The sequence below is a fragment of the Bdellovibrionales bacterium genome, assembly GCA_016716765.1.
In the GTDB taxonomy this organism is placed as follows: Bacteria; Bdellovibrionota; Bdellovibrionia; order Bdellovibrionales; family UBA1609; genus JADJVA01.
Genome location: JADJVA010000025.1, coordinates 747,968 through 863,310 on the forward strand (window position 1 = coordinate 747,968; position 115,343 = coordinate 863,310).

Below are 115,343 nucleotides of genomic sequence, written 5' to 3' on the forward strand. Positions count from 1 at the left end.
TCATGAGTTTTTGCTTCAGTTGTTCCAGCGGGATTCTTGTAGTATTCCTTCAATATCTTTGTAGATTTGATGAGAATTTCTCCATCCTCTGCCAGCTTTATCTTTACGTCTCCAAAGGGCTTGCCGACAGTCCCGAGTTCATATTCGAGAGGAGTGTTGATTGTGACCGCTGCTGTTGTTTCGGTGAGACCGTAACCCTCAAGAATCAATATTCCCGCCAGGTGAAAAAAGCGAGATATGTTCTCATTAAGAGGAGCGCCATCTGATATGGCAAAACGCAATCTTCCACCAAGTTTCTTTTTTAACGGATCAAAAATGAATTTTTTTGCAATCAGATACGGGCCCAGATCAAAAATGGGAGGACTCGACTTGCTCAGTCGATACAAACTGAATTTTTGGCCTGCTTTAATCGCCCATTTAAAAACCTGATGTCGGAAAGGATTTGATTCGATTTGAGTTTGAATTCCGTAATAGATCTTTTCATATACTCGCGGAACTCCAATGAGAATGGTGGGTCGAATTTCCTGAATATTCTTTCCAATTGTTTCAAAATTCTCAGCAAAACTCATCGTGAAGCCTGAGTAAAGTGATCCCCAGCTCTCCACTCGACCTAAAATATGGGCAAATGGAAGAAAACTGAGCGAAATATCCCGATGATCGACCGATATAAGGGAAAAAAGTTCAGTCACTTCGCTCATGATTTGGGAATGCGTAAGTGCGACGCCCTTTGGATGATCAGTTGTTCCTGAAGTATAAATGATCGTGGCAAGGTCTTCACTTTTGACATTTCGAATTGATTTTTCGAAAAAATCTGGCTCTTTTTGACAAAAGCGACGACCTGTGGTGATGGCTTCCCGCCACCCTGTCCAAGTCGTGTCTTCGATTGAGCCTTCACTGAAAACCATCACTCCCTTGACTTCAGAGCACTTATTTTTGATTTTTTCCCATTTTGAAAGAGCCTCTTGGTTTTCGCAGAGCAGGTATTTGACCTCTGCGTGATTCAGGAGCTGATGGATTTCATTTTCGTGAGTAGACGTATATAAAGGGACCGTAACGGCTCCTAATCCCAGAATGGCCAAATCTGCGATGTACCATTCAATTCTTGTCGATGAAAGAATGGCTATGTGATCGCCTCGACCAAGACCGCGAAGACTCAGAAAACACGCCAGGGATTCCACCTCTCGGTAAAGGTCTCGCCAGCTCCAACGGATCCAAGAATGTCCTGTTTTAAAAGTGACCGCCGCATGCTCAGGTGGCCGCTTGCGCGCATCCAAGAGAAAGTGGATTATCGTTTGACTCATGGCCTAGAATTACCGCTGCTTGTTTCAATTGGCAAAGGCTAAAAAGGCAATTGGTTGCCATCATGAGTGGATCTTCTGTGGACGGTAAGGTTCACTCCGTATTTCCCTGCCGCTTGGTTCGCGATTTCTTCTTTAAATAGAGGGTCAAGCTGCGTTTTTGGTCTCGTGAGAGATAGATTTTTTCTTCTGCCACGAGCGAGCCAACTGGTTCTTCAGCGCGAACGACAATCCACGTTTCTGCTGGGACTGCATAGTTAAAAATGGGAAGCATTTCTCCCGAAAGCTTTTGTCCATTAATGTAAATTTTTGCCGCACGTGGAGGTATCACATCGATATTTAGGTATCCGACCAAAGCCTTTTGTAGAGTGGCAGCGAACTTAATGCCAACCTCGGATTTGAGGAGATCCTGTCTCTCGTAGTCAATGTATCCACCTCGTTTAAGAGTAATCATGAATTTTTCATTGCTCGGGACTTTGACTTTGCTTGGAGTAACTCTTCCCAAGCTTGCTCCATTGATATAAATCTCGGCACCCGATGGCGTGCTCGTAATTAAGAGATCACTCGGCACAGAAGGTTGGCTTTCCAAGCCTGAATCAGGATTAATGCCAGACGGGTCTGTTGAGAGGTCCGGAGCGATAGGGGGAGCTACCGTCTGGTTGACAATTCCGCCTTCTTGAGTTGGAGCCTTCACCTTTGGTTCTTTCAGAGGCTCCTTGCTCGAATAGGTTGTCTGTCGAGTATCGATTCCTATGGCAGAATGGAGAACGCTTAAATGAGGATCGAGAATTCTGATGAGAGGGGTCATTTGGGCAGTGTAAAACTTGGCCGCAAACGCGTAAATGAAGAGCGCCAACAACCCGCCTGTAGCGATATTGAGAAGCTTGCGACCAGATCCAGATTCTTCAAGATCCGCGTTTGCAGTGTACCGTGAATTGGGGTTTGATCGATTCTGCAAGACAAGTTGATTTTCATCAATAGTGGGTTCCATCGCATTCGGATTTTGGATAAAATTGTCGGATGAACCGGTATCTTGATTGGTTTGATTCATCTGTTGGTGAAGCCTCACGGCGCTTGCAATTGCCTCATCATCTGGATTGGAGTTGTTTTCACCTTCGTTGTATCGCTCTACTGACTTGGATGGATTCCGATCGTTAGATAAGACAGGACGTTGCTGGTAAATGGGTTCTTGAGCATTTAGCCCTCCCTTCAACTTGATTGATTGATGGGCTGGGTGTGTTTTAGTGCCTTGTCGAGATTTCGGTTCTATCACGTCTGATTCTGTGGCCTTGTCGACGATGGCCCTTAGGTTTTGACTCAATTTTTGTTTTGCTAAGATTTCCTTATTGGCGGAGGCTGGCTGAACAGTCGCAACGGATGTAGTTTCTTTCATTCGAATAGAACCGGTAACCGCATCCTGATCAATTGCATTCATGGATAAATTTGAATCAGACAAGGTGTTTCGGTCATCTGGGGTAGAATTACCACCATGTGATTGCGTATTTGTGGAGGTGGATTCTCCTTTTATAATTGGCACAGCACCTTCAGGTGCCGGAAGGCTCTGTAGTCTGGGGCCGCTGGTGGATGCTTGTGAGGTTGGGCTAGGTCCTGTGACTGTTCTTTGACCAGAGTTATCACGCTCTTGGTTTTGAACGCCAAGTGAATCAAAGCTCACTTTCGAGTAATCAATAAGATGTTTGCGCGCTTCAATGATTTCATCTGAAAAGAGAGTTTTAACAAAGACTGAAAAATCGTGGGGAGAAAAATCAGGAAACTGGCGATTGAGATAGCGACTAAGATCTCTGTGCATGGCCGCAGCCGTTTGATACCGGAGATTGCGGTCCCGTGCCAGAGCCTTCTGAACGACTCTCTCTAATTCTGCATGAATATTTGGATTGATCTTGCGCAAGCTAGGGATCTGACATTCGCGAATTTTTCGGAGGGTGTTGATTTCGTTATTGGCGATGAATAGTCGATCATTGGCCAAGAGTTCCCAGAGCACGGTTCCCAAAGAAAAAATATCAGTCCGCAAATCAACTGGTTGTCCTTCCGCTTGCTCTGGGCTCATGTAGCCGAATTTTCCCTTGAGTGTACCTGCTCGAGTTGTTTCTAGTTGGCTTTCGGCTTTAGCAATACCGAAATCAACGATCTTTACCTCGCCCTCATAGCTGATCATGATGTTTTGGGGACTCATGTCTCGGTGAGTGATGTTGAGGGGTTTTCCAGTCGTCCCATCATGGCAACGGTGGGCATGATCCAAGCCACCCGCAACTTCTTTGCAGATATAAATAATCTGATCGATCGAAAAGGTGCTGTTGGATTTTTTCATCTTATTGAGGATTTGGCGAAGATTTCGTCCTTCGACATAGTCCATAACAAGGTAAAATTGATCCTTTTCAACTCCAAATTCATAAATGCTGACGACGTTGCTATGAGAGAGGTTAATGGCGATTTTTGCCTCATCCTTAAACATATCAATAAATTCTTGAGTATCGTAAAACTGGGGGAGAATTCGCTTTATGGCGACAAACTTGCCAATGCCACTCGTTCCGGGAGCCCGTGAAAGAAACACCTCAGCCATGCCGCCCGCAGCAAGCTTTTCGAGGAGGATATACTTTCCGAAAACTTCGTAGGACTTATTCTCCACTATCCATTTTCCCTTCGATGGCGAAGCTCGTTGCGTGAGTTCACCCCGTCATTATATTATCGGTTGGCTCGGAGGCATGCTTGATGATAAAGTGGCAGCCATACTAAGGTATTACTGATGAAATGGATTGGATTAACAGGGGGCATCGCCTCCGGAAAATCGACCGCTGCTCGAATTCTTCGCGAGATGGGGCACTCTGTTGTTGATGCGGATGCTCTTGCCCGACTTGTGGTAGCGAAGAATGGCCCAGCCTATAGGGAAGTTCTTTCCGTATTTGGACCTGATTTTGTTGATGGCAATGGTGATTTGGATCGCAAAAAATTGGGTCAGATAGTTTTTGCAGATAAAAAAAAGCGTGTTCAATTGGAACAGATTGTTCATCCCAAAGTGAAATCTTTGGCTCTCCTTGAAAAGTCTCGACTTGAGACGGAGGGAAAGAACATTGCGTTTTATGATGTGCCGCTGCTGTATGAGAAAAATCTAGAAGCTGAATTTGATGCTGTTCTGCTCATTTATGCTCCTGAGTCGATTCAAATTGAACGAATGATGATTCGCAACGGCTATTCTGAAAGCGAAGCTCGTGAGCGGATGCAGGCTCAGATTCCGATTGAGCAGAAACTTCTGCGATCGCCTCATGTTGTGATGAATACGGGGAAGATTGAGGATTTGAAAATGGAAATCAAAAAAATTCTCGGAGAGATAGGATCTTAAATCACCAGCCCCAGCTATAGCCGAAACTAAACATGAGCATGAAATCTTCCGACCCCACGGCTGCTTCGACCTCAAGTCTGGCACTCATAGGTATTTTTATGACATCCTCGAATCCAAGGCCAGCTCGAAGTAAATAGTTTTTCCAATTAGCAAAACTGACGAGTTTTTCAGTGGCCTTCCAGATGTGAGAAAGGCTGATTTTATAGAACGGGCGAAAATAATTATCTGAAAAATAGATATGGCGAGAACCAACTGAGATCTGTCCGCTTGCAATGGAGAGTAAGTCCGCTCCAATCTCCCACTGAGGTTGAGTTTTGCTTGGGATGAGGTACATCATGCCCAATCCATAGGGAAATTGACCCTTCCTCATGAGATCAATATCGCCAATAAGAAAAAATCGAGGCGATATGGTCTGCTTGTAAGGGTAAAAATAGCTAGCCTCATTTTTTTCCTTGGTCGACATGCTTACGGGTGAAATAATAAGGCCCATTTCTTCAATGCTTGAAATTTTATCAGGTCTTTCATTGTTGGTGTCTGATTTGGTTGGCAGATCTTGGTTGACTATCCAAGAATCAGAAACTGACGGGGCTGCATGAGCCAATTTTACCAGGACTAAAGTCAATAAAAGCGAAAGGTATCGGGAATACATAGATAAGATTATACCCAAACCTGATACAGAGGATATAGAATTTTTTCTTGGACCTGGGAGGGTGGGAGAAATGACTAATATGAAGATGGGCGTCGCGGTAATTGGATTGGTGTTGCTTTCATTTTTTACAAACAAGGCTGATGCGGCACCAGCCCTCGATTTTTCAATTCATCAACCACACATCAGTACCCGGGCAATGGGTATGGGAAATGCTTTTACCGCCGTGGCAGATGATCACAGCGCTATGTTTTATAATCCAGCTGGTCTAGCCAGACGGGAAGACGGAAATTTGCATTTCTTTTTGAGAGGGGCAATTGATCCTGGTTTTTTGAAATTGGCCGATGATATTTCCAAAACAGACAAGCAAGGAACCGAGGCACAGCAAGTGGACAACATGATGAACCTGCTTCAAAGTCATTATGGAGATCATTTCTACTCGCGCATTCCAACTCTTGGTGCCTCATGGGTCAGACCTCGCTGGGGGTTGACTTTTATTCCAGCTGATTTGAGTTTGGACCTGAGTTTACATCAGCAAGTCGGACCCATGATCAATGTAAATGGATACCTGGATTCGACTTTGGCATACAGCTACGGTCGCGATGTGAAGTGGCTGCCGAGCGGTCATCGTTTGGATGCTGGAGCCACTCTCAAAGCGATTCATCGCATTTATGTGGGGACAGCTGTCTCTGCTGGAGAATTGGCGTCGGGTTCTGAAGTATTTGATAAAAACCAAGGTGATGAAGGCCTAACGGTCGATATGGACATCGGTTTTTTATGGGACCCACCCATGCCTGAGAGCGGGTTTTTTAGTCTGTTGAGCGTCGCCAAGCCAACCTTTGCGTTCGCGGTTCGTAATATTTTTGATTATGGTTTCACGACAAATCTTCATGTCATCAGTAAGGAATCTGGTGAGCCGCCAAAACTCGGGCGTCGATTTGATTTTGGATCGAAGTGGGACCTTCCCGATTTTTGGGTTTTCGACCCTCGTTTAGCGGTAGATATTCGTGATGTTGGGCACGATAACTGGAATTGGAAGAAGGGCATTCATGCGGGAGCTGAATTGTATTGGAAGATGACCACCTGGTGGAAGGGCTCATGGAGCGTCGGGATCAATCAAGGATACCCCACTGCAGGATTCGGAGCTCGATTCGCTTGGTTTCAACTTGATCTCGCCACGACAGGAGAAGAAGTGGGCACAATTGACAGCCCCAAAGAAAACCGACGGTATATGCTCGAGATGTCCATCGATATCTAGAATCGATAGGCGAATTTTAGAACATAATGGCGTTCTTCGCGGAGGGAGCCGGCCACCCCGATTTCCTCACCGTAACTCGCGGCTTGAAATTGATAGTTAGCCATCGAAAATTCAAGTCCGTAGGTAAAATATCGCTGATTGTATCCACCTCGAAGAAAGAGCGCGTCTGAGAAATTGAATTCAATGCCGGCATGGTAGCGACGACTCGGATCGGTCTCCTCACTTGTGGTGAGAATGTCTCTGTATTCAATAGTAAATGAGGACCGAGAACGCTTGCCAATGATTGGAAATATGGCCAGAGCGACATCCAGGGTTCCATTCGTGACGTCGGGCCGTTCTGTTGCGTTAAATAAGATGCCATCATTTACGTTATAGTGGGTATTGCCAATGTCACGGTAAACAGCTGCTAAAGTTGGAAGCAGAGCCCAGGGAGCAGAGAGAATGATGCCACCATCAGCCGCAGCTCCGAGACCTTCTTTGATCATCGGTTCCAGTGTAAGATTTGTGGCTGCGGGATCCAGAGCGGTGTCACTTGCGATGGCGCGATTAGTGAAACGCCCACTAAAGCCGATCTTAATCCGACCATCCCAAAATCTAAAATCGTATCCGAGAACAAGGGCTGTTTCGTTAAAATACTGGTACCGATAAAGATTGGTCGTTGTATCAACTTCTGCGCTAACTTCATATTTTTTGAAGATCCCTATTCCAAAATTTGGGACAACGATTGAGGGAAACACCTGGGTCCGAAGGTAAAGGGGTTTGTTCTGATGGCCCTGATTGAGGGCGTCTAGCGTGGCCTGCGGATCGAGAACCGTGGTGACTCCCGTACCGATGATCGCCTGAGTTTTGGCCCCGATATCAACTTCAGGGTCGGCGACCGTAATTATGTAGTCACGTAATTTTCCGAGCCCAGCGGGATTCAGGAGAAGAGAGGTCTCATCGTTCACAACGGCTATCGAAGCCCCACCCATACCCATTTGGCGAATTCCTCGGTAGTATTCAAAGTTTTGTCCAGCCTCTGCTGAATTGGCCAGAAGAAAGGTGGCCAAAACGGAGACTGCCCAATAGAAGTGAGTTTTGGATTTGATCTTTCGATAGGTTTGAATGATCTTGAAATCAGACATGTCTCATTCCTCTTCTGTTCTCATCGGTGAACCTCGATTCAAGTTGATACGTATTTTTCTTATTTAGACTTAGGACTGAGAAAACTGGACTCTGGGCAAAAATAACACTCAGTCATGGACACGATGATATAATCAAAACACAATGAGTAAAGTTTTAAAGGGAGAGTTTCGCATGCAAAACAGTGTTTCTCATATTGCCAGATCTTTAATGCTTTCGACACTCACGTGTTTTCTTTTTCTTGGCTTGCTGGGTTGCGAAGACAATGACACAAACGCTGTTGCCAAGGCTCAGGAATGTTTGGACAAAGCTCGAGTGGCAGCTGATGCAGTGGCCTGTCGGGGTCTCATTGAGGGGAAATCATCACAGCAAGCTTATATCGTTCGCTGTTCCATCGAATTTGTCGCGGGAGGGCTGATCACTTCCAAAATTGCTCAAGCTTTTACTGAGCAAAAAAATGCTGGATCTAAAAAAGAGGCCACATTGATATCTTTTCTTAGTCTGGGAGAGACAAGTACGGCCGACAATGCAGCAGCTTATTGTAAGCTTTCAGGAATTCCGGGATTGATTTATCTTGCAAATCTTTCTGTGATCGGGACTTATATGACAGTTCTGGCCAGTTCCGGAGACCCAAGCGCTTTTCTCAGCACATGCATCACTGGAGCGGGTTCTGGGTCTGATCAAGGAACTTGCAATAACACAGCCATTGGTACGGCGGTCATGTCGATCGCAGATTCGTATTGCACAGACGCCAATTCCACATCGGACGTATGCAGCAAGGTCAATACTGCTATAACTGCCGCCAATGGCTCGCCTGAAGAAGTTGCGAGGCAGTTTTACCAGCAATTGGGCCAATGATTGGGTTGTGGTTTAAATTCTAAGTTTGCCAGCGGGCTTTGCAGTTTCCCGAAGTTTTAAGCTGAAATTTTCTTCTTGAGTCATTCGATTTCACGTTCGAGTCGATCAAGGCGTGAACTTTCCTAATGAGAAGGTCCTCAGCTTGAAGACCGGCATGATTTCAGTTGTGCCGATTCGCGCCAAGAGCCGAATTTACCAGCCTATTGAGTTATTTATTTCGGGCAAAAAGTGGACGATAGATATTCCAATATTTTGTGGCAGCCATTGCATGCAAGACGATGATTGCAAGGGGCATGATCAAGTTCTCTAAGCCTGGTGTCAGAAAGAGGTGCACGAAAAGAATATTGATCGAAATGGGAGCAAGAACAACTAGGGCCAGAGCTGGTGCAAAACCCGAGAGCAGCAGAATTCCACAAACGATTTCCGTGCTTTTGAGAAGAGGGAAGAAGTATTGGGCCGCCATGATGCCATTCATAAAAGCCATGAGCTTTTCTGGCATGTCAGGAGGTGGAGGAATAAGATTAAGAAGTCCGGCTGCACCAAAAATAGTAAATAACAGTCCGAGTAAATATCTGGCGATTATTGGCAATTTTTGTTTCATTTGTTGAGCTCCTCACTCCAATTATTCTGATTTTATTTCCAACCGATGACATCGTACTGTTGTTTGTTCAAGCACTTTGTCACGTAGTTTTGTTTAATTCTGTCAGGACTGAGATTGTCTTGGGCTGCTACACCAGCAGCGCCTCCTCCTGCTCCCACGGCGGCACCGACGCCTGCTCCCACCGCAGCTGACCGGAGTCCACCACCAGTGACGGCACCCAAGATTCCACCCATGATCGCCCCAGAGGCAGCGCCACGGCCGGCCTCCTTTTTCATTCGCTCTGATTTGTGTTTTTCAAGATAGGCATCGGCGCGAGTCATGCATTCGTCAATATCCCGTTCAGCCTGAGTCTCACCGACTTGAATGAACTTTTCGTTTTCATCCAGGATAGGTCGATAAGTTGCACAAGCAGTTAAAATTAGGACTGGAGCCATCTTCAAGCAGAGAGACAAGATGAGTTTTTTCATAAAAGAAGAATACGTCGCTGCATGGGTTCTCGCTATATTAATTTAACCGACGACGATCGCCATCGACCAAAGTCCTGAATAACTCTATGAAGGCCCCACGTCCACGACCGCCCACCATACTCCTAATTTTTTACTTCAACTGTTTCTCAGGGGGGACCTTGAGGGGATCTTATCCTGGATACCCAGGACTCAAGATCTCCTTTTCTCTTGCAAAAAATCTGGATTCACATATTACAACCTTTGGAATAATCAGATTCATTCACGGTCAGTGATTGGAAAAAGATATCTGGTCAGTATTCATTAGGATAGAGGGCATTTTGTGACGAAGGTAAAGGCTTCAGGTTTAGCAGTCTGCTTTGTGATCTCGTTTATGCCTCGAAGTCACGCTGCCAAATCTGAGATCCCATCAAATGAAACCAAATGCAGTCATGTGTTGGGGAATGTCCGAAACCGTCACGAGCCGCTTACTCCAGCGTTCTCGCGAAGAGAATATGAATTAATTCAAATTTTTCCTAATTATCTTTTTCAAAGATTTCCTCCTAAGAATCATGTGTACATATTTATTGGTAGTTCATTGACGCCCGAATATGCGTTTATTGAGGAGTATCGAGAAACGCATCCAGAAATCATAGCTGTGAATATTCCTCTCTCCAGCCCACTGGGACCACCCAAGTATTCAGACTTAGCCGATTCGGAGCCTCAGATCATTGAGCATTTCGACAGATTTATCCCTAAGGAAATTCTCGCTACTGAGAGAACTTTAGTTGTGATTGATTATACTATCAGCGGCGCTTCCTTGCTAGACGGTAGTTTGAGATTGGCATACTATCTCAAACTGACAAAGCGGGAAAATCCAATCTTCATGGTTGCTTTTAGACCATGCTATTTAGAATGGATGATTGTCAGTTGGAAGAAGTTACTTGCGCCGCTTCTCCCACCACTTGAAACCTTTGATAGTCCTGTAGTTCCAGGTCGAGGTGGGGCGTGGCCCACATTTTGGAGGAAATATGGGAAGTTTCGGTTTTCAACAGATCAGGGTTACACGGCCCCAGAAGGTCCATTTCCGGCATTCCTGCAGTTAAGAAAGCAGATCAAACGATACTTAGATGAAGATGCAGTGTTGGCGAAGAACCCGATCAAATCCGAAGACCATAGGGTCTCAACGATAAGGGTTGGAGAGCCGGTGGCGGCTCATGATTTGCTCGAGGCTTGGAGAGAGTAGCGCAACATTGTGCGCGTGCTGGCCGGTAATTTACAGTGATCCAGATATTTTATTTCAGGGAGATACCTTGGTTTTTTCTCCCCTCGTCCTCCCTATTTTTTAGACTTAGGTCCGGGCGACCTCAGAATTGCCATTTGGTAAATAGTCTCTCTGGTCTTAAGACAAAGAATGAATGCTCTAAGCCCATTTTGAAAATTTCATCTAGGCTCCCCTGTTTATATAGAGATAAAATAGGGCAAACAAAGAGGCGTCAGTTGAGAGGAGGCTGGGATTGCAAAGGGTCAGAAAGAAAGGAATTCTATTTTGTCCATTTTCAATTTCGCCGATGCTGTCCTCCTTCTTGTTGCTGCTCACTTGCTTAAGCCTCAATTGCACCAAAGCAAACGTTTTATCGGAGTTCGCCAAGAAAGACACCAACGAAGCTCTCTTGAAGGCCGCAAAAATTCATATCGATCACAGCGAATGGACGGAGGCCATTGCCGAATTTGGCAGTATGTCGGCAGATTATTTGGCAAATCGAGAGGTCACGGTTGTACTGGCTTCTGCCTACGCAGGGCGCTGTGGACTAAACCTTTTGGCCCTTGCTGAGGGGATCAGTGGAACCTTGTCGAGTCTGCTATTTAAATTTTTGATGCAGCAATATCCCGGTGCTCTGACCACAAATCGGGACGACTGCAAGACGGCAGAAGCACTCATTAGTGGGATTGATCCCGACGCAACCAGCCGGACAGCCGACGAAAATTTTTTAATGGTCTTTCTCAGTTTTGCAAAGATTGGAGTGACTCTCTCTGCGCACGCCGACAAGACCACCATTGATGGCGAGCCCGATGCGGGATGGAATGCCTGCACAAATGATGCTTCCAATTTTCCTGAAACAAGCGTTCGAGAAGTGGGTACGGGACTTGCCAACGCCCTTCTGAGTCTGACGGCGATAGGCGGGGCTGTTGGGGGAAGTAAATTGACGAGTTTTACCGATGTCTGCGCCGATTTGGAAACCCTCAATCCTGCCTTTAACTTTTGTTCCACTACTGATGCAAGCAGCTTCACAGCTCTGCATGTGCAGGCGATTCGCTCGTTGGTGAGTGCCAACGAATTTGTTGGAATTGGGTCGTGCAATGATACGTTGGGGAATTGCATATGTCCCTAGTCCATCAATTTCTTTTAGTAGCTATTTTAGCGACGACTTCCACTTCCATTCCCGCTATTGCTGATCCCATTTTTAATGTGAATCGATCGGTGAGAGCTCTTGGAATGGGAAATGCCTACGTGGCGGTGGTGGATGATGCGGACTCTATGTTTTATAACCCTGCCGGATTGGCCCAAGTGGGTGGAATCAATTGGACGATTTTTGATTTGGGTCTGGGTGCAAGTGGAGCCGAAGTTGTTTCCAAAATGCAGGATCTCCAGGGGAGCGGAACCTTTGCAGACACAGTTTCAAACCTATATGGAGAAAGAGTTTGGTTGGCTGCCGGCGGAAAAACAGCGATCACTTTGCCCTTCATGGGCTTTGCTATCTATGACGATATCGATGCAAGCCTAGAGGTAAGTAATCCTGTTTATCCAACAATGGATATTTCTGTTATCAATGACTTGGGATATGTGCTGGGATTTGGGTTCCCAATTTTGCCGATGGTCCATGTTGGCGGGGTGCTCAAAAGAATAACAAGACAGGGAGCCAGGGCGCCCTTTGGACCGAGCTTTATTGCGAGCCTTGATCCTGATGCGATCATCAGTAATATCGAGAAGTCCGGAACAGGATATGCCGCTGATCTTGGTATTAATATTCGAGTGCCAGGCCCCGTTTCGCCCACATTGTCGGCTTTGTGGAGAAACTTGGGGAAAACAAAATTTACTTCTGATGGTGCACTCGGAGCACCTCCCAGCGAAGAAGACGATATGACCATTGGAGCCTCTCTTGGGATTGATGCTGGAATTATCTCGATAACGCCTGCCCTTGAGGTCAAGCATCTCAATCGCAATGATGTTCAGCTGGGGAAGAAAATTCACTTGGGAGTTGAATTGGGATTACCTTTGGTAGATATTCGAGGGGGATTTTATCAGGGGTATTATACTCTGGGCGCTGGGCTTAATTTGGGACTTTTGAAATTGGATTTAGCTACCTATGGTGTTGAAATGGGAGAATATCCAGGGCAGCTTGAAGATCGTCGTTATGCACTGCAGTTGACTCTCGAGCTAGGCCTCGATATGGGCCTTGGATTTTTGGGTTCATCTGGATCTGGAGCAGGTGGTGGACGTGGTGGTGGCGGTGGCGGTCGAAGGAATCTGAAACAGCGACGCTAGAAGATATCCGAATCAGAGCGAGGATATTCTGCGATGCTTGAGATTAAGGTCATTCATCATCCCCATCACAAATTGGAAATATTCGATCAGTATGATCCCCGTTCGGGAACATGGTTAGTTTCTGATCTGAAATCTAAACTTGAAATCCAGAAGCGCTTTTTACGTCAGGGTCACTTGCTCGCCGAAGATTCGGTTTTGCGAGCCAGTGAGCTTTGGTTGAAATTCTTGTCCATGGGTTTTCCTGGTCATCGGGTCATTTCGGCTGACCTCACTCGTGCTTTGTTTGCGCAGTGGTTGCAGGAATCTGAATTTATTTGGGCGCGTTCGCCCGGAGCAGCACAAAATCTGTTTTCTTATTGCGCCCAGCTCCTGCCCCTTCTTGTTCAACAGGACGGGGAGGAAGTGATGAATGAGTGGTGGGAGAATCATTCGGAGAGCCTCTTGCGATGGGGCCATTGGTATCATTTATCAAAATGGGCTTGGGCGAAGTTGGATGAGTCAAAGTTAGTTCCATCCCCTTGGGTGAGTTCTTGGTTGAATTCAAATGAGCTGGGGACACACCACTGGCCACGAAAAATTTTTGTCGATCTGGGAAGTGAACTGAGTGCGGTCGAGTCTGAGGTGGTCTGGAGAATGTCTCAAACCATAGAGGTTGTTGTGCTCAGGCCCGGCTCTCAGTGGTGTGAGACTTTCGGAAACTCACTTCGCGGGTATCGTCTTCTTGAGGAAAAGCTGGGATTACCCGGTCCACCAAAGGAGGGAAGACTCTCTTACGCTTCTGGCCCAAGTTTCAATTTTAGAAAATATTCCTCGATGTTGGCCGAAGTCAAAGAAGTTGTGAATCAAGTGAGAGGGTGGATTGAGTCTGGAGTGACAGTCGACAAGATAGTCGTGATGGCTCCAGACATAGAAGAATACTGGCCCGTTTTATCTGCCTTTCTTGAAAAGGAGGGGATACCAACGGCCAAAGATAGGCTTGCCACTTTACAATCATTTCCCGACATATTGGCTTGGCTGGCTCAGCTTCGTGTTGAGATGGGAGTGGGATCAAGTGTTGATATTGAACTCAGCGCTTATGGCGAGCACTTGGCCGCACCCCTTCAATATGATGAGTTTAAACGGCTCTTCACAAATTTTTACGATATAGAAGATCTTCATCGCGAAGATAAAATTGGTCGCCTTTATGAAGTCGAGATGAACTCGAAGAGCCAATTAAATTGCGAAGAATTTGTTGCTTGGGCTTCAAAGAGATGGAGATCAACTTCGGGAATTGGACATTTGGAGATTTTGGGACAACAGATTTTTCAAGATTCTCTGCCCTCCACTCGACTCAGTATTCTCAACTGGCTCAAGTATGCCGAGAAGCTCTGTTCTCGTATTGAGGTTAAGGTGGCCGAATCCCATGCAAATGGCCTGCTGTTGTTGAATTTGATGTCTGGAGAGTGGATAGATTCCACTCATCTTTGGGTGATGGGACTATCTGATGAAAAGATGCGAAAGACGGAATCGGCAGGCATTTTACTGAGTGATGTTTTGTCTTTAGAAAGAGATCTGGGAGTTCATCTCGTTTATCCTGATCGGATTCAAGCCGAGTTTGAGGTGGAGTGGATGTTAGATCGTCCCTGGGTGCAGGTATTTTTGTCGACATCGATCGCTAATTTCTCGGGGGATGTGCAGACCCCCGCTTTGATGTGGTTAAAAAGGGTCGTTGAGGCGGGTCAGGACTGGGAGCATTGTGTTTCACCAGCACCGACTCGTTGGGATCAAATTCAGGAATTGCCGCTCGAGTCTTTGGTTCATCAAACGGATTGGAGCCCAGACCAGAGGGATCATTTGTGTCGAGATTTGAAAATTGAATGGGGTTTAGAGCCTTTTGTGAAGTGGACTCCTCCTGCAAATCTTTCGCTTTCGGTGACGCAGATAGAGGCTTATCTTGAGTGTCCTTTTAAGGTCGCAGCGAGTCGGCTTCTCAGACTATCAGATCGACCTGATTTGGATTTAGATGTTGATCGTATGGGTCGCGGAAGCCTCCTTCATAAAATCTTCGAGATTCTAACTGAGCACCATCCTCTGGTGACATCCCTTGATGACGAGGCAATCGTTCAAATTGTCAATCGGGCGCGAGTGGCGAGTGATCTGCAAATGGCTGACGAGAGACTTTGGCCTCCATTGCAAGGAAAGCTGGTAGATTTGGCCAGGAGATTTTTAGCTTTTGAAAATGAATGGAGGCGTCAATATCCACTCACTCGAACCTTGGGGCGTGAGTTGGAAATAAGAGGGAGATTTGATTTTGAAAAAAATATTTTCTCTCCTATTTTCGACGAAAAAGCGGAAGGCGAAAAAGAAGGATTGCTGTTTCGCGGAAAAATTGATCGTGTGGATACAGACGATCGGGGGAGTCTGGTGGTCATTGATTATAAATCTAGCGGCGGTGAACTCAGGCACCATGGCTCCTGGATTGGAAACAGTCAGTTGCAATTGGCTCTCTACTCTCATTGGTTAGAATTGGGACTCTCAGCGATTGGAAAAGCTGAAGTCGTTGCGGCCAACTACTTTGTCGCACAGAGCATGGAAAGAAATAAGGGATTTATCAAGGCAGGAGGAGTGGATGGATTTATCGACGATACGTCACGCTATTCACGCATTGAAACAGATCAGAAATTGAATTTATATAAACAGGCCTGTGAAATAACCGGAAACGTTGTGAAGTCGATTGTGGCGGGTGATCTCGGACCTCGGCCCCGCGATATCAATCAAACTTGTGGTAGGTGCAATTGGAAAAAAATATGTCGAGCCCCTCATTTCAATTAGATGATGAAATCGTGCGCGCGGGAGCAGGAGCGGGAAAAACGACCACTCTGACCAAAAAGGTATTTAAGACCGCTTTTGATTATTTTCATGTGTATCGGGAATTTCCACGAATGGTGGTAACAACTTTTTCACGCAAGGCAACTCAGGAACTGCGTGAGAGACTGATCGTTGAGGGAATTAAGAGCGATCAATCTGAATTTTTGGATTATATTTCTTCAAAGTCAAAAATTCAAATTTCGACTATTCATGGCGTTTTGAGTTTGTTCTTGCGGCGCTACGGACATCTGTTTAATTTGGATTCTGGTTTTCGAATTCTTTCGGAGGCCGATTCCAGTCATCTTGCCAAAAGTGTTCTGAGACAAATTCTTTTAGAAGAACCTCAGCAGGCTGAGATTCTCGAAATTTGGACAATCAATGATTTGACTGAAATGCTAAGATCTTATCACTCGGCTATATTGACTCGTCCCAATTTGAAAGTTCCTGATGAAGAATTGTATTTTTCGCTTCTGACTCGATACCTCGGATCCGGCTGCGGTGATTTATTGAATGCAATTAAGGAAGCTCAGAGAGAGGTAAAATCAAAATCTTGGATGGAGTACCTCACGAGACTTTCCGAAATAGTGCAAATGATCGGTCGTCTTCATTCTCCTAGCGATTTGGAGGGTGTTCAAGGGCTCGTATCGAGACTGGGGCGAAAGCCTCCGTTCTCAACTAAATCAGTTCCGGAGGCATTTTCAGTTGAATTGCGAAGCCTTATTGACAACGGATGCAAAGAGCTATTTGAGAAATTGAAAAAGCCAGGACTTGATTTTAATAGTTGGACCGGACTCAACCGTCGAAGTTTGCAGTTTTATAAAATAGCTCAGAGCTTTCATGAAGGTTTTCAATTGAAGAAGGAGCAGTCAGGTCAGTTGGAGATGAGTGATCTGGAGATTTTTACCTTAGAGAAACTGAGGAAAAATCCAGAGGTAGGTGCGGCCTTTGCTCAGGACTGGGATTATTGGCTGATCGATGAATTTCAAGATACCAGCCCTCTGCAAGTGGAGCTTCTAGAGTATTTAATTGGAGATCGAAAAGTTTTTCTTGTGGGGGATCCACAACAGTCAATCTATCTCTTTCGAGGCGCCCGAAGCGAAGTCTTTCAACAGAAGTGGGAGGAAGTCGGAGCGCGGGGTGGATTGCAATCAGAAAAGTTAATGAATTTTCGTTCGACTTCTCCCTTGTTGCATTTTTTTAATGATGTCTTTTCAAAAGTGGGTCCTCAGTTCAAACCCATGATTGCAAGAAAAACAGACGACGACCCGCTTCGATGTGTGGCGACTTTTGCCGTTTCTCATTGTTTTATCGATGAGGAAGATAGCTCTCGTTCAGAGATTGGTGCCATCCTTCATCACGTCCAGGCTCTTTGCGACAGGGGAGTGGGATTTCAAGACATCTGTATTTTGGGAAGAACAAATTTACAGTTGAATCAGATTGCGCGCAGTCTGGTAAAATATGGCTATCCTGTTCACCTTCACGCCGCCAGCGGATTTTATGAGCGACGTGAGGTACGCGATGGAATCGGGCTTATTCGATTTTTGCTAAACCCGAGGGATAATTTGAACCTAATCGAAATATTGAGGAGCCCATTTTTTAGAGTCAGTGATCAGCAGCTTGGACTTTGGATGGCAGAAAAGCCCCTGTCTTTGTGGGAAAAAATAGAACAGGGAGAAATCTCGCATCCGAGTTTAGATCGTTTGCGTGCCTACCTGAAAGAGGCTCGAAATTTTGGGGTGAGTGAAACCTTGCGCAAAATGATGAGCCGGGATGGGCTTTTGGATTTTTCTTTACTTTATGATGGAACAGGAAGGAGGGAAGCAAATTTATGGAAGCTTCTTTGTCAGACAGAAGAAGTGATGAGAAAGCCGGGCGCTCGGTTTCTCAACATAGGTTCTGGTCAGGGCCAGGAGGGAAGCACTGACAATGGATCTGAAGAGAGTGACGCCATCACTTCTTTAGAACCAAGTCGAATTAATTTGATGACGGTTCATGCTTCAAAGGGATTGCAATTTGCTCATGTGATTCTTCCGCGCTGTGATTCCTATCGCCAAGGCCGTGGGGAAGGTCATTTTGGAGTCGATGAAATAACTGAATCATGGGGAGTTTCGTATAAAGACGAGGAGCGCGATGAGAACATTGTGAGTCTTCCCGAATTGCTGAGCCGCGAGGAACGCAAAGGTCGCGAGATTTTGGAACACGAAAGGCTTCTTTATGTTGCGCTCACGAGAGCCAAGGAATCTGTCCTGCTCAGTTGGAGCGACTCGCGTCCTTCTTCGGGAAGTTGGGCAGAGATGTTGAGTGGTTGGGTGCAGTCTTCCGGTCTTCATCATCGTGACGAATATGATTATTTTGTGGACTCTGGCCCGTGGCCCCTCGTCCAAAATCGAAGGAAAGAGGAAAAATCCAATGAAGTGCGGGCTCCGCTGACTCTACCAGAGGCTGAGTCCATACAGGGAGTAGGCCCCAAATTTTCAGTGAGTAATTACTTAGAAGAAAAGCTCGAACTTCCTCAATTGGAATTTGTGCAGCCAGGGTCAGATCAGGTGCTGACGCGAGTTCGGGCCAGTGCGGCAGGAATTCTTATTCACCGGTTGATGGAAGTTTTGCATTACAGCTGGAATTTTGATTTTACCCCCGTGCTGGCAGACTGGTTTGGATCGGACAGCGGGAGAGTAAAAAATGCCTTAGACTATGTTCGCACCTGCAAGGCTCCTCCCTTTGATATTCTTATACCTAAAGGCAATGTTGAATGGGGATTTCAGGTTCCCACTCGAAAGGGGATTTTAGAGGGGCAGATTGATCTGTGGGGAAGAGATGAGCACGGAACCTATTGGCTTGTTGATTACAAGTCAGGATCAGACCGTTTCTTAAACAAAGCCTTTCATCAGCTCAGTCTTTATTCCTTTGCACTTCGCCACATGGGGATAGTGGGCGATATTTCTTTAGCTGTCGTTTATCCTCTTGATTGCAAGTGCCATATCAAATTGGCTCCGAGCGTGGAAGAACTGAAAGTTCTCTTTCCAGAATTATTTGAGTGAGTAGAATGAAAATTCAGTGCATTCAACATAGCCATCACGGACTCCGTCAGCAAGCAGACTTTAACAGACCCTTTGATTTATTTGCTCATTTCCTTTGGCGCTTGGAACCCAGTTTTGACCCTGTTTCGGTAAATTCTAGTAGATTTTATCAATAACTTCTAGTAAAATTAGACCCAATTGGGGTCATTCGTGAAGTATTTGCCGAATAAAATTCTAGCCGATGCATTGAAATCCGCCAAGCATCTTTCTGATCAGGGAGTGATTGAACATTCCACCTTAGACCCAAAGCACCTCAAAGTGTTAAAGAAAGCTGGGTGTCTCACACCAGTCATTCGGGGCTGGTATTTGCTTAATAAACCGGGCGCCGCTGGGATCTCGACAAGTTGGTATGTTGGTTTTTGGCCATTTATTCGTAGCTACTTGCTCAAACGTTTCGCTAACCGGGGATATTGCTTATCGGCCGAGTCCTCTTTAGATTTGCATACATGCGAAAACCATATTGCAAAACAAATAACAGTCATTACTAAAAAGGCCTCTAATCAAACAATTGAATTGCCCGGAGAAACCTCATTGCTTTTGTATCGCGACTCTAAGAACTTTCCTGAGTCAGTAAAGCTGAATGGTCTTTATGTGATGCCCTTGCCGCTGGCCCTTTGTCGGTTGTCCCCTGCATATTTCAGAACTAAGTCTTTAAATGTTGAGATTGCCCTCAAGATGCTTTCCTCCGTGACCGAGGTTTCCCGGATATTACTGGAGAATGGATTGGTGACAGATGCGGGCCGCTTAGCTGGAGCATTTAGAGCCATCGGAGATGGGCCAAGATCCAATCAAATCATTAAAGATATGGAGGCCGCCGGTCTTACTGTTACGGAAGTGAATCCTTTTCTGGGACATGCACCAGTCCTGGGTAAATCCAGGATTCAATCACCGTACGCGGGTAGAATTGAAGCGATGTGGAAACAAATGCGATCGCCTATTATTGATATTTTTCCCCCTCCCCCCAAGATCGCACCTAGTAAAGCAGAGCACGTAATGAAGAGTATCTCGGATCGATATAAGCGTGATGCCTATCATTCATTATCAATCGAAGGCTATCAAGTGACTGAGGACCTAATTCAGAAAATTGCGGATGGATATTGGAGTCCCGATAAAGATTTGAAAGACCAAGATCAAATTAGCGCCATGGCAGCCAAAGGATATTTTGAAGCTTTTAGTGAGGTTATTGAATCAGTTAGAAAGACTTTCAGTGGAAATTCCCCGGGTGGTGTTTTTGAGGAAGATCTACAGAACTGGTATCGCGCACTCTTCTCTTCGTCTGTGCAGGCGGGGATTCTAAATGCCGCCGATTTGGCTGGATATCGAAATGGGCCTGTCTATATTACAGGCGCAAGGCACGTACCACCAGGAAGTAAAGAAGGAGTCATAGACTCAATGGAAACTTTATTCGAATTACTTAAAAACGAAGAACATCCCGCAGTAAGAGCTATTCTAGGACATTTTGTATTTGTTTATATTCATCCCTACATGGATGGAAATGGCCGAATTGGACGTTTTATTCTTAACCTCATGCTTGTTTCTGGCGGCTATCCCTGGACAATTATTAGAACTGAAAACCGTCCTCGGTACATGCAGGTTCTTGAAGCAGCGTCTTCCGACGGTGATATTGTGCCATTCGCTGAATTTGTGTTCTCCGAACTGAAGTTTTGGTCGGTTAGGAGCGCTACCAGCTAACCTAAATAGGTCTCTTCTCGAACGCCAATCAACGATTCTGCTGACTTAGCAAAGTGAGGATTTTATCTTCTGAAATGTATCCTCCGCACCGAGTGGTCTGAGTGAGAGAGGGGTGTTTGACGACGTTGGCGCAAAGAAACTCTTTGATTTGTTTCGGTTTATCAGCGAAATCTGGGCGTATCTGTAAAATTTTAGCAATAACTCTGGAAACATAGGGTGTGGCGAAGGACGTCCCATCTATGAGAGCTTTTGCTCCTTCAACATATTTGTAAGCGCCCAATTCATCCTGAATTCCTAGTGCGATGGACTCGACCCCAGCTCCCAATGCCGCAAAATCAACAAGTTGACCGGTGTTAGAATTTTCCCAAAGCTGCCCATTCTCGTCTACTGCGCCAACGACAATGACATTATCTCGAGGTTGCTTGAGCCAAAACGTCTTCTCCTCATCCAAATTGACTCCTTGGTTATGGGCGATTACCACAAAAACCAATTCCTTCATTTCTATCATGGCCTGCTTGTATCCATCGAGAGATCCGGGGGGCGAAACTTTTGTCCGATGGATAGGTTTTCCGTTCGAGGCACGAAAGCCTTGGAAGGCTTCGAAAATTCCGAAACTCATGTTGATTATTGATGCGCCGTGTTTTCGAGCGTAGTCAATGTCGCTGTACTGTTTTTCGGCTAAGAGCTTTAAAAATTGTTTACCCCCCTCGCTTGCATATAAGGACTCCTTGGGCAGAAAAAATCCAATAATATCTGGACTAAATGTTTTAATGGGAAGTATCGATACCTCGGTTGCCTGTTTCAAGATGATATCGGTGACCCAGCTCGCGTGTGCGGAAAGAAAAAACTCCTTTTTTGAATAACTAAAAGGGGTGCTTGGACTTGCTAGATTTCCATCGGCGGTCCTCTGCCATTTTCCTTTGAAAATGGGATGGTCAAGGTAGAAGGATCCGCCGTCGACTACGGCAATGACGACCTGTGAAGCATGGGTTGGAGAAGACGGGTAAGGTGCAATTCGAAATGAGTTGTCTAAATCCTCAGTTCTTTCACCCCCGATCTGAGTTTCTAATTTATAAAGTTCGCAGGATTCTTTCTTTAGAAAGAATTTTGAATATTTGAGATCATGACTCTTAAGATCTTGCATTTCGATAGAAGGGTCAAATCCTGAAGCGAGCACTTTAACGTCAAGCAAAATTCCCTTTTCAGCATTATAATATGCAGTCTCTACGAGCCCACTTTTTTCATCTTCTTGATAACGAGAAACCTCAACATAAGAAAGTGGTAAGTTATCCCCGTTGCAAATGGATTTAGCGACGAGGGTACTTTCCGCAAAAAGGGTTTTTGAAAAATTATGAAATCTTGAAGAGCTAAATGAACTATGAAAAACAGGATATTGAGGATTCTGACTGAGGGCCACTTCCGACAGGACCAGCATAAAAAAAATTATTATTCTTGCGGAAAAATAAACCATCTTTGCCTCATCAGTCACAAATAGAGTTTCAACGAATTTCTTTCAATGAATTTTTCTTTAAAATGACCCACCTGTTTGGTTGGTTAATTCTAGCATTGAGAACAGGAATTTCTTGATAATAAGCAGGGTCGGTGTTTTTCTTAATTAATTTTAGCACATTTAAGGCGTGGATATCAGGAGAGGCAATTCCATTAGATTTAAAAAAGAAACTTTCGTACTGAGATATAATCAGAAATTTTGGATGCAGATCAGCTAAAACTCGATTCCATGAACCTGCAACCCTTGCCTGAAGAACATTGATATTTGACCTTAATTCCAGCTCTTGCCAGATCCTTCGAGTTTCCTCAGCAGGAGAATTATAATGGTCATTAAAAAAATCTTGAAACGCTGAACTTCCTAGGTACTCTCCTACGAGCATATCATCAAGAGGATGATTGGATGCAATCAGATCTACATTTTTTGGAAGTTTATTTATCACGTCATCCAGTTTTGAATCCATAACAATTAATTGAGCTTTTGGGAGCAGTTTCTTATATAAAGCAGATATTTTTTTAGCCGATTCTTTCTCAGGTTCAATGATTATTAAAGTTCCGTGAAAATTAATATTTGTTAACCCAATACCAACTTTGGGAACATCTCCAGGCGCAACTTCAATTACCACTCCATTCAATGGTAGTGATACTGATAAAAATAAGTCTTCCCAAATTTGCCCGATATGCTTGTTCCAGTTATCACTTCGCGAGTTATCTTCATTATTATGAGAATTAGAATCAATAACTACTGAAGAACAACGAGTTAATGGTACAATTTCTTGAGAGGACGCATATCCAGAAGTATTGAAGCCTAAAGAAATACCAACAAAGAATATTATGATTATTTTTTTACCCATAAGGTTTCTTAGGCAAGATTGATGCCGTCAATTCCGATGTGCAAACCGTTTTAATTTTGATTTGACGGTTTTTGGTGTGCCGAGGACTGTCGTTGTTGGCCAACCGGTAGTGACGAATTTGGCCGATTCTTGAGGGCCACGAACAACAAGCGTCTTCAGCTCATAAAGATGCCGGCAGACGACCGACTACTTTGGACTAAACTCAAAAGTACTAGCGCCGAGGCTGCTTGTGAATACGATCCTGAGCTTTGAAGATCTTTCGACGACGGAGGCGGGAACATCAAAATCAACTCTGTAGGCTATGCTCCAGCGGCTGTGGTAAGGAAACAAATGAATGATATCGACCAGTTTTTCATTTCTCTTTTTTACTTTTCCTTCGTAACGAGTGCCATCGGCATCAAGGTAGATTTTCCAAATCGAAGTTCCTTTATTTAGATCGTTGTGCGTCCTCTCAGGCGTATAGAGGCTAAACAAAAATGTTGTTTGAGTGGCAAGGGTTTGCAGGGCTTTTTCTCTTTCACTTGACAGCGTCTTGGAATCCCACTGAAGGTAAGTCCCTCGCTTTTTTAGGATTGCTTGAGACGTCTCGTTCGTAATCAGAGTTCCCGCCAATTCATAGGATTGATAAAATCCGGAATATTGCCGATCGCTACGGGTGTATTTGTTGATTGTGGCTTTGTATTCAGATTCATCGACGGGATCAATGATTCTGCCATTTTGAACGGGTGAATGCCCACAACTTGCCAGTCCTAAAAGGCCAACAGTGAAAAAAAGCAAGCTTGGAAAGTAACGAATATTAGACCAGCCCACTGAGGAACTCCTTGAGATGCTGGTAGGCTAAGCTTTTATCAAGATCATTAAAAATTTCATGATAGCTGTCCGGGTAGATATGGAGTTTTTTTCTGGGCGTTGAAAGGCTCTTAAAAAATTTCTCGACATCCTGAGAACTGACGATTCGATCTTGACCGCTGAGCTGCATCAGAGTTGGGATCTGAATTTTTCCCGCCTCTTTTGTAACCAATTGCATATTTTCGACCATTCCGAGAAAGACATGAGGAGATATCTTATCGTGTCTCAGGGGATCTTTTTCATAGGATTTAATAATTTCTTCGTCGCGGGAGAGGTCCTCGTAATGAATTTCATTGTAAAGAGTCATTTTCGGGAGCCACTTTCCAGCGATTTGAGCCACTTTTTCTTTGAATTTTGGGACCTCAACGGAAAGTCCGAGCAGGGGAGCGCTGAGACAAAGAGCTCGATATCCCATGTCGCCATAAAGAACAAGGGCCTTTAATGCGGCCAATCCTCCCATCGAGTGGGCAAAGAGAATGCGCGGGTTTTTGGAGTGAAAGAGACCAGTTTCGACGCAATGTTCGGTAAGAAGTTTAAGGTCCTTACAATAATCGTCAAAATTTTCGACGTATCCTCGTTTGCCTTCCGATCGACCATGGCCCCGTAAATCCCACCCGATGAAATCCCAATTCGATTTATTCATCGCCTGGGCAAAGGAATGATAACACTCACTGTGCTCGGAGAGGCCGTGAGTCACGAGAATAGACCCAACAGGATTTGCGACCTGCCAGGTTTGGTAGAAAATTTCGGCCCCCTTGGAACCAAAGAAAGTACCTTCAAATCTTTTCATAGTTTCGTATATTGAGTGTAGCCTGTTTTTGGGTCAAGTGCCATTGTTGCTTGCTTTTTGGATTGAGAAACTCTTAACATCGTATCTATGGACACTTCGCTAATTAAACGAGCCATCGCTTTGATCGTTTTCCTTTTGATTTCGTCAGTTTGCCACGCCCAAAGTGGGGATGACTTTTCTAAGGACGTAACCTCTGAGTTTGGATTTCACCTGGGTAATCTACTGCCCGCGCAAATAGACGGAGTCACTGAAATCATGCCCCTTTGGGGCGTGCACGGAGGCTATCGCTTTAGGGAAGCTTTCATAGAGTTTGGCGGCATTGCAGGAAATGCTCGGGGAGCTGAGTGGGCGAATCTCCATGTGAGTTTACGTGGAGACTTCCCTATCGAAGGTCTTGTAGGGACGGTCTACATCGGAGTCGATGGCACACAGTTTAAGGGGGTTGACAAAGAATCCAAGATGTTTGGTGGTGGACACCTTGGCGGCGGAGTCATGACCAACATTTCTCCCACGGTTTGGTTTCGGGCGGATATGAAACTCAACGTCAATCCGGGGACTTCTCTTTATATCGGATTTGGCTTTGAGTTTCGCTTCAAGGGAGGAAACAGCGGGAGCTCTACTTAGATGAGAAGAGCAGCTAGATTAGCAGCTAGATTCTGAAATTAAACTCAGAATTAAGAGGATCTAAGATTGTGTCTCGGCCTTTGCCAGGTTCATCTGAGAACGGGTAGTCGATATTGTAGTGGATACCTCGGGATTCACGTCGATTCAATGCACACTTCACAGAAAGGTCTGCGACAAGAGCAATGTTTCGCAATTCCAAAATTTCTGAATGGGTTTTAAAATGAGAATAATATTCTCGTATTTCATGAATAATATTATTCAAACGGTGCTGAGCTCTTTCTAAGCGCCGGGTGGAGCGAACAATACCCATGTAATTCCACATCAGACGACGAATTTCTTCCCACATGTGAGTCACGACAATCATTTCGTCGGGATCTTCTTTGTCGTGAAGAAACCATTCGGGTGGTTCATTGGCAGAATGTTCCAATTCATGAAGCTGGTCTCGAACATGCTGACTGGCTTTGTGCGAGACAACCAAGCACTCAAGCAGAGAGTTGGAGGCGAGTCGATTGGCTCCATGCAAACCCGTCGCGGCGCACTCCCCTAATGCATAAAGGCCACGAAGATCGGTCTGGCCATTTACATCAGTCAGGATCCCTCCACAAAGATAGTGGGCAGCAGGAACAACAGGGATCGGATGCTTTGTCATGTCGATTCCCAGTTCCAAACAACGATTGTGAATGGATGGAAATCTTTGGATGAGAAAACCGCCAGAGAGATGGCTCATATCCAAATAAACGCAATCAGCACCCGTCTTTTTCATTTCAGCATCGATGGAGCGTGCCACAACGTCGCGAGGAGCAAGACTGCCAAGGGCATGGTATTTATTCATAAACGCCTGACCAGTCGAGGTGACCAATTCTCCACCTTCTCCGCGCAAAGCTTCCGAAATCAAAAAATTACGCGCGTGAGGGTGAAAAAGGCAGGTGGGATGAAACTGCATAAATTCAAGATTGGCAATCCTGGCTCCTGCGCGATAGGCAATAGCTATTCCGTCACCCGTGGCACCGCTCCAATTTGATGTGTAGAGATAGACTTTTCCAGCCCCTCCCGTCGCAAGCACAACAACTCGAGCCATGATTGTATCGACTTCACCGGTGCCTTTATTTAACACGTAGGCACCGAGACAACGATCGGGACTAAAATCAAAGGGACTCAATTGTTTATTTAAAATGAGATCAATGGCAAAATGGTTTTCCAAGACCTGAATTTGCGAAGAATTTCTGACCTGTTCGACAAGTGGCAAAAGGATTCCCTCGCCGGTTTGATCGGCAATATGCAAAATGCGACGATGTGAGTGTCCACCTTCGCGAGTGAGGGCTAAACTTCCTGCTTCAAAATCAAATTTCACGCCCCACCGGATCAAATCCTCAATGCGATTGGCCGCGCTCTTGACCACTTCAGAAACAACTTCTTCACGACAGAGACCAGCCCCAGCTGTCAACGTGTCTTGGATATGACTTTCCACGCTGTCTAAATGCGAAGTAGTGGTGACGGCAGCCACTCCTCCCTGGGCAAGACGAGTATTTGTATTCTCAATCTGCGTCTTTGTTATCAGGGTGACCTTTGCGAATTCTGCCGCTTTAAGAGAGAAGGCAAGTCCGGCGAGACCAGAACCAATAACTAAGATATCTGTGCGAGTATTCATTGCGCACGCTTATACCAGGGAACCTAAGAATGGCCATCCTCGATAGATGGAATTGATTAATGCTTTGCATTATATTTTTTAAAAAAAGCTCAACCAAGGGCGATGTCTTGATCATCCCTTCCCACAAAAGTAGAATAACTTCGGGATCTTATTGCGTGGTTGAGAGATCTGGCGGTGGTGGGCATAAGATGGGATTAAGCAAAATATTGAATCGTAAAGTGCAGGTTGTGGCGATTGCAGTTGGGGCGATACTGCTCATGGCGGTATTGGCGGGAATTCAATTTGCCAGTACCTTTGCCAATGATCAGAGGGAGCAACTGAAGGTTCTGACGGAGAACCAGGTTTCGTTTGCCCGCCATTCCTTTCAAATACAGATAGGTGATCTATCGAGGCAATTATTGCAAAACCTTGAGCGAGAGGGTTCCGGCGGCATTTCTGCTTCACAAGAGGTTTTTCGCCAACGGGAAGGGCTTGGAGAGTTTCTTGCGGTCGCGTGGGTTGTGGAAGGCACAACAACGTCGTGGTTAGCCACGCGTCCCGAGATGGCGAACAGGATTAGTTTTGATTTTTTTGAGAAACGCAAATCTGTATTGCCAGTTTTGGCTGCCAAAGGCTCTTCGGTGATTTGGGCTCGCCTAACTGAGGACAATGGTCAGCCACTTTTTGTGATGCTGCTGGAAGCAAAAACATCAGGAGGAAGCGGAATTGCTGTAGGAATTTTACCAGCGCAAATATTTTCTGAAATAGGTGGGTTTTATAAGGCACAAAGTGCCGAGCTGCTTTTAGTCGATGAGAAGGGTTTTGCATTTGCCTACACGAGTCCACAATACGTAGGATCTCAGATTCTCAATCATCCTGCCGTCGGGCGCATGTTTGACCTTGGCTCTGTGTCTTCATCTGGTGAGTCGACCAATCTTGAAGGAAAGAGAGCTGTTTTTGCCTCGGAGAAGTTGGGTGATTCAAATCTTTATGTGATGATGACCAATCCCATCGATACACTGAGCTCTTTTTTTCCAGGTTACCTTATCAGTTTAGCGGGAATGGCAGTTGTCTTGGCACTTTTTTCGGGACTCTTTCTTACTTTTTTGATTCGACGCCAATCTCTCGGGTTTGATTGGTTGAAGGGATTGGTGAAACAGCTCGCCAATGGGCAGGCTTTTTTATTACCAGGTGATCGAATTCCAGATATATCAGATCTTCGTGAGGATCTGATAAAATTGAGCGCTGGTCCGGGGAAGCCCCAGCAGCCAGTTGAGAAAAAGAAATCCGAAGTTCCATTGGTTCCATCCACATTACCGTCAAAAGTGAGGCAGCCCTCCGAGTTGGTTGCGGCTCCGGTTGATAAAATTGAATTCCTTCGTGAGGTGGGTATTGGTCTTGTGGAGTCCTTGCGGCCTGCTTTGTCTGCAATATTGGGACATGCGCAATTAGCTCGATCAAAAAGTGGGAATGACAATCAGTTAAAGCAGCATTTTACGATTATTGAAAGAGAATCTCGGCGTCTGAGGGACATATTGGAGAATCTCGAAGGACTTTCAAAAGAAGAAAAATCTGAGCTGACGAAGGCCGATCTTCAAGAGGTGGTATTGTCCATTCTCTCTACTCAACGAATTGAATTTCTTAACAAGGGAGTGCAATTAAAGAGATCTCTCCACGAAAATGGGACAGTGATGTTGTCTATGAAAGGAATGCGGTTCGTCGTTGAGGAAATCATTCGGAACGCCATCTTTGCAATGGCAGAGGCATCTAAGAGAGAGCTGGAGGTAACCACTCAACTTCGAGGTGATAAAATCGCTTTGATTTTTGCGGATACCGGAAAAGGCATCCAGAAAGAGGTGCTTGGAAGGGTGTTTGATCCTTTTTTTACGTCCCAGGGGCATGAAGAGAGACCTGGCTTGGGTTTAACCATGGCAAAAAGAGTGGTGGTGATGATGAACGGAACCATTGCAATCGAATCTGAGGTGAACAAGGGAACCCGAGTCATCATAGAATTGCCGTTGATTGGCACGGAGCAACGCGTATTTGACGACGAGAAAACAATGAAGATTCTGTCTCCGCAGAGAGAACTTGAAGAATTGACGATGACTTCGTTTCGTATTGACGAGAATATTGAATTTAACAAGGGGGATGGGACGACTCCAGTCCCAGAACTAGTTCCAACCCCAACCCCAGCGCCAACAACAGCGCCGTCCTCATCATCGACATTGCGAAATGGGCCATCCGGTCAGGAGCCTGCCGATTCTCCAGGCAAAGTTGATCTAAACAAGATGAAGCCATTGACCGGAAGTCACGCGGCAATGCTACCCTCGGTCCCGAGTGATGATGAAATTACGCTTGTCGGGCAAGTGATTGGATCGTCGAGTGACTTTGGAGATTCTCCTCCGCAGGAGAGCGAATTACTTTTTCAGAATATCGAATCCGAGTTTGCTCACTCTCTTCCAATTCTTAACACCTTGAAGAGACCTGATGTTTCGGAGGATGCTGATGTGGCCATGACTTTTGATGAAGGAGAAGATGAAGGCGGATTTATGACCATCAATCTGGTCAATCAAACTTCGGAGATTTTGGTGAAAGAAACAGAACCGGAAAATCGGGTGGACCCAAAATCACCCGTTGATTCTGATCTTTTGGACACTGGAGATGATTTTGAGGTGACGATTCGTCCGCCCAAGGTAAGGGTGTGAGTTGAATATACGCAAGTACCGAAGTTCCTTTCTCGTCTATACGATTGATTCTAACGAATCAAGGCGGAGGTTTATTTCTGACGTACTCTCCTCTCTGGATTATCGAGTGGACAAACATGAATCGCTTCAAGGGGCCTTGGCTGCCTTGCCAAACAGTCCACCCCATTTCATCATTATTGACGGTGGCCTTCTTTCATACGATCGCTTGCGTGAATTTCTTGATTTCTGTCCAGAAACCCATGTGATCGCAATTTGTCATCGCGGAGAAGAACAAGAATTTTTTTCGATGCTAACAAAGGGTCTCTATGATGTATTGAGCTGGCCACTTATCGATAGCGCACAGTTAGTCGGGGCCATCGATCGAGGGGCTGAGCGCGATTATTTTCAGTATAAGAACGAACAATTGATAGCCAAATTACAGGTTTTGAAGGGTCAATTGGCCGATGAAAATCGAGACCCAAATGCCAAGGAGCAGCCGAGGGCTGAGCAATTGGCTACCCAAAATATTCAAGGCACCCAACCTCTCGAAACGCGGGTATCTGTTCAGTTGCAAAGTCTTGGTGAATTGATGAAGAAAATGAGTGCCGCGGGGACAATGCAGGAAGGCATAGAATTATTATTGGAAAATGCCTACGCCTGGTTTGGTCAGCCAGTGATTTTTTTTAAGTATCTGCCTGCGAGACGTTCACTTTTCTTAAATTTGGCTTCGGGGTTGGTGGCAGAAAAGTATCGTGGCGTGGGGATTGATTTTTCTCTTGGCCAGATGGACTTTACCTCGGCACAACTTAAAACCCCTGCAGATATTCCAGCTTTTCGAGAGATGTTGGCGTCTGCTTTGAACATCAAAGAATTTTTGTCCTATCCTTTGATCGAGGATGGGGGAGTGAAGGGAATCATTGTCGTCGCTAAACAGGATCTTGGAATTGACGAAGTTCCTTTTCGTTTGATGTTGAATTATGTGTGGAGCCATTGTCTCCAGTTGGCACTGAGGGGCCGGATTCACAGCTTGGAAACTTCTGACCCAACGACTCAGGTCTGGAATCAAAGGAGTTTTGATTCCAGATTGAGAGAAGAGCTCTCTCGCTCTCGTCGAACAAAATTGCCAGTGTCCTTGATCAGAATTGGGATTGATCGATTTGGAGAGATTAAAAAGACAGCAGACAGTGAGTCCATAGGACTTTTGTTGAGAGCAGTTGCGGGAATAGTAAGGAAGACCAGTAGAATCAACGATATCGTTGGACGATTGAGTGAAGACGAGCTGGGGCTGGTACTACCGCACACTGGCAGCAGGGGGGCGGCCATCAAGGCGGAGAGATTGAGAAGAATGGTCGAGTCAGCAGACTTCTCAAAGGTTTTGGGAGGGAAAAAGGCCGTGACTGTCAGCGTGGGAGTGAGCGAATATCCCTCGTTTTGTCACGATGCCGACGAGCTTTATCAGTCGGCTGACAACGCTCTTTTTCAAGTTAAAGAGGCCGGCGCGAACAGGGTCTGTTTAGCTTCGGTACCCGATGGATTTGTGGCTGATTTTGAGGTAGGTCCGACGTGACCATGAAGCCGTCTAGAAATACCTCGGTAGAAATAAATCGACAGGCTCTCATCGCGAATTACCGAGCCTTAAAATCTCTCTCAGGGCGGGATGAATTTTTCTGTCCTATGATCAAATGTAATGCCTATGGTCATGGAGCTGTTCGGGTGGGTCGTTGGCTCTTCACAGAAGGTGTCTCGTGTCTGGGGGTGGCCCTTATTGAAGAAGCCTTAGAGCTGCGTCAGGCGGGTCTGACCCAGGTTGATATCTTTGTGTTTGGAATATTTCACCGAGATGCCGCGCGAGTCATTATTGATCAGAACTTGGTACCCGTCATTTCGACCTTCGAAGAAATTGAATATCTTCGTCAGGCGTTACGGCAGGGTGAGACCCTCAAGGTTCATATTAAAATCGATACAGGTATGAGGCGTCTCGGTTTTCAACCAAGTCAGATTTTAGACGTGAGAAGGCATTTCGAAAAAGCTTCGGGTTTGAGGTTAAGCGGACTCTGTACTCATCTGGTGAGCGGGGATGATGTGGGTTGTCAAGTTTCGCGGTCGGCGCTTCAGCTAGAGGAGCTATTTGCTATTGAGCGGCTTCTTGGAACTCAGACATTGGTTAAGCATGCTCTCAATAGCGCCGGATTGATTAATCGAAGCTTCTCCAGTGAAGATGATTCGTCACTGCGCCAATATAAAGGCCTTGGCTCCCGACCGGGAATCGCCTTGTACGGCGGCTTTGATAGTCGTGACTGTGTGTCTGAAGCGGGCAAGACTTGGGTTGATTCACAGCTGCAACCTGTAATGACCCTTGCTGCCGAATTGATTATGATTCGTGACCTTAAAAAAGGTGAATCCGTTTCTTACGGAGGAACTTGGGAAGCTGGCGGTCCAGCACGAATTGGAGTCGTGTCTGTAGGCTATGGGGACGGCTATCGTCGAGCATTTTCAAATAGGGGGAAATTTTTAGTCGGTCGGCACACCGTTCCGGTGATAGGTCGTGTGTGTATGGATTACACAATGATAGATTTGTCTTCCCTTGCGGAGCCAGAACAGCCGAAGGTAGGAGATCAGCTGGTAATTTTTGGGGATTCAACTAAGCTTCTGAGGGCTGTCGATTTGGCTCAGGATTTAGACACGATTTCCTATGAAATCATGACGGGAATTACAGCTCGGGTACCGCGGCGAGAGGTAGAGTGAACCGGCAAGACAATGAAGGTGAAATATGGCTTCACGAAGTTTTTTGGATTCATGGATTTCCTATCGCCGGACCTTAAACCACAAAATTGATCAAGTTTTTCTGGTCTTGTGGCGCTACACCTATGAAATATTTTTCGTGTGCGGAAAAGCCACAATATTTTTTATTGGGTCTGTGCGGTTGGCGTTTACAAGGCCCTTTCGATTTGACGAAATGGTCAGGCACATGGAGTTTGTTGGGAACAAATCGATTTTAATTATTGCTCTTACCGGCGTCTTTACTGGCTTGGCACTTTCTTACCAAATCTATCTTGGTTTTAATTTGGTGAATGCAACGAATCTTGTGGGCCCAACTGTGGCTCTGGGGATCACACGTGAATTAGGGCCTGTGCTGACAGGATTGATTGTGTCGGCGAGAGCTGGCGGCGCGATGGCGGCAAGGCTCGGGACAATGAGAGTATCGGAGCAAATTGATGCTCTTGAAGTGATGGGCATTGACCCTCGGCAATATTTGGTCAGTCCAAGAATCTTGGCGGCTGTTTTGACAATGCCTTTGTTGTGCGGTGTTTTTGATTTCGTTGCGATGGCCGGAGCTCAGTTTTTGTGTATCCATGTTTTGAGCTTAGATGAAGCCGTGTTTTGGGACAAGATTCGCTTGTGGCTAGATCCAGGCGATATCAACGAAGGACTGTTAAAGGCCGGTGTTTTCGGCATGGTCTTCGCGGCAGTTTGCACCTATATGGGCTTTAACACAACGGGTGGAGCAAAGGGAGTTGGGGAAGCGACCAATAAGGGTGTCGTTTACAGTATGGTTATAATTATCTGCTCCAACTTTTTTATGACCAACCTGATTCGTTTCTATTATGCCATCATGGGAATTGAATGACGATGAAGACCGCTTCATTGGGCTCAGCTATTGAAATAAAGGATCTTTACAAGTCTTTTGATGGGGGGAAGGACTTTGTTCTCAATGGCCTCAATCTTAGTATTCCAAAGGGTGTCATTACGGTGCTGATTGGTTACTCAGGTACTGGTAAAAGTGTATTGCTAAGACACATATTGGGTCTTCTCAAGCCCACATCTGGGACTATCGAAGTACTTAATCGAAATCTCTGGGAAATGTCAGATAAAGATCTAGTCGAGTACAGGTGTCGACTGGGAGTGCTGTTTCAGTACGCTGCTCTTTTTGACGACATGACCGTATTGGAAAATGTTTGCTTTCCATTGAAGGAGCATCGTCGTGATTTGAGCCCTGGGGCAGTGATCGATATTGCTGTAAATAAATTGCAAATATCAGGAATGGAAGCCAAACATTTTGCAAAATTGCCCGGCGAATTGAGCGGAGGGATGCGAAAGCGCGTGGGATTGGCTCGTGCGTTGGCCCTTGATCCAGAAATCATTTTATACGATGAACCAACGACGGGATTAGATCCCATTCTCACTGAAATGGTGGATAATTTGATATTGGAAACCCATCGTCGTCAAAAAGGATGCACTTCGGTGATTGTGTCCCACGATCTTTTTGCTGCTTTTCGAATTGGTGAGTACATAGTGATGTTAGACAAGGGAAAGGTGCTCCTCTCGGGAACGGTCGATGATTTTTTGCATTCAGAGGTGGATCTGGTTAAGAGATTTGTTCAAAAGGGTTTTTACAAAAAATGATGTTTTTTAATGCACCCGAATTTAAAGTGGGAGTTCTCGTGGTGACAGTCGCGGGCCTCATCGCCGTGATGTCTATGAAAGTGGCAGAGGGCCCCGGCATATTGGGGAGCAACAGCAAACATAGTTTTGTCCTCCAAGATGCAAGCGGGCTCGTGCGCAACAGCTCAGTAAAGATGGCAGGGATCAAAGTCGGCGTTATCGATGAGATTGTATTGGAGGCCGGTAAGGCTCGAGTGAGGATTATCATAGACAAGGGTGTTCCGCTCACGATGTCGGGAAAGGTGGAAATTCGGGCTGATGGCATTCTTGGCGACAAACACGTTGAATTGGTTCCGGGAAATCCAGCCGACCCACTTCTTCCTGATGGTTCAGAGATTTTCAATGCCTCAGAAAAAGGTTCGATGGATAAAATCATGAACGAAGTCGGAAGGATCACCGAATCCCTGGGGAAGTTGTCTGATACCTTAAATAATGCGGCGAGCGAGGGCGATCAGTCCACGACCATTGGTCGCATTCTTAGAAATATTGAGACGGTCTCTAAAGATTTGAGCGAATTGACTGGTAACAATAAGAGCAAGATTCATGACATCGTGGACCAGGTTCATGGAATCACCGCAACTTTGGATGAATTTATCAATGATGACAGTCCCAAAGGGTTTAAAACAGGTTGGCAGAAAGCCGTCGATGGGCTTCATCGAATCGATGCCACCTTAAAAAATATCGAAGAAATCACCGACAAGGTCAATCGTGGGGAAGGTACAATTGGTAGGCTAGTCAACGATGAGGAAACCGTTGATGAACTGAATTCCGCCATACGCAATGTGAATGATTTCATTGGCGGAGCCGCCCAGATGGAAACAAGTGTTGATTTTCACTCAGAATATTTGACTCAGATGTCTGATGCGAAATCCTTTCTTTCTTTGCGAATCCAGCCAGGGCTTGATCGTTACTATGAGTTAGGTGTTGTGGATGACCCGAAGGGTCTCGTGAAGTCAACTTCCACATCCACAGAAGTGAATGGGGGGGCGCCAACCATTACTGATGAGACGAAGACCTATCGTAATCAAGTGAAGTTCAATGCCCTTTTTGCAAAGAATTTTCACGATTTTACGATAAAAGGTGGAATAATTGAGAACTCAGGAGGGGTCGGTTTTGATTATCACCTTTTGAATCGGCGTTTGCGACTAAGTCTTGAGGCTTTTAATTTTAATGATATATATGTTCGAGCTTATGCTCGATATAATCTCATGACGGGTATTTATGCGATAGGTGGCGGCGATAACATCTTGGGGCGTGCTGGTGAATTCAGTTCCTTTATTGGAGCAGGGATCTTTATTACTAACGATGACTTGAAAGCTTTAGCTTCGAAGGTTTCATTCTAATGTTTAAAAATGCTTTGGTCAGTGTATCTGATAAGTCCGGGTTGATTGAATTTCTAAGGCCATTTGCTGCGAAGGGTCTTCGCATTGTTTCAACGGGCGGAACGGCTCGTTATTTAAATGAAGCTGGGTTTACAGTTGTTGATATTTCAGAACAAACGGGTTCTCCCGAGGTTATGGATGGTCGAGTTAAAACTCTTCATCCGAGAGTCCATATGCCAATTTTGGCACGTGCCTTGGTGAGTTCAGACATGGAACTGCTTGAGGATGAAGGCCTCGAGCCTTTTGATTTAATTGTCGTCAATCTTTACCCTTTTTCCGAGGCCTTGAAACAGGAGAAGTCTCAAGAGGAACAAATTGAATTTATCGATATTGGTGGTCCTTCGATGCTTCGCTCGGCCGCGAAAAATTTTTCGCGGATTTCAGTTGTATGTAGTCCAGGAGATTATGATTGGATCAGCAAAAAAAGTGAACTGACTCTGAAGGACCGTCAGTTTTTGGCTGCAAAGGTCTACGCTTTAACTGGGAGCTATGATGCAATGATTTCCCGCTATCTTGGGGCCGATCAAACATATCCATCCTTTGCGTTTGGTGGTGATTTTGTCCTTCCCCTGAGATATGGAGAAAATCCTCAGCAACTTGCTGGGTGGTACCAATTGCCATCCGCAAAATCAGGCCTTCATCAATCCCAAGTTCTGCAAGGAAAGCCCCTTTCGTTTAATAATATATTAGATTTGGATGCGGCTTCTGAGACTCTTCATGAATTTAGCGAACCTGCCTGTGTTGCTGTCAAACATAACAATCCTTGTGGGGTTGCGATAGGTAAAACAGCATTTGAGGCTGTGGTGGGGAGCTTGAAGGCAGATCCGGTGAGCGTTTTTGGTGGTGTCGTGGCCATTAACGGAAAAGTGGATGGTGATATGGCGATAAAGCTTAGCGAGATTTTTTTGGAGTGCATCCTTGCTCCAGATTATTCTCCTAGTGCATTGGAGATTTTTTCTAAAAAGAAGAATTTGCGAGTACTGAAATGGCCACAGATTGTGGATCGGTCACCAGAGTTGAAATTAAAATCGATTCGGGGCGGTTTTTTGGTTCAAACCCAGGACGAGGTGGTTGGTTGGTCCAGCGCTTGGAAGATTATTGGAGAATCTCCGAGCGCAGAGGTGAGGAGTGACCTCAGTTTGGCTTGGAAAGTGTGTGCGCATCTCAAAAGCAATGCAATAGCTTTGGTTGCAGGAGGCGTTACTGTCGGGCTGGGGATGGGTCAGGTGAACCGAGTCGATGCGGTGGAACAGGCGATTGTCCGAATGCGGAAGTTTCATTCAAAGGCCAAGTCAGTTGTTTTGGCGAGCGATGCATTTTTTCCTTTTCCAGATTCTGTTGAAATCGCTGCGGCAGCTGGGGTCAAGTGGATGGTTCAGCCAGGTGGTTCAGTAAAGGATGAGGAAGTCTTCACTAGGGCCAAAGACCTTGGTGTGACTATGGTGCTTACAGGAACAAGGCATTTTCAGCATTAGAGCTAAGGGAGCTTATAGGGGGGGGATTGACAGCTCAAGATAAGCCATGGTTGGTCAAGAGCGGGGGGAGAGTGGTGGGCCCCTATTCTAAACAGCAAATTGAACAGTTGCTAAGATCTCGGGAAATTTCGGTGATGGACGAAGTCTCCCAGCCATGTAGACGTTGGAATTGCGCCAAAGATGTTCCTTTTTTTGCGAATGTCATCGAAGAAATCCGAGTTCAAAACTATAGGTTTGGCGAGGATACAGTTACCACTGCGATCGAGGGCACAGGTACAATTACTGTAACTGAACCGGTTGATGGATTTTCAGATGATCGCACAGATGAAATAAGTAAATTTCAGAGATCCAAGGCCGAAATAGTTTATGAGGACATTGATGACGGGTCCAAGCCTTCATCGCAGGCGGGTGGGTCCCAGCCTTCATCGCAGGCGGGTGGGTCCCAGCCTTACAAATCATTTGGTTATCAAAATGATCTGGTGATTGCCAACCAAGCTCGAGCAACTGCTCGGTTGGCTTGGTTGGTAACTGGAGCGATTCTTTTTGGCATCGTCACTTTCGTTTTTTATAATCGCTTTGTGGCTGTTCCTTTTCAGAATAAAGAAACGGCGACGGATGTTAAACGTATGGCAATGGAATCTCTTGTCGTCGGGGACTATGCCGAGGCGATGGAATACTTTCAAAAGGCTTATCGTCTGGACCCGCGAGACGGCGATATTTACGCCTATTTAGGAACTCTGCAAATTCAAGTTGCGGGTCAAACGGTCGAGGGCCGCAGAAAACTTCAGGAAGTCCTCTCGAGCGGTCGTGGCGTTTTTCCTAAATTGGCGATGACCGCCATCGGTATTGCAGACCTGATAGACGGAGATTCGATTTCAGCAGATGATAAATTCAAAAAGGCTCTGGCTTTGGATCCCTACTATGCGCCGGCAAAGATAAATTTGGGAGCTTCGGCCTTACAGCGTCGGGAATTTAAAATTGCAAGGGAGTGGCTTTCTTCTGTCGTTGATCAGGGCACTGACGAGGGAGCAGCCTATCTGATGTTGGCCGAGACCGATATAAATCTTTTCCGCGAAGAAAAGGATCCCAGATACCTAGAGCACGCGCAGAAACAACTGACGCGACATATGCAGAAATCATTTGATTACTTTCAGGAAGCAGCATTAATGCTCGGCTACATCGATTTCATTTCGGGTCGAAATGAGCAATTAGAACAGAAGTTAGGTCTTATTCTCGACATAGATCCTATGCAAACGGAAGATCACCGTCACGATTTGTTTGTGTATCGTGGTCGAGTTTCTTGGAAGTCGCTCCATCAAATGTGTTTGCAAATGGTCGGAGGCATGACGCTTTCACCAAGAGTAAAGGCTTTGCGTGGGTATTGTTATTTTCGAGGAGGGCAGGAAGTGGAAGCCCTGAAATCTGTTGATGATGCAGTAGCTCAAGGGGTCAAGGATGCTTTGGTCCAGTCTCTCTATGCCTTTATTCTCGATGGAATTGGGCAGGAGACGAGAGCTTCTGTGGCTTTGGGCAAGGCGACAGAGCTAAATGCAAGCATTCGACTTGCATTGCCGATGATTTTGCAGGGTCGGTTTTACGCTCGAGCGGGTAAACATAAGATGGCCTTAGAGCTTTGGCAGGCTCTGTATCGCGCAGACGAAAAATCTCTGGTTGGTTTGGCTGGTCTGGCTGAGGCTCATTTCTCATTGAAAAATTATTCTGAGGCGCAAGGTTATTTGGTGGAAGGTTTTCGTTTGTCTAAGGATTACCGTCCGCTTTATCGCGTCAAGAAGAGGGCTGAACGTGAGGGCCTTATGCCTAAGGGAAGCTTTTAGTTGTGAAGCGGTCGAACTATTTTGTTATTTGGACAATATTGTGCTTTTTCAGCGCAGGCTGTTCGAAATCTTCACCGATTGTTTTGTCCCAGAATCTTTCAAGTGGGCAAATGAATGGGACCGACAAATATGTGAAGGTCCCGGTTGAGCTCATCAAGGAGGTTGAATCCGAATACCTGAAGGTTTTTAGGAAGGCAAAACCAGAAAACTCTCAGACCGATGGTGAAATAATTGCTCAAATTCCTCGTCGGTCAGTTGAGCTTACAGTAAAGCTAGTTGCTGATGGGGCTGGGATCCTGAGAAGTAATGCTGAATTTCATCTGGCAAGAGGAGGTGGTGTCCTCGATTTAGCTGATTGGGTTACTGGTGTGCGCGGTGATTTCTACTGGTCCGCAAAAGTGAAGTTAACTGAGTCTATGCAGCCCAAGCATTTGAAGGTCTATTTCGTCAGCCGCGCTCCGACCAAAAATATAGAGGCTGAGAAATGGGGAATGGGCTGCGATAAATATTCTGAAATTACCTCTTTTTATCATCAAACCTTGAGCCAATTGGGATGGAGACTTAATTCTACTCAGCAAAGATATATTTATGCTGTTTCTGGGACCTATTTGTTTGTCTACACGAGCCCTGAAGAGTTATTAGTGACGAGTCTCTCGATCACAGATTCACGCTACAAGAGCCAACTCTGTCTACACTAGATAGTGCAATGAAAGGAGATCTTAAAGATGAACTCTATTTTCTTGATATTATCACTTGGAATTGGGGCCCTCAATGTCTGACGTTCTTGCTGAAAATCAAGTCAAGCAATATGTTCGTGAGCTCAAGGACAAAGATGCGGTAGAGGCCATTTTTCTTGTTCAAGAAAAAATTGCATTGACGGATAAAAATGGCCGTTCTTATTTAAGTCTCAGTCTCTCTGATGTCAGCGGAGCAATTGACGCAAAGGTTTGGGAGAAGGCAGAGGCCGTTGGCCAATTGTTTCAGCAGGGCGATTTTGTTTTTGTGAAGGGACACGTCCATTTGTACCAAAATCGCCGTCAGCTTGTAGTGCATGACTTAAAGAGGGTGCCGGTCGACAAAATCAATCGAGCAGATTTTGTTGCTGACGCTCTGAGAAGTCCGGCAGAAATGTATGACGAGCTCTGCCTGATTATCGATTCCCTGGATGATCCTCACATTCGAGAACTTATTCGATCAGTTTTTAGCGATGAATCAATAAGGGAAAGAGCCTTGGTTTGCCCTGCCGCCAAAACAATTCACCATGCCAACATCGGCGGTCTGCTTGAGCACATATTGAGTATTTGCGGGATTATGGAATTTCTTGCAAAACATTATCCAGTTTTAAATCGAAACTATCTGATTTTTGGGGCTATCTTTCATGATATAGGCAAAATTTGGGAACTAGAAATTTCATCTGGAATTCAGTACACCGATGCCGGTCGCTTAGTTGGTCACATGGCAATAGCCTGCCAAATCATTGATGAGAAGGCCGGGAGAATATTAGGTTTCCCTATGGCTTTGAAGGACGAACTCAAACACATTGTATTGAGTCATCATGGAAAGCTGGAGTATGGATCTCCCAAGCGGCCTAAGTTTCTGGAGGCAATGGTAGTGGCAATGGTTGATGAACTGGACTCAAAGATAAATACCATGGTTGGAGCTTTGAAGTCTGAATTGGATCAGGGTGAAGGCTGGACTCGTTACAATCAACAATTCGATCGTTACCTGTATCTTGAAGTATTCCGCAAGCAGCTAAATCGATTAAGATCGTAGGCCGAAATGTCTCTCTATGTGATAGCGACTCCTATCGGAAATAATGATGACATGGGACTTCGAGCTCTCAGTATTCTTCGTGAGGTCGAGGTCATTATTACCGAGGAGCGAAAGGAAGGATCCAAGCTTTTGCGTCATCACGGAATATCCGGAATTCCGCTTGAGGTTCTCAATGAACATACAGATCGTGAGGACATTGATCGGCTCGTCGAAATTTGTCGAACGAAATCGACTGCTTTGATTTCTGATGCCGGAACTCCGGGTTTTTGTGATCCTGGAGCTGAGTTGGTTTCACGCTGCAGGAAAGCAGGAATCAGAGTCCAATCCGTGCCGGGGCCTTCAAGCCTTATGTCCTTATTGAGTATATGCGGGCGTCGATTGGACCAGTTCTTCTTTCGTGGATTTATTTCTGCAAAAACGGAAGAAAGAATTTCTCAGCTTGCCGAATTAAAAAATGTGAAAATTCCAGTGGTCTTGATGGATACTCCTTACCGATTAAAAAAAATTTTGGCGGAGTTAGCAGTCAGTCATCCAGAAAACCTCATCTTATTGGGACTTAACCTCAGTCAGGCCGAGGAAGAATTTCTTGAGGGAACTGCGAAAAAAGTCTTGAGCCAACTCAAAGTCGATAAGGCCGAATTTGTTCTGATTCTCTTACCTTCAAAGTAAGAAAGAGTATACATTTCCGCTTGATTGTTGTTCCAAACTCCAAAGGTCCTGGCTGAAGCAATCTCAGGAGTTCAGGATCGAGTTCGGCTTGGTGCAGTGCTCACGACGTGAGCGCTGCTGCCGGACGCATGTTTGAAGATCCTGGACTCCTGAGATTGCTTCAGCCAGGACCTTTGGAGTTTGGAACAACAATTAAGCGGGCCAGTTTATGCTATTTAAAACTACCCTTGATACTGGGTAAATCAACTGGAGTCTTGGCTTTTCCGCTATGAATTGTATCAACAAAGACCACTTTGACTTTGGGAACTTTGGAAATCACTTCATGGATGATCACAGGTTCATTCTCAAAAAACCAAATTTCTTCATATCGGCTGGAAAGATTGATGAGTCTCTCGACCTTATATGCTGCATCCTCCAGACTTTGATGTGGCTTAAGAATCACGTGAGAATGTGGATTTTGAACGGGGAAGTTCCATTGACCGAGAACTTCCAATGTTCCTCGTCCCATTCTTTCATGGTCTCGGCCCGTCAGATACTTTATTGTGGCGCCTGCTTCGTGGAGTTCCTGTACGAATTCTAAAGCTCCCTCATAAAGAACATCGTGTTGGAGATAATCGTTGCTAAAAAACCTTTCGACCCAAAATGCTCTAAGAGTTTCAAAGAAATCGAGAGTCGATCGAATCTGACTTCTCTCCAAAGGAGGCCTTATGCCCCAGTCAATGGGATGTATGATGATTTGCTCCAACTCAATAGCTTCTTTTGGATAGCGCTTCTTTGTTTCATTATGAGTTGCGAATTCTCTCAAAATCACTTGGGTTCGTGGACTCACCTCGAAAAGGGTAGAATCCAAATCAAAAACAGCAAGCAATGGTGAGTCTTTCAGCTCCTTGCGCTGACGAGCCAAATCACATAAAACGTGCTTAATTTCAAATGCGTTTTTCAATCGAATTTCCTTTCTAAATACGCACTCTCATTTAAATGCGTTTCTTTCTTCGAGGGGCCTCGGCACTTCTTTCCTTGAATGCAATATCTTGTCAACCAAGATATTTGAATTTTAGCTGGCTAAGAATTTGATCCCATTTGCCTCAAAATGGCACGGGATAAATTCTTTAGTGATTCAGATTGTTGAAAATTGACGGAGCACGCTTAAGTCAGAGTCAGCAAAATCCGATATTTAGACTAGGTTGCGGATTTTTTGTTAAATAAAAGAAGGATTTTACTATGAGTTCGGAAGGCTTCTATGTTTCTCATAACGGAAATCAGATTGGCCCTTATTCGGTCCAAGCCATTTTTGAGATGGTGAAAAAATCGGAGTTAACAATTCTCGATTACCTTTATGACCCGGCCAAGAGCGATTGGGTGTTACTTATGGAACATCCAGATCTTACATTGCTACTAAAAGATCACAAGCCCGCCAGCCCTCCAAAACCAAAAGTTCATGCGCCTGTGAATAGCCATCAAAGCGACGAATATAAAACAGATCCAATATTTGATGAAGCCATGTTAGGGTTAAAATCCAAGACGACCCACCAGGCTGTCGAATGGTATGTTCTCAAAGGTGATAATAAATTTGGCCCATTCTCCTATCGCGAAGTGCTAAAAATGCTTCAGGAAAAGGTTGCCTTTGAGTTTGATTTTGCTTGGCATCCTGGTCTTTCGACCTGGGTGAGGATAGCGGACCTTGATGCATTCAAACCTGCGTATATCAGTCAGATTCAAACCACGGATATGCCGGATATTTCCGAAGTATTTTTTCGTCGTCGTCATCGCCGTGTGAAATTTGGTGGTACCGTGCTTATTCATGATAATAAAAGTGTTTGGAAGGGGACGGGGGTTGAAATAAGTGCCGGTGGAGCAGGCGTTATCATGGAAAATGCCATGATAGTTCCGGGACAGATTCTCTATCTTCATTTCAAGCCCGGAGATGAGGTCCCGCCGTTTAATGCCACTTGTGAAGTTGTTAGCAAACAGTTTGTTGAGGGAGTGAAAGATCGCAATACGCCTATTCGATATGGGCTAAGATTCACTCATATTAGTCCCTCAGCTCAGAGCCTTTTGCAGGAATTTACAAATCGCACAGAAGTGGCATAGGAACTGATTTTTTGTGACTTTGTATGATTTTGTTGGATTTGGAATTGATAGTTGGTCAGTTGAAATTGGAAAGCTCGAAGTCTTGCATGTACCTTGAGAGCAAATACGGACGTTATTAGACGTCAAGGATGATCAAAATAGAATGGGTACATGCTGTATTCAGATTAAGTCCTTCTGTTATTTTGACAGTTAGGGACGGAATTTCATACAGCTTAAAATTGGTGATTTAAGTGAACAGGGATCATTGGAATCCAAAAATTCATTTCGTATTTCGAATCGGCATTCCGACCTTTGGAGTCATGTTCGCTCTCATTTGTAGCGAAGTGGCCACGGCCAAGGGCAAGGAAAAATCTCCCAATGAAACAGGTGGTTTGACGGATCTTAAATTCGTGGAGGGGGATGATAGAGGAAATGAGGTTCGCGCCATAAAAACGGAAATGCTGGTGACTGCGAGTGAAGAGCGAGCCGTCAAGCAAATCCAGGCCTTGTTAAAGAAATACAGGGGAACGCCTTTGGAACCGGATCTCATGTTTCGCTTGGCAGAGATGTATATGCGGAGAGCAAAATCAGAGACGTTCTTTGAACTGAATCGTCTCTCCGATACAGTTGTGACATTGGCTCCCGAAGAGATAACTAAAGTTTCGTCGCGTAAGGCAATTCAGTCGGCCATTGACATTTACGAAACTATCCAGAGTAAGTTTCGTGATTATGGACAAATGGATGTCGTCTTTTTTAACAATGCTTTTGCACGACAACAGTTGGGCCAAAATAGAGAAGCTGAGCAGCGCTATTGGCTGTTGATCAAGACGTTTGGTGATTCTTCGTTGGTCCCAGATTGTCATTTGGCGATTGGCGAGTTATCTTTTGATCGTCAAGATTTCAAGAATGCTCTTGATCACTTTAATGCAATAAAAAAATATCCAGATTCGAGAGTCTATCCCTACGGCTTGTATAAAGCTGGATGGACTTATTACAACATGCGAAATGCACTGGCTGGATTAAAGGAGCTTGAAAAGACCGTCGAATACGGTCGTTTTGTCGTCAAGAACAATATCGATGCTCGACTCGATTTGCGACGTGAAGCTCTTTCAGATATGACGATTTTCTTTGAAGAAGTATATCCTGCAAGTAAAGCTTGGACTTATTTTAGCGAACAAGCTCAGGGGCTTGAGGTGGGTCCTTACTTAATTAAGATGGCAAATCTATATAAGCGGCACAGTCGATTTGGAGATATTGTCGCGGTTCTCAGGGATTTCTCGAAGAATCAGCCGGAGTCTGATTTACGACCTGATGTGGATAATGAGTTGGCGATAGCTTATGACAATCTGAAAGATTACCCATCGGCTGTCGCTCAATTGGAATCTCTCTTCAAAATCTGTGAGCCCAAAGGGCGCTGGGAAATGGTTCAGTTGGGAAAACTTTCGGCAAACGCACCAGCAAAAAAATCTAATGGGACAAAAACCTCAGTCGCAGACGCAGGGCCTCAGCCACATGATCTGTGCAATGAAAAATTAGAGGACACTTCATTGCGCTTGGCTACGAGATGGCACAAGCTATGGCGAACAAAGAAGGAAAATGGAAACTTGGCTGAGAGTGCGGAGAAGGCATTTGAAATCTACTTGCGTCGGGCCATAGTTTCTGAAGAAACCCTTGATGTTAGATTTTCATATGCAGAACTTCTTTTTCAAAGAAATAAATTTCGTGAAGCGAGCGATAGTTATTCTATTGTCGGAAAGGGATCAACTCGAGTGGAGAAGAGTCACGAGGGTCTGTATGCAGCCTCACTCGCACTTGAGAAGGCAGTTGGCGAAAAGTGGAGTGATCAAGACGAAAAGCAGTTTGGCTCTCTTGTGAGAGAATATGTTAACCGCCACAAGGACGGAAAATTTCGATTAGACCTTGAGTTTAAAGTGGGCCTCATTGCCTATGATAAAGGTCGATATGGAGATGCAGCCCCTGTATTTCATCGATTGGGAAATGAGTTTGCGAAAGATGAAAAAGGTCGTAAATCTCAGGATCTTTATTTGGACATTCTCAATATTAAAAAGGACTACGCCTCTCTCAAAAATTATGCCGCGCAGTTGAGGCAGTCAGAAAAGGGGACGGGCGATCGAAAAGACAAGCTCACGAAGATATACGAGCAGGCCTATTTTATGGAGGTTCAAACGATTGAGGAAAAAGGCGATCTCAACCAAGCCCTGGTGGGATATAAGGGCTTTATTTCAGCGAACCCAAGCTCGCCTTTGACTGAAAAAGCATGGTGGAATTCGATACAGGTGCACTTTAAACTGTCAGATCTATTGGGAGGAGCTGACGCATGCGAGCAATTTTACCAAAAATATCCAAATTCCAAAAAGTCTGTTGAAGCTCTTTTGAGAGCCGCTCAGACATATGAGGAAATTGTTCAGCTTGAAAGGGCTTCGCGCGTTCTCCTTCTTTTGAGTAAGGCAGATGTTTCCTCGTCGGCAAAATGGAAGAGTTTAGCAGCTGATTATCAATCCATTTCTGGCCGTCGCGATCAGGCGATCTCCTTATACGAGGAGTTGAGATCCTCTAAAGATGCGGCTATCTCGTTTCATTCTCTCGAACAACTCGAAATATTATCTCGCGATAAGGCGGTGGGACCATCCCGAAAGGCCCTTCTTAAAGCGGTGGCTCATTCTGGACGCGAACCACAGGCAAGTTTGGCGCGTCTTGAAATACTAGAGGAAATATACAGTTCTGGTGATCTTTCCGAAGCATTTAATGAAGCGAAGAAAATAGTGTCACTAGGGAAAAGCGCATCGAAAAGGGCCTTAGCAAGGGCCAGATTTATCCAGGCCCAAATCCTTGAAAAGGAATTTTACAATCAAAGCGTAAAAGGAAAAGCCGAGCGGATAACTGTCGTTTTAGCTCTAAAGACTGAGAAGTTAGAAAAAGCCCAACAAGCCTATCAGGATTCGATTAAGTATGGAAATCCCGACACAACTGTAAGTTCACTGGAAAAGCTAAGTGATCTTTATCGGCATTTTGTGAACAGTCTTCGCGGCATGGAACTCCCTGAGGGTCTTGAATCGCGAGACGAACCTGTATTTCGGGAAGAAATGGAAAAATTGGCAATTCCACTTGAAGAGAAAAGTGTGGAGGCATTGGCTCAGTCTCTGGAACTATCGCGGAAGCTAAAGATCAGAGATGGATCAGTAGCAAGGCTACAACAAAAGCTCAACCAGGCCAATATGATCAGTGATGAAATGCCTCGAGTCGATATTTTGGCGCCAGCCCCTGTTCTGCCCGCGTTTAGCCAGGAGGTCGGCACATGAGAATCCTTTCCCTGTTTCAATTGCGACTTGTTACCCTGATCCTCTTGAGTGGGTGCGCAACGGTAGGGTCAAAACCAAAAGTAGATGTGAGCAAATATACAAAGTCAGTCAAAGGCCAATCTGTTCTTGCGACGAATCACTATATGACCTGTCCGAAGGCCGTAGACTTAGAAAAGCAGACCACTTGGATTGAATGGGTAAAAATGGCCAACGGTTGTCTCAGAGAAAATCGCTGGAAAGAGGTGGAAGCCATTGGCCATAGACTTGCACAAATTGAACCTCAGAGCCCTTGGGGTGTTTATTACCTGAGCCTTGGAGCTCTGGAGAGACAGGATTATCGGCGCGCTCTATGGATGATTGATGTCGCACTCACGAAAGCTCCGGCAACTGGAATATTTTATTACCAGAAGGGCAGAGTGTTGTGGTTCATGAAGGAAAATATGGCGGCCTTAGCCTCTGTTGAAGAGTCCTTGCGCTTTGATTCGGGAAATATCGCCGCACATTACCTCTTAGGCCAAATCCATTTGAGGGATTTGGACTTTTCCAAAGCCGCAGATCATTTGAGTCTTGTGATTAAGGAAAAAAGCAGAGATCCCATCGTCGTGGATCAATTGGCTTATTGCTATTTTAAGTTGAAGAAGTCTAAAGAAAGTCTCGAGTTACTAGACTTGGCGATTGGTGATTCGCCCGATCGCGTGGATCTGAGACTTCGTCAAGCTCAGATATTTGAAGAGCAGATGAAGGATGAGGAGGGAGCGCTGGAATTGTACCGCAAGCTCAAATCCCTCATCTTGAAGGGGAAGCTTGCTGGTACTCCTTCATTTAATATTGACAGTAAAATTAAGACTCTTGAGAACTTATTAAGCCAACGAAAGCCAGCCACTCAGGAAAAGGTCAGTCTTCGAGGGAAAGAAGATGCTGGCGGAGAGGTAAGAAAATGAAATTCATAATGGCGCTAATACCGCTTTTTTTTATTTCCGATGTGGCGCACGGAGAAAAAGGCAAGAGTCATAAAAAGACTCAAGAAGTTAACTTTGAAGGGTCTGACATTGATGGCCAAGTGAGAAATCCAGATGGTGCCTATTTGCTACAGAAAAAGGGCGTCAAGTTTATGCCCCTTTATAAGGTTCAAAAGCATTTTGATGAGGAAATAAAAAGTTCCGTAGATTACTTAAGGTGAGGCCAATGCGAAGATTTGAATTGGAGTTAGTTCACAATTATAGGAATCGCTTTGTCGGTCGGCACCGGTTGAAGGGTCGTTCAACCGTTACATTGGGCTCATCTCGAGATGCGGATATTCATCTTTTGGGAGAGGATGTTAGCGGGGTTCATGCCATTCTTGAAAAAAATGATAAGGGTTGGAAGATTTCAGACATGGGCAGCGATAAGGGCACTTGGATTGAAAAGCGGCCCATTGTGGAGCAGACAATTAGCTCCCCAACTCTGGTTAGTATAGGCGGGCACACGATTAACATTATTCCCCGAGAGATAAATTTGACTCTGTTCTCATCTGAACAAACCAATTCGGAGATAGCACCTGGATCAAAGATTTTTCACCAGGTGATTGTAAAGAAGGATGGCTTCGTACAAGAGACATTGTTATTGGATTTGGATACTCCATACCGAATGATGTTGGCTGATAAGGAAATGAGTTTTAACTGCCCAGAGGATCACAAGTGGACCAGTCAAAACTTTGGTAACATTGTTATTCAGCAGAGGAGAGTGGGTACACGGGTTGATATTGGTTATGATAAAGATAACTCAGAGGAGCCGTTTTTTGATTCCAATCTCAAGTTTTCTCTTATGGTCGCAGCAGCCCTGGGGTTTATTATCTCGATTATTCTCATTCTCGAAATGAGAAAGCCATCAGATTCGATGGCTGTTAAACCGGATGCGAATAATTTCACGCGTATGATTTTCGATGCAAAGACACTCAAAAGCAAAAGAGAGCAAGCAACCAAGGCCACAAAGACCATTGTCGGGGAATCTAAATCGATGGGCTCTGAGGGGCTAAAGCCAACATCTTCTCAGCAGGGCAAACGCCCAGAGATTTCTCAAGTTGCCGCAAAAGTTGTGACCAAGATTCGCGCTGCCGGACTCTCTCAACTTATAGGAAAGATATCGAAGCGCGCCGCGACTACGGCCAACTATATCGAATCTGTTGGTCGGGCACCGGATTCTGTTCCCAGTGGACCGGCCCTAGGTGTAGCTGGAACGGCCGCAATCAAACCTGGTGCTAAGGTTGGAACTCAGGCCTACCGAGTAGATGGGGTTGCAACATCGGGTAAGGGTGGAGGCTCTGCTGAGTATAAGGGAAGCGGCGGTTTGAGTATAGGAAATGTAGGGAACGCCACAGTGGGTGTGATTGAAGAGGAGACGGAAGTGGACGGGGGCTTGGATAAGGACGTTATATCGGGTGTAATCAAAACCCAGATTGGACAGATTCGATACTGCTATGAACGTCAGTTAAGTGCGAGTCCTGATCTTTATGGAAAGGTGTTAATTAAATTTACGATTGGTGAAACGGGATCGGTTGTTTCGCAGTCAATTGGATCGACAACGCTTGGTAACGCCATGGTTGAGGGATGTATTTTGAGGCGTGTATCAGGATGGCGGTTTCCCAAGCCAAAGGGTGGGACAGCTGTCGTCGTGACGTATCCATTCCTATTTAAGGCAACGAATTAAACTTCTCTCTCGCCGAGAGAACGAGTGGGTTCATGCTGATAAGATGGAATGGCAAAGCCTGAAGGAGGGCTTATGCGCTCAATGTATGTGTTCAGATTATGGCTTGTACTGTTAAATTTTGGATGTCTTGGAGTTCAGTCTTCAGATGGGGTTGCAGAAGCCCAGGGCAAAAAAGACACTAAGGCTTTGGTTCAAACTGAAGATCAAGCAAAGAAGCAGAATCAAGGATCAACTCCACCGAAGGGTGCCGGCCAGGATTCTGAGAGATTGAATATTCAAGATTTGGAACAAAAATATTGGGCTCCTAAAGATACGAGTTTTAGCGTCGTTCAAAATCGCGCTTATACCAAAGAGAAACGGTTTTCAGGTTCTTTGCAGTATGGACCGATTATCAATGATGCCTTTAATGAGGGCTACAATCTTGGGCTGAAGGCCAACTATTTTTGGAATGAACGAACTGGCGCACAAGTCGAATATGTGTCCTTCAATATTTCTGATAATTCGACGGTGAGAGGCTTTAGCAATCAATACGGAGGGGTGAGACCCAATATTGGTCGAGTCACTTCGATGTGGGGAGTTGGCTACAACTGGGTTCCCATCTACGCAAAGATGAGTCTATTGGGAGAGAGAATTATCTACTTTGATATGGCCATAACACCAACGATAGGGATGATGAACTATGAAAAAACCACCAAGGGTGGAGACAAGAGTGGCAGTTCAGTCGCCTATGGATTTGATATCTCTCAATATTACTTTCTGAACAAGCACATTGCAATTCGCGCTGATCTACAAAATCGCTGGTGGACGGAAGAGGTTTTGGACTGGAACTACGGCACACATCAAAAGAATCAGACGACGAATTCGACGGTATTTTTTATTGGAGTGACTTATTACCACTAAGGAGCAATCCATGAGAAAATGGTATTTGAGTGGTATCACGAGTTGTCTCGTTTTAGGGGCTAGTGGGCCCAGTTTTGCTCGGGAAATTGCCGCCGATGGATCCCTCGAAGAGGCGAGAAAGGCCCAGGTGGTATCTCAAGTCTCAACGGAGCGAACTTGGAAGGAGCTCAAATCGAAAGCACAGAATTTGTGGACAAGCTATTTTGGTGATCAAGAAAAGACCGATCGAGAGACCGTAAAAAAACCATCGAAAGCTGAAGACTCAAATTTGAAACGCCCGATTGCAGATTCGAGTTCACAAGCCTCGAGCGCTCAGGTTCCGAACGCTCAAGCGCCGTCCCAAGCACTCAGGCTCCGAATGTCTCCCCAACTCCGCCTGCAAATAATATCACCCCTGTTACGGAAGCCCCCAACGACCTTCCAAAATATCAAATTCAAGATAAGGGAATCTCTCGTGCGGAGATCCAATCGGTTAAGCAAAAAATTCAAGAAAACAATTCGATAAAGATGACCTCTCCCGGCCGGCTAGGAACGAGTCAATTGCCAACAAAGGCCGGAGGAGCACCTCAATATGATTTCTATGAATCAAAAAAATCGGCAGGGAAAAAGGTCTCCGTTAAGGACCTAAAAATTAAAAAGAAAGCGATTCCTCTATTGGATATTGGAGAAGAACCATCTATCTCTGCACAGAGTATGATAGACCTCGCGTTTTCTGTGTTCAATCCAAAGTACTCGCAGCCAAAGCCGCTACAGCAACCTGATGGTTACAGTCGCTCAGAGGCCCGCAGTTGGATGAAGAAGAAACCCATGATGCTTGGCCCATTTGATTACAAAAGTATTAGAAAGGGCTTGGTTGACGGGTATCCAGTCACTCGCGAAATGGTGGATAAAATTGTTCTTAAAGAGCTTGAGGATACAAAAATTGTCGAACTTTCTGTTCGGCCTTTGAACAAAGATGAAAAGGCCATGTTGACGGCTCTCATTATGAATCGAAAAGGAGACAAATGTCATTTGGTAATTGGCCTCTTAGATGACCTCTCAAAGAAAAAGCCCTTTATTGATGAGGCTTCCTTTGAGTTGGGGATTTGCGCTCAAAAATTAAAGCTTTATTCTCAAGCCTTCTCCCGCTTGATTAAAGTCATTGAAGCGGAGGACCCCGTCATGGCTCCACAAGCCATTTCGACTTTAGCTGCTGATTTGCCAGCTGAGTATGAAGTCAAGATGACGAAAGTTCTAGATGGTCTAAAAAACAAGGCACTTATTCCGGAATCGAGCCGAGATGATGTCAACTACGTGATCGGAAAGGGCTCTTTTAAGCAAAAAAAATATGAATTGGCCATTTCGAGCGCTCAGAAAGTAAGTGAGAAGAACAAGAGATACATTCAAGCTCGTTACTTGTTGGGAATTTCGGAATATGCCGCAGACAAAGGGCAGGCTGGAATGAAGACCCTCCTCTCCTTGCGAGAGTGGATGGCAAAAAAGGCCAAATCTGATAAGAATGTGAGTTCGCTCATGGCCATCAATATGGCCCGAATCTATTTCAATCTTGGTGATTATAAAAACTCACTCGAAGAGTACAAGAAAATAGGCAAGGATCATCCAGTATGGCTTCAAGGTTTGATCGAACAGGGATGGGCGCAGGTCCTTGTCGGAGATAACTCGGGAGCTATCGGTAATATGCATTCCCTGCATAGTCCGTATTTTAAGGCCGTCTACAAACCAGAGTCCTATGTGGTTCGCTCTATTGGATATCTGAATATTTGCCAATATGGAGATGCATATAAATCTCTCCATCGAATGGAGCAGGAGCATCTTCCCTGGGCAAAAGCCATGGAAGACTATTTGGCGAGAAAGAAGACTCCCGGGGAGTACTACGACACCATCAAAAACTATCTCCGTGCCGCAAGCTCCTCAAATATAGATGGGCTGCCGTCTCAAATTGTTCGGGAAATGGGGCGAAGCCGAGATTTTCTCAATTATCAGACAGGCATCAATGAAAAGGTAGACGAAGGGGACCGTTATCCTGGAGTTCCTGCCCAATTGGCTTTGGGAGTAAAAGACATTCAGACTCGAATGAACCGAGCGAAGACTCGCTATGCAGCAACGATGCTTAACTTGGAAAAGGCGAAAAAAGATCCTGCTTTGGCGAAGAATGTGAACGAGTGGACCGCCCAAAAACACAACGACTATGATTTGATGGTTGGTTATAAGTTTCAACTCAATATGCTCGACGAAAGTAAAAGAAAATTATCAACTTTTCAAATGAAATCAATTTCTCAACTCAACGATGAAAAAGGCCAATTGCGCGAGGCGGCCGGAGTCGCGATTGGAAAGCGTATTGTTGAGATGAAAAGCGAAGTGAAAAGGTATTTAGAGAACAATGAGCTTTTGCGCTATGAAATCTTTGCGGGAGCTGGCGAGAACATTCGCTATCAGGTTGCAGGTGGAGAAACAGCTCCAGCTAATCGAGTGCCAGCCAACGTTAAGCCGACGAAAATATTGAATTGGGAATTCGATGGAGAGTATTGGGAAGATGAAATCGGAAACTATCGGAGCCAGGCTCAAGATAATTGTCCTCAAAAAGGAAAGATCGGAGCAGGTGGTTCTTCAGGAGTTCAAACATTTAATGCAGAATCTAAGTAGGGGGAATCATGAAGTACGTTACGTTGGCAGTTATGGCTCTTTGGATTTCATTTTCAGTCGAAGCTAAAACTGACATTGAGTCAAATCTTGAGTTGTTAAAAAAGAACGAAGAAAACAGTAAGGAAAATTTTGAGCAATACAAAAAAAATCTCGAAATAGTTCGTCAAAATGAACAAGAGGCCATCAAGGCAGAGAAAGACTTGGCGGATAAAAAGAGGCAACTTCAGAAAAATGACAAGGACTTTGAAAAGAATAAAATCGCACTGGATTAAGTGAAAATCAAAATATTCGAGATGAAAAATTTGGAGAAGAAGAAGCTGGCCGAAGAGGAAAAGGAACTTGAAAAGCTCAAGGAACTTCTAGCAAAAATGGAAAAAAATAAAGCGCAAAGAGAAGCCAATTTGAAGTCCTACGACTTGAAAGCCGCAGAGATTGATCAGGAGAAAGCGGATTGGGACAGTCAAAGAAAAATCATGGGAGAGTTACTCACTGAAATTGACAAGAAGGAAATCAAAGCCAAAGAGGCCCATGAAAAATGGGGAACAAAACGTAAATCCTACGAAAAAGAATCGGCTCGGTGGGAAAATGAGCATAAACTGGCTGTCAAATCCCGAACTGAATTTCGTAAAATGGCTGAATGAGTTTAGCGATTAGAAATTTTATGCCCTATTTATAAAATAGTCACGACGACGCGCATGCGGATGTGGACCTACATCTCTCAGGCTGCCGTTTCAAGGCTCCCCCTTTATCACAGTAAAATGAATGAGATTCTGTTCGCGATGACTGTGAATTTCTGAATCAAGCACACCCGAAATATCGGAACGCTTTTTGCACATGTTTGTCGAGCATTCGGACCTCACGGATAAGGAGGCGTCTCGTTTTCTGGCAAATATGGTTTAGTTAGGGTGTTGATCTCAAAATTTTTTGGAGAAAGAGAACAGAAAGTGAAAAAAGCAAAGAGAGAACCAAGATATTGGCTGATAAAGTCTGAGGCAAATGTTTTTTCAATCGATGATTTGAAGCGATCGAAGAGGACGCGTTGGGAGGGGGTTCGTAACTATCAGGCCCGTAATTTTATGATGAGAGAAATGAACCTTGGTGATCAGGTTCTGTTTTATCACTCCAACGCAAATCCTTCGGGAATTGTGGGAGTCGCCGAGGTTTCTGCTCCTCATCAGCCTGATCCCACGGCTCTTCAAATCGGATCAGATTATTTTGAGCCAAGGGCCACTCTTGATAATCCCATTTGGTATTGCGTCGAGATTGCTTTTAAATGCAAATTTCCAAATCTCATGAGTCTCGATTTTCTGCGCCAAATTCCTGAACTGAGCGAAATGATGGTTCTAAGGAAGGGATCTCGCCTATCTATTCAGCCGGTATCTCAAGAGGAATTCCAGACCATTGTCGCTCACTCGACCAATAAACCTACCGGAGTTGCTGGCAGGGAGGTTGCCATTAAGAAGAGTAAGGGTAAAAATATTTGAAGGCAGCTTTTTGTGGATCAGTTTGGTCTTGGTAGAAGGAGTCCCGTTCAGTGAAGGAGTGGCTAAAGGATAACTGGGCTCGAATCACGGTCGGGATACTTTTGGTCTTGGTGATATCATCCGGGCTTCTTTATTTTCTTGGAGTCCCGCTTTGGGAAGCAAGCAAGAGAGGAATCGGCGATTTTGAAGGCCAGATTGTCTATTCAAGGACAATGAAGGATTTCGTCGATCTTTCGCCAAGAGAGTTGGTAAAAGAAGTATTCATTCTGGATATGAAGACAGGTCGGAATCGGCAACTGACGGATCACGGAACGGTGACGCTTCGTCCTGAAATTTTGCCTCAGAGTCCATGGCTCGCTTATACGTCCTTTGTTTTTCATGCCAAAGAGAAAATTAAAAATGCAGATTTATTTGTTTATAATTTACTCACCCGCGAACGAAAGATTTTGTCCTATAAGAAAGGCCTGAACCTTTCGGGGAGTTTTGCTCCGGACGGAAGGGAAATCTATTACACGATTCGTCAGGGGCGTTTACTTGATGTTTTCAGAATTGGAATCGATGGACGTGGATTTAAGCGAGTCACACGGGGACGTCGCGCTTCTCGGAATTCAAGTCGTCTCACTCAGAGTTCCGAGCCTGCGATTTCTCCTGAAGGTGACAGAATGGCTTTTGTATCAGATCGAGACGGGAGGCCGACGCTTTACATTCGTGATCTTAAAACTGGGAATGACGTGAGAATTCTGTTTGCTGGCGTGTACAACACTCGGCCGCGGTGGTCTCGAGATGGACGGCGTTTGGTCTTTCAGGGTTATCTCAAAGGTCATTTCGATATTTTTGTCATTGAAGCCAGCGGGAAAAATCTTTTGAAAATCTCTCGATCAAGAAATCCGGCGGGACTACCAGCAAACAATGAGTCTCCCGATTTTTCTCCTGATGGAAAGCACATTGTCTTTACGAGTGATCGCACCGGGTACAATCAAATTTACGTAATTGACGTAGATGGAAAAAATACTCGCCGCCTCACCTTTGATACCTTTCATTATTATCAGCCTAAGTGGATTCCAAAAATACTCCCGACTGAAAATCAGTAAACCCAAAGCGCCTATCTGCTATGAATAAACTGGCCCTCTTGATGTTGGGAACAAGAATCAAGAAGGCCAGTTTATCAGCGTTTCAATGAACTCCGCCGCCTCCCTCGCCCCATCGCACGGCAGACTGTACCCGCGAAATCGTGAATACAAGTTCTCAATTCTTAGTTTTAAGTTGCCTAAATCCAAACGGGGCAGATCATCCTCTTCGAGATGTATGCCGACATCAAGTTCTTCAATCAATTTTGCATTGATCCATTGCTCGGAGTGTCCAGAAAGGGGGACAACAATCAAGGGAATTTTTCTTTTCAATCCTTCGCTTATCGAGCTAAACCCGCCATTCGATATAATGAGGTCGGCCTGGTTGAGAAAGTCAGTATTATTTCTCAATTCCTCTCGCGGAGGAGGTTTTTGGAGGATGACCCCATTGAGGAGAACCGCAATATCTTCAGAAAAGCGCGTCAGATCCTTGTTGAGTCCAGATCCTGTTGTGACGGTTGCTATTCGCAGAGGCTTCTGAATTTTGATTGATTCCTTTATTTGATTTCTGACAATGGGACTGATACTTTTGAATTTAGAACTCCTTGAATTCTGTTTGCTCGGCAAGGGCCATGGACTCAATACCCAATTGGGAACAATTCCTTGAAATATCGAGTCAAGGCTTTCAACCAGACAAAAGTGCGCCCATTTAGAGCGAGGGAGATTTTTTCTCTTTAAGACTTCTCTGAGAATATGATTCGAATTATTCAAAGTTAAGATTGTTGAGTCGAGAAAAATTCTTGGAAGGATCCCGTATATCGAGTCATAGACAAGGATTGTTGGTCGCTTTTTTCTGACCAAATTAAATATCTTCAATTCATTAAAAAATGATATTTTGGCAAATTGGAATCCCAAAGTAAGGAGAGAAAAAATACCGAGCTTTTGGTACCTGATAGGCTCCAGGGGAATCAGTTCCCTTATGAGCTTTCGGTCCTTGAAGAATTCCATCCCGATTCCAAAAGTTGCAACGTCACATTGTATTCCTTTAGAGGACAAAACCTCGATGATGGAGAGGCATCGGGTGGAATTTCCAAGGCCAACTCCAGAAACAACAAATAGGACTGAACTCTTATTTATTACGGACATAAGATTCAATCTGGGCAAAGGGATGAATTCGATGTTTCTTAGCTAAAATCCAATTCTCAGAACGGCTCCAGTCATCAATTTGGCGCGACAAAGAGGTGTTCACATGAATTCCATGAGAGCGATGATAGGTTTGATAAATCCGACTTGCTAGAGTATCCGGAGGATAGAGTAAAACAACTTGCGCGAGTCGATCACTCCAAAGCGAAATGTTCTTCAAGAAAATTTGTGGATCTTGACAAAATTCAAGAACACCCAAAATCAGAATAAGATCATAGAATCCATCGCGCTCAGTTGAGGCAAAATCTCCGCATATTGTTTTGACCCGATCATCCGAAGGGATCTGATTTATCATAGAACGACTTCGGTCGACGCCTGTGATCCCTTGAGGATTTAGTTTGAGTAGTTCACGAATGTAGTATCCCGAACCACAGCCGATATCCAAAAGATATTTCCCTTCTAATTTCTTTGGTAGCAAGGAAAGCAAAGACCTTAGTTCAATCTTCTTAATGACTTTCGCCGAGAATGATCCAACATATGCAGACGCAACTTTGTCGAAATGAATATCTAAGAGTTCGATCTGAGCACCAATCTCATGTAATTCTTTCATGTTAAATTTGTGACTAAGCATCCGAAAGATAAATTTGGATCGCGGACAAACTTTATCGGCAATTCTCTTCTATTGAGGGGTGACAGTGCATCGCTAATCTCTCGTTCTGTCCAATATTTTGGAACATAAAACGAATTCCAAATACCGTAGGAAAAAAATGTGTAAACCTGATGTAGCATGCGGATAATGGAAAATTTCCGCTCCGAAAAGGAAAACAAGAAATATGTGCTATTTAGCCGAGACGCCAAGTCTTGAATTTCGCTGAGAGAAAGCCAATCCAATAGACCCAAAGCAATAACGCAGTCGGCCTGAGGCAATGGGCAGGTTGTTACATCTCCCTGAATGAAGCTGGCAAGGCCCTTCAGGCGTTGTTGGGCTTTTGAGATTGCGGTCGGTGAAACGTCTATTCCAACCCAAGACGTGAAATCCTGGCGGTCGAGACTGGAAAGAAGAATTCCGCTGCCACATCCCAATTCGAGAAGACTTTTCCCTTTTGCGTGTTGGCTCAAAATTTGAGATGTTAGATCAAGTCGCTTTTTGACTGAGTTCAAACGAGTTTTCGACAGGCCTCGATTGCAGTAATAGCGTGAAGCCTCCCAATTAAGAATTTTGGCGTTCCAGAATTCAGACTTAAAATTGACCGATCTCATGAGTTGCTAATTACCATCAGTTTTCCAGCAGTGACAATAGAAACAAATACTCATGCCGACGGCCGTGGGTGAGGCTATCTCTGGATATTAGGCAGGCGTCAATTTCTCCCGGGTGAACAATCCAGATATAAGGATGATTTTTTGCCAGCTGAAAGCACATTTCGGTGGATTTTAGGCATAGATTTCGGTAGTCGAGATTACAGATAACAGGAGGGAGAGTTTTTAGTCCGTTTCTGTGTAAACACCTTTTCAAAGAGAGCCCCTGATATTGCAGATACGATTTTTTTGAGATATCAATCAAAGAGTGTCCGGGGGATTGCATTTGAGCTGTTGTTCTTACGGGAATGGCGGTTAGCTTTTCGGCGATAACTAAATCGATGAGGGCCTGGTTCACCATTGGCAGCTGATGGACGTGTTCATGACTATCGAGGTGATCAGGATTTCGGTGAAATGTTTGTCGAAATCTATTGAGTTGTGCTTGGAGTTCATCCTGTATTGCCCTCGTGTCTAAGGATCCTCGAAAGGCTCGAAGGGCCAAATCTATCGAGCTCCGAAAGTGACCCTGACGATCGATGAGTCCACTGCGAGGAGACGGTGTCGTTAAGGGTCTTCCCGCTTTTCCCGTAAGGGTAAAATGAATTCCTATTTTTAGATTCTCAATTTCCAGTTGGTGAGCGTCTCTGCTAAAATCTGAATAGACGGTCATGCAGGAAACGGCACTGAGAATTTTACGGGAAGCCAAATTAATAATTGCTGAATTCACAGAAGACGAAAGACCAAAATCGTCTGCGACAATAAAGGGCCGAGGTACAAGATCAGGAATTAAATTCAATTGAGAATTCAATTTTGAGTTTAAGTGAACGTCGAAATTTGATTTCAGATTTGACTCAAGCAGGAAGGTTCCCTTTTTTTCTTGAATTGCGATGTGTAAAGATCAAAATACTTTGCCTCTAAGTTCATTAACTCTGTGTGAGAGCCTATCTCATGAAGCTGGCCATGATCAAGGACGGCGATGCGATCGCAGTTTAAAATTGTCGATAAGCGGTGAGCAATAATGACACTCGTGCGGCCACTGATAACTCTTTGGGTCGCGTCTTGAATCAGCTTTTCACTGATGGAGTCAATGTTTGCTGTGGCCTCATCGAGAATCAGAATATCAGGGTTGAATGCGAGCACTCGAGCGAAAGCAATGAGCTGTCTCTCTCCAACGCTCAAATTAATCCCCCTTTCTTCAACATCTGCATCAAGTCCACCCTTGTGCGTTTGGAGTAGTTTCAGACATCCGGCCTCATTTGCAGCATTTTCGACCTGTTTGCGAGAGATTCGAGGGTCATTGAGGCAAATATTTCCCGCAATAGTGCCTTTGAATATAAAATTCTCCTGAAGTACGACTCCGACTCTTCGGCGCCACTCGCGGGGTGAAACAGACCGCAAATCGCGTCCCTCAATGATGATACTTCCACTCGTGTGATCATAGAGGCGCTGCAAAAGAGAAATTAAGGTGGTCTTACCACTTCCTGTGCGTCCCACGAGGGCCAATGATTCGCCCTGGCGGATGTCCAAATTAATGTCCTTTAGGGCCCATGGGCCGTTCGGGGAATAGCGGTGAGAGAGTTCCCGAATTTGAATTTTTCCAGACAAGCGTTCACTGGGCAATGAGTCTCCATCGAGGGGTTCCGGAGGTTCATCCATGAGGGAAAATATTCGATCGGCACTTGCCAAGCCATTTTGAAATTGAGTGTATCGTTCGAGAATCGTCTTGAGAGGCTGGAAAAAACTCTGAACCATAAGTAGAAAAGTTGTGAGTGCACCCAAAGAGAGGCCAAGCTCTTCACGATAGAGTCCGCCAAAAAATAAGGCCGTCGTCATGGCAATAACGTTAAACAATTCGATGATCGGCCAAAGCAGGGCAAATAAGCGAACGGTCTTTAGATTGAGTTTTTTGAATTCTTCTGAGTAGCGATTGAATTCGCTTTGTCGATCATCAGTTTTGTGGAAAAGCTGGAGAACCTTAAGTCCGTTGAGACTCTCGGCCGTAAAGGCATTGATTGTAGCCAATTTGCGCTTAGCATCTCTAAACACAAATCTAATTTTCCGGCTCAGGTGAACGCAAAGGAGTGTTAAGACCGGAGCAACCGCCGTTGTAATCAAAGCGAGCTTCAATGATATGAATGACATAGCGATAAAAATAGCGAGCATTTCGATACTGCTCACGATGACAGCCGTAATTCCCAGACTGAAGAGCTCTCCGAGTGCAGCAATGTCGTTTGTCACTCTTGTGACCGTTCTTCCCACAGGGTTTTTATCAAAATAGGTGAGGGGTAGACTTTGAACGTGAGAAATTAATTTTTCACGCAAATCATAGAGCACTCGGTTGCCCAGTCGCTGAATACCGTAGGTTTGAGCAAAGTGCAGAGTTGACCTCAGTATTTCTAAAACGAGGTAAACACAGGCGGCCTGATAGACAAGGGAAAGGTCGTCTTTTCTGATCCCCTCGTCTATGGCGTGACCAAAAACAACTGGCATAAGTCGTCCTGTGACGACATAACTGAGAATAACCAAAATCAGAATAATAAATCCATAGCTGTGGTTCCACAGCAACGGCCATATTCTTTTCATAAAGGACAGGAATCCTAACTGGTGTTGGATATGCTCTTCGTCAAGGAAAGATCGGTCTAAATTGCGTTTCTTAGCGCTCATTAGAACTCCCATTTTCGGACTGCAATGCCACGAAACGCAAATAGGTGGGACTTCTGAGGAGTAATTCTTGATGTGTGCCTATTGCTTCCATTTCGCCACCATTGAGAACGACAATGCGATCAGCCCATTGCAAACTGGAAACTCGGTGGGACACAATAAGGAGAGTGATAGATAAATTGTGATTTGTGACTCTTTGCCGAAGATTTTCGAGAATATTTTTCTCGGTTTTCGCATCGACAGCGCTCAGTGAATCATCAAATATCAAGAGGGGGGAGTCAGTCATCAGGGCGCGCGCAATTGTGAGCCGTTGTTTTTGACCTCCCGATAAATTGACGCCTCGTTCTCCGAGGTAGGCGTCATATTTTTCAGGGATCTCGTTGATCTCTTCGGCGATATTAACGAGCTGGCTGAGAGCATGAATTTCATCCATGGACCATTCCTGGCGAGCTAACGCCATGTTTTCCTGGATGGGCTTAGAAAATAAAAATGGGTCCTGGGGGACAATGCTGACTGTTCGGCGGAGAGAAATCTTTCTCAGTTGTTCGATTGAAATACCGTTATAAAGTATGGAGTTCGGCGAGACAGGGTAGAGTCGACAGAGCAGATCCACGAGAGTTGACTTTCCGGCCCCTGTTTCTCCAACTATGCCAATGGTCTCGCCGGCTTCAATTTTGAATGAGATATTTCGAAGAGCAGGATGATTTGTTCCAGGATAGGTAAAGCAAAGATCCCTGATTTCTAGGTTTGAAAATTTATCCAACTGATGTTGTCCGGAATCAGGAACATCGCTTGCTATTTTAAGAAGGTCAGCAATTCGAGCAAAGGAAGCCTTGCCCTGCTGAACGTGATTAAATCCGATGCCGAGGGCCGACATGGGCCAAATCATGCGTTGAATATACTGATAAAAGGAAAAAAATGCGCCGAGAGAAACAGTGCCCTTCATGACTTCCGGAGCGCCGATGGCCAAAAGGATAACTGAACCAATTGCCACGCTCATTTCCATGACGGGGGGAAAGCAGGCATCGATTTTTGCAACTTGGTTGCAAGCCAATTGGTAGTTTTTGTTAAATTGGTTAAACAGCCTAGTCTGATTGATCTCTTGGGCATAACTCTTAATCACACGGATTCCAGAAACAATTTCCTGTGCCGCTCCTGACATCGCTGCAAATTTTTCTTGTTGCTGACTAAAGTTTTCGTAGATGAGTTTGAGGATGCGAGCCACCACGGGAGGCACGATCGGCATGAGAATTAAAGTTTTCCAGGTCCACGAAACAGATAGCGACATCATGAGAGGTGGCACAATAAGGAGAATAAAAAGCGCATCAGCAATGACGAGAGTCCCAGGACCGATCGCCATGCGGAAGGAGTTGACATCGTTGGTGATCAAGCTCATCAACTCGCCGACAGAACGTCTTTGGTAAAAGCTGGGACCAAGGTCCAAAAATTTATCGAAGGCACGATTGCGTAGATCTTCTGCAACTCCGTGGTGGAATTTTCCCCAGAACACTCGCCAAAGGTATCGAAAAAGGGCCAAGAAAAGGGCTGTTGCAACTAAGAAGGCAACGGTTCGAGCAAGTGTCTGCCAGCCGGCCTTCTGTGAAATCTGATCGATGGCGAGACCGATGATGTATGGGGGTAAAGCATCAAAGAGGTTTGTAAAAAACAAGGTGACTAATCCTAAAGAGAAAACCCGCCAATTTTTGGAGAAATAATAGAAGAAAGGGCGATTCAAAAGCAGGCGCTCATCTGCCTCTCTCTCTGATGGCGATAAAGGGCGCTGGGTCTGTTCAGAGGTCTGCAAGTGATCTCCACGCATAGCGACAACCAGCTGAGAATTCAGCTTTTGTTTCAATTTTATAAATTTTCAAAGGCCACTCTATAATGGCTAATTTGACCGAGATCAGAGGTCAACATGATTATTGGCGGGAGAGCATTTTGCGAATCAAGAGTCCCGTTTGACGACGGGACTCTTGGACAATTTCCTTTAGTGATTCATTCAGTGATTTATCAAATTGCGAACGTCCAACTTTCCGCCGGAAGCCACTTTGCCGCCAAGAGCAGGTATGCTCTGCGTATTTTGAAGGATGGCGTTTTTGACTTCCTTCCAAGTCTTAGTTGGGTTTCTCGACCAATAGAGGGCTGCTGCGCCAGCAACGTGAGGAGCTGCCATCGACGTTCCATCCCAGGTGGCTTTGATTCCAAAAAGATCGATGACGAGATCATTGTACTTGTTGCCAACCATGGTTGAAAATACGGCAACCCCAGGAGCGGCAATATCGACGGAGTTGACTCCCCAGTTTGAAAAACTGCCGAGGCTATCATTTTTATCAATAGCAGCAACACTGATGATAATGTCGTCTGGATAGCTGGCGGGGTAGCCTGGCCGAGAGTCTGTATCGTTATTGTAGCCAACACCATTGTGTCCATTTCCGGCGGCTGCAATGAACAAGCTTCCCTTTGATTCGGAATACGCGATTGCATCTCGCAAGGCTTTGTTTTCGGTTGATTCAGCCGGATCTTCGCCTTCGGATCCCCAAGAGTTGTTTGAGACAATTGCCCCGTTGTCGACCGCGTAGCGGATCGCCTTTATCGCATCGGCCGTCGTCCCCTGTCCCTTTTCAGTTAAGAAACGCAAGGCCATGATTTTGATGTTGTTGTCGGCAACTCCAACAATACCTTTGCCGTTGTGAGATCTTGCAGCTACACAACCCGCAACGTGTGTCCCATGTCCGGGGTTTCCACCACCAAAAAGAAGATCGGTGGGAGGAACAGTGAGATCAAATGGCTTATTGTCATTGGAAGCAAAATCCCATCCAACGACATCATCGATAAATCCGTTGTTGTCATCATCAAGGCCGTTGTTGGACTTGTCTTTTCCCTGCGCATCTGTTCCAGTTTCGCCTGGATTTTTCCAGATATTATCGACAAGGTCCTCGTGTGTGTAGTCAACTCCTGTGTCAATGACAGCGACCGTGATAGACTGGGTAGCTGGTTTAATTTTCCACACCTCGGCCACTCCCATGCCGTTCATGCCCCATTGCCGACCGTAGAGACTGTCGTTTCCGGCTCCTCCGCTTCCTGTGATGGGAATAGGAGGATTGTCAGGAATGCGACCTGTAGCTCCTGCTTCATTGCGGTCCTGGTCTGTTTCACGAGAGGGAAATGAAAGAAGGGCATCGCCGAAGAATTTTGCTGCGGTTAGCCTTATCTGCTGGAGTTGGCTTGAAGGTTTGATCTGAAAGGTCTCAAGCAAGCTGATTCGATAATTGGGCTGTACATTAACTATGTCTGGATTTTGTCGCAAGCCTGCTACATTGAAACCAGCCAGATTGTTTGCAGGCGGTTGGATCCGAATCCAATTGTTCAATCCCAGATCTTCTATCTTTGTTCCCGCTGGAATGAAGCTAAATATTTTTAAGGGTTGAGATCTGAGTTCGGGCGATATTTGGACAAGGTAATCACCTGTTGGGCCAGAGGCCCATGCCGTGAAGCTCCACAGTATTGTGGAAAAAAGAGCTGCTTTCATATTTCCCCCTCCATAGGTGTTTTGACGATCTCTCAGGGCTTTGGCTCTCAGTCCTTTTGAGAGCTTTCTGCCGTGGAATCCAAACTCAGGCGAGACCGCCAGTTTCGTTATGGGAGATTCTATCTATAACCTTTGCCTGGTTTCAAATTGAAACCAGATGGAAGATAAAAACTGGTCCGATCTTGAAGCGGAGCAAAATATTTAGCGGGACATGAGGGCCTGCTTTCGCCAAAGGATTAACGCGGAATATTATGAATTGAGGGAGGTGTCTCATGAGGGCAAGTGAAGGACAAAGTGAGGCTGAAGGATTCAGATATTCTAAGGATAGTGACTCCCAATGATAGTGACTCCCCATGTGAAGGGTGTTACTACCTTAAAGGCTTAGGAAGATTAGCAATTCAGTCTTAATGAACGCGTTTATCATTGCTGATCTTCTTCAATCAACTTCTGTTGCAGATAATTTGGTTCCTCCTTCTTGATTATTTTTGATCAAGTATAATTCGGCAAATTCTCGCCGTTTTTTAAGGAGGAGAGAGAGGAGTGAGTATGGCTCAATCAGCGGTTGCCACGCGGCAGATAGATCGGGAGCTTGTTGAAGCGACACGTTCCTTTGCCTTTACAACTCAGATAGACAAGATCATTGCCTGGGGACGTCGGAATTCACTTTGGCCCATGCCCTACGGAACCGCCTGCTGTGGAATTGAGTTGATGTCAGTTATGGGCCCACGTTACGACTTGGCTCGGTTTGGAGCTGAAGTTGTGCGCTTTTCTCCTCGCCAGGCAGATCTTTTATTGGTGGCGGGCACAATTACCGAAAAAATGGCTCCCATTATTTCTCGGGTTTATGAGCAAATGTTGGAGCCTAAATATGTCATTGCGATGGGAGCTTGTGCCTCGTCAGGCGGTTTTTATCGCGCCTATCATGTTTTGCAAGGAGTAGATAAAGTGGTTCCTGTCGATGTCTACGTTCCGGGTTGCCCCCCGACGCCTGAAGCAGTTCTTGACGGAGTGATGGTGATACAAAAAATGATTTCAGATGGGGCTGCTCGGCCCTGGAGAGATAATTGGGTTCCTGGGAGTTATAGGTAATTGGTATGAATATAATCGAAATTTTACGTGCGGATCTAAGTAAAAAATTTATCGATAACACTTTTGAATATTCCTATGTGTTCGGCAACAATGTGCTGAGCCTCCCTAAGGGTCAAATTTTGTCTGTCTTGGAGCATCTAAAGAGTTCAGGGCGTTTTGATTTTTTGATGCAAGTGGCTGGCGCTGACTTTCCTGAGCGCAAACGCCGATTCGAAATTGTTTACGAATTGTTTTCTTCCAAAGACTTCAGTCGTTGTCGACTGAAAACTCAGGTTGGCGAGGATGAGTCGATTGATTCAGTGATCTCGATTTGGAAGTGCGCCGATTGGTTTGAACGTGAAATTTACGATATGTATGGTGTGCGTTTTGCGGGCCACCCTAACCTTCGTCGTATTCTTGTTCATCACCAGTTTGTTGGACACCCTTTGCGCAAGGACTACCCAGCAGATAGACAGCAACATTGCACAGAGGCAATGCCCATTCATTTCGATAATGATGATCGCTACAAAGATGATGGTCGAGATTTGGTGCCTCTGAATATTGGACCTTCCCATCCCGCGACACATGGGACACTTCGGGTGATGGCGGCCTTGGACGGAGAAAAAGTTCACAGAGCCGGCGTTGAGTTAGGTTACCTTCACCGATGTTTTGAGAAGATGGCCGAAACTCATCCCTATAATCAAGTGATACCCTTCACAGATCGTCTCAATTACTGCTCGGCTCCGATGAACAATATCGGCTATTGTAAAGCTGTTGAAAAAATGATGAACGTGGAAATTCCACCTCGCGCTCAGGCGATGCGAATTATTTTGGCTGAATTGTCTCGCATCATTGATCACCTTGTTTGCATTGGGGCAAATGCGGTTGATTTGGGGGCTTTGACTGGTTTTTTTCATCTCTTTACCTATCGGGAAAAGGTCTATACACTTTTTGAAAAACTTTGTGGCGCTCGTTTGACGGTTGCACTGACTCGGATAGGTGGCATGGCCCAGGATGCCCCAGAGGGGTGGTTCGATGAGGTTTGGCAATTTTGCAGGGAGATGCGCAAAGGAGTGGATGATCTTGATATCCTCCTCACTGGGAATAAAATCTGGATCAAAAGAACCCGTGATGTGGGGGCGATAACGGCCGAGAATGCGATCGAATGGGGCTATACAGGGCCTTGTTTGCGTGCTGCAGGTGTCAGTCTGGATTTGCGCAAAGCGACTCCTTATTATGGCTACGAGACTCTTGATTTTCAAATTCCGATTGGGACAAATGGTGATGTCTTTGATCGATACTTGGTGCGGGTTGCCGAAATGCGGGAATCTCTGAAGATTATCGAGCAGGTGGCAAAAAATGTTCCGGGAGGCGATTACGCGGTCAGGGACAGGGGGATCACTCTCCCTGAGAAAAAAGATGTTTATGGGAACATCGAAGGTCTCATGAATCATTTTATGCTTGTTATCAAGGGACTGCGTCCTCCCGTTGGTGAGATCTACGATGCAACTGAAGCCGCGAACGGAGAGTTGGGATTTTGGCTCATCAGCGATGGAAGTGCCAATCCCTATCGGCTGAAGGTTCGTCCCCCTTGTTTTGCTATTTACCAATCGTTTGTTGAGCAGGTGACCGGTGGTCAGGTGGCTGATGTCATCGCCATATTGGGCAGTCAAAATCTAATCGCGTGTGAATTGGATCGCTAAGGAGTCTGCAATATGTTTGAGCTTTCGAAGGATGGCCTTGAATTTGTTAATAAGGAAATGAAGCGATATGAGACAAAGCGATCGGCTATCATTCCTTGTCTTTTCAAAATCCAAGAAGAAAATGGTGGCTGGGTAAGTCCGGAGAGCATACTCTATCTGGCAAAAATAATGGATGTTCCTGAGTCTTGGGTTCACGAAGTATCGAGTTTTTATACAATGTTCAATCAGGAGCCCGTCGGTAGATTTCATGTGCAGGTCTGCTGCAATATCTCATGTGCGATGAATGGTGGACGTGAGTTGGCTGACCACTTGGTAAAGTCCCTGAATATCGGTGAGGAGGGGATGAGCCCAGAAGGGCGATATACAGTCACACGAGTTGAATGCCTCGGGTCTTGCGGGACAGCGCCCATGATGCAAGTCAATGACGACTACCACGAAAATCTCACCCCAGACAAAGCAGTTAAGATTCTGCGAGAATTGGAATGAACTGATGGAAATCAAGCTTCTCACGCAACATTACGACAAAGATGAATTTATTGGGATCCAGGGCTATCAAAAATACGGTGGCTATGAGGTTCTATCAAAAGTTTTGAAGTTGAATCCCAAGGCTATCATTGACGAGGTAAAGGCGTCGGGTCTCAGAGGTCGAGGAGGGGCTGGTTTTCCCACGGGAATGAAATGGGGCTTTCTTCCTGCAAATGGAGAAGAGAGGTATTTGCTTTGTAATGCAGACGAAGGGGAACCTGGTACTTTTAAAGATCGGGAAATGTTGTCAAGAGCTCCCCACCAGTTGATTGAGGGCATGATCATTTCCGCATTCGCCATTGGCTCAAAGAAATCCTATGTGTATATCCGCGGCGAATACCGAATGTGTATTCGAACTGTTGAAAAGGCAATAGCAGAAGCCTATAAAGCGGGATTTTTGGGTAAAAATATTTTGGGCTCTGGTTTTGATCATGACTTAGATGTGTATTCCGGAGCTGGTGCTTATATTTGCGGAGAAGAAACAGGAATGATTTCTTCTCTTGAAGGTAAGAAGGGCCAACCAAAATTGAAACCCCCATTCCCAGCGGTTCAGGGTTATTTAGCTAAGCCAACGATAGTCAACAATGTTGAGACTCTGGCGGCGGTGGTTCCGATCATGAGAGATGGGGCTCAGGCTTATCGGAAATTTGGAACTGAAAAGTCTCCGGGAACGAAGTTATTTTCTGTCAGCGGAAATGTGAAAAAACCGGGCGTTTACGAGGTTGCTTTAGGATATCCCTTGATCGATTTAATCAATAATGAATGTGGTGGCTTGATTTCTGGTCGAGAATTGAAGGCCGTCATTCCAGGTGGGTCCTCTGCTCCGGTGCTAACAGCTGAAGAAGTGCGGCGGGCAACCATGGACTACGAATGTCTGCAAGGCATGGGATCAATGTTAGGTTCAGGTGCCGTCATCGTAATCGATGATTCAAACTGCATGGTTGATCTGCTCAAAGTCATTATGCACTTTTATCATCACGAATCCTGTGGTCAGTGCACTCCCTGCCGCGAGGGAACAGGCTGGCTTCATAAGATTGTGAGTAGCATTGTCAATGGTGAGGGGCGCTTGCAAGACATTGATCTTGTATTGAGAGTGTCACAACAGATGATGGGACGAACAATTTGCGCTTTGAGTGACGCGGCGGCAATGCCCGCGATCAGCTTTGTTAATAAATTTCGGGACGAATTTGAATTTTATGTCCGGGAAGGGCGTTCGAAAGTAAGAGGTTCACTCCATGCCCAAATGTAAAATTAATGGAATTGAAATTGAAGTAAAAGAAGGTTCTAAGTTGATTGAGGCCTTCAAGCAAGCAGATGCGAGCATTGCTCATTATTGCTGGCATCCGGCTCTCAGTGTCGCGGGTGTTTGCCGCTTGTGTATGGTAGAAATAGAAGGTAATCCGCGCTTACAGATAGCCTGCAATACGGCCGTGACCGAAGGGATGGTTGCGACAAATCGATCGGAAAAAGTGAAAGAAGCGGTCCGTTGGGGGCTTGATTTTCATTTGATTAACCATCCACTTGACTGTCCGATCTGTGATCAAGCAGGGGAGTGTGGATTGCAAGATCAATACATGGAATTTGGCAAGTACACTCCTGAAATGGCCGAGCGGAAAGTAAAAAAGCACAAAGTGGTCAGCTTAGGAGAGAAGGTCGTTCTTGATTCCGAAAGGTGTATTCTTTGCTCGCGTTGTGTGCGATTTACCTCTGAAGTCACGAAGACAAATGAACTGGGAATCTTTAATCGGGGTGACAGGGCTGAAATTGGAACTTTTGAGGATAAGCCTCTCAATAATAATTATTCGCTTAATACAGTCGATATCTGCCCAGTCGGGGCACTGACGGCTAAGGATTTTCGTTTCAGGCAAAGGGTTTGGTATCTAAAGAGCGGAAATAGCATTTGCACGGGCTGTTCCACTGGCTGCAATGTCAAAATTTATTATAACGAGGAGGGGTTGTTCAGGGTGAAGCCTGAATACAATTCTGAAGTGAATGGTTATTGGATGTGTGATCAGGGACGCGACATCTATAAATATTTGAACAAGCCTTCACGTCTTGAATATGTCGTTGTTAAGGATGGCGCCAATACGAAAGTTGAAACCTCCACAGCTAAAGTACTTGGCGAGTTTGGAGTTATTATTCGTCAGGCGATACAGGCGAATTTTCCAGGTAAGGTGGCCCTTGTTTTGACGGGTCAGTACAGTCAGGAAGAATATTCTGCACTTCTTAACTACTTTTTAGCGGATTTAGGTTCTCGAGAGATTTACCATTGGGTAAACAATCCTGAAAAAATGGAAGAATTTGATGGAATTCTGTTTCGAGGTGACCGTAATCCCAATACAAAGGGGCTTCAGCAACTCCTCGCGCGAGAAAAGATCACGGGAAAATGGCAAGATTTAGAGTGGAAATTGAAGAGCAAAGAGATCGATATATTGGTCGTAGCGGGTCCTGAAAATCCTGGAGTTTTTTCTGATTTGGATAAGAAAATAGAGATGTTCAGTCAAGTCAAACGGCTGTTGTGGCTTTCGCCAGCGAAGTTTGAGGCTTTGAATCGGACAAGTACCCCTACCTGGCAAATTCCAGTGAAAAGTTTTTTTGAGAAAGACGGCAGCTACGTCAATGCGAAAGGCAAAACACAGTCTGTCAAAAAAATAGCATCAATTGTTCCTGAAGCACTGTCCTTGGTTGAGGTTGTCACTCTCTTGTCTGGAAAAAATGAAGTCACCAAACAGGATGAGGATGGGTTGAATTGGAAGAAGACCAACTTCTTCGTCCACCAACGAGGTCCGTTATGAGCATCGTAAAAAAACCGGGGGCTTTGTCTCATTGGTATATTCCTGGGATATTTGGAGGGCTTTGGCTCACTCTGAAATATATGATCAGAAATCTCTTTCATAAAAAGGGGATGCCAACGATCAATTATCCTGAGGAAGTTTATGAATACAGTCCGCGCTTTAAGGGCAATCACGTGCTGACAGTCAAAAAGGACGGTTCCTTGCGGTGCACAGCTTGCATGTTGTGTGCAACCAATTGCCCAGCACAATGTATTTCAATTCAAGCAGCTGAACATGAGGACCCCACAGTAGAAAAATACCCTGTGAAGTACGAAATTGACATTTTGAGGTGCGTATTCTGTGGTTTTTGTGAGGAGGCCTGTCCGGTTGATGCTGTCAGAATGGGACCTGAGTGGCAAACGGCGGGATTAAATGGTTCTTCGTTTATATATGATATCCAGCAATTGGCTTATCGACCCCAATTGAGGGGTGGAATCATCAGTCGAGTTGATGATGAGGAACGACACAAGTTTGGAATATGAGAAAAGACCAAGGGGGAGAGCCCCCCTTCTCAAGAGGCTCTCTTGAATTGTCCTGTGAATTGTCTTGTTAGAAATCAAGACCAAGATGAACTTTTGTGTAAGCTCCATCTAACTTTTGTTCAGCTCCACTTCCCCCAAGCTTCAGTCCCATGTAACCGACTTCCGCTCCCACGAGAAAGCCGACAAGTTTAAGGCCCCCTTCGACCCCAACAGAATAGGACCCACTGATGTCGTTCTTGGTGGTGGTACTTCCAACTCCAATAATTTCAAAGGTTTGGTCTCCGCTATGGGAAACACCCACTGTTCCAATGGCTCCCAAAAAGATCAGGGTATCAATCAGTCGGAATGAGACCAATCCAGATGTTCGTGTGAGGTCGAGATTGAATTTTCCGTAGCTATTTGATTCTTCCGCTTTCATGATTTCATGTCGAATTCCAAACGCCAAGGGGAAGAGGGGAGGTGAGATAATGAGATCACCTCCAAATCCAGTCAGTTTAGAAAGAGTCGGAAATGCGCCGACTTGATCAGGACTGACCGTTTGCAAACCGTAGTTTGCCCGAATCTGCACAAGAGCCTGGCCTTTTGGCATGTAGGCCATGAGAGACAATAGAAAAATCAGAGAAAAGGCGAGAATGTTCTTTATTTGTTTCTTCATGATGATCTCCTTTATAAGTTCAACTGAGAGTTTAGTTTTTGCGTTAAGAGGTCTCAACAAAATGGAGCGAACTTAGCCCTAAGTCGGGCCCAGAGGTTCAGAGGCCCAATGATTCAGAGACTGACGTCCTATTCCATAGTATTCAAATCCGAGATTCTTCATTTTTATTGGATCAAAAATATTGCGTCCATCAAAAACGAGGGGGATTTTTAAAAGTGACTTTAATTCCTTTAGATCAGCACTTTTGAATTCGTTCCATTCGGTGAGGAGAAGCAAGGCATCAGCGCCTCTGGCGGCATCCTGAGCTGACTCGGCGGCCTCAAAAAATACCGGGCATGCAAGTTTGGCATTTTTCGATGCGACGGGATCAAAGGCCGAGACGCTGGCACCCAGTCGCACAAGTTCTTCAATTATGCTGAGGGAGGGAGCTCGTCGGACATCATCGGTATTTGGCTTGAAGCTAAGTCCCCAAATGGCAATACGCCTCCCATTGAGCTCCTCGAGACGATGCTTAAGTCTTTGGACCAAAACCGATTTTTGCCTTTCGTTCACTTCATCAGCAGCTTTGAGCAGTTTCATTTCCAATTTATGTTCATGCCCCGTGTGGAGGAGGGCACGGAGATCCTTGGGAAAACAGCTGCCTCCATAGCCAATTCCCGGGATCGAAAAAGGCCGGACTAATTCGGCTGTCAGAAGAAAAGCCCCTTCTCACTTGATTGATGTCGGCTCCGACCCTATCGGAGAGGAGGGCCAGCTCATTGATAAAGCTAATTTTTAAGGCAAGAAAAGAATTGGCTGCATATTTGGTCATCTCGGCCGAGGAATTATCCATAAAGAGGACGGGGCTTCCGTTCTTCAAAAATGGTTCATACAGTCTTGTCAAAACACCTTTTGCCACTTCGCTTGTGCAACCGATGACGACTCGATCAGGATTCAAAAAATCATCAACTGCGGATCCTTGTTTCGAAAACTCCGGATTGCTCACTATCTCAATGAAACTTGCTGAATGTGCGTTGCAAAAAGCCTGTGCCTGTTGAGCCGTGCCAACGGGAACTGTACTTTTGAGAACGACAATTTTTGGTTTTTGAGGAGCCTGGCAAATTTCCTTCAGTACCTTAAAAGTGAAGGAGAGGTCAGCACTGCCATCCTCATTCGCTGGAGTACCGACTGCCACAAACAGGATCTCGGCTTTGCTTGCGGCCTCTCCCACCTCAAATACAAACTCCATTCGCTTGTAATTTCTGTGAAATAAGTCAGCCAAGCCAGGTTCAAAAAATGGCAATTTGCCCTCGAGAAGAGTTGTGACCTTCTCTCGATCGGAGTCCGCACAAATCACTCGATGCCCGGCGTCGGCAAAACAGACTCCAGCTACCAGACCCACGTAACCGGTTCCAATGATCGCAATCTCCATGGTTCTCCCCTTGGCAAGCGATTGAAACCAAAGTAGTAATGGGTCAAATGCGAGGGCCTGTCAACTTTTCTCAAAGGAAGCACAATGGAGACGCGGACCAGGGCTTTATTAACAAAACTTTTGAAGTTTGGCGTTGCGGTGGGTCTCATCGCTTGGATGGTCAACAAGGGTCTCCTTGATCTTTCCTCCTTGGGCCAGCTCCTCACTCCTGTGCATGTTTGCGTTGCCTTAACTTTGCTTTTTTTAAATATCTATATAAATAATTATCGCTGGTCCTTGTTGCTCGCCTCGCAGGAGTTGCCGGCCAGCCTTGTCGTTACTTTTCCTCTCACTTTGGTGGGACTTTTTTTTAATTTTGCGGTGCCCGGGGCGGTCGGGGGAGATGTGATCAAGGCCTACTATGTGGCTCAAGATCACCCAAAACGAAGGATGGCTGCGGCAACCACAGTGATGATGGACAGAATCGTGGGACTTTACGCGATGATTCTTCTGGCTGTTATCACCATGTTGTTAAATTTCGAAACGGTGTGGCACCGAATGGCTTTGCGAAACATCTTTTTTTCGAGTCTGTTGCTGGTCTTGCTGATGACAATCGTTTTGGGATTGATTTTTTCCTCTGCGGTGAAAACCAAAAATCCTCTGCTTCGTTGGAGTAAGGGATTGCCGGGAGGTGATTTTCTGAACAGATTTTATGAGGCCCTTCATTCCTATGGTAAGAACCTCAGGACGGTGATCCTGACAATTGCGATCAGTCTCATAGGGCAGATGATTGCGATAGGGTATATGGCTTACATTGGATTCGCTCTGGGCGAGAACGTACCTCTGGCGACCTACTTTTTTGCGGTTCCCTTGGGATTCATTGTCATGGCTTTACCGATCAGCCCTGCCGGAATTGGTGTGGGCCAAGTGGCTTTCTTGGTTTTATTTCGTATGTTTACCGGGAGTGAGACCACGGTGGGACAGACAGTCATTACCGTTTTTCAGATTGGCATCCTCTCTTGGAGTCTGATTGGAGCATTTATTTATGCTCAGAGAAAGAAGCCAAAAATTCTAGATGAGGCCACTTCGGCTTGAAAAATGAGCGGGCGATCATTTTACGTACGATTAAGCAGGGAGAGTCCAACTTAATCGTGCACGCTCTGAATCGTGATGGGTGTCGAGTGAACTTAATGGCTAAGGGTGCCATGCGCAGTCGTCGACGATTTGGGGGCGGAGTTCTCGAGCCCCTTAATTACATTCAAATGAGCTATCGCGAGAGATATTCACCTGATGATCAGGACGCTCTTCATTGGCTAGAAGAGGCTCACTTGGTTGAGTCTTTCAATGGAATCCGCGCAGATTATGATCGTCTTGAAATGGGGATTTATCTTTTGCAGTTGGTCTCGAAAGTTTCTAAAGAGGCCATCTCAGATAATTGTGAATTGTTTGATTTGCTTGGCAATAGTCTTCATGCACTTCAGTCTTCACAAAAGACGAAGTACTTGAAGCTCCTCTTTGAGCTGAAACTCCTTCACCAACAAGGTGTTCTTGATCGTCAGGGTGAAGGTGCCTTTCTCATTGCGTTCTCGATTCGAGATCATGAACAGATCAATTTGAACGAGGACGAGTTTCTCCTTGTCAAACGCGAGACTCGTCACTTTTTGGAAGCCTATTTTCAGTAAGCTTACCTTAATTCAGGATTTAGGATCACCATCCCCAATTGAATGTCCCTGTCGCCATGACTGAGAATTTACTATATTGGTTGGTAGAGACGTTTGACTGATTGTTCGTGTAGTTGAAACTAAGATTACCGAGGGCCCACTCGTTGAAGGGGTGTCCATATCCAGCGGTGAGAGACATATTGGTGTCTTTTCGCGAACCTGTGGAATCGGGGTAGTTGAGATTGTAGACGGCCAAGCCGAGATTCCACGAATCATCCTTTCGTGCGGGAGCCATATAGGTTGCTCCACCCTCAACCCGCAAATATGTTTTATCTTTCCCCACTGCTGCGTTGTTGACCAATCCAAGGTTGACGATGACAGCTTTTCGCAGAGTTTTGTCTCTAAAAAACATTTGGGAGGTCTTGAGTGAGAGCTTAGTTGCATCTGCATCGGCATCACCCGTCGAACTCGCCAAGAGGGAATCATCTTGACGGACATCCAAAATGTAAGAAGCATACCATTGTTCACTCATGATGAACGTATTGTCGACAGTCATCACCATGGCATTGAGAATGTTGTCCTGAGGACCATCTGTTTCGACTGACATGTTGAGGGCTTCATAACCAGGCGTCACTGTCAGGCGGTATCCCTTCCCTTTAACCGTGCCCTTGTAAACATAGGGAAGAGTGATGGTATTTTGAAAGGGATCGGCGATGGAGAGTTCACTTTTCGAAGAACGCATGTAAGACGAAGCCAATTTGCTTGAGAACTCATGAGTTTTTCCATTTAGAATTCTGTATTCAACTCCTCCGTTGGTAATCAAGCGATAGTCAGCCTCTTCTGTTGACGACCCCTGGGAGTTCACATTGTCTGGAGCCAGCAATACATTGCTATCGTACATGGCTCCAATCGTGGCATTGAACAGAAGTCTTTTTGCCTGATTTTTTTTATAAACAACCAATTGGGCAATTTTTTCAAGATATTCTTCGGATCGATTGTCCAAAGAAGAGTCATTTGAATTATCTATGACCCACTCAAAGGGTGGCTTTGCCTCTTCATATTTTTCTTGGTTGAATAGGATCACCCCGCGATAGAATCCAGCGCTTACCGACAATTCAGGATGATTTGCTTGTTGGACCAGAGCAAATTTCTTAAGAGCTGAATCAAGTTCTTTTAGACGAAAATGAATCAGACCCATGTAGTAGTCTTTTTCGAGATCTATATCTGTAGAAGCTTTTGCGAGGTTCATCACCACCAAGGCTTCGTTGAACTTTTCATTTCGGTAAAGGGTAATCGCATATTTAAAGTAGTAGGTTTTGTTTTCGGGATCTAATTCAACCGATTTGCGAAAATTTTCCTCGGCCGATATGAATTGACCTAATCGATAGGAATCGAGAGCCGCCTCCGCAAATTGTTTTGCCTTTTCAAGGCGCTTCTCCTTTTCTTGTTCGCTGAGCAGTCGTTGTTGCCTCAATCTTTCTTCAGTCCTTTGCTTTTCAATTTGCTCCAGGCGAATGTTTGTTTTTTGTTTTGCGCCTTCCTGAGCGAGCAAATCGAGTGCCGTCTGTCGTTCGGCCATTTTGCTTGCCTCGACGGCTGCAACATCGGGGATGGGTTTGGATAGAGCATTCTTCGTGATCTCAGCCTGACGTGCCAGCTCGGCTTCACGTTCAAAGGCCTCTTTTGCCTGTTGGGCTTGTTCTGGAGTGTCATAAACATCAAGAATTTGTTGCCCCTCTGGCGATGTGCGAAAGACCAGGGGCTTGCTGGCAGCTTTTTTGCTGTTTAGCAATTGGTAAAACTTAGCCAAGGTATCCTTCGAATCTTCTCGCATTCCTTCAGGAGGGATGTAGACTTCTGGATCGAGTGATTCAATGGCGGTCCAACTGATAGAAAAATTTCCCCGAAATGTGCTTGAATCTGGTTCGGTCTCTTCGATCAGTATTTTTGCCACTTTTCCGGTCTTTGCATCGCGGAAAAATAAGAAGGCGGAGTCTGGGACAGTGCTGTTTTGGTTCCATGTGGAGGAGGCGTAAAAAATCTTCAAATTTTGAGATTTTGAAATTGGAGGGGACGAAGGCGCTTGCACTGATTTGGCTGGGGATGGAGGATTTTTCTTTTCGGCAGCTCGGCTTTCAAAACAGAAAAAGCCAGTCATCAGACCAAGTCCCAAATACAATCGAATCAATTGTTGACTGTTCACCGCTGCTCTCCAGATTAGAATTGTTAAAAAAAGAGTGGGATATACCATCAAATTTTATCTGAGGTTGGCCTTCTGAGAAAGGACTGAGAGAATTAACAAAGAAAACCCCTCCTTTAGGGAAGGGGAATCGATTTACTCGTCAAAAGCAGGGCTAAAAATTCAATCTTGGCACTTAGACCTGCCTGCGCGCACTTCTGCGCCCATATCATTGTGAACCTTGGGTCACACGGATAAAAAGGCGCGTGGCCCCATCTTGAATGACCTCACGGCAGAACTCACAGATTATATTTGTTCCAGGCATTGGGGGTGGTTGGAATGGCATCATCGGCGGAGGTGGCATCATTCCAACAAAAGCAGGCATGTTTGGTGCTGAAGCAAAGTCTTCAGGCCTCATCATACCAGTGCCTTCCATGGGGATTGGCATCATTCCAGCTGGGTCGCGTTTTGGATCCCCTCCCATACCTGGAGTTGGAGGGCCACCGGCAAATTCAGGACCTGGCCCTGAGCCCGAGGGACCCGATGTTCCATCGGGTCGAGCGTCTGAAGGTCTAGCGCCTGTACCGGCGCTATTTTTTGGGTTGTTGCCAGGCTCATTTTTTGACTGTTCGGATCCCTTTTCGCCTTGTTCAGTTTTGGGGCCATCATTGCCTCGACCTTCCTTATTATTACCTTGGCCTTTGTTTCCACCTTCGTCCCTCTTTTGATCACCGTCTTGGCCCTTATTTCCGCCGTCGTCCTTCTTTTGATCACTGCCTTGGCCTTTGTTTCCACCTTCGTCCTTCTTCTGTTCGTCCTTCTTATCCTTTTCGGGCTGATTGCTTCCCCCGCCAGGACCACCTTGTTTTTCTCTGTCAGGTGTATCTGCCTTTGTCTCTTTGTCAAATTGAGCAAGTTCAGTCTTAGGCATCTGCACCGCAGGAGCTGGCGGATTATTTCCTGTATTCACCGTAAACTCGCCAACTTTGACAGAAACAGGATTGAGAATCGTTCCTCCTGGTCCTGGAAGTCCAAAAGCGACCTCTCCTTTGAAGGTAACAACCTTTGAGGAGTTCGTGACTTGATTAAAGGACGTAAAGAAATCGGTTCCTCGGACTCCCGCCACTGCAGATGGCGTTTTTACTTGAAACTTATTGCTCTCGCCGTCATATTTTTGTTCGACCTTTGCCCGAACTTTTCCATATATAACATCTATCAATACTTTTTTGTTGTCTTTGGCCGGATCGAATTCGTAGTTATCGATAACAATGTTAGAACTTGGAGACACATTGATTTCATTTTTGTCTACCATCACAATCTTGGCACGAGAATCGGCCTGAGTTAATATGGAATCTTTAGGGAATACCTTCATCCCAATCTTAGCTTTTTCTTCTTTTCCTGTCTTTCCAGATTTTATTGAGACATTTCCTTTAACCACGGTGAGAATGCCATGAACCTGAGCAGCTCTGGATTCGGCACCAAGCAACAGGCTAATCACAAAAAAACTGAGACAGAGTATCTTAATGGGAATCTTAGCCATGCGGCCTCCCTCGAAATTCTTAACATTAAAATGCGGCTACCTCTGATATTCGGATTTTTTGGTCGAGGACTGAAATGGAGTTCCCTGAATGAATCATTTCATGAATTTTTTTTTACATTTTCAGAAAAAAAGGGAATGTCCTACCGAAGCTAGGCAGGTTTTGTCACAGAATGCCTCAAGATGGAATCGGCAACACAAGAGAGAGAGAAGACGTGAGCATCAGGTTGAGAATAGGCTGACTCAGAGGGAGACTCCAGGCCCCCAAGTAAGATAGATCGAGTTCCCGCCCGATGACCCGCTTCGACGTCAGTCATGCGATCTCCAACCATCCAACTTCTCGCGAGATCAATATTGTAGAAGCTTGCCCCTTCAAGAAGCATCCCCGGATTCGGTTTTCTCATGAAGTGATTTGTGTCAGTCATGTAGGGCGCATCATGAAAGGAGAGAAAATCAATTCCCTCTCGGGAGAAGTCAGCCCGCATCACACGATGAATTTCTCTTAATTTTTCGATCTGAACAATGCCTCGTGCAACTCCACTCTGGTTAGTTGCAACTAAAAAAACATATCCAGCGTCTCTTAGCTTTCTCAAGCTAACGAAAACATCCGGCAGGTATTCAATCTGGGCTGGATCATTCAAGTACAACTTATCAACAATAAGAGTGCCGTCCCGGTCAAAAAATACAGCTCTTTTCTTCATTTTGAGTTCCTCGTGTGTCCCATAATAGACGGAGCTGAGTGCTTTGTCAGCTCTTTGCACATTGAGCACATTTCGCACATTGCGCACATAGATCACATTGAGGTTTTTGCGTTCTTTGAGCCCACTTACTTCTTGAACTCAATAAACTGGCCCACGTGATTATTGTTCCAAACTCCAAGGGCGCCGGCTAAACCAAATCTCAGGAGTCCAGGATCTTCAAACATGCGTCCGGCAGCAGTGCTCACGTTGTGAGCACTGCACCAAGCCGAACTCGATCCTGGACTCCTGAGATTTGGTTTAGCCGGCGCCCTTGGAGTTTGGAACAACAGAATCACCGAAGGCTTGCGGGCCAACCACTGGATTAAAATATAGACCTTTCTTCTCGAAGCTTTCACTGTCATTTTCATGGGCGACAGACTATTGATTTTGGCATGAGTCGAATGCCGGCCAAGGGGAGGTCAATCGCCTCATCCGCAAAACCTGGTGTACAAGGAAAGATTCCAGAAGCCTTAAAAATCATATGTCATGATTGCCATCCGAAGTTGGAATCCTTGGTTGGCCCGCAAGCCTTCGGTGATTCTGTTGTGTCCAAAAGATACAGGGAGCTGGCTGAAGCAGATCTCAGGGGTTCAGGATCGAGTTCGGCTTGGTGCAGTGCTCACAATGTGAGCGCTGCTGCCGGACGCATGTTTGAAGATCCTGGACTCCTGAGATTTGGTTCAGCTAGGCGCCCTTGGAGTTTAGAACAACATTCAACAGGTCTCTGGATCTTCCCCGAAAGGATGATGAGCTTCCATGGTTCTGGCCAATTGTTCCAGACTAATATGGAGATATTTTTCGGTTGAATTCAATGATTGGTGACCCAGAAGGTCCTGGAGAATTCGGATATCCATGCCGCCACTGAGCAGGTGAGTGGCATAACTGTGTCTTAAGGCATGAGGGTTCAGATTTTTTATAAGGCCTGCGCTCATCCCGGCCTTTTTCACAAGAGAGTATGCCTTGCGAGCACTGAGTGGAGTTGCGCCAAAAACGTATGTTCCCAGCCGTGGGAGAGATTTCAGCTCCTCCATCACAATCCGGGGAATGGCCACTCGTCGTTCTCGCCCCCCTTTACCTGTGACCAGCAGAATCCCTTGTTCGATCTGTACGTTTGACCAGGTGAGATGACAAGCTTCGCTAACCCTGAGACCTCCACCATACAGGAGAAGAACGAGAGTCCTTGTTTGATGGGATTGAACTTTAGATGGGGTCAGGCTCAGCTCGGAATTACTTATGTCAACTGTGGCGGTTGCTTTAATGACTGCAATAACCTCGTCCACGGAAATAAAATGGGGAATCTTTCTTGGTATTCTTGGAAGAGTGATCTGTGAGGAAAGGTCACGAGATGTCAGGTTTTCGCGAAAAAGAAATTTCAGAAAGCTCTTTAGCGTGGCACTTTTTCTCTGTCGACTTGCGGGAGACAAATGAGACCATCGGCCTTGCGCATTGATTGAAGCTCGCAGTATTTGATCTTCTGTGTAGCGGACATATGGCAGGCTTGGCCCGGCAGTTTGGCGTGTATCAAATTGCTTTTTCTCGACATTCCACTTGTAGTGAGGAACCCCCAGATCACTGTAGGCCTGAAAGAGGTCGAGTGCGTATGATTTGATGGTTAGGAGGGAGGAATTTTCTATAAATTGAAGATTTTCTAGGAAATTGGCCGTATAAATTGGTAAAATGACCACTTTACTCACTTCAAAAAACCCAATCCTTTCATTTAGTTATAATTAATTCATGATGCATTGCAAAAATAACTTGCATGAGAAAGCGCCGTTTGTTAGAACACGCTGTGTTATACGCTACGTGACAATGAAATAAGCGAGTAAGTTTTCGCGTAGGCGAGTAGAAGTAGTTCCATCAAATAAGTAAACCAAGGGGCTGTACGTATGTCAGGAATTGATAGTTCGTCATTTCTTCCTCCCAGCGATAACCAGGTTTTACCCGGCGTTAAAACTCCCAATAAAATTATAGAAGACAAGCGAATCATTTACAAATCAGAAGTCATGCGCCATCTCATTCGCATGGTGGAGAGGGTGGCTCCATCTAATGCGACAGTTCTTGTTCTTGGAGAAAGTGGAACAGGCAAGGAACTGATCGCCCATGCTCTCCACGAAAAAAGTCTTCGTAAAAACAAACCCTTTGTTGCAATTAACTGCGGAGCCCTACGGGAAACTCTTTTAGAGAGTGAGCTTTTTGGCCACGAAAAAGGCGCTTTTACCGGAGCCTATACGCGAAAAATTGGACTCGCCGAAGTGGCTAATGGTGGAACTCTTTTTCTTGATGAAATCGGTGAGTTGAGTCCGGGCATTCAGGCCAAGCTTTTGCGCTTTCTCCAAGAGGGTGAGATTTATCGAGTGGGCGGCAAGGAACCAATTCGAGTCGACATTCGTTTGGTGAGTGCCACCAACAAGGAATTGGATAAGGAAGTCATGCGTGGAAATTTTCGCGAGGACCTCTTCTATCGCATCAACACCATCATGTTACAATCTCCACCTTTGCGTCGAAGGAAAGAGGATATTCCATTTTTGGTGGAATATTTTCTTGCGAAAAGTCCTCACGGATATCTCAATCGTGGCCGTCAGATGAGCGAAGATGCCATTAAAATTTTGATGCGCTACGATTGGCCGGGAAATATTCGTGAGCTTCAGAACGTGTGCGAGAGATTGCAGATTTTGGCGGAAGGCCATATCATTATGCCGGGCGATCTTCCGGAAAACGTCCGCAATCCAGACCATAAAATTATCATTGATGACTATGATCCAACAATGACTCTCCATGAATTGGAAAAGCGGTATATTTTGAAGGCTCTTAACTATTTTGATGGAAACAAAACTCAGGCTGCGAATGCCTTGGGGATTACTATCAAAACTCTCTACAATAAGTTGCATGAATATGGTGAATTTGATCGGTATGCTGTTCATACAAAGCCGATGATACCGACGCCAAAATTCTAGACGTATTAAGTAGAATAGATGCACTTTGTTTGTATAAAGTAGAAGGGCCATAAAAAAAGCGAGTTGTTAAAACTCGCTTTTTTATTTTCCTGTCTGATTTATTTAGCTAGTCGACTGCCTAAGAGAGAGATCTCTAGGTTAGAAATAACCTTCGTCGTCGCCTTCCAGTTCTTCATCATCGTCAGCGTCGTCGATATCGTCAAAATTACTTACGTCATCGTCAGCAAAATCTTCCTTGGGATTAAAGTCTCCCTCCATCGATTCAAATTCTGTTTTTGAACCTGGTGATTTGTCCCCTGGTCCGCGAAAGGGATTGGTCCCTGCAGGAGCATTTGCTGGAGAACTAGCAATGTCGTGAATGCTGGGTGCCTTTGGCTTTGCATTTTTTGGTTTGACGGCTTTTGCTGCCGAAGGCTTGCTTACCGCTGCTTTTTTTGTCGCTGCCTTTTTAGTTGCAGTTTTTGCGGTCGTTTTGACTGTCGCCTTTTTCGTGGCTTTTTTAGCAGTTGCTTTCTTCGTGGCTTTTTTTGTCGCTGCCTTTTTAGTTGCAGTTTTTGCGGTCGTTTTAACTGTCGCCTTTTTCGTAGCTTTTTTAGCAGTTGCTTTCTTTGTGGCTTTCTTAGCAGTTGCCTTTTTTGTTACCGTTTTCTTTGTCGCTTTTTTCTTTTTGGCCATGAGATAACCCCCATCGTTCCCATTTATTCAAACATGATCAACCACCGGGGCTGATCTCCAATTCCATCGCTATCGAAATGGTACTGGCAATTAAAAGGCTTGCCTAGCCCTTTTTTTTAATGCAACAAAAAAAATGTCCCGAGCACTGAGGCCCGGGACAAGTGGTCTTTTGATTTTTGCCGAATGAGTCTGATTAACCAATCAATTTCAGAGCGGTGGAATTGACTTGGTTTGCTTGAGCGAGGGTCGCAGTCGCAGCCTGAAGGAGGATGCCGTTTCTGGTCATCTCCGAGGAGGCTTCAGCAACATCGGTATCTCTGATGCGACTATTGGCAGCGGACATGTTTTCCTCAGCAACAAGGAGATTTTGGACCGTTGATAGCAGTCGATTTTGCAGAGCGCCAAGGTTTGCACGCATACCATTCACGGCAGTTTGAGAACTATCGAGAAGTCCAAGGGATTCTTGAGCTCCCGCTTTGGTGTTGTAGTCCAAACCCGCAAGGCCAAGCGCATCGAGAGTCGCCACATTTTCTTCAGAGCTGAAGGAAATGCGATCTTCAAAATCGTCATTGTAAAGTCCAACTTGGTAGTCAAAAATGGGCGTTGTACCATCTAAAAGCTTGGTCGTACCCCATGTGGTAACCGAGGCAATACGTTGAACCTCACTTTTTAACTGCTGAACTTCCTTGTCGATAAAGGACCTTTCAGTGTCCCCAACCGTGTCAGAGGCCGCTTGGATCCCCAGTTCGCGAAGGCGAACAATGATGTTTCCAATCTCATTGAGACCTCCCTCAGCCGTTTGGACCATTGAAATGCCGTCGTTTGCGTTGCGATTTGCTTGGCGGGCCGACCTTACTTGAGCCTTTATGTTTTCGGAGATGGCCAAACCAGCGGCGTCGTCCGCTGCCTTATTGATTCGACTACCCGAAGCCAGTTTGCTCATGCTGTCGCTAATGTGCAATTGACTATTCAGTAAATTTCTTTGGGCGTTGATCGCCGCAATATTTGTTGAAACACGAAATCCCATTTTAACTATCCTCCGTTTAATTTCATTAATTTCCTCCTTGTTGAATTTCCCCTTTTTTTAGGGGTTCGGCTTCCTAGCCTTGGGGTTTGGTATTGTACCAATAAACTTATTGTCCATAAGTTTTCCTTGTACTTCATTTCATCCTTGATGGACCTCCTTTCGAATTCATTTATCAAGAGAACGCGACCATCGTTCCCTGGTTAATCCGTTAACCCCCTTAAACACAAGGGCGACTAAATAGTATCACCCCTTCCACTGCGTAATTATTCGGGACCGATATCGGATTCTTGACAGGACGAGAGACCATTTTCAAGGAGATGCAACTAAGATTGGGCTTTTGAATGATCGAGGTCCTAAGACTTAAGCGGTGAAAACAGATCCAAAGGCAAGCTTGAAATTCGCTCTGGACAAGCCTTTCGGAGCGTCAGCTAGACGGTAACCGGAGTGACAAACGTCCTTGAGTAAGAAGCATCCTCGCAATCAATAACAGTGAATCCACACATACCCAAACAGAGTCTAATCAATTTCAAGGAATCGACAGAAGGCCATTTTACCAGATAATTCATAGGACCGAAGCTGTGCCTTACGGCTGTGGATATTGAAATCATGTCCAAAGGTACAGATGTTTTCGTCGCCGTCCAGGTGAACACACTGTTCGCAGCAATAGGTAAAATTGAGTGATCGAAATTCCGTTGGGTTTACCGGGTCCAATATGATTGATTTGCGACCAGGGTGGACACGCCGACTTGCAATTAGGCCAGACATTGACAAATCTCCTTTTCAACGCACATTTCCTACTAGGTGGTGCTAGTCTAGGCTCACAGCAGGGTTTTTGTAATCAAAAAAGGGGTAAAACGTGGGCGATATCGAAAAAATGACAAAGATGAGCCAACAGGCGATGCAGGAGGCGGCTGAGTTTGCCGAGTCCAGCCAAAATCCTTCGGTTGAGCCCTGGCACTTGCTGAAGGCTATTCTGTCACAATCAGATGGAATCGTCCCGCGGGTGTTAACGGAGGGAATGAAGCTGAAACTAGAACCTTTGGTCCGTGAGGTCGGGATTCAAATCGACCGTCTTCCAAAGGTGTCGGGAGAGAACATCCGAGTTCAAGCAAGTTCAGATTTGGTGAAATTATTTAAGGCCGCAGAGTCTGAATCCAAGGGAATGAATGATGACTTCATCTCCACTGAGCACTTTATGTTGGCCGCATTAAAGTCGGGGAATCCGACCTTAAAAGATATATTTAAGAAACTTGGCGTTGATGCCAAACAATTTATGGAGGCATTGAAAATGAGTCGAGGAGGTCAGCGCGTAACGGATGATTCGCCGGAAGCTAAGTTTGATGTTTTAAAGAAATATGCGCGGGATCTGACTGAGCTCGCTGAGGCAGGAAAATTGGACCCGGTCGTTGGGCGGGATGAAGAAATTCGTCGCGTGGTGCAAGTGCTTTCACGGCGGACTAAGAACAATCCAGTTCTCATCGGTGAGCCGGGCGTGGGCAAAACGGCTATTGCCGAGGGGCTGGCGTTGCGGATTATCAACCAAGACGTGCCAAGCGTTTTGATCGGAAAGAAATTGATGTCTCTTGATTTGGGGGCGCTGGTTGCGGGAGCTAAGTATCGTGGCGAATTTGAAGATCGTTTGAAATCCGTCGTCAAAGAGGTGACCGGCAGCAATGGTCAGATTATTCTATTTATCGATGAGCTTCACACCTTGGTGGGAGCCGGAAAAGCGGACGGTGCTATGGATGCGGGGCAGATTCTCAAGCCAGCATTGGCGCGCGGGGAGCTTCGGTGCATTGGGGCCACGACCCTTGATGAATATCGACAATACATCGAAAAAGACAAGGCCCTTGAGAGAAGGTTTCAGAATGTGCTGGTAGCAGAACCCAGCGTTCACGATGCCATCACGATCTTGCGTGGACTCAAAGAAAAGTACGAAGTGCATCATGGGGTGAGAATCACAGATGCTGCGATAGTGAATGCAGTGAAACTTTCTCATCGTTATATTACGGGCCGTTTTTTGCCTGACAAAGCCATCGATCTCATGGATGAAGCTGCAAGCAAGCTGAGCATTGAAATCAATTCGGTTCCGTCAGAAATAGACGAAATAGAGCGAAAGATGATGCAATTGCAGATTGAACGGGAGGCTTTAAAGAAGGAGAAGGAGAAGGGGGCGAAGGATAGGCTCTCAAATATTGAATCTGAACTTAAGGATCTTTCGACTGAATTGCAAACCCTCAAGCATCAATGGGAAAAGGAAAAGCGGGAAATAGGTGGCTTGAAGGGAACGAAGGAAGAAATCGAGCGAATGAGGGTTGAGGTCGAAAGGGCAGAGCGGGAAGGGAATCTTGAGAGGGCTGCTGAGCTGAAGTACGGTCGGCTTCCAGAGCTTGAGAAGCGACTCTTAACCCACGCGGAGGACACGACTAAAAGTTCCGGCGAAACGAGGATGTTAAAAGAGGAAGTTGGACCTGAAGAAATAGCGGAGGTTGTGTCAAAATGGACTGGGGTTCCAGTCAGCAAGATGTTGCAGTCCGATTCAGAAAGACTTTTGCAGATGGAAAGTCTTTTGCGCCAGAAGGTTGTGGGTCAGGATCAGGCCCTCGTTGTGGTATCAGATGCTATCAGGCGGGCTCGTGCCGAGATTTCTGATCCTCATCGACCCATCGGATCGTTTTTCTTTCTTGGGCCAACAGGGGTTGGAAAGACGGAGACGGCCAAGGCCTTAGCTGAATTTCTATTTGATACTCAAGACGCGTTGGTTCGAATTGATATGACTGAATACATGGAGAAGCATTCTGTATCCCGACTCATTGGGGCTCCTCCCGGATATGTTGGCTATGAGGAAGGCGGACAGTTGACTGAGAAAGTGCGTCGCCGTCCTTACAGCATTATTTTGTTTGATGAGATTGAAAAGGCTCATCCCGAAGTATTTAATGTTTTCCTTCAAATTATGGATGATGGGCGATTGACTGATGGTCAGGGTCGGGTCGTGGATTTTCGCAACACTGTCTTGATTATGACCTCCAATGTGGGGTCACAATTCATCGCGGATAGCAAATTGACGACAGCGGAAAGGGAAGACGCCGCGAAAGAGGCCCTTCGGGCTCATTTTAGGCCGGAGTTTCTGAATCGGATTGATGAAATAGTCATTTTCAATAGCCTATCGGAAGAGCAACTGGGCGGTATTGTTGAAATCCAACTGTCTGAAGTAAAGGCAAGACTAAAGGACAAGCATATTGAGCTGGAATTTGACCCAAGTGCACTTCGGTACTTAGCGAGGAAGGGTTTTGATCCTCACTATGGAGCACGCCCTTTGCGTCGGGTGATACAGTCCGAGGTATTGAATGTACTTTCCAAACTTTTGATTTCTGGCCAATTGAAACCTGAAACCCATCTTAAAATCACGGCGAACGATTTAAACCTGGAATTTGGTGAGTTTGCGGGTAGCTGAGTATCGTGATTTGCCCTGCGGTTCCGGGTTTAGAAGCCTTGACGAATGCTTCTGCCCAGAGTAGTTTTCGAGGCCAGCGGAACGGGACCAAGGTGGTTCGTCCTGTAATTGTTTCCCATTTGTTAGCGGTTTAACACCTCTGCTTGTGTTGGCTGGAATCGGAGCCTATGTTTTCGGGAATTGTGGAGTGCCAATCACCTGTCCTGAAGGTTGTCCCCCGTCAGGGAGTGCTTGAAGTTCATATAGGGAGACCGGGTCAATTCAATCAGTTGTCTGTGGGCGACAGCGTGAGTGTGAACGGTGTTTGCTTAACAATTGAATTTTACGACTCCGAAAAGATTGTGGTGGCTTTGGCGGCAGAGACTTTGCAGGTAACTCAGTGGGATGAGAAAAGCTTGCTAGGTCGGAAAGTAAATCTTGAGAGATCGCTGAGTTTTGGAGACAGAGTTCATGGCCATCTGGTGACCGGGCATGTTGACGCTCTCGGAGAGGTTGTCGCTATAGAGCGAGCGGGCGAGTGTTCGAGAGTCCGATTGCGGGCTCCTCAGCAATTGAGATCCTATTTTTGGAAAAAGGGGAGTCTCGCGGTGAATGGTGTCAGTCTCACTATTAATCAAGTTGATTCTCTTGGAACGATTGAAGTTTGTTTGATTCCTGAGACCTTGAGGAGTACCAATTTGGGCTCTCTCCAGAAGGGCGATAAGGTGAGTATCGAGGCAGATAACTTGGCAAAAGGATTGGTTGAGACCCTTCGAGGTTTTAGTTTGAAGGAGTTGTCACAGAAGGGGGACCTGCCATGAATACGATTGAAGAACTATTAGCGGACGTGCGCGCTGGCAAGATGGTCATTCTGATTGATGATGAGGATCGCGAGAATGAGGGAGATCTGATCCTTGCCGCTGATGGGGTAACTCCAGAAAAAATTAATTTTATGGCCACAGAGGCGCGTGGACTTATCTGTTTGGCAATGACCGGAGAACAGGTCCAGCGGTTAGAGTTGCCTTTGATGGTAAAAGAGGATCGGAATGGAGCTGCGAATAAAACCGCATTTACTGTTTCGATTGAAGCGGCAAATGGAGTGACGACGGGTATTTCCGCTGCTGACAGATCACATACAATTCGAGTGGCTTCAAATCCTTTTGCACGAGCATCTGATGTTGTGGTTCCGGGTCATATTTTTCCAATTAGGGCACAGGAGGGCGGAGTTCTAAAGAGAGCTGGGCACACGGAGGCAAGTGTGGACATAACTCGTTTGGCCGGGCTCAACCCCGCGGCTGTGATTTGCGAGATTATGAATTCTGATGGGACAATGGCTCGGCGTGATGATCTTATTGAGTTTGCAAATAGGCATGGCATTAAGATCGGTACGATAGAAAGCCTCATTGAGTATCGAATTGAAAATGAAATGTTTGTTGTTGAGCAATCTCGGAGTCCTTTGCCTTCGAGTTTTGGTGAAGGATTTGAAGTTCGGATTTTTCGCAATCAGCTTGATGGGAGAGAACATCTAGCTCTGGTTAAAGGTGAACTGAGTGCTCAAACGCCCGTTTTGGTAAGAGTTCAGACGGAGAACGTTTTAGGGGACGTTTTTGGGAGTTTGCATTCAAGAAGTGGTGATTCTATCAGGTCTGCTATTCATCTGATTGACCGCGAGGGCGTTGGAGCCTTCGTCTATCTGCGGACAGAGTGTACCGAAGATAAGTCAGCTCAACGAGTTAATGAATTTTCTTTTCTCGCCCAAAAGGAAAAGAGTTCGCGATTTGATTCCAAAAAGATTTTAAAAGATCACAGGGATTATGGTGTGGGCGCGCAGATACTCAGGTCTTTGGGGGTCAAGGAGATTAGGCTTATTACAAATCATCCCCTAAAGATGGTGGGTCTGGGAGGATATGGCCTAAAAATTGTTGAATCGATAGATTTGAATGTTGGAGATAGTCTTGTGAGAGAATTTGCACAGGTGCATGAAATATCGAAAGAAATGAGTGTCTGAGATGAGTTTTTTGCAGGGTCGTCTCGTGGTCGATGAGATGCTTAAAATAGGAATTGTAACGGCGAAGTTCAATTTCAATGTCACAGAATTACTGGAAAAAGGTGCTCTCGATCGACTTTTGTCGCTTGGTTTGACATCTCAGCAGATTATCTCGGTTAGAGTTCCGGGAGCCCTTGAGATCCCATTGGCTGTGCAAACGCTGTTGAGAAATGGTTGCCATGGGGTGGTCGCTCTGGGTGCCGTGATACGTGGGGAGACCTCACATTACGATTATGTTTGTGCTGGGGTGGAGCGGGGCTGCTCCCATTTGCAATTAAAATATAAGAAACCTGTCGGATTCGGTGTGTTGACCACGGAAAATGAAGAACAGGCATTGGATCGTGCGGGGGGCGCGATGGGAAATAAGGGAGCGGAAGCAGCTGAGGTTGTCGTTGAAATGATTGATCTTTTTAATTTAATAAAATCGAATAACCCAACCAGAAGATAAAAGGAGACCGAGATGTCTGAAAATTCCATGTCCAGTGTCACGATCAACGATTTTTACAACCAATTGGCATCGAGGGTAAGCGCGTACAATGCTAAACTGCTCTTGCAGCGTGCAGTTTTTCAGTCTGGACTTGATAACGACCATGATTGTTGCCTTAATATGGACGAAGCAAAGGCCATGTGCTTAGAACTTATCAAAAAGGGTGGACCGGCTTTTCAGGTTGGAAAAGATATGTATTCTCGCCTTCAGTAGCCTCCAAAATTCTAAATGAATGAAGATGGAACGCCGGAAATATTGAAAGATTCTAAAGAGCTAAAACGGAGGAGAAGGGAAGTTATTGCCCTTTTCCCTCTAGGGCTTCTTTTTTTATTCTTAACTTGGATAGAGATCCAACTTTTTGGGTACAGTCAAACTCTGCCATTTATTCATTCAATATTTTTCTTTGGTTTAGTTAATTTTAATATTGTCATTCTTTTGCTTCTTTTGTTTCTCATATTCAGAAATATCGTCAAAGTTTTTGCTGAACGACGGAGTGGGGGCGATGGTGGTTCTTTAAAGGGAAAATTGATTGCGGCATTTGTTGGATTTAGTTCCATCCCAACAATGCTAATGTTTTTGATTTCAGTATTTTATATTAATAGCAGCTTCGATAAGTGGTTTAATGAAAAAATTTCGAGTGTTTTAAAGAGTGCTCTTGAAGTCACGAATGCCTATGTTTTAACTGCAAAAAGAAAGAACTATCATTTTGCTAATGAAATTGTCGCCGATCTGGGACGGGTATCCGATGACAAAATACCAGCGCGGCTAAAGAAGCTGCGTCGACTCTATCAGCTCGACGCCGTAGAGTATTATCCCCAATTATTTTCTGAAAGAACTCTTGATGTAGCGAAGGGTGAGCTTATTCCGCAGATTCCAAGAGCTTCCCTTGAATTTTTGCAGAAAGGAATTAGCCAGAGACATGAAGGCAGTACAATTCATCAGTTTGCCGAGGGGAATTTAGTTCGGGTTATAGTCCCGATGCGAGCAGGTCGCGGAGCGCTTGTCGTATCTAGCTATATCCCAATGTCTCTTCTGTCTAGGATGGACGATATTATGGTCGCCTATGAGGATTTTCGAGATCTCAATCCCATTGAGTATCCAATAAAATCGATTTATCTTATCGTGTTGATACTGATGACTTTGGTGATTCTCTTGGCGGCGACTTGGTTTGGGTTTTACTTGGCCCGCCAGCTTTCGGTTCCGCTAGAAGAATTAGGGGATGCGACACGGAGATTGGCGAAGGGTGATTATCGCCTGGTAGAGGTCGCATCGGGTTCAGCCGAAATGAACCACCTGATCACAAGTTTTAACTCTATGACTCGACAGATTGAAGCCTCGGAAAAGGAGGTTCTTCAGACGAATCGGACACTGCAGGAAGCGCTGGAGCGCATTGATGAGCACTCTAAATATATTGAGGTCGTTCTTTCAAATGCGAGCACGGGGGTTGTTTCGGTTGATGAGGCCGGTATTGTGACCATGGTCAACAGACACGCGGAGCGACTTTTGGAGGTTGATTCTGCAAAAATAGTGGGCAAAAAGGCAAAGGATATTCTCAGCCTCGAGTACTATGGCATTTTTGATGAACTGCTTCGTACAATGAAGAAGCACAAGGCTGCAAGCATACAGAAGGAAGTGCGAATAAATGTGAAAGAAAGGTCCATTCCCTTGCAGGTGACGCTATCAATTTTGTATGACGATAATCAGCGCGAACTGGGCAAGGTGTTGGTTTTTGATGATTTGACACCGGTTTTAAGTGCTCAGAGATCAGCCGCATGGACTGAAGTCGCCAGGAGGATTGCTCATGAGATCAAGAATCCGCTGACGCCAATTAAATTGGCCGCGCAGAGGCTCAACAAGAAGTTTGCACATGAAATTGCAGATCCCGTTTTTTCTGAATCGATTCATATGATTATTGAGCAGGTGGATGGGATTAAGAATTTAGTTAACGAATTCAGTAGTTTTGCGAGAATGCCAAAATCACAGCCGGTAGTTGGAGATCTCAATCGAGTTATTCAAGATTCTCTGATTCTTTTTAAAACAGGAGATAAAGGGGATATCCTTCACTTTTTGCCGGATTTAAAATTGCCAAAATTTCGCTTTGATCCCGACCAATTGAAACGCGTGATTACCAATCTGATAGATAATGCGCTTTCAGCAACTGAACGTCTCACCCATCCGAGAGTGGAGGTGACGACAGAGTTCGACTCTGTGCTCAGGATAGTGAGAATTTCTGTGGTCGACAATGGCGAGGGAATCAATCGTCAGGTACGTGATCGTATTTTTGAACCTTATGTCACGACAAAAGGTCAAGGAACTGGATTGGGATTGGCTATCGTTAAGCGAACCATTGAAGATCACAACGGATTTATTCGTGCTCTACCAAATCCGCCGAGAGGAACAAGAATAGTCATCGAATTGCCGGTGGAGGACTTGGAAATGCCTCATCCGATGATAAAACTAGTTCTTAATAAAGAGGTTAAACAGATATGAAAAAGACATCCCCTAGGATTTTGATCATTGATGATGAAAATGCGATTTGTACCGTGCTATCCGCCTCCTTGAGGGATGAGGGGTATCAGGTTGAAACGGCAAGGGATGGATTAAGTGGTATTCAAGCTATTGGCGAATTCAAGCCAGCTGTGGTTTTGCTCGATATTTGGATGCCGGGTGAGTTGGATGGTCTTGAGGTTTTGAAGCGGGCACGAGATCAATTTCCAGGTTCTCAATATATAATTATGTCAGGTCATGGAACGATCGAAACAGCTGTTCGTGCCACTAAGCTTGGAGCTTGGGATTTTGTGGAGAAGCCACTATCGATTGATAAAATTCTAATTATCATCAAAAACATTTTGTCTTATGAGACAGAAAAGAGCGAAAAAGGACTCCTCTTGAATCGGTTGCGCAAGAATATCGCAATCATTGGCGAGAGCAAGGGGATAGTCATTCTTAAGGACATGATTGCAAGAGTAGCCCCTTCTGATTCGTGGATATTGATAGGAGGGGAAAATGGCACTGGTAAGGAGCTCGTTGCCCAGAATATTCATTATTTGAGCAAACGTGCTGGTAGGCCACTTGTTGAAGTGAATTGTGCGGCTATTCCGAAGGATTTAGTTGAAAGTGAGCTTTTCGGGTATGAAAAAGGAGCTTTCACGGGGGCTGAAGTAACGAGAAAGGGAAAATTCGATCTGGCAAATGGGGGGACCCTTTTTCTGGATGAGATTGCAGATATGAATCTAGATGCCCAAGCTAAGATTTTAAGGATTCTTCAGGAAAGGAAATTTCATCGCGTCGGCGGAAATGAGACGATCGAGGCAGATGTTCGTGTTGTGGCTGCCACGAATAAAAATTTGGAAGAAGAAATTCGAGAGGGTCGATTTCGCGAAGACCTTTATTATAGACTGAACGTGATTCCGTTTATGGTACCTCCCTTGCGTGAAAGGAGAGAGGATATTCCTGGTCTTATTCTGCATTTTGGAGACCAAATTGCTGCCCAAGGAGGTCATCGGCGGAAGATTTTTTCAGAGAAGACTCTAGAGAAAATGCAGGCTTACACTTGGCCTGGCAACGTCAGGGAACTGAGAAATTTTATTGAGAGACTCTATATTTTAACTCCTGGCGATTATGTCGAAGTTCATGATCTTCGTTTTGCAGGCATGATTGAGCGAGCTGAAAATCTTGATGGTTCGGAAGTCAATACCTTCCGCGAAGCTCGCGCCCGCTTTGAGAAGGAATTTCTCCTTAAACGGATCAGTGAGAACAAGGGAAATATCAGTAAGACGGCTGAAGTAATTGGACTGGAACGAAGCTATTTGCACCGTAAAATTAAATCCTACGGGATTGACATTTGAATCATGAAAAAAATTGATTAGCGTGGGGTGAACAGAGATGAAGTGGTCGAAATGTTTTATATTCACAAGCAAAGAAACACCAGCAGATGCTGAGATTCCAAGCCACAAGTTGATGCTTAGGGGTGGATTCATTAAAAAATTGGCGCCCGGGATTTTCACTTATGGTCCCATGGCATTGAAGTCTATTCGAAAGTTTGAACAAATTGTGAGAGAGGAACACAGCAAGTGCGGAGCTGTTGAACTGCTTATGCCGATGGTCCACCCACGGGAGTTGTGGGAAGAAACGAAGCGTTGGACAGAAATGGGTGAGGGGTTGCTGAAATTCAAAAATCGCAATGGTCAGGATTTTTGTTTGGGGGCGACGCACGAAGAGGCGGTCACGGATTACGTTCGCAAGGACGTAAAGAGTTATCGTGATTTACCTGTTACTCTATTTCAAATTCAAACCAAGTTTCGCGACGAGATTCGTCCGCGATTTGGGCTGCTTCGTGGCCGTGAATTTATTATGAAGGATGCCTACAGCTTCGATTTAACCGAAGCTCATGCCAAGAAAAGCTATCAAGTCATGTACGGAGTTTATCAAGCGATCTTTTCTCGGTTGGGTGTCAATTTTCGGATAGTGGAGGCTGATACGGGCAATATTGGAGGCAGTCTTTCTCACGAATTTCAGATTTTAGCAGATAGCGGAGAAGACCAATTGTTAGTTGCGAGTGAAGGTGATTTTGCTGCTAACATCGAAATTTGCCCAGCCGCAGATACATCTGAATCTGAATCAAGCACCGAGGCGCCTCGTCCGAAGGAAGTTTTTGAAACTCCTGGGGTGAGAACCATATCAGATCTGTCCAAGGCAACCAAAGTGCCGGAAAATCAGCTGGTCAAGACTTTGTTTTTCTCCGTGAATGACGGACTTTCAACCGAGATCAAGCCAATTGCCGTTCTGTTGCGCGGAAGTGATGAGGCCAATCCAATTAAGATAAAGAATTTACTGGGACTCAGCAATCCTCCTCCTCTATTAAGTGATGAAGAAGTGAAACTGATATCTGGTGCTCGGCCGGGTTCTTGCGGTCCTGTCGGATTGAAAATTCCAATTTATATCGATAAAGGGGTAGAGGCCTTACGGAATTACATCGTCGGGGCGAATCAAGAGGAGAGACATCTTCGGTATATCAATCATGGACGTGATTTCGAGGTCACTCGAGTCGGTGATTTGCGAATGGCAAAAGAGGGTGATCTCGCACCACAGGGACAAGGTACTTTGAAGTCTTGTCGAGGTATTGAGGTGGGTCACATCTTTTACCTTGGTACGAAGTATTCCAAGGCAATGAGTGCGAATTATTTGAACACCGAGGGAAAGCTAGCACCAATAGAAATGGGCTGTTACGGAATTGGAATTTCTCGAACAGTTCAAGCCGTTATAGAGCAAAGCCACGATAAGGATGGCATTATTTGGCCCGTTTCGATCGCTCCATATCATGTTCATATTTGTCAGTTGGATATTGGAGATCCCCTGGTTGTTGAAGCGGCCGATAAGATTTACTCGCAACTTCTCAGTGCTGGAGTAGATGTTTTGTTTGATGACAGAGATGAACGCCCAGGAGTCAAATTCAAGGACGCTGATCTTTTGGGTATGCCTTTGCGTCTGACGATTGGTGCCCGCGGTCTCCAGTCGGGAGAGATAGAAGTCGTCGATAGAAGTACAAAAGTGATTACAAAAAAGCCTCTGGGCGAAGTGTGCCTCTATGTGCAAAACTGGCTGAAAGAAAAAGGTTGGCGCCCATGTTCCGTAAATTAAACTCACCTATTTTTGTTGCTCTTGATGTCGACAACGATAAAGAAGCTTTGCATCTTGCTCGGAATATTGAGCCTTACGTCGGTGGGTTTAAAATTGGACCGCGCCTTTGTTTCCGATACGGAGCCTCGTTTATTTCTGAGCTTGCAAAGTACGGTCATGTCTTTGTTGATAATAAGTATTTTGATATTCCTAATACGATGATTCATGCCGTTCGAGCTGCTTTTGACGGGGGAGCTACTTTTGTTTCAATTCACGCACAAGCGGGAAGGGTCGCCTTGACCGAACTTGCAAAATTGGAACAGGAACTCAATAGACAAAGGCCATTTCGCTTATTAGCGGTAACTGTTTTGACTAGTTTTAATCAAGAGGATTTACCTCCAAACGCACAAGCGCAGCCCATTGCTCAACAGGTGGAGTCTTTGGCAGAGCTTTCTGTGGACTGTGGTTTGGTGGGTCTTGTCTGTTCTCCGCACGAAGTGTCACTGATGAAATCAAAATTTCCAGGCGCATTTGTATTTACCCCAGGAATTCGCTTTCAAGATGGCAAGGCTGATGATCAAAAGAGGATTATGGGGCCGAAAGAGGCTATGAAGGCAGGAGCAACAGCCTTGGTGGTGGGTCGTCCGATTGTCGAGGCTAAGGATCCGCGAGCAGCCGCCAAGCAATTTTATGAGGCGGTGATTGCAGAATGAAGAATCGGAGATTTTGTGAAGGGATCTAAAAATAAGTTTCGAACCAAAGGTTTTGAATCTGGTCGCTCCAAGACCTTTCAAAGGTCAAAACCGGTTGACGGGGGCAGGGCCTCTCAGGGACCGAAATCTCGATCGAGCGGAAGTAGCGAAGGCATTTTGAGGCGACCAGGCCGATGGGTTATCGGGATACACTCCGTCAAGGAAGTATTAAAGGTAAGACCCGAGGGTGGAGGAACTTTGGATCAAGGCAGAGAGTGTTCAAGAGCGTGCCATCGCAGAAATTGTTGAATTGGGCAAGGCCCATGGCCTGGCTCTCCATACCCCTCCGCTCAAGTCTTTTGCGCTGTTTGGTACCGGACATCAAGGAGTTGCTTGCCGGGTGTTGACAGGTCCTGAGTTGGACTGGGATGGTCTTTCGGAGAAATCACAATCTCTTATCGTTGTGCTTGATGAGCTTGAAGATCCCCAAAATCTCGGTGCCATTCTCCGAACGGCATGGCTCATGGGAGCGGAATGCCTACTGACTTCCCAAAATAGAGCGTCCGATTTGACTCCCATAGTCACAAAAATTGCCTCTGGAGGCGCGGAGCATGTTCCTGTGTTGGTTCAGGCGAGTCTTCAAAGGGCCCTAACTGTTTTGAAGGAAAAGGGATTTTGGATCTATGGCTTGGACGAGAAGGCTTCCACAGATTTATGGGAAACCTCGTTTTCGGAAAAGGTAGCCCTTGTCATTGGCTCAGAGGGGCGAGGGATAAGGTCTTCACTGAGAGGCGAATGTGATCAATTTATCAGTATTAGCCAGGTCAACAAGGGGCACAGTTATAACGCAAGCGTTGCTGCATCTTTGGCGATGGGAGAAATATGCAGACAGCAAAAAAAGCTCCAAAATATTAAGTAAATAACCTTTGACGGGGGTCCATTTTTTCAAGTAGATATGGCGCTTATGTGTCATAAATATCTCTTATTCTTGCAATTTTAGTGCTAGATAGTTATTTGTGCTGCAGGGAAGCTGGGTTAGCTCAATTGGTAGAGCAGCTGATTTGTAATCAGCAGGTTGCGGGTTCGAGTCCCATACTCAGCTCCAATTTTTTGGTTCGCGGCCAGTCCTTTGATTGAATGGTTTTGGCGGAGAGGTGCCCGAGTGGCTAAAGGGGACGGACTGTAAATCCGTTGGCTTACGTCTACGTAGGTTCGAATCCTACCCTCTCCACCAGCTTCGGTTGCAAGTTCGGAGTTGAACGGGTGATCGGCGAGCGGGAGTAGCTCAATTGGCTAGAGTATCAGCCTTCCAAGCTGAGGGTTGCGGGTTCGAGACCCGTCTCCCGCTCCAACTTTTCGCCCATGTGGCTCAGGGGTAGAGCACACCCTTGGTAAGGGTGAGGTCGTGAGTTCGAGTCTCACCATGGGCTCCACCGTGTGATGGTGAGAGATGGGCTTGAATTGAGGCGCGGAAAAAGGAGAAGTGAGAGTATTTTTAAATTTAAACACAAAGTTAAGACAGAAGCCTTAAAGATAAGAAATATGTATTTTTTGGAGATAACTTGAGTTTTTCATGCAAAAATTCTGGAACCAGGAGGAGATCTTAAAATGTCCAAAGAAAAATTTGAGCGGAATAAGCCGCACGTAAATATCGGTACCATCGGTCACGTCGACCACGGTAAAACGACTCTGACAGCAGCGATTACCAAGGTGATGTCAGAGGCATACGGAAAAGGTTCGGCCATTGCGTTCGATCAGATCGACAAGGCTCCAGAGGAGAGAGAGCGTGGTATTACCATCTCTACTTCGCATGTCGAGTATGAGAGCGCCAAGCGCCACTATGCCCACGTCGATTGCCCCGGCCACGCCGACTATGTGAAAAACATGATCACGGGAGCCGCGCAAATGGATGGAGCCATTCTAGTGGTTTCTGCCGCTGACGGTCCGATGCCTCAAACCCGCGAGCACATTCTTCTTGCTCGTCAGGTGGGAGTTCCCGCTATCGTCGTTTTCATGAATAAAGTTGACATGGTTGACGATCCTGAGCTTTTGGAACTCGTTGAGCTTGAGATCCGGGAGCTTCTCGCAAAGTATGAATTCCCTGGAGATGATATCCCAATTGTAAAAGGCTCTGCCTTGAAAGCTCTTGAGGGTGATAAAAGTGAAATCGGCGCCCCTTCGGTTATAAAACTGCTCGAGGAAGTTGATCGCTACATTCCAGAGCCTCAGCGATTGACAGAGAAGCCATTTTTGATGCCTATCGAAGATGTTTTTTCTATTTCTGGTCGAGGAACAGTGGTCACTGGTCGAATTGAGCGCGGGATCGCAAAAGTTGGAGACGAAGTTGAGATCATTGGACTTCGTCCCACCACTAAGACGACGATCACTGGAATCGAAATGTTTCGTAAGATTCTAGATGAGGGACGTGCTGGTGATAATGCGGGTCTTCTCCTTCGCGGTACGAAGAAGGAAGATGTGGAGCGAGGCCAAGTGCTTGCTATTCCAGGCACAATTACTCCGCACAAGAAATTTAAGTGTGAAGCCTATATTTTGACAAAGGAAGAGGGAGGTCGACACACTCCATTCTTTAATGGCTATCGTCCTCAGTTCTACTTCAGAACCACTGATGTGACTGGAGTCGTTACTCTTAAAGCTGGAACCGAAATGGTAATGCCAGGTGACCGAGTTGAAATGAATGTTGAATTGATTGGCCCTATCGCAATGGAGAAGGAACTTCGTTTTGCGATTCGGGAAGGTGGCCGGACTGTTGGCGCAGGTGTGGTAACTGAGGTTGTTGAGTAGTTTTTTAATAAATTGAAGTGTGCATTTAGGGACCTTTTCAAGAGGGTCCCTAAATGTTTTCGGAGGGTAGTAGCTCTAATTGGTAGAGCGGCGGACTCCAAATCCGTAGGTTGTAGGTTCGAATCCTACCTACCCTGCCAAATGATGAGAGCATGGCGGTGGAACGTGGAAAAGCAGAATAAAAAGATACTATCTGTCTCTTTTATTGCGATGGCATTTGTTGTTGCCCTAGTGGTTGATGTGGTCCTGGAATCACTGGCTGCATCATTTGGCGCTGTGGCACGAATAAGATCTATAGATCTTGTGTCTCATGGTTTGCCCATTTCGGTCGGACTTTTGACTTTTCTTTTTTTGCAGTTCAATAAGAAAGTATTGTTGTGGGGTGACGAGGTGGTCGTTGAGATTCGCAAGGTTGTGTGGCCCTCACGGCGGGATACGACAGCGATGACAATTGTAACCTGCGTTATGTTGGTGATTTCGGGCATCCTTTTGGGTGTGTTTGATTTTGTTGCAGGAAACTTGATCAAAATGATTCTTAACTGATGGGGAACTAGAAGTGGATAAGAAGTGGTACATAGTCAATACCCATACCGGGTGCGAAGCAACTGCCAAGGCCTCAATTGAGAAGCGAATTAAGGATTTGGCGAAGGCAGAACTCTTTGGTGAGATACTTATCCCATCGGAAAATGTTGTTGAGTTGGTTAAGGGAAAGAAGGCGACTCGTTCGCGTAAATTTTTTCCTGGGTATATTTTTGTGAATATGAGCCTGAATGATGAGACTTGGCATTTAGTGAAGGGATCGGCAAAGGTCACTGGGTTTGTCGGAGGAAGCTCAAAGAGTCTTCGTCCTCCCGAAGTTCCGGAGGCTGAAGTGCTTCGAATCGCTCGTCAAATTGAGACGGGTGTTGAAAAGGCAAAGCCGAGAGTTTCCTTTGATCCCGGTGAATCTGTGACAGTTATTGATGGTCCTTTTAGTAATTTTAACGGGACGATAGAAGAAGTGAATGAGGAGAAAGGAAAGGTCAAAGTGCTGGTCAGCATTTTTGGTCGCCCGACTCCGGTTGAATTGGATTATATTCAGGTTGAAAAGGCCTGATGAAGTTAGATTAGAATTTTTTATTAACAATCCTCAAATGCAGGAGCGGGAAGATGGCAAAAAAAGTTACAGGCCAAATTAAGTTGCAGATTCCGGCAGGGAAAGCCAATCCGGCTCCTCCCGTTGGACCGGCGCTCGGACAGCACGGGGTTAACATCATGGAGTTCTGTAAGCAGTTTAATGCGAAGACGCAGAAATCCGGTGATACAGTTATCCCTGTCATTATTACGGTATACCAGGACCGGTCTTTTAGTTTTATCACTAAAACTCCCCCAGTTTCCGTTCTTTTGAAAAAGGCAGCCAAGTTGACGAGTGGGTCAAAGATGCCACAAAAGGAGAAGGTTGGGAATGTAACCATGGCTCAGATTAAAGAAATCGCTGAGATAAAAATACCAGATCTGAACTGTATGACAGTTGAATCTGCGATGTCTCAAATTATTGGAACAGCGAAGAGCATGGGCTTAGAAGTTAAATAGGCGGAGGTGAGTGATGTCTAAAAGAGGAAAAATTTATAACGAATCTAGGAAGAAGGTTGACCCCGCTTTTCGCTACACGATGGCAGAGGCGTTTAAGCTGGTTGTTGATACAGCCAAGGCAAAATTTGATGAGTCAATCGATGTTGCTGTTAAGCTGGGCGTTGATCCCAAACAGTCAGATCAGCAAGTTCGGGGAGCGGTATCCCTGCCTCATGGTCTTGGAAAGACTGTTCGAGTGATCGTTTTTGCCAAAGGCGCTAAGGAGCAAGAGGCGAAGGATGCAGGTGCTGACTTTGTCGGAGCAGAGGACTTGGTTGAAAAAATTCAAGGGGGCTGGCTTGAGTTTGATAAATGCTTGGCGACTCCCGATATGATGGCTACGGTTTCCAAGGTTGCCAAGGTTCTGGGGCCAAGAGGTTTGATGCCAAATCCAAAGGTAGGAACGGTAACAATGGCAGTAGGTGCCGCCGTGACTGCTGAGAAAAAGGGAAAGTTGGCATTTAGAGTCGATAAGGCGGGGATTGTTCACGCGTCCATTGGCAGGAAGGCTATGGGAGTTGACAATTTGCGAGAAAATTATGTGGCCTTTATGCAGACTTTATTGAAGTCAAAGCCCGCTTCCAGCAAGGGCAATTATTTGCGTGGAATCACTGTTTCATCTACGATGGGACCAGGGGTTCGCATGGATGTCCCTGAGGCGCAGGCATTGGTATAGAGTTGTTTTGAGTTGAGTTGAGAAAATTATTATAAACCGTTCGCAGTCAGAGACAGTGGGAGCTACGGCTTAATTGGGATATCCCTTTCCTGCCTAGACAAGCGAGTGAAGGTCGATTGAGCATGATTTGCCGGGCCTCTCTTTGTTAACTGATGTGCGGCCTAAACTAATGGAAGGGAGAATAGAACCGTATGATGACCAAAGCCGAAAAGGCGCAGGAAATCTCTCAAATATCTGAGCGGTTCACCAGAGCCAAAGCTGCGTTTCTGATCGATTTCAAGGGAATGTCCGTTGAAAAGGTTACGGATTTACGAAAGCAGCTGTACCCCGTCAAATCTGAGATGAGGGTGGTTCGTAATACGTTGGCACGTAGAGCCCTAATGGATCACCCACAATCGGAGTCTGCATTAAAAGACGAGTTTGTGGGTACCAACGCCATTGTTTTTGCTTACGAGGACGCATCGGCTTCGGCCAAGTTGCTTGCTGAGTTTGCAAAAAAGGTGGAAGAGCTACAGGTCAAGTCAGGTGTTATGGATGGAAAAGCTCTAGACGAGGCCAAAATTAAGTATTTGGCTACCTTGCCATCAAAAGACCAGTTACGTGCACAATTGTTGGGTACGTTACAGGCTCCGATGGCCAAGTTTGTCAGAACTTTGGAGGCTGTGCCTGGTGGATTTGCGCGTGTATTGAGCGCCTATAACGATAAACGAAGTGAATAGAGTTAGTTTTTTATTTCATGAATTGAATGAATTTTTTTGGAGGATAGAATGGCACTGAATAAAGAAGAAGTAGTGGATTTTTTGTCGAATATGCCAGTGATTGAATTGGCTGAGATGATTAAAACTTTAGAGGACAAGTGGGGCGTAAGCGCTGCAGCTCCTGCTGCTGTTGCGGTAGCGGCTGGTCCGGGCGCGGCAGCTGTAGAAGAAAAAACAGAATTTGATGTGATTCTTGCAAATGCAGGCGCCAATAAAATTAATGTGATCAAGGAAGTGCGCGCTCTGACAGGTCTTGGTCTGAAAGAAGCAAAAGACCTAGTTGAGGGAGCTCCAAAGGCAGTTAAGGAAGGCATTTCTAAAGATGAAGCCAATAAAATTAAAGAGGCATTGGTCAAAGCTGGTGCCACGGTTGAAGTGAAGTAGTTAAGTTTTACATGAGATAGTGACAGAGTTCGCCTGAGCTCTGTCACTTTGACGGTGTAGATCTAGGGGCAGAGAGATCGTTTAGTTTTAGTCGAGAAGAAAGAAGGAGAATGAATGGGCAACACGCCAATAACAGCATCTAACGTGCGGATGAGACGTAGTTATGCTAGGACCCAGGGCCTGATTGATATTCCCAATCTAATTGAACTTCAAAAGAAATCCTATGAGGAATTTTTACAGAAGGATGTCGATCCTGATCGACGTGACGTGGCAGGACTTAATGGAGTATTTAAGTCTGTATTTCCCATTTCAGATTTTAACAATACGGCCAGCTTAGAGTTTGTATCCTATACTCTTGAGCCCCCAAAGTACGACGTAGATGAGTGTCGTCAGCGGGGAATGACTTATGCTGCGCCGATAAAGGTGACACTGAGGCTTATCGTTTTTGATGTTGATGAAGAGACCGAAGCGCGCAGTATTCGTGATGTGAAAGAACAAGAGGTTTATCTGGGTGAAATTCCCCTGATGACCGCTAACGGTTCTTTTATTATCAACGGTACGGAGCGGGTTGTTGTCAGTCAGCTTCATCGTTCGCCTGGTGTCTTTTTCGACCATGATGGCGGAAAGAATAGTGCAAACGCAAAATTTATCTATTCAGCCCGTGTTATTCCCTATCGTGGATCTTGGCTTGATTTTGAGTTTGACCAAAAAGATCTCATATACGTTCGCATTGATCGTCGTCGTAAATTTCCTGTGACGGTTTTGCTGAAGGCGTTGGGATACACGACAGAAAATCTTCTCGAGATGTTCTACGATTTGGTGGATGTTCGCAGAGCCAAAGACGGAAAGTACTATAGAGGCTTGGATATTGAGAAGATGGCTGGCCAAAGAGCTCTGTCCGATATCATTGATCCAAAATCAGGTGAGGTTTTGGTCAAGGCGGGACGTCGGATTATTCGTGCGGCTGTAAAAAAAGTTCAGCAGATGAAGATCACTGAGATTGAGATTTCCCGCGAAGATCTGGAAGGTAAGGTCATTGCTAAACCCATTATCGATGAATCAACTGGTGAGATTATTGCTGATGCGAATAATGAAATGTCAGTGGACGTCCTCGATCGGGCTCACGAGGCCGGCATAGCCAATTTTAAGATGATCTTTTTTGATGGTCTTGCTGTTGGTCCATTTTTGCGCAATACCCTTTTGATCGATAAGGTTGTCACTCGAGAAGAGTCATTGCTTGAAATTTATAAACGTCTGCGTCCGGGAGAGCCTCCTACTGGGGAAGCTTCAGAAAACCTATTTAGAAGGCTATTTTTTGATCCTGAGACCTACGACCTTAGCGAAGTTGGGCGATTGAAGATCAATCATCGATTTAGTATTCCTTTTGAAGAGTGTCCGGTAGATCATCGCACACTGACCAAGAAGGACATCCTCAGCGTCGTACAAACTTTAGTTGAGTTAAAAAATGGTCAAGGTCGAATCGATGATATTGATCACCTTGGAAATCGTCGAGTGCGGTCAGTGGGAGAGCTTCTCGAAAATCAATATCGGATAGGCTTAGTTCGGATGGAAAGAGCCATCCGTGAGCGCATGAGTTTGCAGGACGTAGAGTCCATGATGCCTCATGACCTCGTCAATGCCAAACCTGTGAATGCGGTTGTGAAGGAATTTTTTGGTTCCAGTCAGCTTTCGCAATTTATGGATCAAACAAATCCGCTTTCTGAAATCACTCACAAGCGTCGACTATCGGCACTTGGACCGGGCGGTCTGACTAGGGACCGAGCTGGGTTTGAGGTTCGTGACGTTCATCCAACCCATTACGGGCGAATCTGTCCTATTGAAACTCCAGAGGGTCCAAATATTGGATTGATTGCCTCGCTAGCGACCTATGCTAGAATTAACAACTACGGATTTATCGAGACCCCCTATCGGAAAGTTGAAAAGGGAGAGGTTTCAAAAGACATTTCATACATGTCCGCTCTCGAGGAACAAGGTCATTTTGTTGCTCAGGCAGGGGCCTTTGTCGGACCACAGACTGTATTCGGTGAGAATTACACAGTGCGAGTCAATGGTGAGTATGAACTCGTAGAAAAAGACAAAGTCAGTCTGATGGACGTTTCTCCAAGCCAGCTCGTTTCTATTGCAGCCTCTCTTATTCCATTTCTCGAACATGATGATGCCAATCGCGCGCTCATGGGTTCGAACATGCAGAGACAGGCAGTACCGCTCTTGAGGGCACGAGCTCCACTTGTTGGAACAGGGGTCGAGCACTACGTGGCACGAGATTCGGGAACGAGTGTCGTATGTACGAATGATGGTATTGTTGAGGGTGTGGATGCTGGTCGCATTGTGGTTCGTCGCTTTGCTAAAGGCGGAGAACTCGGTGCTAACGTAGATATCTATAATCTGACCAAGTATCAAAGAACCAATCAAAATACTTGTTTCAATCAAAAGCCAATTGTGAATTCCGGTGACCGGGTAAAACGTGGGGATGTCATTGCTGATGGGCCTTCTACTGAGTTAGGTGAATTGGCGCTTGGGCAGAACATCGTTGTCGCGTTTACTCCATGGATGGGCTACAACTTTGAAGATTCTATTTTGATATCGGAAAAACTTCTAAAGGAAGATACTTATACCTCAATTCACATCGAAGAATTCGAGTGCGTGGCTCGAGACACGAAGCTTGGCAAGGAAGAAATCACGCGGGATATCGCCAATGTTGGTGACGAAGCGCTGAAAGACCTTGATACGAGCGGAATTATTCGCATTGGTGCGGAAGTGGGGCCGGGCGATATTCTGGTGGGCAAAGTAACTCCGAAGGGCGAGACTCAGCTTTCACCAGAAGAGAAACTTCTTCGTGCGATTTTTGGAGAGAAGGCAGGAGATGTCCGCGACACCTCTTTGCGTGTTCCTTCAGGCGTGTTTGGAACGGTCATTGATGCGCAGGTTTACAGCCGCGAGGGTGCTGACCGCGATGAGCGTCTTCAGTTAATCATCGAGGACAAGCGTAAGAAGTTGGAAAAGGATTTTGATGTCGAGCAGAATGTGATTCGTTTGAACGCTCTCGATAAATTAAAAAGTCTTTTGGTAGGGAAGAAAACCACGGGAGTTCTGCTCAACGAAGATGGGTCGGTCAAGCTTCTTTCTAAGGGACAGGAAATCACAAACGAAGATCTGGAGACGATTCCATTCGAGTTGTTAGCGTATATTCCCCTAGAGACCGAGATTGAATACCAGTGCACACGCACTGTGGATTCGGCTCGTAATCAACTTGAGGCTATTAAGATGGTCTTTAATGAAAAGATCGATCGTCTCAAGAAGGGTGATGAGCTGCCTCCCGGTGTGATCAAGATGGTTAAAGTTTATATCGCAATTAAACGAAAACTTCAGGTCGGTGATAAATTTGCCGGTCGTCACGGTAATAAGGGTGTTGTCTCTAAGGTTTTGCCTGAAGAAGACATGCCGTTCTTGGCGGATGGAACTCCGGTGGACATGGTTCTTAATCCCCTTGGAGTACCTTCCAGGATGAATATTGGGCAGATCCTTGAAGTGCATTTGGGATGGGCGGCGCATTCTCTTGGGACTCAAATAGGAGAGGCGATCTAGCAATATAACCAAAGCGCTGAGAAGGCTCGTGCGGTTCTAAAGAAGATCTATGAGTTACCTGAGATTACCCGAAAAATTGATGAGGCGGATGAGGCTTCGTTGAAGAAAATGACGAAGAGGCTGACTCGTGGAGTCCACGTGGCTACTCCCGTTTTCGATGGTGCAAAGGAGAAGGATGTTAAGGACTTCTTGGAGAAGGCAAATCTGCCCCTCAATGGTCAGACAGTTTTGTTTGATGGAAGATCTGGAGAGCCTTTTCAAACTCCAGTCACCGTGGGTGTGATGTATATGCTGAAGCTTCACCATCTGGTTGAAGAGAAGATTCATGCTCGATCTATTGGACCCTACTCTTTGGTGTCGCAACAGCCTTTGGGAGGAAAAGCTCAGTTCGGAGGTCAGCGACTTGGGGAGATGGAAGTGTGGGCGATTGAAGCTTATGGAGCCGCCTACTCACTTCAAGAATTTCTAACAGTGAAGTCAGATGACGTTGCGGGCCGGACACGAATGTACGAAAGTATCGTGAAGGGTGAGAACGTTTTGGAACCTGGCCTACCTGAATCTTTCAATGTATTGGTGAAAGAGTTGCAGAGTTTAGCGCTCAATGTTGAGCTCATTGAATCCGACATATTGACTGAAAAACCCCACAATACTGTTGAGCAGTAAGGAAAGGGATTGAACCTTGAAAGACTTATTGAATTTTTTTGACAAACCGAAAGATCCGCTCTCGTTTGATTCTGTTCGTATTTCTTTGGCCTCTCCCGAGATGATTCGGGAATGGTCTCATGGCGAGGTCAAGAAGCCTGAGACGATAAACTATCGGACCTTTAAACCGGAACGGGATGGTCTTTTTTGCGCCAAAATTTTCGGGCCTATAAAGGATTATGAGTGCCTCTGCGGCAAGTACAAGAGAATGAAGTATCGTGGGGTTATCTGTGAAAAGTGTGGGGTAGAAGTCACGCAGAGCAAGGTACGCCGAGAGCGAATGGGCCACATCGAGTTGGCAACGCCAGTTGCGCATATTTGGTTTTTGCGGTCGCTTCCAAGCCGTATCGGAAATCTCTTAGATCTTTCGCTCAAAGAGGTAGAACGAATTCTCTACTGTGAGGCTTATGTCGTTCTTGATCCGCAGGACACAAGTCTCGAAGAGTATCAGATTTTGTCTGAGGAAGCTTATCAGAATGCGTTGAACGAATTCGGTCCCAATTTTAAGGCAGGGATGGGCGGAGAAGCCGTTCGAGAAATGCTTCGTAAGGTCGATTCTGACTATTTGTCGCGGAAACTTCGTTTAGACATGAAGGAAACGAAGTCAGACGCTCAAATCAAGAAGCTGACAAAAAGATTGAAAGTGGTGGAGGCATTTAAGGGGTCTACAAATCATCCCGAATGGATGATGTTGGAGTCACTTCCTGTGATTCCCCCAGACCTGCGCCCCCTTGTGCCCCTGGATGGAGGTCGATTTGCAACGTCTGACCTGAATGATCTCTATCGTCGAGTGATCAATCGAAATAATCGGCTTAAGCGCCTTCAAGAGTTAAATGCGCCTGACATTATTATTCGCAATGAAAAGCGGATGCTTCAGGAATCAGTCGATGCTCTTTTGGATAATGGTCGACGCGGAAAAACTTTTACTGGACCGAATAAGCGTCCACTCCGATCTTTGAGTGATATGCTCAAAGGAAAACAAGGGCGTTTTCGGCAAAACCTTCTTGGAAAACGTGTCGACTACTCGGGTCGTTCTGTTATCGTTGTAGGTCCTACATTGAAACTTCACCAATGTGGTCTGCCCAAGAAAATGGCTCTCGAGTTGTTTAAACCATTTGTTTACAACAAACTCGAGGAGCGTGGCTTAGCGAGCACCATTAAGCAGGCAAAGAAGTTAGTTGAACAAGAAACAGTCGAGGTATGGGATATTCTTTCGGACTGTGTGAAGGAACATCCTGTCCTTTTGAATCGAGCACCCACTCTGCACCGGCTTGGTATACAGGCTTTCGAACCAGTTCTGCACGAAGGAAAGGCTATTCAGCTTCACCCCTTGGTGTGTACGGCTTTTAATGCGGATTTCGATGGTGATCAGATGGCTGTGCATGTGCCACTCTCAGTTGAAGCTCAGGTTGAGGCCCGAGTTTTAATGATGTCAACAAACAACGTTCTCAGTCCAGCTAACGGTAAGCCTATTATCAATCCATCACAGGATATTGTTTTGGGAATATACTGGATGACGCGCAGCAAACCGGGAGCAAAGGGAACTGGTAAGATCTTCAGCAATGTTCAGGACGTTCTCTATGCCTTTGATACTGGTATTGTTGACCTTCAGGCTGCAATCAAAAGTCGTATTTTGGGTAAGGTGGAAGAGACAACTGTTGGTCGCGCCATCTTGTCCGATATATTGCCAAAAGGTGTTCCCTTCTCGCTTGTCAACCGTGTGATGAACAAGAAGGCTATTGCTGAATTAATTGATAAGTCTTTTAGGATGGCCGGCGCAAAATCGACCGTCATACTGGCTGATAGAATTATGGAGATGGGTTTCCGATATTCGACACTGGCTGGAATATCGATATGTATTGATGATCTCGTGATCCCCAAAGGTAAAACGCCGATTCTCAAGGATGCGGAGCAAGCTGTGTCAGAGATTCGGCAGCAGTACGACGAAGGCTTGATCACTGATGGTGAGCGCTACAATAAGGTCGTCGATATTTGGGCCCAAGCCGGCGACAAAGTAGCCAAAGAGATGATGGCTAACTTGGAAAAAGACAAATTTCAAGTTGATGGCAAAGAAGTTGAGAGTGCGAGTTTCAATCCCATCTTTGTGATGGCTGACTCTGGAGCCCGAGGCTCTGCAGCGCAGATTCGTCAGTTGGCAGGTATGCGGGGATTGATGGCAAAACCTTCGGGCGAGATTATTGAAACACCGATCACAGCTAACTTCCGCGAAGGATTGACGGTTCTTCAGTACTTCATTTCGACTCACGGAGCACGTAAAGGCTTGGCGGATACGGCCCTTAAAACAGCGAACTCAGGGTATCTGACTCGCCGTCTCGTCGATGTGGCTCAGGACGTGATTACAACAGAAATCGATTGTGGAACAACAGATGGCATGACAGTTCGGCCTCTTCTTGAAGGGGGCGAGGTGATCCAACCTCTAGGTGACAGGATTCTCGGTAGGGTTGCGTTGGAAGATATCGTTGATCCTTTTACGGACGAGGTCATTGCCAATGCCAGCGAAGAGCTGACTGAGGATATTGTTAAAAAAATTGAGGATGCCGGTTTAGAGAGTGTGAAGATTCGATCTGTGCTCACTTGTCGAACACAACGTGGAATTTGTGTAAAGTGTTACGGTCGTGATCTGGCTCGCGGCGCCACTGTTAATCTGGGCGAGGCAACTGGAATTATCGCAGCCCAATCCATTGGGGAACCAGGAACTCAACTGACAATGAGGACATTCCATTTGGGTGGTACAGCATCTCGCGCCGTAGAGCAGTCAGTTCATACCGCTCGCTATGATGGAAGGCTCAAAATAGAGGGAGTTCAGGTTGTTGAGAACCGAAAGAAACTTCTCACTGTTATGAATCGCAATGGTGATGCGATTATTGTGGATGACTCGGGTCGTGAGCGTGAGAAATTTAAGCTTGTCTATGGTTCAGTGATGAACTTCAAAGAAGGAGATGTCATCAAAAAGGGTGACGTTCTTGCCGAGTGGGATCCATACTCAAATCCGATCATTGCAGATATTAGCGCAGTGATTAAATTTCAGGATATCGAAGAGGGTGTCACTATGGCCGAACAGGTCGACCCAGTGACAGGCTTTGCCACAAAAGTAATCACGGATTCTAAGTCTGGTGACAACAAGCCGACTGTCTATCTGATGGGTCCCAAGGGCGAATCACTCAACTTGCCAGGCAGAAATATTCCAGCTCGTTATGTCATACCCGTAGGAGCTCAGCTCCTTGTGACGGATGGAGAGGACATTCATGCCGGCGATGTGGTCGCCAAAATCCATCGGGAGACAACAAAAACCCGTGATATCACGGGAGGTTTACCACGTGTGGCTGAATTGTTTGAAGCTCGCAAACCTAAGGAAAGCGCGATTATTTCCGAAATTGACGGGTACGTCACTTTTGGGAAGGATGTTAAGGGCAAGCAGCGTGTGATCGTGACCCCTGAGATCGGTGAACAAAAGGAATATTTAATTCCCAAAGGGAAGCACGTTGCAGTTCGTGAAGGCGAATTCCTCAAGGCCGGAGAGGCTTTGATGGATGGACCCACAAATCCTCATGATATCTTGAGAGTCTTAGGAGACAAAGAGCTTGCGGCATATCTTGTGAATGAGATCCAGGAAGTTTACCGGCTTCAGGGTGTCGGAATCAATGATAAACACATCGAGGTGATCGTTCGCCAGATGATGAGGAAAGTTGAAGTCACTGATCCGGGCGATTCTTGTTTCTTAGTGGGCGAGCAGGTTGAGAAATATCAATTTGAAAAAGAAAATGGCCGTGTGATTGGTGTCGGTGGACAGCCGGCGATTGCTGATCCTCTCTTGCTTGGAATAACTAAGGTTTCGCTGAGTACAGAGTCGTGGATTTCTGCTGCTTCGTTCCAGGAAACAACAAAGGTATTAACGGATGCGGCAGTTAACGGTAAGACAGACCTGCTACGTGGATTGAAAGAGAATATTATCATGGGCCGCCTTATTCCTGCTGGTACGGGCATATCATCTTACAAGCGATGGAAGGTCATCGTTGATGATAGAGCCAATGACTCGGTATCCTCCTCTCTTCCCGGTGGTATGCCTGGAATGTCGTCGAGTCGTGCAATGAGTTTGAATTCATAGCAGTGGGAGAAGCGTCAATGTTTGATGTTTCTCTCTGAATTTAGTGGTGTTTAGGTAATTTCGGTTGACGGATGAGGTCGAGTTTCGGTAGCTTTCGGGTTTTGTTACGGGAAACCCTTTGTGTTATTGAACGAGACCTAAATTATTAGAATAACAGGGCTATTCCATTTGATGGTTTTTAGAGGTACAGATGCCAACGATTAATCAGTTGATTCGCGGTGAGCGAAGAGCTCAGAAGAACAAATCCAAGTCTCCAGCATTGACCAGCTGTCCTCAGCGGCGGGGCGTATGCACTCGGGTTTTCACTACAACCCCAAAAAAGCCGAACTCGGCCCTCCGTAAGGTGGCTCGTGTCCGCCTTTCGAACGGATTCGAGGTGAACTCCTATATTCCTGGGGTTGGCCACAATTTGCAAGAGCACTCGGTGGTACTTATTCGGGGAGGCAGGGTAAAGGATCTTCCTGGGGTTCGTTACCACATTGTTCGCGGTGTTTTAGATACTCAGGGAGTAGCAAACAGAAAACAGAGCCGGTCTAAGTACGGCGCAAAACGACCCAAAGCTTAAAATTTAAAATAAGGAAGACTCAAGATATGTCACGTCGCAAAAGCAGTTATAAGCGCGAAGTAGCCCCAGATCCAGTGTTCAACGATGTTCTCGTTTCAAAGTTTGTAAATAAATTGATGGACAGTGGGAACAAAAGTACGGCTCAGGGAATTTTATATTCTGCTTTCGAGGAGCTGCGAAATAAAATCTCTGGAGAGGAACCCCTTACTGTTTTCAAAAAGGCGGTTGAAAATTGCAAGCCGTCTCTGGAAGTTCGTTCTCGTCGTGTTGGAGGTGCCACTTATCAGGTGCCTGTTGACGTTCGTCCTTCTCGTCGAGCGACACTTTCTATGCGATGGATAGTTGAGTACGCACGTGAGCGCGGTGAAAAAACGATGGCTCTGCGTTTGGCTGCAGAATTCAATGAAGCCTATAATAACCGCGGTAATGCCATCAAAAAGAAGGATGACGTGCATCGAATGGCGGAGGCCAATAAGGCATTCTCTCACTATAACTGGTAGGTTTCTGCTAGGAAGAGATACAAACAAAGCATGCGAGAGAGAGAGCCACAGAAGGTCGAGGATCTTAGGTATACCCGAAATATCGGCATCATGGCTCATATTGATGCCGGTAAAACGACTACGACCGAACGAATTCTTTATTACACCGGAAAAAGTCATAAGATCGGAGAAGTCCATGATGGTGATGCCACCATGGATTGGATGGAGCAGGAGCAAGAGCGTGGAATCACGATAACAGCGGCTGCTACGACTTGTTTCTGGGCAGATCATCGAATCAACATCATCGATACTCCGGGGCACGTCGACTTTACGATTGAAGTAGAGAGATCTCTTCGCGTCTTGGATGGAGCAATTGCTGTGTTTGACGGGGTCAACGGTGTTGAACCACAGTCAGAGACGGTTTGGAGACAAGCAGACAAGTATAGAGTTCCAAGGATTTGCTTTATCAATAAAATGGACAGGGTAGGTGCGGACTTTTCTATGAGCCTGGGGACCATTCGGCAAAGACTTGGCGGGAATCCCATCGCAATACAAATGCCAATAGGTTGCGAAGATAAGTTTCAGGGAATCGTTGATCTGTTTTCGATGAAGGCACTCATCTGGAGGGACGGCGGCTTAGGAGAGTCCTATCTTGTCGAGGAGATTCCAGTTGATCTGAGAAGCCAGGCTTCTGTTTGGCGAGATCAGATGATTGAGCAAATCGCAGAAATTGATGATTCATTGACTGAGAAGTATTTGGAAGCGCAGGAAATCTCAGAAGCTGAACTGCAGGCCGCCTTGCGTAAGGGAACCATTGGGTTGAAGGCCGTGCCCGTCCTTTGTGGTTCTGCCTTCCGAAACAAAGGTGTTCAGCCGCTTTTGGATGCCGTTATAGCATTTTTGCCGAGTCCATTGGACGTGCCCGCAATAGAAGGTTTTGACCCTGATAACGAAAGCAAAGTGATTATCTGCAAGACAGGATTTGATGAGCCTGTTGCCTCTTTGGCCTTTAAGGTTGCTTCAGATGCTTTTGCGGGCTCGATGACTTTCGTACGTGTGTATTCTGGTGAAATCAAGCAGGGTACGGCCTTGCTAAATCCAAGGGAAAACAAGAAGGAGCGCATTCAGCGAATCGTGAGATTGCATGCGAATTCCCGAGAGGAAGTGAACTCTCTTAAAGCGGGCGACATTGGAGCAATTATCGGTCTCAAGCTGACGATTACTGGCGATACCTTGTGTGATTCTCGGCATCCAGTTGTTTTGGAGTCGATCCAGTTTCCGGAGCCGGTGATCGCTGTCGCTATCGAAGCTCGTACGACGTCTGATCAGGAAAAGATGATGGAGGCCTTGGCGCGCCTACAGCGAGAGGATCCCTCTTGTCGAGTTAAGACAGACTTGGAAACCGGCCAAATATTGCTTTCCGGGATGGGCGAGCTCCATCTCGAGATTTTAGTTGATCGACTCTTGAGAGAACATAAAATTCAGGCCAGTGTGGGCAAACCTCAAGTGGCCTTCCGCGAGACGATCTTGTCCAGTGGGTCGGGAGAGGGTGTTTTTGACCGCGAAATCGGAGGACAGCACCAATTCGGCAAGGTGCACCTAAAAATCGAACCTCAGGAGCGTGGGCAAGGCTTTGCCTTTTCTCACTCCATGGGCAAAGATTTTCCAAAAGGTCTGCTTCAGGCGGTTGAAAAAGGAACTCGCGATGCCGCGGAAGTTGGAGTTATTGCTGGCTATCAACTTGTTGATGTTCGCGTTGTCTTCGATGCTGCCGAACTCAGAGACAAGGAATCCACGGAGATGGCCTTTCGAGTGGCTGCCGCAAATGCTTTTAGAGAGGCGTTGAGACTAGTAAAGTCTCAAATATTAGAACCTATTTTTCGATTGGAAATCATCACGCCAGACGATTTTGTAGGGAATGTTATTGGTGATCTCAATTCTCGTCGTGGTAAAGTCCACAGCATTGCTCCTCGATCGGGAAGTCAGATCATTCGTGCCGAAGCCCCATTGATGTCCCTATTTGGTTACGCGACGGACCTGAGGTCCTTAACTCAGGGTAGAGCCAGCTTCAGTATGGAATTTGAGCAGTATTCTCCTGTTCCTCCAAAGGTTGAGAAGGAAATCCTTCAGGGATTAGGGCGATAATAACTGCTCTCAATTTATCAGAGAGCACCCTTGCCAAAACACATTGAACATTTCTCTTTATTTTCTTTGACAAGGACTCCGACCAGAATGCATACTCGCCGACTTGCAGCCCCGTATTTCTTGGGTCTTACTGTTCTAAGTCGCTGAAATCAATTGGATTCAAAGCGATACTGGAAAGAGGATGACTTCTGGGTACGTGGTTTTTTTGTCTTTTCAAACGTTAGTTTGTTGAGTCTTCAGCCAAACGAGAGATTTATGCAGAGTCAAAAAATTCGTATTCGACTGAGAGCCTTCGATCACAAGTTGTTAGATCAATCTACTCGAGAGATTGTCGACACGGCACGCAGAACAGGTGCGCGCGTTGCCGGCCCGATCCCTCTTCCAACGGGAATCAATCGTTACACTGTTTTGCGCTCTCCTCACGTTGACAAGAAATCTCGCGAGCAATTTGAAATTCGAACGCACAAACGTCTGCTTGATATTCTTGAGCCCACGCAGCAGACGATTGATCAATTGATGAAATTAGATTTGTCTGCCGGTGTTGATGTAGAGATTAAGCTCTCAGCTGAGTAAACGTAAAACGGAGTTAAATGATGAGCGACGAAGCCGAAAAAACAAATGAACAGCAAAAGGGTAAAACCGTCAAACTCGGTGGCCTTTATGCCTTTAAACTTGGGATGTCGACATTGTTTCATGAGGGACAAGCCGTACCAGTTACAGTTCTTGAGTATCGTCCCTGGGTAGTATCTCAGTTGAAGACGAAAGAGAAAGATGGTTATGAGGCTGTCCAAATCGCCTGTACTCCGAAGCGCGCTTCCAGAGGAACTAAAGCACAAGCAGGACATTTAAGTAAGAGCGGTTTTGAGAATGGTGCTCAATACGTTCGAGAGGTGCGTCAGGCTCTTCCCGAGGGAGTTGAAGTTGGTCAAAATATTGATATTGCTAGTTTGGTGACTGGAGATATCATAAAGGTCACGGGTCTCTCTAAGGGACGTGGTTTTGCTGGTGTCGTTAAGCGCTGGCATTTCGCTGGGGGACCAGCTTCACATGGTTCGACGACTCACCGTAGGCCGGGATCGATCGGTAACAACAAAGAGCCAGCTCGTGTTATGCCTGGAAAGCGAATGGCTGGTCATTTTGGTAATGAAACAGCAACGACGATGAATATGAAAGTGATTGAAGTTATTCCTGAGAAGGGTGTCCTTATGGTTAAGGGTGCCGTGCCGGGGGCTCGCAATTCAATTGTTAAGTTGGTGAAAGTTTAAATATGGCAACTGTAGAAGTAGTGAACTGGAATAAGAAAAAAGTTGGAACTGTTGAGCTTGCTTCATCTGTCTTTGAGGCGCCGATTCGGAAGGATATCTTGCACGAGGTTGTGAAGTGGCAGTTGGCGAGTCGCCGTCAAGGGACTCATAAGGCGAAGACTCGTAGCGAGGTGAGTGGCGGTGGTAAAAAGCCATTTAAGCAAAAAGGCACAGGAAACGCTCGGCAGGGTTCCAGCCGTTCTCCTTTGATGCCAGGTGGGGGGATCCTCTTTGGTCCAACTCCACGTGACTACTCTTATACCTTGCCAAAAAAAGTGAAGCAGATCGGACTTCGTTCGGCACTTTCGTTTTTGCTGAAAGAAGGCCGTTTGACTGTAGTTGAGGATATGACTTCGGCGGCAGGAAAAACGAATGAACTTGCGAAGCGGCTTAAAGAGTTTGGTGTCGAAAAGCTCGT

94 protein-coding genes, 5 tRNA genes and 2 pseudogenes (2 of these 101 running past the window's edge) are annotated in these 115,343 nt (G+C 45.6%); 72 read left to right on the forward strand and 29 right to left on the reverse strand.

What is annotated here, in order from left to right; all coding sequences use genetic code 11:
* Both IPL83_19995 and IPL83_20000 read right to left on the reverse strand, forming a co-directional pair.
* Positions 1–1,301 carry the 5' portion of a long-chain fatty acid--CoA ligase gene (locus tag IPL83_19995; GenBank protein ID MBK9041405.1) on the reverse strand. Its footprint begins 499 nt before the window's first position, so 1,301 of the gene's 1,800 nt are visible here — the first part of the coding sequence; it begins with the start codon at positions 1,299–1,301; its stop codon lies beyond the left edge, outside the window.
* 91 nt (positions 1,302–1,392) lie between these two features.
* The gene (locus IPL83_20000; GenBank protein MBK9041406.1) at positions 1,393–3,945 is read right to left on the reverse strand and encodes a serine/threonine protein kinase; all 2,553 of its coding nucleotides are present in this window, start codon (positions 3,943–3,945) and stop codon (positions 1,393–1,395) included.
* A 117-nt stretch (positions 3,946–4,062) separates the two neighbouring features.
* Between IPL83_20000 and IPL83_20005 the strand changes: the two genes are divergently transcribed.
* Complete coding sequence (locus IPL83_20005; GenBank protein ID MBK9041407.1) at positions 4,063–4,656, forward strand: dephospho-CoA kinase; 594 nt, start codon at positions 4,063–4,065, stop codon at positions 4,654–4,656.
* A gap of 1 nt (position 4,657) precedes the next feature.
* Here IPL83_20005 and IPL83_20010 read toward each other — a convergent pair whose 3' ends face one another.
* Positions 4,658–5,305: a hypothetical protein gene (locus IPL83_20010; protein MBK9041408.1), complete on the reverse strand. Its 648-nt coding sequence runs from the start codon at positions 5,303–5,305 to the stop codon at positions 4,658–4,660.
* Between the two features lie 70 nt (positions 5,306–5,375).
* On the opposite strand from IPL83_20010, the gene IPL83_20015 reads away from it, so the two are divergent.
* Positions 5,376–6,560 carry a hypothetical protein gene (locus tag IPL83_20015; GenBank protein MBK9041409.1) on the forward strand — a complete coding sequence of 395 codons (1,185 nt, stop codon included), beginning with the start codon at positions 5,376–5,378 and terminating at the stop codon, positions 6,558–6,560.
* Here IPL83_20015 and IPL83_20020 read toward each other — a convergent pair.
* On the reverse strand, positions 6,557–7,684 hold the full coding sequence (locus IPL83_20020) for a hypothetical protein (GenBank protein MBK9041410.1): 1,128 nt from the start codon (positions 7,682–7,684) through the stop codon (positions 6,557–6,559). The genes IPL83_20015 and IPL83_20020 overlap by 4 nt on opposite strands.
* A 172-nt stretch (positions 7,685–7,856) precedes the next feature.
* Between IPL83_20020 and IPL83_20025 the strand changes: the two genes are divergently transcribed.
* Complete coding sequence (locus tag IPL83_20025; GenBank protein MBK9041411.1) at positions 7,857–8,540, forward strand: hypothetical protein; 684 nt, start codon at positions 7,857–7,859, stop codon at positions 8,538–8,540.
* 208 nt (positions 8,541–8,748) lie between these two features.
* Here IPL83_20025 and IPL83_20030 read toward each other — a convergent pair whose 3' ends face one another.
* Complete coding sequence (locus IPL83_20030; GenBank protein ID MBK9041412.1) at positions 8,749–9,141, reverse strand: DoxX family membrane protein; 393 nt, start codon at positions 9,139–9,141, stop codon at positions 8,749–8,751.
* A 32-nt stretch (positions 9,142–9,173) separates the two neighbouring features.
* Positions 9,174–9,608 (reverse strand): cell envelope biogenesis protein OmpA, encoded by a 435-nt coding sequence (locus IPL83_20035; GenBank protein ID MBK9041413.1) that lies wholly within the window; start codon positions 9,606–9,608, stop codon positions 9,174–9,176.
* A 550-nt stretch (positions 9,609–10,158) separates the two neighbouring features.
* On the opposite strand from IPL83_20035, the gene IPL83_20040 reads away from it, so the two are divergent.
* The 6 genes from IPL83_20040 to IPL83_20065 all read left to right on the forward strand — a co-directional run bounded on the left by IPL83_20040 (position 10,159) and on the right by IPL83_20065 (position 20,750).
* On the forward strand, positions 10,159–10,830 hold the full coding sequence (locus IPL83_20040) for a hypothetical protein (GenBank protein ID MBK9041414.1): 672 nt from the start codon (positions 10,159–10,161) through the stop codon (positions 10,828–10,830).
* A 271-nt stretch (positions 10,831–11,101) separates the two neighbouring features.
* The gene (locus IPL83_20045) at positions 11,102–11,977 is read left to right on the forward strand and encodes a hypothetical protein (GenBank protein MBK9041415.1); all 876 of its coding nucleotides are present in this window, start codon (positions 11,102–11,104) and stop codon (positions 11,975–11,977) included.
* On the forward strand, positions 11,968–13,131 hold the full coding sequence (locus IPL83_20050; protein ID MBK9041416.1) for a hypothetical protein: 1,164 nt from the start codon (positions 11,968–11,970) through the stop codon (positions 13,129–13,131). Before IPL83_20045 ends, IPL83_20050 begins: the two co-directional genes overlap by 10 nt.
* Positions 13,132–13,164: 33 nt before the next feature.
* A complete protein-coding gene (locus IPL83_20055) occupies positions 13,165–15,942 on the forward strand; it encodes a PD-(D/E)XK nuclease family protein (protein ID MBK9041417.1) in 2,778 nt (925 codons plus the stop codon).
* Positions 15,918–19,019, forward strand: a complete 3,102-nt coding sequence (locus IPL83_20060) for a UvrD-helicase domain-containing protein (protein MBK9041418.1) — start codon at positions 15,918–15,920, stop codon at positions 19,017–19,019. Before IPL83_20055 ends, IPL83_20060 begins: the two co-directional genes overlap by 25 nt.
* Positions 19,020–19,208: 189 nt before the next feature.
* Entirely contained in the window at positions 19,209–20,750 is a 1,542-nt protein-coding gene (locus tag IPL83_20065; GenBank protein MBK9041419.1) for a Fic family protein, read from the forward strand.
* Positions 20,751–20,778: 28 nt separating this feature from the next.
* Here IPL83_20065 and IPL83_20070 read toward each other — a convergent pair whose 3' ends face one another.
* From IPL83_20070 to IPL83_20085, 4 genes are all read right to left on the reverse strand, one after another.
* Entirely contained in the window at positions 20,779–22,221 is a 1,443-nt protein-coding gene (locus IPL83_20070) for a S8 family serine peptidase (protein ID MBK9041420.1), read from the reverse strand.
* Positions 22,222–22,249: 28 nt separating this feature from the next.
* Positions 22,250–23,110 carry a hypothetical protein gene (locus tag IPL83_20075; protein ID MBK9041421.1) on the reverse strand — a complete coding sequence of 287 codons (861 nt, stop codon included), beginning with the start codon at positions 23,108–23,110 and terminating at the stop codon, positions 22,250–22,252.
* 186 nt (positions 23,111–23,296) lie between these two features.
* On the reverse strand, positions 23,297–23,920 hold the full coding sequence (locus IPL83_20080; GenBank protein ID MBK9041422.1) for a hypothetical protein: 624 nt from the start codon (positions 23,918–23,920) through the stop codon (positions 23,297–23,299).
* A complete protein-coding gene (locus IPL83_20085) occupies positions 23,907–24,749 on the reverse strand; it encodes an alpha/beta hydrolase (GenBank protein ID MBK9041423.1) in 843 nt (280 codons plus the stop codon). Before IPL83_20085 ends, IPL83_20080 begins: the two co-directional genes overlap by 14 nt.
* 87 nt (positions 24,750–24,836) lie before the next feature.
* Here IPL83_20085 and IPL83_20090 point away from each other — a divergent pair, with 87 nt between their 5' ends.
* Positions 24,837–25,373 (forward strand): hypothetical protein, encoded by a 537-nt coding sequence (locus tag IPL83_20090; GenBank protein MBK9041424.1) that lies wholly within the window; start codon positions 24,837–24,839, stop codon positions 25,371–25,373.
* Positions 25,374–25,398: 25 nt separating this feature from the next.
* On the opposite strand, the gene nadB is transcribed toward IPL83_20090, so the two are convergent.
* Positions 25,399–27,021, reverse strand: coding sequence for an L-aspartate oxidase (gene nadB / locus IPL83_20095; GenBank protein ID MBK9041425.1), 1,623 nt, complete (start codon positions 27,019–27,021; stop codon positions 25,399–25,401).
* Between the two features lie 59 nt (positions 27,022–27,080).
* On the opposite strand from nadB, the gene IPL83_20100 reads away from it, so the two are divergent.
* The 11 genes from IPL83_20100 to IPL83_20150 all read left to right on the forward strand — a co-directional run bounded on the left by IPL83_20100 (position 27,081) and on the right by IPL83_20150 (position 41,261).
* Complete coding sequence (locus tag IPL83_20100; protein ID MBK9041426.1) at positions 27,081–29,705, forward strand: HAMP domain-containing histidine kinase; 2,625 nt, start codon at positions 27,081–27,083, stop codon at positions 29,703–29,705.
* A 1-nt stretch (position 29,706) separates the two neighbouring features.
* Positions 29,707–31,251 (forward strand): GGDEF domain-containing response regulator, encoded by a 1,545-nt coding sequence (locus tag IPL83_20105; protein ID MBK9041427.1) that lies wholly within the window; start codon positions 29,707–29,709, stop codon positions 31,249–31,251.
* A 2-nt stretch (positions 31,252–31,253) separates the two neighbouring features.
* Positions 31,254–32,429 (forward strand): alanine racemase, encoded by a 1,176-nt coding sequence (gene alr, locus IPL83_20110; protein MBK9041428.1) that lies wholly within the window; start codon positions 31,254–31,256, stop codon positions 32,427–32,429.
* 25 nt (positions 32,430–32,454) lie between these two features.
* The gene (locus IPL83_20115) at positions 32,455–33,312 is read left to right on the forward strand and encodes an ABC transporter permease (protein ID MBK9041429.1); all 858 of its coding nucleotides are present in this window, start codon (positions 32,455–32,457) and stop codon (positions 33,310–33,312) included.
* A gap of 2 nt (positions 33,313–33,314) precedes the next feature.
* Complete coding sequence (locus tag IPL83_20120) at positions 33,315–34,088, forward strand: ATP-binding cassette domain-containing protein (protein MBK9041430.1); 774 nt, start codon at positions 33,315–33,317, stop codon at positions 34,086–34,088.
* Entirely contained in the window at positions 34,085–35,470 is a 1,386-nt protein-coding gene (locus tag IPL83_20125; protein ID MBK9041431.1) for an MCE family protein, read from the forward strand. Before IPL83_20120 ends, IPL83_20125 begins: the two co-directional genes overlap by 4 nt.
* Positions 35,470–36,984 (forward strand): bifunctional phosphoribosylaminoimidazolecarboxamide formyltransferase/IMP cyclohydrolase, encoded by a 1,515-nt coding sequence (gene purH, locus IPL83_20130; protein MBK9041432.1) that lies wholly within the window; start codon positions 35,470–35,472, stop codon positions 36,982–36,984. The genes IPL83_20125 and purH overlap by 1 nt, the downstream gene beginning before the upstream one ends.
* Before the next feature lie 26 nt (positions 36,985–37,010).
* A complete protein-coding gene (locus IPL83_20135) occupies positions 37,011–38,819 on the forward strand; it encodes a hypothetical protein (protein MBK9041433.1) in 1,809 nt (602 codons plus the stop codon).
* Positions 38,820–38,821: 2 nt separating this feature from the next.
* A complete protein-coding gene (locus IPL83_20140; protein MBK9041434.1) occupies positions 38,822–39,517 on the forward strand; it encodes a hypothetical protein in 696 nt (231 codons plus the stop codon).
* Positions 39,518–39,590: 73 nt separating this feature from the next.
* Entirely contained in the window at positions 39,591–40,592 is a 1,002-nt protein-coding gene (locus tag IPL83_20145) for an HD domain-containing protein (protein MBK9041435.1), read from the forward strand.
* A 6-nt stretch (positions 40,593–40,598) separates the two neighbouring features.
* Entirely contained in the window at positions 40,599–41,261 is a 663-nt protein-coding gene (locus IPL83_20150; protein MBK9041436.1) for a methyltransferase, read from the forward strand.
* A gap of 211 nt (positions 41,262–41,472) precedes the next feature.
* On the opposite strand, the gene IPL83_20155 is transcribed toward IPL83_20150, so the two are convergent.
* A complete protein-coding gene (locus IPL83_20155) occupies positions 41,473–42,204 on the reverse strand; it encodes an HAD family hydrolase (protein MBK9041437.1) in 732 nt (243 codons plus the stop codon).
* A gap of 278 nt (positions 42,205–42,482) precedes the next feature.
* Between IPL83_20155 and IPL83_20160 the strand changes: the two genes are divergently transcribed.
* From IPL83_20160 to IPL83_20215, 12 genes are all read left to right on the forward strand, one after another.
* Complete coding sequence (locus IPL83_20160) at positions 42,483–43,352, forward strand: PilZ domain-containing protein (GenBank protein MBK9041438.1); 870 nt, start codon at positions 42,483–42,485, stop codon at positions 43,350–43,352.
* A 230-nt stretch (positions 43,353–43,582) separates the two neighbouring features.
* Entirely contained in the window at positions 43,583–46,651 is a 3,069-nt protein-coding gene (locus IPL83_20165; GenBank protein MBK9041439.1) for a tetratricopeptide repeat protein, read from the forward strand.
* Positions 46,648–47,592 carry a hypothetical protein gene (locus IPL83_20170; protein MBK9041440.1) on the forward strand — a complete coding sequence of 315 codons (945 nt, stop codon included), beginning with the start codon at positions 46,648–46,650 and terminating at the stop codon, positions 47,590–47,592. Before IPL83_20165 ends, IPL83_20170 begins: the two co-directional genes overlap by 4 nt.
* On the forward strand, positions 47,589–47,831 hold the full coding sequence (locus IPL83_20175) for a hypothetical protein (protein MBK9041441.1): 243 nt from the start codon (positions 47,589–47,591) through the stop codon (positions 47,829–47,831). Before IPL83_20170 ends, IPL83_20175 begins: the two co-directional genes overlap by 4 nt.
* A gap of 5 nt (positions 47,832–47,836) precedes the next feature.
* Entirely contained in the window at positions 47,837–49,336 is a 1,500-nt protein-coding gene (locus IPL83_20180) for an AgmX/PglI C-terminal domain-containing protein (protein ID MBK9041442.1), read from the forward strand.
* A 72-nt stretch (positions 49,337–49,408) separates the two neighbouring features.
* Entirely contained in the window at positions 49,409–50,236 is an 828-nt protein-coding gene (locus IPL83_20185; GenBank protein ID MBK9041443.1) for an outer membrane beta-barrel domain-containing protein, read from the forward strand.
* Positions 50,237–50,246: 10 nt separating this feature from the next.
* Entirely contained in the window at positions 50,247–50,741 is a 495-nt protein-coding gene (locus IPL83_20190; protein MBK9041444.1) for a hypothetical protein, read from the forward strand.
* 2 nt (positions 50,742–50,743) lie between these two features.
* Positions 50,744–52,879, forward strand: coding sequence for a hypothetical protein (locus IPL83_20195; GenBank protein MBK9041445.1), 2,136 nt, complete (start codon positions 50,744–50,746; stop codon positions 52,877–52,879).
* An 8-nt stretch (positions 52,880–52,887) separates the two neighbouring features.
* Positions 52,888–53,151 carry a hypothetical protein gene (locus IPL83_20200; protein MBK9041446.1) on the forward strand — a complete coding sequence of 88 codons (264 nt, stop codon included), beginning with the start codon at positions 52,888–52,890 and terminating at the stop codon, positions 53,149–53,151.
* Positions 53,152–53,520, forward strand: a complete 369-nt coding sequence (locus tag IPL83_20205) for a hypothetical protein (GenBank protein ID MBK9041447.1) — start codon at positions 53,152–53,154, stop codon at positions 53,518–53,520.
* Between the two features lie 303 nt (positions 53,521–53,823).
* Entirely contained in the window at positions 53,824–54,363 is a 540-nt protein-coding gene (locus IPL83_20210; protein ID MBK9041448.1) for an EVE domain-containing protein, read from the forward strand.
* A gap of 50 nt (positions 54,364–54,413) precedes the next feature.
* The gene (locus tag IPL83_20215; GenBank protein ID MBK9041449.1) at positions 54,414–55,454 is read left to right on the forward strand and encodes a PD40 domain-containing protein; all 1,041 of its coding nucleotides are present in this window, start codon (positions 54,414–54,416) and stop codon (positions 55,452–55,454) included.
* Positions 55,455–55,511: 57 nt separating this feature from the next.
* Here the strand turns inward: IPL83_20215 and IPL83_20220 are convergent, their stop codons facing one another.
* From IPL83_20220 to IPL83_20250, 7 genes are all read right to left on the reverse strand, one after another.
* Entirely contained in the window at positions 55,512–56,576 is a 1,065-nt protein-coding gene (locus IPL83_20220) for a hypothetical protein (protein ID MBK9041450.1), read from the reverse strand.
* Positions 56,560–57,183 carry a class I SAM-dependent methyltransferase gene (locus IPL83_20225; protein MBK9041451.1) on the reverse strand — a complete coding sequence of 208 codons (624 nt, stop codon included), beginning with the start codon at positions 57,181–57,183 and terminating at the stop codon, positions 56,560–56,562. The genes IPL83_20220 and IPL83_20225 overlap by 17 nt, the downstream gene beginning before the upstream one ends.
* The gene (locus IPL83_20230) at positions 57,180–57,833 is read right to left on the reverse strand and encodes a class I SAM-dependent methyltransferase (GenBank protein ID MBK9041452.1); all 654 of its coding nucleotides are present in this window, start codon (positions 57,831–57,833) and stop codon (positions 57,180–57,182) included. The genes IPL83_20225 and IPL83_20230 overlap by 4 nt, the downstream gene beginning before the upstream one ends.
* Before the next feature lie 16 nt (positions 57,834–57,849).
* Positions 57,850–58,665 carry a ChbG/HpnK family deacetylase gene (locus IPL83_20235; GenBank protein ID MBK9041453.1) on the reverse strand — a complete coding sequence of 272 codons (816 nt, stop codon included), beginning with the start codon at positions 58,663–58,665 and terminating at the stop codon, positions 57,850–57,852.
* 44 nt (positions 58,666–58,709) lie between these two features.
* Positions 58,710–60,452, reverse strand: coding sequence for an ABC transporter ATP-binding protein (locus tag IPL83_20240; protein MBK9041454.1), 1,743 nt, complete (start codon positions 60,450–60,452; stop codon positions 58,710–58,712).
* A gap of 70 nt (positions 60,453–60,522) precedes the next feature.
* Positions 60,523–62,385: an ABC transporter ATP-binding protein gene (locus IPL83_20245; GenBank protein ID MBK9041455.1), complete on the reverse strand. Its 1,863-nt coding sequence runs from the start codon at positions 62,383–62,385 to the stop codon at positions 60,523–60,525.
* Between the two features lie 144 nt (positions 62,386–62,529).
* On the reverse strand, positions 62,530–64,059 hold the full coding sequence (locus IPL83_20250) for a S8 family serine peptidase (protein ID MBK9041456.1): 1,530 nt from the start codon (positions 64,057–64,059) through the stop codon (positions 62,530–62,532).
* Positions 64,060–64,605: 546 nt separating this feature from the next.
* Here IPL83_20250 and IPL83_20255 point away from each other — a divergent pair.
* The 6 genes from IPL83_20255 to IPL83_20280 are packed head-to-tail and all read left to right on the forward strand — an operon-like array spanning position 64,606 to position 70,671.
* The gene (locus IPL83_20255; GenBank protein MBK9041457.1) at positions 64,606–65,148 is read left to right on the forward strand and encodes an NADH-quinone oxidoreductase subunit B; all 543 of its coding nucleotides are present in this window, start codon (positions 64,606–64,608) and stop codon (positions 65,146–65,148) included.
* A gap of 5 nt (positions 65,149–65,153) precedes the next feature.
* A complete protein-coding gene (gene nuoD, locus IPL83_20260; protein ID MBK9041458.1) occupies positions 65,154–66,830 on the forward strand; it encodes an NADH dehydrogenase (quinone) subunit D in 1,677 nt (558 codons plus the stop codon).
* Positions 66,831–66,842: 12 nt separating this feature from the next.
* Positions 66,843–67,316, forward strand: a complete 474-nt coding sequence (locus tag IPL83_20265; protein MBK9041459.1) for an NAD(P)H-dependent oxidoreductase subunit E — start codon at positions 66,843–66,845, stop codon at positions 67,314–67,316.
* Between the two features lies 1 nt (position 67,317).
* Positions 67,318–68,604 carry an NADH-quinone oxidoreductase subunit NuoF gene (nuoF, locus tag IPL83_20270; protein MBK9041460.1) on the forward strand — a complete coding sequence of 429 codons (1,287 nt, stop codon included), beginning with the start codon at positions 67,318–67,320 and terminating at the stop codon, positions 68,602–68,604.
* On the forward strand, positions 68,591–70,150 hold the full coding sequence (locus IPL83_20275; protein ID MBK9041461.1) for a (2Fe-2S)-binding protein: 1,560 nt from the start codon (positions 68,591–68,593) through the stop codon (positions 70,148–70,150). Before nuoF ends, IPL83_20275 begins: the two co-directional genes overlap by 14 nt.
* Positions 70,147–70,671: an NADH-quinone oxidoreductase subunit I gene (locus tag IPL83_20280; protein ID MBK9041462.1), complete on the forward strand. Its 525-nt coding sequence runs from the start codon at positions 70,147–70,149 to the stop codon at positions 70,669–70,671. Before IPL83_20275 ends, IPL83_20280 begins: the two co-directional genes overlap by 4 nt.
* Positions 70,672–70,738: 67 nt before the next feature.
* On the opposite strand, the gene IPL83_20285 is transcribed toward IPL83_20280, so the two are convergent.
* Both IPL83_20285 and IPL83_20290 read right to left on the reverse strand, forming a co-directional pair.
* Positions 70,739–71,326, reverse strand: a complete 588-nt coding sequence (locus IPL83_20285) for a hypothetical protein (protein ID MBK9041463.1) — start codon at positions 71,324–71,326, stop codon at positions 70,739–70,741.
* A gap of 78 nt (positions 71,327–71,404) precedes the next feature.
* Positions 71,405–72,737 (reverse strand): annotated as a pseudogene (locus IPL83_20290) (UDP-glucose/GDP-mannose dehydrogenase family protein).
* 84 nt (positions 72,738–72,821) lie between these two features.
* On the opposite strand from IPL83_20290, the gene IPL83_20295 reads away from it, so the two are divergent.
* Positions 72,822–73,811, forward strand: a complete 990-nt coding sequence (locus tag IPL83_20295) for a flippase-like domain-containing protein (protein ID MBK9041464.1) — start codon at positions 72,822–72,824, stop codon at positions 73,809–73,811.
* Positions 73,808–74,398, forward strand: coding sequence for a DNA repair protein RecO (gene recO / locus IPL83_20300; GenBank protein ID MBK9041465.1), 591 nt, complete (start codon positions 73,808–73,810; stop codon positions 74,396–74,398). Before IPL83_20295 ends, recO begins: the two co-directional genes overlap by 4 nt.
* Positions 74,399–74,423: 25 nt before the next feature.
* Here recO and IPL83_20305 read toward each other — a convergent pair whose 3' ends face one another.
* The 5 genes from IPL83_20305 to IPL83_20325 form a co-directional block, all read right to left on the reverse strand.
* On the reverse strand, positions 74,424–76,580 hold the full coding sequence (locus IPL83_20305; GenBank protein ID MBK9041466.1) for a hypothetical protein: 2,157 nt from the start codon (positions 76,578–76,580) through the stop codon (positions 74,424–74,426).
* A gap of 205 nt (positions 76,581–76,785) precedes the next feature.
* The gene (locus IPL83_20310) at positions 76,786–78,096 is read right to left on the reverse strand and encodes a FecR domain-containing protein (protein MBK9041467.1); all 1,311 of its coding nucleotides are present in this window, start codon (positions 78,094–78,096) and stop codon (positions 76,786–76,788) included.
* 149 nt (positions 78,097–78,245) lie between these two features.
* Positions 78,246–78,881, reverse strand: a complete 636-nt coding sequence (locus IPL83_20315) for an HAD family hydrolase (protein MBK9041468.1) — start codon at positions 78,879–78,881, stop codon at positions 78,246–78,248.
* A 38-nt stretch (positions 78,882–78,919) separates the two neighbouring features.
* Positions 78,920–79,189: a hypothetical protein gene (locus tag IPL83_20320; protein ID MBK9041469.1), complete on the reverse strand. Its 270-nt coding sequence runs from the start codon at positions 79,187–79,189 to the stop codon at positions 78,920–78,922.
* A 357-nt stretch (positions 79,190–79,546) separates the two neighbouring features.
* Positions 79,547–80,527, reverse strand: a complete 981-nt coding sequence (locus tag IPL83_20325) for a tyrosine-type recombinase/integrase (GenBank protein ID MBK9041470.1) — start codon at positions 80,525–80,527, stop codon at positions 79,547–79,549.
* 192 nt (positions 80,528–80,719) lie between these two features.
* Here IPL83_20325 and IPL83_20330 point away from each other — a divergent pair, with 192 nt between their 5' ends.
* The gene (locus IPL83_20330) at positions 80,720–81,787 is read left to right on the forward strand and encodes a sigma-54-dependent Fis family transcriptional regulator (GenBank protein ID MBK9041471.1); all 1,068 of its coding nucleotides are present in this window, start codon (positions 80,720–80,722) and stop codon (positions 81,785–81,787) included.
* Positions 81,788–81,925: 138 nt separating this feature from the next.
* Here the strand turns inward: IPL83_20330 and IPL83_20335 are convergent, their stop codons facing one another.
* The 3 genes from IPL83_20335 to IPL83_20345 form a co-directional block, all read right to left on the reverse strand.
* The gene (locus tag IPL83_20335; protein MBK9041472.1) at positions 81,926–82,462 is read right to left on the reverse strand and encodes a hypothetical protein; all 537 of its coding nucleotides are present in this window, start codon (positions 82,460–82,462) and stop codon (positions 81,926–81,928) included.
* 193 nt (positions 82,463–82,655) lie between these two features.
* Positions 82,656–83,489 (reverse strand): flagellin FliC, encoded by an 834-nt coding sequence (locus IPL83_20340; GenBank protein ID MBK9041473.1) that lies wholly within the window; start codon positions 83,487–83,489, stop codon positions 82,656–82,658.
* Positions 83,490–84,005: 516 nt separating this feature from the next.
* The gene (locus IPL83_20345) at positions 84,006–84,254 is read right to left on the reverse strand and encodes a hypothetical protein (protein ID MBK9041474.1); all 249 of its coding nucleotides are present in this window, start codon (positions 84,252–84,254) and stop codon (positions 84,006–84,008) included.
* Positions 84,255–84,363: 109 nt separating this feature from the next.
* Between IPL83_20345 and clpB the strand changes: the two genes are divergently transcribed.
* The 30 genes and pseudogenes from clpB to rplD form a co-directional block, all read left to right on the forward strand.
* On the forward strand, positions 84,364–86,943 hold the full coding sequence (gene clpB, locus IPL83_20350) for an ATP-dependent chaperone ClpB (GenBank protein MBK9041475.1): 2,580 nt from the start codon (positions 84,364–84,366) through the stop codon (positions 86,941–86,943).
* Between the two features lie 167 nt (positions 86,944–87,110).
* Positions 87,111–87,743, forward strand: coding sequence for a riboflavin synthase (locus tag IPL83_20355; GenBank protein MBK9041476.1), 633 nt, complete (start codon positions 87,111–87,113; stop codon positions 87,741–87,743).
* On the forward strand, positions 87,740–88,930 hold the full coding sequence (gene ribB / locus IPL83_20360) for a 3,4-dihydroxy-2-butanone-4-phosphate synthase (protein ID MBK9041477.1): 1,191 nt from the start codon (positions 87,740–87,742) through the stop codon (positions 88,928–88,930). The genes IPL83_20355 and ribB overlap by 4 nt, the downstream gene beginning before the upstream one ends.
* A 1-nt stretch (position 88,931) precedes the next feature.
* A complete protein-coding gene (locus IPL83_20365) occupies positions 88,932–89,417 on the forward strand; it encodes a 6,7-dimethyl-8-ribityllumazine synthase (protein MBK9041478.1) in 486 nt (161 codons plus the stop codon).
* 12 nt (positions 89,418–89,429) lie between these two features.
* The gene (locus IPL83_20370) at positions 89,430–89,669 is read left to right on the forward strand and encodes a hypothetical protein (protein ID MBK9041479.1); all 240 of its coding nucleotides are present in this window, start codon (positions 89,430–89,432) and stop codon (positions 89,667–89,669) included.
* Between the two features lie 15 nt (positions 89,670–89,684).
* A complete protein-coding gene (locus IPL83_20375; GenBank protein ID MBK9041480.1) occupies positions 89,685–91,946 on the forward strand; it encodes a PAS domain-containing protein in 2,262 nt (753 codons plus the stop codon).
* Entirely contained in the window at positions 91,943–93,304 is a 1,362-nt protein-coding gene (locus IPL83_20380; GenBank protein ID MBK9041481.1) for a sigma-54-dependent Fis family transcriptional regulator, read from the forward strand. The genes IPL83_20375 and IPL83_20380 overlap by 4 nt, the downstream gene beginning before the upstream one ends.
* A 37-nt stretch (positions 93,305–93,341) precedes the next feature.
* Positions 93,342–95,096, forward strand: a complete 1,755-nt coding sequence (locus tag IPL83_20385) for a proline--tRNA ligase (protein ID MBK9041482.1) — start codon at positions 93,342–93,344, stop codon at positions 95,094–95,096.
* A complete protein-coding gene (gene pyrF, locus IPL83_20390) occupies positions 95,081–95,788 on the forward strand; it encodes an orotidine-5'-phosphate decarboxylase (GenBank protein MBK9041483.1) in 708 nt (235 codons plus the stop codon). Before IPL83_20385 ends, pyrF begins: the two co-directional genes overlap by 16 nt.
* 226 nt (positions 95,789–96,014) lie before the next feature.
* Positions 96,015–96,686, forward strand: coding sequence for an RNA methyltransferase (locus IPL83_20395; GenBank protein ID MBK9041484.1), 672 nt, complete (start codon positions 96,015–96,017; stop codon positions 96,684–96,686).
* 110 nt (positions 96,687–96,796) lie between these two features.
* Positions 96,797–96,872: transfer RNA gene (locus IPL83_20400), tRNA-Thr, on the forward strand.
* 43 nt (positions 96,873–96,915) lie between these two features.
* Positions 96,916–97,001 (forward strand) — tRNA-Tyr (locus tag IPL83_20405).
* Between the two features lie 40 nt (positions 97,002–97,041).
* Positions 97,042–97,118, forward strand: a tRNA-Gly gene (locus IPL83_20410).
* A 7-nt stretch (positions 97,119–97,125) separates the two neighbouring features.
* Positions 97,126–97,200 (forward strand) — tRNA-Thr (locus tag IPL83_20415).
* 175 nt (positions 97,201–97,375) lie between these two features.
* Complete coding sequence (gene tuf, locus IPL83_20420; protein ID MBK9041485.1) at positions 97,376–98,569, forward strand: elongation factor Tu; 1,194 nt, start codon at positions 97,376–97,378, stop codon at positions 98,567–98,569.
* Between the two features lie 63 nt (positions 98,570–98,632).
* Positions 98,633–98,709, forward strand: a tRNA-Trp gene (locus IPL83_20425).
* Positions 98,710–98,734: 25 nt separating this feature from the next.
* Positions 98,735–99,112 (forward strand): preprotein translocase subunit SecE, encoded by a 378-nt coding sequence (gene secE / locus IPL83_20430; GenBank protein ID MBK9041486.1) that lies wholly within the window; start codon positions 98,735–98,737, stop codon positions 99,110–99,112.
* Positions 99,113–99,125: 13 nt separating this feature from the next.
* Positions 99,126–99,665, forward strand: coding sequence for a transcription termination/antitermination protein NusG (gene nusG / locus IPL83_20435; GenBank protein ID MBK9041487.1), 540 nt, complete (start codon positions 99,126–99,128; stop codon positions 99,663–99,665).
* Positions 99,666–99,718: 53 nt separating this feature from the next.
* The gene (gene rplK, locus IPL83_20440; GenBank protein ID MBK9041488.1) at positions 99,719–100,141 is read left to right on the forward strand and encodes a 50S ribosomal protein L11; all 423 of its coding nucleotides are present in this window, start codon (positions 99,719–99,721) and stop codon (positions 100,139–100,141) included.
* Positions 100,142–100,154: 13 nt separating this feature from the next.
* Complete coding sequence (locus tag IPL83_20445; protein ID MBK9041489.1) at positions 100,155–100,856, forward strand: 50S ribosomal protein L1; 702 nt, start codon at positions 100,155–100,157, stop codon at positions 100,854–100,856.
* Between the two features lie 191 nt (positions 100,857–101,047).
* A complete protein-coding gene (locus tag IPL83_20450) occupies positions 101,048–101,575 on the forward strand; it encodes a 50S ribosomal protein L10 (protein MBK9041490.1) in 528 nt (175 codons plus the stop codon).
* Between the two features lie 48 nt (positions 101,576–101,623).
* The gene (gene rplL, locus IPL83_20455) at positions 101,624–101,998 is read left to right on the forward strand and encodes a 50S ribosomal protein L7/L12 (protein MBK9041491.1); all 375 of its coding nucleotides are present in this window, start codon (positions 101,624–101,626) and stop codon (positions 101,996–101,998) included.
* Positions 101,999–102,112: 114 nt separating this feature from the next.
* A pseudogene (gene rpoB, locus IPL83_20460) lies at positions 102,113–106,267 on the forward strand (DNA-directed RNA polymerase subunit beta).
* A 16-nt stretch (positions 106,268–106,283) separates the two neighbouring features.
* Positions 106,284–110,432: a DNA-directed RNA polymerase subunit beta' gene (rpoC, locus tag IPL83_20465; GenBank protein ID MBK9041492.1), complete on the forward strand. Its 4,149-nt coding sequence runs from the start codon at positions 106,284–106,286 to the stop codon at positions 110,430–110,432.
* A 190-nt stretch (positions 110,433–110,622) separates the two neighbouring features.
* Positions 110,623–110,997 carry a 30S ribosomal protein S12 gene (locus tag IPL83_20470; protein ID MBK9041493.1) on the forward strand — a complete coding sequence of 125 codons (375 nt, stop codon included), beginning with the start codon at positions 110,623–110,625 and terminating at the stop codon, positions 110,995–110,997.
* Between the two features lie 26 nt (positions 110,998–111,023).
* On the forward strand, positions 111,024–111,497 hold the full coding sequence (rpsG, locus tag IPL83_20475) for a 30S ribosomal protein S7 (protein MBK9041494.1): 474 nt from the start codon (positions 111,024–111,026) through the stop codon (positions 111,495–111,497).
* Positions 111,498–111,527: 30 nt separating this feature from the next.
* A complete protein-coding gene (fusA, locus tag IPL83_20480; protein ID MBK9041495.1) occupies positions 111,528–113,621 on the forward strand; it encodes an elongation factor G in 2,094 nt (697 codons plus the stop codon).
* 255 nt (positions 113,622–113,876) lie between these two features.
* On the forward strand, positions 113,877–114,194 hold the full coding sequence (gene rpsJ, locus IPL83_20485) for a 30S ribosomal protein S10 (protein ID MBK9041496.1): 318 nt from the start codon (positions 113,877–113,879) through the stop codon (positions 114,192–114,194).
* 20 nt (positions 114,195–114,214) lie between these two features.
* Positions 114,215–114,886 (forward strand): 50S ribosomal protein L3, encoded by a 672-nt coding sequence (rplC, locus tag IPL83_20490; GenBank protein MBK9041497.1) that lies wholly within the window; start codon positions 114,215–114,217, stop codon positions 114,884–114,886.
* A 2-nt stretch (positions 114,887–114,888) separates the two neighbouring features.
* Positions 114,889–115,343: the 5' portion of a 50S ribosomal protein L4 gene (gene rplD / locus IPL83_20495; protein ID MBK9041498.1), read on the forward strand. 175 nt of this gene lie beyond the right edge of the window; 455 of the gene's 630 nt are visible here — the first part of the coding sequence; it begins with the start codon at positions 114,889–114,891; its stop codon lies beyond the right edge, outside the window.

Bases quoted from the DNA above. Each gene is read 5' to 3' on its own strand.
- rpsJ (MBK9041496.1), top strand. From the start codon at position 113,877: ATGCAGAGTCAAAAAATTCGTATTCGACTGAGAGCCTTCGATCACAAG.
- IPL83_20035 (MBK9041413.1), bottom strand. From the start codon at position 9,608: ATGAAAAAACTCATCTTGTCTCTCTGCTTGAAGATGGCTCCAGTCCTA.
- IPL83_20445 (MBK9041489.1), top strand. From the start codon at position 100,155: ATGTCTAAAAGAGGAAAAATTTATAACGAATCTAGGAAGAAGGTTGAC.
- IPL83_20190 (MBK9041444.1), top strand. From the start codon at position 50,247: ATGAGAAAATGGTATTTGAGTGGTATCACGAGTTGTCTCGTTTTAGGG.
- IPL83_20030 (MBK9041412.1), bottom strand. From the start codon at position 9,141: ATGAAACAAAAATTGCCAATAATCGCCAGATATTTACTCGGACTGTTA.
- IPL83_20340 (MBK9041473.1), bottom strand. From the start codon at position 83,489: ATGGGATTTCGTGTTTCAACAAATATTGCGGCGATCAACGCCCAAAGA.
- IPL83_20345 (MBK9041474.1), bottom strand. From the start codon at position 84,254: ATGTCTGGCCTAATTGCAAGTCGGCGTGTCCACCCTGGTCGCAAATCA.
- IPL83_20050 (MBK9041416.1), top strand. From the start codon at position 11,968: ATGTCCCTAGTCCATCAATTTCTTTTAGTAGCTATTTTAGCGACGACT.
- IPL83_20240 (MBK9041454.1), bottom strand. From the start codon at position 60,452: ATGAAAAGAATATGGCCGTTGCTGTGGAACCACAGCTATGGATTTATT.
- IPL83_20250 (MBK9041456.1), bottom strand. From the start codon at position 64,059: ATGAAAGCAGCTCTTTTTTCCACAATACTGTGGAGCTTCACGGCATGG.
- IPL83_20355 (MBK9041476.1), top strand. From the start codon at position 87,111: ATGTTTTCGGGAATTGTGGAGTGCCAATCACCTGTCCTGAAGGTTGTC.
- IPL83_20115 (MBK9041429.1), top strand. From the start codon at position 32,455: ATGGCTTCACGAAGTTTTTTGGATTCATGGATTTCCTATCGCCGGACC.
- IPL83_20380 (MBK9041481.1), top strand. From the start codon at position 91,943: ATGAAAAAGACATCCCCTAGGATTTTGATCATTGATGATGAAAATGCG.
- IPL83_20200 (MBK9041446.1), top strand. From the start codon at position 52,888: ATGAAGTACGTTACGTTGGCAGTTATGGCTCTTTGGATTTCATTTTCA.
- purH (MBK9041432.1), top strand. From the start codon at position 35,470: ATGTTTAAAAATGCTTTGGTCAGTGTATCTGATAAGTCCGGGTTGATT.
- nuoD (MBK9041458.1), top strand. From the start codon at position 65,154: ATGAATATAATCGAAATTTTACGTGCGGATCTAAGTAAAAAATTTATC.
- IPL83_20185 (MBK9041443.1), top strand. From the start codon at position 49,409: ATGCGCTCAATGTATGTGTTCAGATTATGGCTTGTACTGTTAAATTTT.
- IPL83_20010 (MBK9041408.1), bottom strand. From the start codon at position 5,305: ATGTATTCCCGATACCTTTCGCTTTTATTGACTTTAGTCCTGGTAAAA.
- IPL83_20020 (MBK9041410.1), bottom strand. From the start codon at position 7,684: ATGTCTGATTTCAAGATCATTCAAACCTATCGAAAGATCAAATCCAAA.
- fusA (MBK9041495.1), top strand. From the start codon at position 111,528: ATGCGAGAGAGAGAGCCACAGAAGGTCGAGGATCTTAGGTATACCCGA.
- IPL83_20450 (MBK9041490.1), top strand. From the start codon at position 101,048: ATGATGACCAAAGCCGAAAAGGCGCAGGAAATCTCTCAAATATCTGAG.
- IPL83_20385 (MBK9041482.1), top strand. From the start codon at position 93,342: ATGAAGTGGTCGAAATGTTTTATATTCACAAGCAAAGAAACACCAGCA.
- IPL83_20150 (MBK9041436.1), top strand. From the start codon at position 40,599: ATGTCTCTCTATGTGATAGCGACTCCTATCGGAAATAATGATGACATG.
- IPL83_20160 (MBK9041438.1), top strand. From the start codon at position 42,483: ATGAGTTCGGAAGGCTTCTATGTTTCTCATAACGGAAATCAGATTGGC.
- rplL (MBK9041491.1), top strand. From the start codon at position 101,624: ATGGCACTGAATAAAGAAGAAGTAGTGGATTTTTTGTCGAATATGCCA.
- IPL83_20285 (MBK9041463.1), bottom strand. From the start codon at position 71,326: ATGAAGAAACAAATAAAGAACATTCTCGCCTTTTCTCTGATTTTTCTA.
- IPL83_20060 (MBK9041418.1), top strand. From the start codon at position 15,918: ATGTCGAGCCCCTCATTTCAATTAGATGATGAAATCGTGCGCGCGGGA.
- IPL83_20055 (MBK9041417.1), top strand. From the start codon at position 13,165: ATGCTTGAGATTAAGGTCATTCATCATCCCCATCACAAATTGGAAATA.
- IPL83_20330 (MBK9041471.1), top strand. From the start codon at position 80,720: ATGTCAGGAATTGATAGTTCGTCATTTCTTCCTCCCAGCGATAACCAG.
- IPL83_20175 (MBK9041441.1), top strand. From the start codon at position 47,589: ATGAAATTCATAATGGCGCTAATACCGCTTTTTTTTATTTCCGATGTG.
- IPL83_20100 (MBK9041426.1), top strand. From the start codon at position 27,081: ATGCTTTGCATTATATTTTTTAAAAAAAGCTCAACCAAGGGCGATGTC.
- IPL83_20070 (MBK9041420.1), bottom strand. From the start codon at position 22,221: ATGGTTTATTTTTCCGCAAGAATAATAATTTTTTTTATGCTGGTCCTG.
- IPL83_20125 (MBK9041431.1), top strand. From the start codon at position 34,085: ATGATGTTTTTTAATGCACCCGAATTTAAAGTGGGAGTTCTCGTGGTG.
- IPL83_20220 (MBK9041450.1), bottom strand. From the start codon at position 56,576: ATGTCCGTAATAAATAAGAGTTCAGTCCTATTTGTTGTTTCTGGAGTT.
- IPL83_20120 (MBK9041430.1), top strand. From the start codon at position 33,315: ATGAAGACCGCTTCATTGGGCTCAGCTATTGAAATAAAGGATCTTTAC.
- IPL83_20075 (MBK9041421.1), bottom strand. From the start codon at position 23,110: ATGGGTAAAAAAATAATCATAATATTCTTTGTTGGTATTTCTTTAGGC.
- IPL83_20265 (MBK9041459.1), top strand. From the start codon at position 66,843: ATGTTTGAGCTTTCGAAGGATGGCCTTGAATTTGTTAATAAGGAAATG.
- IPL83_20090 (MBK9041424.1), top strand. From the start codon at position 24,837: ATGGACACTTCGCTAATTAAACGAGCCATCGCTTTGATCGTTTTCCTT.
- IPL83_20180 (MBK9041442.1), top strand. From the start codon at position 47,837: ATGCGAAGATTTGAATTGGAGTTAGTTCACAATTATAGGAATCGCTTT.
- rplK (MBK9041488.1), top strand. From the start codon at position 99,719: ATGGCAAAAAAAGTTACAGGCCAAATTAAGTTGCAGATTCCGGCAGGG.
- IPL83_20085 (MBK9041423.1), bottom strand. From the start codon at position 24,749: ATGAAAAGATTTGAAGGTACTTTCTTTGGTTCCAAGGGGGCCGAAATT.
- IPL83_20015 (MBK9041409.1), top strand. From the start codon at position 5,376: ATGACTAATATGAAGATGGGCGTCGCGGTAATTGGATTGGTGTTGCTT.
- IPL83_20280 (MBK9041462.1), top strand. From the start codon at position 70,147: ATGAGCATCGTAAAAAAACCGGGGGCTTTGTCTCATTGGTATATTCCT.
- alr (MBK9041428.1), top strand. From the start codon at position 31,254: ATGAAGCCGTCTAGAAATACCTCGGTAGAAATAAATCGACAGGCTCTC.
- clpB (MBK9041475.1), top strand. From the start codon at position 84,364: ATGACAAAGATGAGCCAACAGGCGATGCAGGAGGCGGCTGAGTTTGCC.
- ribB (MBK9041477.1), top strand. From the start codon at position 87,740: ATGAATACGATTGAAGAACTATTAGCGGACGTGCGCGCTGGCAAGATG.
- IPL83_20375 (MBK9041480.1), top strand. From the start codon at position 89,685: ATGAATGAAGATGGAACGCCGGAAATATTGAAAGATTCTAAAGAGCTA.
- tuf (MBK9041485.1), top strand. From the start codon at position 97,376: ATGTCCAAAGAAAAATTTGAGCGGAATAAGCCGCACGTAAATATCGGT.
- nadB (MBK9041425.1), bottom strand. From the start codon at position 27,021: ATGAATACTCGCACAGATATCTTAGTTATTGGTTCTGGTCTCGCCGGA.
- IPL83_20310 (MBK9041467.1), bottom strand. From the start codon at position 78,096: ATGGCTAAGATTCCCATTAAGATACTCTGTCTCAGTTTTTTTGTGATT.
- rplC (MBK9041497.1), top strand. From the start codon at position 114,215: ATGAGCGACGAAGCCGAAAAAACAAATGAACAGCAAAAGGGTAAAACC.
- pyrF (MBK9041483.1), top strand. From the start codon at position 95,081: ATGTTCCGTAAATTAAACTCACCTATTTTTGTTGCTCTTGATGTCGAC.
- IPL83_20335 (MBK9041472.1), bottom strand. From the start codon at position 82,462: ATGGCCAAAAAGAAAAAAGCGACAAAGAAAACGGTAACAAAAAAGGCA.
- IPL83_20145 (MBK9041435.1), top strand. From the start codon at position 39,591: ATGTCTGACGTTCTTGCTGAAAATCAAGTCAAGCAATATGTTCGTGAG.
- IPL83_20170 (MBK9041440.1), top strand. From the start codon at position 46,648: ATGAGAATCCTTTCCCTGTTTCAATTGCGACTTGTTACCCTGATCCTC.
- IPL83_20470 (MBK9041493.1), top strand. From the start codon at position 110,623: ATGCCAACGATTAATCAGTTGATTCGCGGTGAGCGAAGAGCTCAGAAG.
- rpsG (MBK9041494.1), top strand. From the start codon at position 111,024: ATGTCACGTCGCAAAAGCAGTTATAAGCGCGAAGTAGCCCCAGATCCA.
- IPL83_20255 (MBK9041457.1), top strand. From the start codon at position 64,606: ATGGCTCAATCAGCGGTTGCCACGCGGCAGATAGATCGGGAGCTTGTT.
- IPL83_20195 (MBK9041445.1), top strand. From the start codon at position 50,744: ATGACCTCTCCCGGCCGGCTAGGAACGAGTCAATTGCCAACAAAGGCC.
- IPL83_20230 (MBK9041452.1), bottom strand. From the start codon at position 57,833: ATGAGATCGGTCAATTTTAAGTCTGAATTCTGGAACGCCAAAATTCTT.
- IPL83_20275 (MBK9041461.1), top strand. From the start codon at position 68,591: ATGCCCAAATGTAAAATTAATGGAATTGAAATTGAAGTAAAAGAAGGT.
- IPL83_20005 (MBK9041407.1), top strand. From the start codon at position 4,063: ATGAAATGGATTGGATTAACAGGGGGCATCGCCTCCGGAAAATCGACC.
- IPL83_20295 (MBK9041464.1), top strand. From the start codon at position 72,822: ATGGAGACGCGGACCAGGGCTTTATTAACAAAACTTTTGAAGTTTGGC.
- IPL83_20370 (MBK9041479.1), top strand. From the start codon at position 89,430: ATGTCTGAAAATTCCATGTCCAGTGTCACGATCAACGATTTTTACAAC.
- IPL83_20025 (MBK9041411.1), top strand. From the start codon at position 7,857: ATGCAAAACAGTGTTTCTCATATTGCCAGATCTTTAATGCTTTCGACA.
- IPL83_20225 (MBK9041451.1), bottom strand. From the start codon at position 57,183: ATGAAAGAATTACATGAGATTGGTGCTCAGATCGAACTCTTAGATATT.
- IPL83_20365 (MBK9041478.1), top strand. From the start codon at position 88,932: ATGAGTTTTTTGCAGGGTCGTCTCGTGGTCGATGAGATGCTTAAAATA.